The following is a 113739-nucleotide window of genomic DNA, read 5'->3' as shown; positions in this document are numbered from 1 at the left end:
AGACGAGCGGCCGAACCCCCGGCAACGACGCCGAGAAAGTGTGGTGCTCGCCAACCTCGCGCCGCAAAGTCGCGGCTCACCGATGCGATGACCTCCGCTCCGCTTCCTTCCGGAACCAGCGCGATGGCTGAGCCTCCGAATCCGCCGCCGGTCATCCGCGCACCGATCGCGCCGCCGCGTCGTGCTGCGGCAACGGCGACGTCGAGTTCATCGCACGAGACCTCGAAGTCGTCGCGCAACGAGGCGTGCGAGTTGTCGAACAGCTCGCCGACGTCACTGAATCTGCTGCTGCGCAGAAGTTCTGCGGTCTTCCGCGTCCTCTCGATCTCGGTCACGACGTGCCGTGCCCGCGCCCGGAGGATCGGGTCTCGCACTGTCTCGGCCTGGTCTGCTGTAGCCTCTCGCAAGCTGCCGACGCCGAGAGCTGCTGCTGCAGCGACGCATTGAGAGCGCCGCATTCCGTACTGTCCGTCTGCGAGCGAGTGTTTGACCCGGGTGTCGATGACGATCAGTTCGTACCCTGCACCGTGGAGTTCGAAAGGTATGGGTTCGGTGGATCCGTCCAGACAGTCCAGCAGGAGCGCAGTCGAGGGCTGAGCAAAGAGGGCAATGGTTTGATCCATTCCTCCGGTCGGTGCGCCGACGCCGTCGTTCTCCGCCTGGATGCACACCTGTACCAGCTCATCGCGGGGGAAGGGTGAATCATGAAGTTCATTGACGGCCAACGCAACCGAACAGGTGAGGGCGGCGGAACTCGACAGTCCGGCCCCGACCGGTACCGACGAGTCGACGGCAAGATCGATTCCTCCGATCGGGAGGCCTCTGCGCGCAAGAGACCACAGAACGGCTGTGGGGTAGGCGGCCCACCCTGTGGCGATGTCGTCGACGGGCCCGGTGTACGTCTCGGCGGATTGCCGACTGTGCACGCGGACGACCCCGTCGCTGCGCAGTGCGACGGCAACCAGTGTTCGCTGCTCGAGAGCGACCGGTAGGCACAATCCACCGTTGTAGTCCGTGTGTTCACCGATCAGGTTGACTCGACCGGGTGCCGCCCACACTCCGGTTGCCGGATAGCCGTAGGTGGCGTGAAACTGTTGGAGCACAGAATTGTTCGAGACCGTATCCACTATTTCAACTCCCGTAGGCGGGCCGCGACTGCCTCGGGAACGGTGTCGTTCACCCAGGCGCCCATGGCGGACTCGGACCCGGCGAGGTATTTGAGTTTGCCCGGTGCGCGCAAGATCGAGAACAGCTGAAGATGCAGTCGGCCCAGAGGTCGGTTGATGCGGACGGGAGCTTGGTGCCAGGCCGCGATGTACGGTACCCGGTCGACGCCCGGATAGAAGCGATCGATACGGCGTAGGAGATCTTGGTAGACGACCGCAAGCTCTTCGCGCTCTTGGTCGTTCAGCGAGGGGAGGTCCGGGACGTCTCGGTGCGGTGCCAGGTGAATCTCGATGGGCCATCGTGCGGCGGTCGGGACGTAGGCGCTCCAGTGATCGCCGTCGTAGATCAACCGGGCCTTGTCCTCGCGCTCGAACGCCAGAACATCGGCGAGTAGCGAGCGACCGGTGCGCTCGAAGTGTTTGTGCGCCTGCGTCAGCATCGATCGGGTGCGTGGCGTGACATACGGGTATGCGTAGATCTGTCCGTGTGGATGGGTGAGTGTCACCCCGATTTCTTCGCCGCGGTTCTCGAAGCAGAACACTTGTTCCACAAGCGGATCCGCCGACAACTCTTCGGTCCGAGAAATCCAGGCACCCACAATCGTGCGCATGCGTTCGAGTGGAAGCTCGGCGACGGACGCCGTGTGATCGCTCGAGAAGCACATCACTTCGCAGTGACCGGCCGCTGGGCGATCGCCCGCACCGTCTCCGGGACTGTCAATGGCTTCCTCGGGCGCCGCGGCAAAGCTCGGAAACCGATTCTCGAACACCGCGACGTCGTAGTCTCCGTCGGGTATCTCTGTGGGCGTGCGTGTTTCGTCGGTCGGGCACAATGGACATTCGGCGGCGGAGGGGAGATGTGTCCGTGTCATGCGATGCGAAGCCATGGTGATCCACTCCCCGGTGAGAACGTCGAATCTCATCCGAGACGAGTGGTCGAGAGCCGGCAATTCGCGGGAATCTCGCGCAGAGTGGGTGCGGGTACTGCCGGCATCGTCGAAGTAGAAGATCTGACGCCCGTCGGCGAGGGTGCGACGGGTCGGATCCTGCTTGGGTGTCATGCGTCGACTTCCCATTCCAGAACACCCTTGCTGACAACGGGTTTCCACACTCCGATCGTTGATCCTGTTTCCAGCGCTACGGCATGGGCGGCCAGCATTACCGAGATGGACGCCCAGATCGGACCGCCGTTGTCAGTGGCGTCCGACGCATACTCGGTCACACAATGGTGGAGTGCGCCGCTGCGGGTGTCCACGAAGTAGTGGTACTCGTCCAGTCCGGCGAAGGGAACGAACGAGGGGATGAACATGGTTGCGGCAGTGCCTGCGTCGCGTTGATCGTGTCGATCCATCTCGTCCTCGGCGTAGAGGTCTGGATTCTCGTAGATCGTCTCATCCCACGTTTCGAGCAGAGTGAGACGAACTTCTGTTGCGACGTCGATGGGGTAGAAGAATTTGTCCGGGAGCACGCTGCCGAGAAAGAGGCCGGTCCGGTCGTCGTGGGTCAGGCTGCCGTTGTGGACCCGATACAGGTCGCGAAGTTCCTGGGGCCACGTGACGCCGGTCGAGGCTTCGAATTCCTCGATAACGGCGTCACCAAGTCCTGGTTGAAACGCTGCAGCCGTCACCGGTGCGTGTGTACGGCACCACGCTTCGATTCGGCTCCATTCGTTTGCAACGCTCATGGGCTTTACGATACGTCCGAGTCAGGACCCGTGAATCAGGTACTGCAGTGTGTCCACGAGCTTTCGGTCCGAAGCCTCGGACTTTCGGCCGGTGATTCCCGATCGGAGAATTGCGGAACCCTCGAGCAGGCTCACGATGGTCTGCGCTGTCGCGCCAAGTTCCGCCGCATCCAGCTCCGGTTGTGCACACGCGACTGCGCGCTCTACGTGTGCGATGTACTGGGCGTAGAAGTCTCGAAGCACGACCGCGACTTCTTGGTCCGCCGCTGCAATGGCCCATACTTCGACGTACAGACGCACCGTGGCCTGGTCGTCCTGTTCTCCGAGCAGGACTCCGATGAAGTGTTCGGATTCCTCGCGGGAAAGGCTCTGATCCGTATCGGGGACGACGGCAAGGCGATCCAGTGAGCGGGTCAATGCACGTGACATCACTGCGCGTATCAGATCTGCACGGGTGGGGTAGTAGTGCTGCAGATGTCCTACCCGCACTCCGGCCGCGGCTGCGAAATCGCGCATTGCCGAGTTGGCATTGCCCTGAGTAGTGAGGACCTGTTCTGCTGCGTCGAGAAGTGCTGCCGCACGGGCGGCGCCCTTGGAGAGGGTCATGGTCGCAATACTGCCACCCCGAAGCTCTCCAACTCGGAGACGGTGCGGCGCGGGTTCGGAAGCGATTCGGGGAAAGTGACTCCAGGCTGGGCATCGTCGGCCAAGGCTCGTCTGACGGCCAGCGCGCCGCCCACCGCGGTGAGGTGAGCCTGGCCCTGCCGGTCGACGATTGTCGCGCTTGTCGTGCCGCTCGGGCCGGTGACATCGATGCGTACTTGCGCGCTCCCGCCCTTGCCCGGCGAGTACAGGAGTCCGCGTCGTAGCGGTGTGAAGCGGTCGCCGCGACCCCAACGGAACAGACCCACCTTCTTGGCGGCGAGCAGCGCAGTTGTGGATGCATTCGAACTGAAACCTATTCGAGTGCTGGCAGTTTCGGCGCCCAAGGTCATGGGGAACGTGAATTGTTCCGGAGTGTCGATTCTTCCGACCTTGGTGCGCGATCCGGGGAAGTCGACCCAGCGTGTATCCGTCAACGGGCTGACGGTGATCGGGTTTCCTTGCTGCATCACCTCGAAATCCTGCCCGAGCCGATCGATGAAGTCGACGGAGTCCAGCCCGGCAATGTCGTTGACGTCGTAGCGAATCGAGACGTCGATCGTGCTCGCGCCACCCAGTTCCTCGGCCAGCGCTGCGGCGACGATATTGGTGACTCCGCCCATCCATCCGGACGACAGGTACACCGGTGCGCTCGGCGACTTCTGACCCGCCAGAGTGGCGGCGCGAGCGACGCGGGTTGTCCAGCGGGTGATGTCCACGTACGGAATGCCGGCCTCGACGGCGGCGGACAGGACACGATCGTGGGGATCGTTGACCGTCGACACGACCGCGCGTACGGACGCGTCGAAGGGTGTCGGGTCGAGGAGGTCCCAGCGGCGGACGGAAGCGCCGTGACGGCCGGCCAGTTCGTCGCCTCGCTCGGGGGTGCGTCCGGTGAGGAGTAGTGGGAAGTCGGGGGCGAGCAACGCAGTCAGGGCGCTGCCCACGGTTCCGTATCCGCCGGCCACGAGGATCGGGCCGTCGGCTGAATACTGCAATGAATCGGTCATGCACCTAACTCTAGGTCAAATGACCTAAAACGTCGAATGGGGTTCTTTCCGCTGCTCAGTCCCGGTGTCGCACGATGTTGACGACGTTGCCATCGGGTGCCCGGACGAGGAATCGGCGAACACCCCACTCTTCGGTCGTTATGGGGTGCACGATTTCGTAGCCGAGCCTGCGGGCCTCTTCGTAGGCGCCGTCGATGTCGTCCGTGTGGACTGAGATGACCGAGTCCTCGGCCGCAGTGGCGTCGTGCGTGACGAGCTGTACGTTCGCGCCGGTGTCGGGAGAGGTGTAGCGAGCGACCCACCCCATGTTGAACTCTTCGGTGCTCAGGCCGAGAAAGTCGGAGTAGAAGCTCTTGGCGGTTCCGACATCGGCGACTTTGAGATTGGCGGTGATGCGTCGAGCGCGCATGTGGTTCTCCTACCTTCGGCAACAGATGCGCTCGATGATCGTCCGAAAGCGGATCCATGTCGACTGTGCCGTCCGAAGATGCAGGCCGCCTGGTTGATTCGATCTGTCACTGCGGATCGAACGAGCTCACAGTTCCCCACCGTGAGAAGGGAAGGACGATCAATTGAACCTTGCCGATGACATTGTCGATCGGCACCGTTCCACTGTGTTCGTCATCGAGATGGAAACGTGAATCCTTCGAATGGGCGCGGTTGTCGCCCATCACCCACAGGTTCCCGTCGGGAACCGTGACCGGCCCGAAATACCTTCCTTGACAAGAGGTATCGTTGCCCGGAATGCGCTTGTCGATGTACGGCTCGGTCAGCGGCTTGCCGTTCACCCGAAGCCCCTCTTCCTCGGACAGACACTGTACGGTTTGGCCACCGACCGCGACTACCCGCTTCACGAGGTCGTTTTCGTCCGGCGGGACCAAGCCGACGATGGACCCGAGTCCCTGAAACGCGCGAACAATCGAATTGTCGGATCGAATGGATTTGTACTCGTCGTTCCAGGACTCGGGTCCCTTGAACACGACCACATCCCCAGGTTGCGGATCCCCGAATCGATAGCTGATTCTGTCGACGAGGATCTTGTCTCCCGTGCAGCCGGTGCATCCGTGAAGTGTCGGTTCCATGGACTCCGACGGGATCAGAAAGATGCGTCCGACGAAGTTCTGAATGACAACACTCAGGACAAGTGCGACGACAACGAGGATCAGAATCTCACGCCACAGTGGACGTTTCCTCGGGTGATCGGCCACTGCCGATTCAGTGGAGTCGGTCGAGTCCTCGTGGGCGTCGGATTCCGTCACACTCCCGACAATAGATGGCGCAACCAGTCGTCGGCCCGATACGAATCTTCTCGGTTCGTGGGTCTGTCTGTCAGCTGACATGCTTCGGAATTGGATCACATCACGCGCGAAGATCCGGTCGAGATCGGCAATCCGCGCAGTCCTGACCCAAACATCGTGCCGACGAATACCTTTCGCAGAAGCAGGTTGAACAACTCTCCGAGATTCAAGCGTGCAGCACGCCGGCGCCTCTGTTGATCGATTGGCACAATCTTTTGCGAGAGATGGGCATTCTCCCACTGAAGCGTCGGTGCGAGACAGCGCCTCGTAAGGACGACTGTACTTCCGGGCAATTTCTCTCGAACTTGGATTGACCGCACGAAAACCTGATGTTTGGGGGACAATCATCTGGGGCGATCACCTGGGGCGACAAGTCGAGGAGATGCAAATGTCCGAGGCCAAATCCGAAAGCACTGAGTCTTTTTCTGAGACGACACCGCCGGCGGAGCCGTCGAAACAATCAGTGCTCAGGCGGTACTACCCGGCTGCGGTGCCCGTCGTCCTCGGCTTGATCATCTATTTCATGCCTGTTCCGGACGGTGTGGATCCCAAGGGCATGCACATGCTCGGAATCTTCGTCGGCACCATCGTGGCGTTGATCTTGCAGCCGCTGCCGACGGGTTCTGTGGCGCTGGTAGGCCTATCGATCGCCATGATCACCCAGACCGAGACGCCGACGAAAGCGTTGTCCGGCTTCAGTAACACCACGATCTGGCTGATTGTCGCATCGTTCTTCATTGCCGAGGGCTTTCTGGTCACTGGACTCGGCAAACGGGTTGCGCTCATGTTCGTGACCAAACTCGGCAAGTCGAGTCTCGGATTGTCCTACGGAATGGCGTTGACGGACTTGATACTTGCTCCGGCGACGCCGTCGAACACCGCCCGTGCGGGTGGCGTCGTCTATCCGATCATCGTCTCGCTGAGCAAGTTGGAGGACTCCAATCCCGAGCCCGAGGACTCTCGCAAGAAGCTCGGAGCATATCTGCTGCTCACGTCGCTGCAAGTCAACGTCGTGACCTCCGCGATGTTCATCACCGCCATGGCGGGTAACCCTGTGGCCGTCGATGCGGCTGCCAAGATCGGCATCGACATCTCGTGGGGCAAATGGGCGCTGGCAGCATCGGTTCCGGGAATTGCGAGTCTGATCGCGATCCCGTGGGTGATGTCGAAGATCTTCCCGCCCACGATGTTGAAGACTCCGAAAGCACCCGAGCAAGCCAGGGAGGAACTGCGCAAGGCAGGTCCGATCAGCCGCAACGAGAAGATCATGGCCGCCACCTTCGTTCTGCTGCTGGTGCTCTGGTGCCTGGGCTCGCAGCTCAACGTCAATGCCACTACAACAGCATTCGTCGGAATCGGCATCCTGTTGGTGACCAAGGTGCTGACGTGGAACAACCTGGTCCACGACACCGGGGCGTGGCAGACGCTCGTGTTCTTTGCCGTTCTGGTCGGTATGGCAAGCCATCTCGAAGAACTCGGCGTGATCTCGTGGATCGGAACCCAGGTCTCCTCGAGCGTCGACGGTTTGCCGTGGATCTGGGCTTTTGCGATCCTGACCTTGGTGTACTTCTACGCGCACTATCTGTTTGCGTCGAACACCGCGCAGATCGTCGCCATGTACGCGGTGTTTCTCGGCGCGGCGGTGGCAACCGGTGCGCCGCCGCTGTTCTCGGCCCTGGTATTCGGCTTCATCGGCAGCCTGTTCGGCGGTATCTCGCACTACGCGTCCGGTCCGGCCGGAGTGATCTACGGTTCCGGATACATCAAGACCTCGGAGTGGTTCCGAATCGGTTTCGTGATGAGCGTCGTGATCATCCTGATCTGGACGATCATCGGCGGCGCGTGGATGAAGCTGATCGGCGCCTGGTGACGATCAGTTGTCCTTGCGCCGCAATCCGAATCGCATCGATTCCTTGTTGACAGCGGCAATCGCGGTCAGCGGTATCTCCGCGGGACACACCTGCGCACATTCACCGTAGGTCGAGCACGGCCCGAAATCGGCCTCCATCTGGTGCGACATCGCTCGGGCCCGCTTGCCACGTTCGTTGCGGCCCTGCGTGACGAGAGACAGGTGGGTCAGTTTGGACCCGGTGAAGAGGTGCGCGGCACCGTTCGGGCAGGCTGCCACGCAAGCGCCACAGCCGATGCACGCGGCGAAGTCCAGTGCAGCTTCGGCACTTTGATGCGAGAGCGGCTGACTGTCTGCGTCCGGCGCGGTTCCTGCATTGACCGAAACGTATCCACCGGCTTCGAGCACCCGGTCGAGCGCAGAGCGATCGACGACGAGGTCTCGGACCACGGGAAAGGCCGCGGAGCGGAACGGCTCCAGTTTGATTCGGTCACCGTCGGAGAAGCTGCGCAGGTGCTGACGGCACGTGGGAGTGTTCGCAACCGGCCCATGGGGAACGTCGTCGACGGTGATGCCACAGGACCCGCAGATCCCTTCTCGGCAGTCGGAATCGAAGGCGATGGGTTCGTTGCCGCTCTCCACGAGTTGGTCGTTGAGTCGGTCGAGGAGCTCCAGCAGCGACATCTCCACCGTCGCGTCGTCTATTTGGTAGGTGTCGAATGCGCCGGACGACTCAGGTCCGGATTGGCGCCACACGTCCACGGTGATTTTCATACGTAGTTCCTCGTCTGCAGTGGAACAGCGGTGAAGGACAACGGCTCGTCGTGTCGAACGTGTCTGCCGTCCTGGGCGGTTTCCCACGCGGAGACGAAGCACCAGTCCTGATCGTTTCGCTGCGCTTCGCCGTCGGGAGTCTGATGTTCGGCACGAAAGTGCGCTCCACAGGACTCGTCACGATCGAGAGCATCGACGCACATCAGTTCGGCGAGCTCGAGGAAATCGGCTACCCTGCCGGCCCTTTCCAACTCCTGGTTGAACTGGTTTCCGCTGCCGGCAACTCGCAGGTTCGACCAGAAATCGGTTCGCAGTGCGCGGATTTCGGCGATCGCCTTGGTCAAGCCCTCGGCCGTTCGGGTGACACCGCAACCCGCATAGAGGATCTCGCCCAGTTGTCGATGGAACCTGTCGGGGCCGTGTGTTCCGCCGACCGAGAGCAGCAGGTCCACCCGACCCCTCACGTCAGTGAGCGTCGACGTCACAGCGGGATCGGACAGTTCGAGTGGAGTGGATCCGAGTAGCGGTGCAAGATAATTCGGAATCGCGTACGGGAGGGTGAACCAGCCGTCGACGCATGCCGAGAGCAACGAATTGGCGCCGAGGCGGTTGGCCCCGTGGTATCCCCAGCCTGCCTCACCACCGACGAACAAGCCGGGGATGGAGGTCATCTGGTCGTAGTCGTTCCACAGTCCTCCCATGGTGAAGTGGGCTCCGGGGGCGATGCGCATCGGCACCGTATAGGGGTCTTCGCTGGTGGCGTCGCGATACATCGAGAACAGATTTCCGTATCGCTCCTCGATGGTCTTGCGGCCGAGCCGTGCCAACGCATCGCGGAAATCCAGGTACACACTGTTTTTCAGAGGGCCGACGCCGTGACCGGAGTCGATTTGCTCGCGGGCGGCCCGTGAAGAGACGTCGCGGGGAGAGAGGTTCCCGAACGCAGGATATTTGCGCTCGAGGTAGTAGTCGCGTTCGTTTTCGGGAATGTCGCCGGGCTCACGATCGTCTCCGGGCTTGGCCGGTACCCAGATCCGGCCGTCGTTGCGCAGGGATTCGCTCATCAGAATGGTTTTCGACTGCCACTCGGAGTTGACGGGAAGCGCCGTCGGATGGAATTGGATGAACGAGGGTGAAGCCATCAACGCACCGCGTCGGTGCGCTCGCCACGCGGCCGTGGCGTTGGAATTCTTCGCAAGTGTGGACTTGTGGAATACGGTTCCGTAGCCGCCGGATGCCAGTACGACGGCATGGCCTGTGGTGGCGCCGATCTCACCGGTCACGAGATCGCGTGTGACTATCCCTTGTGCTCGCCCGTCCGAAACGATGAGATCGAGCATCTCGGTTCGGGTGTGTAGGTTGACCGTTCCGGCTGCGATCTGACGTTGCAGTGCCTGCGACGACGCTATCTGCAACTGCTGGCCTGTCTGCCCGCGCGTGTAGTACGTGCGCGACACCTGAACGCCGCCGAAGGATCGGGTGGCCAGAGTGCCGCCGTACTCGCGAGCAAACGGTGCCCCGATGGCATTCATGTGATCGATGACGCGTACGGATTCTTCGGCGAGACGGAAACAGTCGGCCTCACGGCCCCGGAAATCACCGCCCTTGACGGTGTCCTTCACGAAGCGGGCGAGACTGTCGTTGTCCACTTTTCGAGCGCGAGCAGCGTTGATGCCTCCTTGCGCGGCGACACTGTGTGCACGGCGGGGTGCATCGTGGAAGGTGAAGGACTCGACGTGGTAGCCCAGTTCACCGAGGGAGGCGGCGCAGGCCGCGCCGGCGAGGCCGGTACCGACGACGATGACCGTGAACTTGCGCCGGTTGAGTGGGCTGACGAGCTTGTAGTCGAGTTTGCGAGTGGGCCAGGCCGTCGCCGGATCGCCGGCCGGGACCTTACCGTCCACCGGTGTCCCGATGCTGCGCAGATCGTCGAGTTCGAAGCTGTTCACTTATGACGCTCCTGTCTTCGAGATGGCGCCGGTCATGACCGCGATGGGGATCGACATGTTTCCGACCATCACGACGAGCGCAAAGATTCCGGAGAGTGCAACGCCAATCTGGCGCAGTCGTTGGCCGGTCACGCCGAGATCGTTGACCGCGCTCCAGAGTCCGTGTGCGAGGTGCATTGCCAGCAGAGCCATCGCGACGATGTAGAACGCTGCCACCAGCGGACGCTCGAAGCTGGCAATCAGATTGTCGTATGCGTAACTCTGTGTGCGCGTGGCCGCTTCGTACTCGCTGCTGCCGATGGGTCGGGTTCCGGTCGTGAGGTCGAGTATGTGGAAAATGACGAATAGCAGCAGCACAGCTCCGGTGACGGGCATCGTGCGCGCTGTAAAGGACTTGATTCCCAGACCTTTACGTCGAAATTTTCCTCGAGCTCGGCGTCCGCGGACGGTGAGCAGCCAGGCACACCAGACGTGTGCGACCAATGACGCGAGCAAGACGATGCGAAGAATCCACAGAAGTCCCTCGTAGGGCAGGAAGGGTTCGAACACCGTTCGTAGCCAGTGTGCGTAGTCGTCGAAGTGATCGGCACCGGTGTAGACCTTCAGGTTTCCGATCATGTGGACGAGAACGAAAGCGGCGAAGATCAGTCCTGTCACGGCCATCAGAATCTTGCACGTGATGTTGGACGGCCGCGGTCGAGCTTGGAGTGAATCGCCGGTAGCTCGCGATACACGGGTCGGAGCACTCACAGACAAACCTCCCACGCCAGACTTGCCGGACAGGTGCCGTCAGCCTAAGCCCGATCGGGGTTTTCGGCCAACGGATGGGTGCCCGACTTGTCTGTTAATGCAGGTGAATGGGAGTGTAGGGGTGCTCATTACCCGAAAGTAAGGAACTCGTGAACGATGTTTGACTCGACGTGGCGACGGTGGTCATGGCGCGCCGGAACGGCATCGGCCCTGGCAGTGGCCTTGTTTGCGGTGGGGTCGCCGGCTGGTGCGCAGGAGACCGTCGACCTGGCCGACGTGTTCAATCCGTTGGTCGTGAAGGCACTCCAAGGCGCTGACATTTCCACCGAATTGACTCCACTCGGGCTCTCGTCCGATGATCCGTGGTTCGACGAACCCGAAATCGAGCCGGGTACCGCCCCCGGCACACTTCTCAAAGCGCGTCCGGTCAGCGTGCAGGTCTACCAGGTCCGCCCCGACGTGGTCTCGGCTCATCAACTGATGTACACCACCACTGATCACTTCGGTCGGCAGGTGATCAGCACCGGAATTCTGATGATTCCCGAGGACGGAACTGCGCCAGGTGATCGCAAGATCATCGGATACGCCGAGGCGAACGACAGCCTCGGCGCGAACTGCGCACCAAGTCACCAGTGGACCGGCGGCAATCAGAGCGACCCGGCGATGTTCTCGGCGCTCGGCCCGGTGGCTCAGATGTTCGGCCACGGCTGGGCAGTGATGATGAGCGACGTCGGCAACGACGGCGACACTGCTCCCCATCCGTTCTCGATCGGACAGTTCTCAGGGAAGGCAACGCTCGACGGCGTTCGGGCAGCACTCGCGCTTCCGGAAGGCGGCCTCGAATCAGACACCCCTGTCGGCATCTACGGTGTCGCCGGAGGCGGTGTCGCAGCGGGCTTTGCCGCGGAACAGGCCCATGAATATGCGCCGGAACTGAACGTCCAGGCCAGTGCCATTCAGGCGATGATGATCGACCCGGCAACGTTCGAGGAAACAGCGGCCGGTGGGATCGGTTCCGGATTCGTCTTCTCGAGCATTCTCGGATTCGACGCGGGCTACCCCGACGTTCGGCTCGACGACCATCTGACTCCGATCGGTCACAACGTCGCCGCAGCCTTCCGCGCGTCCTGCCAGGCGCTCTACCTCGGACTCCCATTCGTTCCGTTCGACGTCCTACTCACCAACCCTTCGCCCCGAACGATCCCTGCGCTGGCCGCGGCGTACGCGGACAACACGTTGGGAAAGCAGGCGCCGGCTTCCAAGCTTCTGATTTCTTCCTGTGAGGACGACTTTCTCGTTCCCTTCAGTGAGGCAGAGCACTTGGCGCAGACATATCGAGCAGACGGCGGCAACGTGGACCTGCTCCCGTCGCATTGCGGGCCGCTCGATTACGTGACCAACCTGTACAAGACGGTGACCGATCAGCTGGGTATGCAGGACATCGCCTGGCTGGCAAAGACGTTCGACGAAGCCGAGGGACGATGAGCTTGCGGAAGTCTCTGACGCGCAGGGATTTTGCGCGCACGGTTCTCGTTGCTTCGGCAGGTATCGGCGGTGCCGTCGTACTGGGAGGCAGGGCGTCCGCGGGTGCTGGTGAGCTCGACAGGTACCTCGACCTGGAAGCAGTGAACGCAAACGCCGAAGCCACGGGCGGCCTGCATCCTTCTCTGCCATCGGATTCCGCGACGCTGCGGTCTTTGGTGGATACCGCCCGAGCCTCGGGAGTGGATCCGCATCGCTATCAGACACTGCTCAAGCAGTACTGGCTCGCGGTCGGGACGGAGTCGGCAGGTATCGATCTCGCTTCGTGGACTCCGTTCGACGGTGTGCACGCGAATCTCGGAAACCTCACCAACACTTTCCAGTTCTACGAGCGACTCCAGCTCGAGCATCGAGAGCTGCAGTGGGCAGGTATGGGAGGAATGGTCGGGCCCGCTTTCGCCGGTGGACTCCTCGACTTGGACTACGGGCGGGTTGTGCTGGAAGTCCAAGCGATCAGCGAGGCGATGGCACTGGTCTGGCGAGAGATCGACCGCATCGGGTCGCCGGTTGCATCGTCGATGGGAGCACCCGAGGACATTGCGGCACTTCTCGAGGTCGGCCACGAGATTCGCCCCGAGGACGTGATGTGGTTCCAGGGGAAAGTGATTGCGATGAGCAAACACATCTTCTCGGACCTGATTCCCATGCACATGGCGTGGGTTCACGACGGTGTCGACGGCATCGCCGAACTCGATCGCGCAGGGCTGCTCGACGAGAACGCCCGTATCGCGTGGAACAACATTGCTTCGGGGACACCGGAATCGGTCTTCGACGGCAATGTGCGTCTGCTGCGAAGGGAGCAGTACCAGTCGGTGGGTGATCAGTGGGACGAGGCGAAGGCCTACCGCGGCAGCGTTGGTCGCTCGTTGACTTACTTGACCACCTTCGCCGCATCACCGTCGATGCCTGGCGTCGTGCCGCCACGCGAGTCGAACCCGCTCTCGTTCGCGGTGGGCAATGCTGTTGTGCAAACGCCGCTTCCGGACTTCAACTGGGCGGACCGGGATGGTCGTTGGACCTACATCAACGATCAGTTGCTCCCGGTCTACAACAACCTGATGAAGAATCAACCGGAACTGTGGCGAGCGACGCTGGCCGCGCCCGTCTCCGTTCGGATAACCGAGCAGCGAATGATCGCTCGCTTGCCGGACATGTTGCGGTCCATGTTGTCGACTCTGGCGATTACGGTCAACTGAACTCGGCGGTGGCGGGGCCTCAGGGTCCCGCCACCGCCCGTGAACTTGTCGGTCAGGCCTGGCTCAGCTCTGCTTGCATGCGCGCGGAGTCCTTGCCGACAGTGCGGGTAGCCAGGTAGATGAATACCGCGGTGAGTGCCAACATGATCGGCACGAGATACATGGCCGAGTTCAACCCGTCGCCGGCGTACTGAGCCAACTTCCCGGTACCGGCATCTGCAAGTGCACGCTTGGCGAACCAGTCCGAGATCGCTCCAACGGCAACCGGTCCGGAGAATCCGCCGAGAAGGTACATGGCAGCGAAGAACAGCGCCGTCGCAGTGCCGCGGAGCCTGGGAACCACGACGTCGTGAATGGCAGGGTAGACGCTGATGTAGAAGCCGTAGGCCAGAAGCCACCCGGCCGAGAACAAGAGCGTGAACATCACGACGTTTCCGCCGTGTTGCAACAGTGCCAGCGCCGTCAAAGGTGCCGCCAATGCCGAGGTTCCGACACCGATCATCAACCGTGCGCGTGGTGAGCGTGCGCTGGCCTTGTCAGCGTAGCGAGCGCCGAGAAGCAATCCGATCAGGCCCGTGATTCCGACGATGATGCCGGTGACCGATGCCGCCGCAGTCAGTTTCAGGTGGTACTGGCGCATGAGCAGCGGGACGACAAACGAATTCACTGCGTAGGCGGCGAAGTTGAACGTCAGCCCGGCAAGGATGAGCCAACGAAGCGTGGGAATTGCGAGCAGACGACGGATCGGGCGGGTGATCGGTGCCTGTGAAACAGCGGCTGCGCGGGCCTCCGGACTTTCGGAACCACCACGAACCGGATCTGCCATGCGGTAGAGCACGACTGCAAGCAGGACACCGGGAATCGCCGCGAGGAAGAACGGTGCACGCCAGCTGTCGAATGCCTCGGCGATCTTGCCGACGGTGAAGTAGGCGAGCATGAGGCCAATTGGCAAACCGAGCATGAAGACACCAAGTGCGCGTGAGCGTCGTTCTGCCGGGTAGATATCACCGATCATCGAGTTGGCTGCAGGTGTGAAGGTCGCTTCGCCCACACCGACGCCGAGACGCGCGAGGATGAACAGCACATAGCTGCCGGCGGCACCGGTTGCTGCCGTCAGTCCGCTCCACACCAGGAGTCCGATCCCGATGATCTTGGGACGGTTCTTCGTGTCGGCCAACCGGCCCAGAGGCAGTCCTGCGACTGCGTAGACGAGGGTGAATGCAGAGGTGATCAATCCCAATTGCAAGTCGCTGAGCGAAAACTCGTTCTTGATCGGCTCGGCAACGACTGAGGGGATCGCCCGGTCGAAGAAGTTGAGCATGTTCGCGAGAAACAGGGCGACGAGTGTGCCGCCGAGAAGTTTGTCACGTGTTCCGACAGGGGCGCCGTCGACGGACGGCAGCGGCGGAGCGTCTCGTTGAATTGACATGATTGTTCCACCCTTTTCGCGAGTGCTGAATGAATTGTGCTGGGGGAGAAGCTCAGGACAGAGCGTCGGCGACCGTTTTCCCGATCGCCTGCATCCCGGCCGCAGTGGGATGCAGTGGAACCGCCGGCTGGGTAGGGACGATTCCCGTGTAGTAAGCAGTGGCAGGGTCCGTGCAGATGTCATGCCCGGCAGTGGTTTCGGTGATGTCGATGTACTCGACGCCGTAACGGGCCGCAGTTGCTGCCATGACCGTGTTGCCGTAGTCGATCACACTCTGGAGATAGTCGGCGTCGCGCGGCCAGAACGGCTGAGTGCCGGGGCAGCCGCCACTACGGATGTATGTTCCGTATCCGACCACGACGATGCGCGCCGACGGTGCTCGATCCTGCGCGACTTCGATCATGGAACTCCAACCTGTGGACGCATTTTCGATCATCTGTCGCTGTTGATCGACGCCACCGGAGGTGAACTTGTCACGGCAGGACGTTCCGGTGGGTTCGGGGAGTGGATTGACGCAGCTCAGAACTGTCGGGAACAACGAGATGTCGTTGGCACCGATGGTGATGGTGACGAGGTCGGTATCAGGCCCCAATGCTGTTGCCTGCGGTGATACTTGACCGGAGAACGTCGATTGTGCGGTGTCCGTGACGTTGGCGGATCGCGCCGACGAGCAGGTCATATCCGTGAGTTGAGCGCCGAGTTCTCGCGCCACCACGGACGGGTAGTTGTCGAGTGATCGTAGACAGCCCGGTGACGACGAGTCCTGCGCGGTGACCAGTGGGCCGGCCGCCGCGGAATCGCCGAGCGCGACGTACTGGATAGTGCTGACCGCTGTCTCGGCACTCGACACACCGGTCCCGAGAGCCGCGATCGAACCGGCAGCCACGACGCCTGCCAGAATGGCTGCGCTGCGCGTTTTCCACGTCACTCGAGGCTCCTCTTGGTCGAAGGTGGGACTTCCAGTTACGCCGCTGATTGTGAATTCGTGAGTGGCGTGGGTTACATAGTGATAGGAAAAAGGCAGGTCGGCCTTGTGGTGGCAATTCAATTCTGTGGAGGGTTTTGTGTCAGGAAACAAAGATCTGCCGTTCGAGCCGATCCTGGTTGGTGGCAGATCTCTGGCCGACCGACTGGCGCAACGCACCCATCCACTGGTCATTGAGACAGTCGATCTGGTCCACCGCGACGTCACCTTCTACCGGTTGCTCCCTGACGAGGCATTGCGTAACGACGTCACCACCATCGTGAGGCGCAATCTGGAACTGTTCATTTCGATGCTGCGGACCGGCGCCGATCTGGCGCCCGAGTTGCTCGCCGACATCAGCGAATCGGCTCGCCAACGGGCTCAGGAATTGGTTCCGCTCGGTGAGGTGCTGCGGGCATATCACTTGGCAGCCGGGCTGTGGTGGGAGACCATCAGCGAATGGGCGGTCCCGGAAGACGGTGTCGCACTTGCCCGCACCGGACGACTCTTGAATGCATACACCGCGGCTTCCGCGTCGGCGGTTCTTGCCGGCTACGGTTCCGACCATGTCACCCAGACGGACGAGGATTCTGCGCGAAGGTCATTGTTCGTAGCACTTTCGACGGGTGTCGATGTTGATCGGGTCTCCGACGATGTGGGCATCAGGTTGGCGCGCCTGTACTGGGTGGTGGCGCTGCACGTCGAACGGAATGACGACGAGTCCTCGACCGAGGTGGACACTGCCGTCGCCGAGCGGAGAAAGGTGCGCCACCTGCAACGAGAGCTTGATCAGGTGGGGCGTGACAAAGCGCTCGGGGTGCTCGGGAGCAGTGGCGGAGCCGTACTGATTCCTATTGTGGAATCGGAACCCGCTGAGGGGAACTGGGCGTCGAGTCCGCAGTATCTTTCATTGTGTCGACGATTGGGTGATCTCGAGAAGGTCATCGGTGCATCGACGGTTGCCGCCGTACATGTCGCGGCACCGCCCGCAATTCCCGCAGCGGTGTCGCAGGCGCGCGAGGTGCTGAACGTTGCCCGAAAGTACGGCCGTACAAGTGGGGTCGTGCGTCTCGAGGATCTTGCAGTCGAGTATCAACTGACCCGCCCGAGCGCTGCGCTGCCGATCCTCGCAGATGTGTTGTCGCCGTTGGAGTCCGATCCTGCCGTGCTCGAGACGCTCGAATCTTTCATCGACTCCGGATTCGATCGAGCTACCACCGCTCGGCAGTTGCACGTACACCCGAACACGGTCGTGTACCGCCTGCGTAAAGCGAGTTCCCTGACGGGACTTGACCTGTCGTCACCGAAAGATCTTGTACAGGTCACCATGGCGCTGGGAGCGCGTCGCGCGCTCGGAATGGAGGCGGACTCTTCCCAAACGTGATGCGGCTGTGGTTCTCTGTGAACGTGTCTGATTTTCGGATTGGCAATCCGGCCGGGAGACATGGCCAGACTGGGTCAGCTGATGGTGCAACGAGGCGCGTGGCGTGATCAGACGTTGATCGACTCCGCCTACCTCGACGAGTTGTCCGCGCCCTCTCCGTCCAATGGGGGGTACGGCTTCTTGACCTGGGTGAACGCGGGCGAGGACTTCTACTCCGTGAATGCGCCGGTGAGCAAAGTATGTTTCGCATCCGGTGTGGCAGAACGCGCCTCGGGATCTCTATCTCCAGGAGTTCTTGCGGCTTGTCGTCGCTTCGATCGTGGACGTTCCACCGCCGCCGTACGTCGGGCCTCCCGTGCATGGGTCGGGTGGTCCGCTCATCGACGATCCGTCAGCTCGTCGGCTTCGCGAACCCCGAATTGATCTTCGACACGATGGTCGGGACGGGGCGAGCAGGAACACCCGGATGCAACATCGTGATCTGCAACAACGAATTGTTGCCGTTCAGTGTCGCCGACCTGCTCGGGGATGCTGCAGCTCAGATCGGTAACGCGGCAGGCGCGTCGATTCGAGATGCTGGTAGATGACGGTTTCGAAGCCAAATCGTTGTGAAACCTTCATGTTTAGTCTGTGTGACGGTAAGTCAACAGTAAAAGTCGCTTAAATCACACAATTCAGACAAAACGTTCGTTACCGTGTGCTGGACAACCGACAACTCTTGGGGGTTCGGCTACATGGCAAATGTTCGTAGGTCTCTGACGAAGGGATTGATTGCTGCTTCGGTAATCGCCGCAGCCGGAGTGGGATTGTCGCCGGCGACAGCGAGTGCCGACATCACTCCGACGACGGTCGTCAACGGCATCCTGTCGACGGTGGGCGGCTGCCAAACACCGGTGCGGTCTCTCATTCTTGCGTGCACGAGTGCTGAGACGCTGACACGCCAGTCGCCCGTGCTGCTCGACCTCAACCCCGTGGGCACGAACATCGTCGTCTTGGGTGCCGGCCTCTTCGACGACGGCACGATGCGTCCGATGTTGGTCGACCGGCTTCAGGCGGCGCTCCAGCTGGCCCGTCAGTACCCGCAGTCTCCGATCATCACAAGCGGTGGGGCTCCGAAGGCCGGAGTAACGGAAGCCAGGGCGATGCGCGAATGGCTCGTTGCCAACGGCGTCAACCCGGGCCGGATCACCGAAGAGGGAACTTCGTGGTCGACAGTCGAGAATGCGATCAACTCTGCGCGGATTCTCGCCGATCGAGGCGCGACCGGCGTGGTTGTGGTCTCGAGCGCCAATCACGTGGAGCGCGCGATGGTGGACTTCCGCGTTGCAGTTCTCGGCCGGATCCCGGTCGCAGGCGTAATCGCTGCAACCTGACGTCAGTGATTGTGGGAGTTGGACTTTCGCCAGTTCAACGGCGAGGCGTCGAATCGTCGACGGAAGGCGCGGCTGAACGCGGCATCGGATTCGTAGCCGACGGTTATCGCAATGGTTCCGACCGGCTCGGTGGTTTGCACGAGTAGTTCGGCGGCACGGTCGAGTCGGCGCTCGGTGATGTAAGCGCCGGGCGTCTGGCCGACCAGTCGCGAGAAGCGCTCCGCAAAAGACGATCTCGACAGGGTGGACAGCGTCGCCAGTTCGTCGATGGTCCAGTTGCGTGACGGGTCGTTGTGGACGGCCTCGAGGGCCTGCCCGATTCGTGGATCCATTGCTGCGGTCAACCATCCGCCGTTCGATCCGTCCGCTCGAGCCCACGCTCTGAGGATCTGGACGAAGAGAAGGTCGAGAATCCGGGAAACCATCACGGAGGAACCAGGTTTCGGATCGTCCACCTCGGCGCCCAACAGTCGGCTGCTCACCTCGAGCCACTCGACCGGGGTTCCTTGTGTCGCGCGCAGTTCGACGAAGTCCGGCAGAACGGACAGCAGTCGCTGCGCTGCGACGTCGTCGAGTGTGAAAGTACCGAAAAGCCAACATGTTTCGTTTTTCGGGTGCATCGGCATCGCATTCTCGATCGTATGAGCATGCCCATGGGGTAACAGTACGAGTTCCCCGGGGCCGAGTTCGATCGGGGCTTTGCCCTGCGTTCTGATCACGATGTCACCGTGCTCGGCAATGTGAAGTGCTCGCACCCCAGTGGGTACCTCCACGGTGAAGTTCTCGCCGTGGACGCAGCGATGAATCTGATCACCGCGAAGGTGGACGACTTCGAGAACGTGCGAGAGGGTGTCCCGGGTTCGAGTCTCGTCGGTGGTGGGTACGTACCGCTGTGATGATGTTGTCCTCATGGATCGATCACTCCGATGGTCTCGAGCATTCGGCGTTTCTGCACAAAAACTTGGCAATCTGGTCATGGTTATTGATCCAGGATCCCCTTAACGTGGGTAACAGGCAAGGTCTGGGTTTCGAAGGCTTGCCGATCGTCGGATTATTCGTCGCACTGCGTATCTGGAGGAGTTGGTCATGGCAGAGAAGGTAAACATCGTTCTGGTGCATGGAGCCTGGGGAGACGGTTCTCATTGGCGTCACGTCATACCCACCCTGCACAACGCCGGGCATCGAGTGGTTGCGGTCCAGAATCCACTTACTTCGCTCGCCGACGACGTGGACCGGACCAGGAAGTTGGCCGAATCGATGGACGGCCCGACCTTGCTGGTCGGACACTCGTACGGCGGCGCGGTGATCACAGGCGCGGGTCATGCGGAAAACGTTGTGGGACTGGTATATATCGCTGCCTTTGCGCCGGACGAGGGTGACAGCCTGGGAAGTATCTTCGCCCGCACGGATCAGCCGGCGGGCGCGGCGAACATCGCGCCGGACGCCGAGGGCTTCTTGTGGATCGCCCCGGACAAGTTTCAGGAGAGTTTCAGTCAGGATCTCGACGACACGGAAGCATTGGTCATGGCGCTGACGCAGAAACCCATTGCGGGTCAGTGTTTCTCGGACCCGTCAGGGCCGCCGGCATGGCGTGGGAAGCCCAGTTGGTATCAGGTTTCAGGGCAGGACCGAATGATTCCGCCGGAAACCGAGCGATGGATGGCAGAGCGTATCGGTGCCCGCGAGATCGAGGAACTCGACGCAGGCCATGCATCCTTGGCGTCCCACCCGCACGAGGTCACCCAGTTGATCCTGCGTGCTGCTGCAGAATTGTCGTGACGGCGTAAATCGTCCGGCTGTTCGAGTGGGCTGCCCATCACGACTAATTTGTCGTCAGTCCTCGGAACTGCCCAGTCGGTGAAGCAGCGCTGTCAGCGTGGTGATGTCGTCCGTATCCCATTTCGCGAGTCGGGCGCGCCAGCGATCTATCTGGTGATTGCGGATGGTCGTGAGCTTCGTTCGCGCCTCAGGGGTCAGAGCTACCAACTTGGCGCGAGCGTCGTCGGGATCGGGGATTCGTTCCACCAGGCCGAGTCGAGCTGCGGCGTCGATTTGCCTGGTCAAGGTGGACTTCTCGATATCGAGGGTGCAGATCAGGTCGGACATCCGCACCGCATCCGAACGGTTCAGGATGACCAGAACCGGGTAGAGCGCCGGATCGAGTTTGGGATGAATTGCGCGCGCATAGGTGCGCGCCTGGGCGCGTCCTCGTTGCCACATGTCGGCAAGTTCCATCTCCAGGCCCGTGATCGGATCTGAAACCACTGTCGTTTCCCCTTTGGTGCGATTCGTTCGGTGTTCATCAAACCAGAAGGGGGGCCGAAGTGATTTGGGTGAAGTCACGCTGAGCGAAAGGTACGTTCGGCGTACTGAAGGCGCCGGGCGTACCTTTCGCTCGCAAGGTGGGTGGGTCAAGCCACCGCATACGCCCGCACGCACGTGTTCAGGTCGCGGGTGAGATCGGCCGCGGTACTGGTCGGAGAACCGAATTTCACGACGGACCCGTCGCTCCCGTGGAACAACAGCGTCGGAAACGAAGTGGCGCCGAGCCTGCGTGCTCGGACGAAATCAGCGCGGGCGGCATCCTTCGAGGCGGCGGTGAACAGGGAAGACACCGCGGCAGATGGGTCGAGTTGGAGGGATTCCGCGATGGATCGGTACGTCTCGGGATCGGAAAGGCTGCGACCGTCTCGGTAGAACGCGATCTGCATGGCCTCCGCGATGTCGAGGGCGCGTGTCGGATCTTGCGCGCGCAGTGCGGCGAGTCCGATCGCTGCATCCGTCGAATCCATGACGAACCGCCCATCAGTCACCAGTTGTGAATATCCGTCACCGAAGACAGCGCCGGTCTGGGCGGCGATGGTGGCGTTGGCTGATTTCAGGTACGGAGCCGAAGACATGGGCGCGACGCGCTCACCGGTGAACAGTCCGCCGCTGACCACGGACAAGTCGATGGAATCGGCATTTTGACGGACGAACTCCGTCAACGCAGGGCCGAAGCCGAAACACCACCCGCAATAGGCGTCGAAGACGTAGGTGAGTTGCGTCTTGCCTGCTGTTTCCGAGCGTGATGTCTGCACTGGAAGATTCCTATCCGAGCGTGAACTGATTGATACCCTGACGGTATGTCGCATTCGGGTATTCGGTCACGGTGAAGATGAGTCCCGAACTAGTGAAAAACAGACAAGTACCCGTCCGGGACGTCGGGTACGCATCGTCGGTGGCTGACGCGACCGAGATCGAAGTACTCAGCCTGGACACCATTCGCATCAACGGGGGAAGCGCAGAGTTCGTCGGCCCCCAACGTCCGCAATTTCACTTGCTCGCGCTGGTGACCGAGGGCTCGGCGCTACACACCATCGACTTCGTGAACTACGCGGTGAGCCCGGGGACCGTGTTCTGGGTCAGACCGGGGCAGGTGCAACAGTGGGGGCGAATCCAGGACTTCGAGGCGACGGTTGTTCTGTTCACACCCTCGTCGCTCGATGCCGTCAGCCAGCAGTTGTTGGACGGGAACGCTCGCAGTCGGCAGGCAGCGTGGCAGTTGTCCGGCGAGAACCTCGAGACCATCAGCACGGGTATGAAACACCTGAACCTGAACTACGGCTGCCCGGATACTTCCGCGCCGGTCGTTCGCGCGGCCATTCTGCGGCACACGCTGACAGCAATTCTGTTGAAACTGACCCATCTCGGTGGACAGGAACAGAGTTCCGTGCTGGCGCACAATGACGTGTTCGAAAGGTTTCATGCCGTTGTCGAACGTGACTTCGCCACGGTCCGTTCGGTTTCGGAGTACGCCAACAAGATCGGGTACTCCGAGAAGACTGTGCTGCGGGCCACCCGAGCCGCTGCCGGGATGACGGCAAAGCAGTACATCGATCAGCGTGTGGTTCTCGAAGCGAAACGTCTGCTGTCTTTCGGCACGGACACGGTCACCCAGGTGGCGTCGAAGTTGGGGTTCGACGATTCTGCGAACTTCACGAAGTTCTTCGCCACCCGGGTGGGTGTTTCTCCGCTGACCTTCCGTCAGGACGTCAGAGCGCGCTGAATGCCGCCCATCGCGCGTCGGCGCTGTCGAGGGTTCCGATACTGTTCTGCCCCTTGCCATGTGCGATGCCGTCCAGATCCTGGATGATCCAGTAGATGGCAAAAGGATGGCTGCCGAACCAGAGATCACCGCTGACGTCCAGAGCGTGCGCCGGATCGGGTGTCAGGTTGTCGAACAGTGGAGTGTTTCGCACGATGGATGCGTCGTACTGCTGCCCGGAAAGTACGGCGACGGTCTGCGCCGCATGCTCGGGTAGGAGTTCCGGCGAGACGGGGGAAATCGTGCCGGTGTCTTGATTGTTGGTCGCGTTGACTTCCGATGCCGGCCTGGTGAATCCGGCCTCGGTGACCAGTGTGGAGATGGGAGTGGTCGGTGGCACGGTGAACAGGTTTCCGCTGTAGCCGAGAAGGATCGCAAGGCTCTGGCCGGCAGCCGCGGACTTGACGCCTTCGAGGCCGGATTCCAGCTTTCCGATCATGGCGGTAGCTTCGCTGCCTCGATCGAGCTGTGCCCCAGCTTGTTCGAGCACATCACGCCACGGCGCCGAGTACGGGAGGACCAAGGTTGGCGCCACGGAATTGATCTGCGCGAACAGGCTCGGTAGTGGACCGGCATTGCTCATCAAGATCTCGTCGGGTTCGACGGACGCGATCTCCTCGACGGCGGGGTTGGCGAAGAAAGTCGGCTTGTCGAGAACTTCGACGCCCTGCTCGCGCAGAATCGACTTGGCGACGTCCGATCGCAGGGTGCTGTAGACGACGGTGGGCTTCACGCCGAGTGCGAGTGCACTCAACCCCGCGTACTCGTCGAGCGCGAGAATGCGCTGCGGTGAGGCCGGAACTTCGACGGTGCCGAGTTCGTGGGTGACGGAGCGAGTTGCAGAGGCGGTGTCGGACTCGGCGGAGCTGCTGCACGCGCTTGCGCCGGCGACGGTCAGGAGAAGCGCCGAGACGATGCCGAATGCGGTTCGGGTGGTGAACATCTGAGGTCAACGATCCATTCGTGGGAAGAAGAAGGACAGGAGGGTACCGGCCAGCAGTAGGCCGGAGCAGACGAAGAGGGCTTGGGAGTATCCGGAAACCAGTGCTTCGGTCGGCGCGCTGTCCGAACGTGCCGTCGAGGAAGCGGCGACGCTCACGAGAACGGCTAGTCCGAGTGAACCGCCGATCTGACGCGATGTACTCAGTAGCCCGGATGCCATGCCGACTTCTTCGGGGGGAGCGTCGGCGGTGGCGACGTTACTGAGCGGCATGAACGACAGACCGATGCCGATGCTCGCCAGAAGCGAAGGCACCAGGATGACGGCCCAGAAGGGACTGTCGAGGTTCATGGTCGAAAACATGAAAGTTCCGATTGCGGCGACTGCTGTCCCGACTACGAGCAGCGGTCGAACTCCGTAGCGCGGAAGGAGTTTGGTGGACGCGAGGATGCCGATCACCAGGCCGAAGCAGAAGGGCAGGAAAGCCAGACCGGTGGTGGTCGGTGAATAGCCCAGCCCGCGTTGCAGGAAGAGTGAGACGAAGAAGAACGCGCTGAACTGTGCCGCGCACACCAGGCACATGATGGCGTTGGCCAGTCCGATTCGGGGTCGAAGCAGGGTGGACAGTCGTACCAGTGGTGTGGCACAGCGGCTTTCGACCACAACGAACGCAGTGAGCAGCGCGATCGTGAGCGCGAATCCACCCAGCACGTAGCCCGAAGTCCAGGAATGTGATTCCGTGGCGATCACTGTGCCGACAAGGGCGGTGATTCCGGCCGTCGCCAAGATGGCTCCGGGGAGATCGAGGGAGCCGCCTCTGGCGGCTTGGCCGGCCGGCAGGCCACGGGCACCGGCAACTGCGGCGATCAGGGCCACTGGTGCGCCGGCGAACATCACCCATCGCCAACTGAGCCCTTCGGTCAAAATGCCGCTCAGGACGACACCGAGTGCGCCGCCCAGTGCTGACGACATTGCGCCGATGCCGAATGCCTTGGCCCTGGCGCGTCCGGTGGGAAAGGCCTGACTGAGTGCGGCGAGCCCGGCCGGCGCGATCAGTGCAGCGCCGACGCCTTGAAGTGCCCGAGCTCCGACAAGCATTTCGGCGGACACGGAGAAGGTGCCGACGATGCTGACGAGGGCGAACAGCAGAAGCCCGGAAACCAGAACTCGACGAGTGCCCATCACGTCGCACAGACGACCGCCGAGAAGCAGCAGTCCGCCGAAGGCGAGGGCGTACGCGTTGACGACCCAGGACAACCCGGCGTCGGAAAAGTTCAGCGATTCCTGGATGTCGGGCAGTGCGACGTTGATGACCGACATGTCGAAGGCCACCAGGAACTGCGCTGCCGCGGCGGCTGTGAGGACCAGAGCCGGTGCGGCTACCGCTCGAGTTGTTGTTGTCATTGCAGGTACCTAATTTGTATACGCGTTCTCATAAGTAGTTAGGTTTACCTTGCTGGCGACTGAGATGCAAGGGGTTCCCCGGGCGAGAGCGTCGTAGCAGGGGCGCGCACAATCGACGGATGGCCGAAAAGATGGAACCGAGATCACCGCGGCTCGGACGTCCCCCGACGATCACGTCGGAGCAGATAGTCGACGAGGCGAAACGGCAGCTTCAGACCGGCGGCGCCGACGCGTTGAGCATGCGCGCGTTGGCGAAGTCGCTCGGCACCACGCCGATGGCGCTGTACCGGCACGTGGGCGACAAGGAACAGCTGATCAGCGCGGTGCTCGATGTGTACTCACAAGATCTCGGCGCGCTGGTCCTGCCGCAGGATCAGGTCGAACGGCTTCGCACGATCTTCACCGCGATCTTCGAAAAGCTGGCGTCGGAGCGCTGGATCATCGAGTTGCTTCAGCGCGGTGGCCGTGGTGGGAGCGGCGCTGTGGTCTTGGTCGATCGGGCGATGGCCGCGTGTGTCGAACTCGGTATGTCACCTCGTCGCGCACTGTTGATCTATCGAGCGCTGTGGAACTACACACTCGGCGCATTGCTCAACATCTACGACACCACTACGCGACCGGAAGGCAGCGTGTCACCTCTCGCGGTCAAGATCCGAGAAATCGGGCCCGAGGAACTGCCGGTGCTCAGTGAGGTGCTCGAGGACTGGCCGGGAGGGACGACGACTGAGAGCTACTTGGAAGGACTGGAAGTCTTGATCAGCGGATATATGAACTCCGACTGAGTGTGTTCACAGCAGTCCGTGCCGCGGTGGGATTGTCCCGGACAGTGTCCACCGGCCGATGTGCTGGACCTTCCACCTCGTCGGATCGTGCAGGGTGTGCGTGCGCGCGTCACGCCAGAACCGCGAGAGGTTCGCCGATTCGCCTGCGCTTCTGGTGCCACCGATCTCGAACAGCGTGCTCGTGGCCGCCAATGACGCCCTGGCACCGACCACTTTGGCAGTTGCAGCGTCGATGGATGCTCGGGCCGTGGAGTCCTCGGTGGGATCACGACGCGCCACGTCGATCGATCGCGCTGCTTCCGCCAAGAGGGATCTGGCAGCGCGAACCTCGATTGCCGCTTCGCCGGCGAGTTGAACGAGCAGTGGATCCTCCACCGCTGTATCGACTTTCGCCTCGAAGAAGGGACGCGCCTTTGCCGCGAGTTTCACGGATTCACGCAGTGCAGCCGACGCGATGCCGGTGTCGATCGCGGCGTGCAGGATCTGGGCCTGTGCTCCGTAGGTGGTCGGGTGAGTGAAGAGCGACGTGAAGGGTACGACATTGAACTGCGGTACCGAAACGGATTCCAGGGTCACGGTTCCGCTTGCAGTTGTCTTCTGTCCCATGCCGTCCCAGTCGTCGACGATCGACAGTCCGGGAGTATTCAGGGGTAGGTAGACCGCGGATTTCACCTGTGCGCCGGTCTCGGTGAATTGATCCGCATTGGCGGCACGCACCACGATCCAATCTGCGAAAAGCGCTCCGGTGCAATAGAATTTTCGACCTTCGAGCACAAAGTCTTCCCCGTCGGGGGTGAGAGTGGTGCCGTCGATGTCGATGGTCTTGTTGCCGCGCTCGCTCTGGGCGTTGGCGAACTGCTTGCCCGACAATGCTTCGGCGTAGAAGAACTGCTTCTGCTCGTTAGACCCCTGGTACCGGAGCGCTTCCAGGAAAGTGAAGTGGCTGTGCGGAATCTGCGCGATGCTGGGATCGCCCTCGGCGAGTAGGCGGAAGACCTCGGCCAACGTCTCGGTGCTTGCGTCGATGCCACCGAACTCCTTCGGCACCGAGAGTCCGAGCAAGCCGGACCGCGCCAGGGTGCGAACCTCGTCGTGGGGAAGGAGGCGCTGCGCATCGCGGACTCCGGCACCTGCCGCGAACTCGTCGGACAGCTGTGACGCCACCGAGAGCGCCTCGTCCTCGCTGGTGATGCGGTGCGCGATCTCCTGAATGTCCACAGCAGTCATGCTGCCACCGTTTCACAGTCGCAGCACCCACCCAACACTTACAACCTGTGTGATCGCTACCCTGGAAACCACTGGGAACTGCATGTTTGCTGGGTTTCATGTCTACTGAACGTATCGCCGACGAGATCAAGTTCGCCTACTGGGTGCCCAATGTCAGTGGTGGTCTGGTCACCTCCGACATCGAGCAGCGGACCAGCTGGGACTACGAGTACAACAAGAAGCTGGCACAGACCGCCGAGAACAACGGCTTCGAGTACGCCCTGAGCCAGGTACGTTACGAGGCGAGCTACGGGGCCGAATTCCAGCACGAATCCACGAGCTTCAGCCTTGCGCTTCTCCTGGCCACCGAGAAGCTCAAGGTGATCGCCGCGGTGCATCCGGGACTCTGGCAGCCGGCCGTGTTGGCGAAACTGGGCGCTACCGCCGATCACTTGTCGAACGGTCGATTTGCCGTCAACGTCGTCAGTGGTTGGTTCAAGGACGAGTTCACACATCTAGGCGAGCCGTGGCTCGAGCACGACGAGCGTTATCGGCGTAGCGCCGAGTTCCTTCAGGTTCTTCGGAAGATCTGGACGGAGGACGACGTCGATTTCCGCGGCGACTTCTACCGCATCCACGACTTCACGTTGAAGCCGAAGCCTCTCAACACTCCGGAGCGCCCCAATCCCGAACTGTTCCAAGGTGGTAACTCGGCGGCAGCCCGTGAGAACGCGGGCCGGTATTCGGATTGGTACTTCAGTAACGGCAAGGACTACGACGGCGTCACCGAACAGTTGGTCGACGTTCGCCGTGTTGCTCGTGAGAACGATCGGGAGGTCAAGTTCGGGCTCAACGGATTCATCATCGCCCGCGACACCGAGGCGGAAGCAAAGGACACACTGCGCGAGATCATCGCCAAGGCCAACCGCCCTGCGGTCGAGGGATTCAAGAATGCAGTCCAACAGGCCGGCGCATCGACCGCGTCCAAGGACGGGATGTGGGCGGATTCGACGTTCGAGGACTTGGTTCAGTACAACGACGGTTTCCGCTCGCAACTGATCGGCACGCCGGAACAAATCGCGCATCGGATCGTCGAATATCGCCGTCGCGGTGTCGATCTGATTCTCGGCGGATTCCTGCATTTCCAGGAGGAGATCGAATACTTCGGGGCCAAGGTGCTTCCGCTGGTTCGTGAACTCGAAGCAGCCGACAGCGACGAGCAGGTGCTCGTCACCGCCGGCTGATCGCCTGATCTCTCAGGACTTCGCGTGGCGTTTCGCCAGCATCCAACGTGAGATCTTCATGTCCCTGGCTTTTCGCTCGATGGTCAGCAGGTCCAGCGGAGCGTTGAACTTCTGAACGGCCAGTGATTTCACACTGCTGAACTCACGCAGCCCATCGGCTCCGTGGATACGGCCGAATCCGGAATCGCCGACCCCGCCGAACGGCAGGGCGGCGATTCCGGCGAATCCGAGAACCGAATTGACCGTGACGACACCGCATTCGAGCTTTTCGGCAATCGCTCGGCCCTTCGACGAACTCTTGGTGAACACCGAGGCGCCCAAGCCGTACTTCGATGCATTGGCGCGCTCGATCCCCTCGTTCATGTCGGCGACCTTGTTCACCACGACGCTCGGGCCGAACGTCTCCTCGGTGATCGCCGTGGAATCCTCCGGAACATCCGTCAGGATGATCGGATCGATGAACGGACCGTTGAACGAATCAAGTCCGCCGAGTACAGCTTTCGCGCCGCGACTGAGAGCGTCTTCGATCTGGCCCCGGACTATCCCAGTCTGCTTTCCCAGCGTCATCGGCCCGTAGGTCGAGCTGTCGGTGGCGCCGGCGTGGGCGTCTCGTAGCGCGGCGGTGAGCTTGGACAGGAAGGCGTCGTACACGGGCGCTGCGACGTAGATTCGTTCGACGCCGGCACAGGTTTGTCCGCCGTTGCCCACTGCCCCGAATGCCGCGAAGCTCACGGCCGCATCGAGGTTGGCGTCGGAGTCCACCAGCATGGCGTCCTTGCCGCCGCATTCGGCGACCAGGGGGGTGAGGGTGTCCGCGCAGGCGGCCATTACGCGCTTTGCGGTAGCGGTCGAACCGGTGAATGCGATCTTGTCGACACCGGACGAACACAGAAGTGCACCGGTTTTTCCGTCACCGGTAATGGTCTGCAGGACAGGGTGTCCGGGTGCGGCGATGTTCCACAGCCGGGCCAATTCGACGCCGACGCCTGGTGAGAGTTCGCTCGGTTTGAAGACTACGGCGTTGCCGGCGGCCAGTGCGTAGCCGATCGACCCCATCGGTGTGTACAGCGGATAGTTCCAGGGGCCGATCACGCCGACGACGCCCATCGGTCGGTAGCCGACGGATGCAGACTGGTTGGCGCTGATCAGTCCTGCACCGACGCGTCTGCGGCGCAACACTTTCTGTGCGTTGCGTGCCGCCCAGTCGAGATGTTCGACGGCCAGCATGACTTCGAGTAGTGCGTCGTCGCTGGGTTTTCCGGTCTCGGCGGAAATGATCGCCGCCATCGATTCGGCGTGAGTGGCGATCGCGGCGCGGAAATTGCCGAGCACCTTCCGGCGGCCTTGGAATCCGAGTTGATCCCACCACTTCGACGCCGTGCGTGCTGCGGCGACCGCTTTCTCGATCTCCTGCTGGTCTGCAATGGGGTGCTGCGCGACCACGGAATCATTGCGAGGGTCGAGGCTCGCGAAAGTGTGATCGTCCGATCTCGGATCTGTCGACGTGGACGTGCTCTGGCGGCCGAGCTGTTCTGTCATGTTCTTCAGATCCTCCACATGTCGGTGCATCACATATATGTGATGTGATTTACTGTGCTGGTAGTCACAGTATGCGTCGGACCGAGCTCCGACAAGCCTCCAGCCTCATCTCACTCGGGAGTTTTCGATGTACATGGATTTCACGCAGGAGCAGTCTGATTTCGCCAAGTCGGTAGCGTCGTTCTGCAAGAAGGAAAGTGGTACCCGTGAGCAGCGAGACCTGCTGACCGATCATGGCGCCCATAACCACAACCAGGCGTTCTACGAGAAGATGGCGGAATTGGGATGGCTCGGGCTGACTGTCCCGGAGGAATACGGCGGATCCGCCGGAAGCACGGTCGACCTGTGCATCTTTCTGGAGGAAGCCGCCAAGGGCATGGCGCCGATCGGTGGACTCGGCCCGACCGTCATCACCGGGGCTGCATACGAGAAGTTCGGCAGTCCGGCCCAGAAGGAGGCAGTGCTCGGCGGGATCGTCCGTGGCGCGTCTCAGTCGATCTCGATGTCCGAACCCGAAGCGGGCTCCGACGTGGGAAATCTGAGTTGCCGCGCCGAGAAGGTCGACGGTGGGTGGCTGATCAACGGCCAGAAGACGTGGTGTTCCAACGCGCACTTCGCCGAGAACATCCTTCTGGTGGCTCGCACATCCCGAGGTGAAGGCAAGCATGAGGGCCTGACGATGTTCCATGTCCCGGCCGACATCTCCGGATTGAAGATCAGTGGAATCGACACCATGGGCGGCAAGGAGGTCAACGATCTCTACTTCACCGACACATTCCTGCCCGAGGACGCGGTGGTTGGGGAAGTAGGCAACGGCTGGCGTCAACTCATGGCCGGACTCAACATAGAACGCCTCATCCTCGCGGCGATGATGCTCGGGACCGCGCAGCGCGCTTTCGACGACACCCTCGAATTCGTAACCACGCGTAAGCAGTTCGGCCGTCCGGTCGGATCGTTTCAGGCGCTTCGCCATCGGATCGCGGATCTCGCCACGGAGATCGAATGCGGCCGTCTGCTGGTCTACAGCGTGGCCAGGATGGTCGACGCCAACCCGACCAAGATGTTCCCGCGGGAAGCGTCGATGGCCAAGCTCAAGCTGACCGAGACCGCCAAGAAGGTCGCGCTCGAGGGGATGCAGATGATGGGTGGGTACGGTTACGCGACTGAGTTCGACATGGAGCACCATGTGCGAAAGACTCTTGTGTCCTCCATTTATGGTGGTACCAACGAGATTCAGCGAGACATCATCGGCAAAACGTACGGACTGTGAGGATCGGTTGTGGCAACGTCTGCACGCACTCGGAGAGCGACATCTGAGCTGAGGAGACGGCCACAGTTGTCGGAGGACGTGGCCAACCACGTTCGCAACCTGATCATGTCCGGCTCGGTCCGTCCGGGCGAGTTCGTCAGGCTGGACGAAACCGCGGCCGACCTCGGGGTCAGCGTCACGCCGGTGCGAGAAGCCCTCGTCGCATTACGCGGCGAGGGGATGGTCGAGTTGGTTCCGCATCGCGGCTATCTCGTCTCGCCCCTCAGTCGCCAGGACATCGAAGACATCTTCTGGTTGCAGGGGCAGATCGCGGTCAAGCTGGCGTTGCGGGCGATGGACAGCATCACCGCTGATCAACTCGCGGAACTCGCGGAACTCAATGCCGATTTGCGAGCGGCGGTCGACGCTTCGGATGCAGCTGCGATCGAGCAGTGCGAATTCGAGTTCCATCGCCTGATCAATCGCGCTGCGGGTGGTGCGAAGTTGGCATGGTTCCTGTTCGGCGCGATTCGGTACACCCCTGCTCGTCTCTACGCGACGGATCCAGGTTGGGGTGAGCTTGCGGTATCGAGCCACGATGCTTTGATCGCGGCGTTCGAGAAGCACGATCGAGAACAGGTGGACGCGCAGATGAGTCTGCAGTTCTCCGACGGCGCTGCTCGACTTCTCGCTCACCTCGACAACATCGGGATCTGGGACTGAATGCAGGAGCTCAAGACGGCGGCAGGGCGGGTGCGAGCAGGATCGCCGCACATTCGGCGACCAGTTCTTCTTCCGTCACGTCGATGTACCCGTCGAGCCATGCACTGAGGGTCTGCGCCAGGCCGCCGACCAGGAACGTGGCCGTCAGGGTCAGATGACCGCTGTCGTTCAATCGGTAGAAGGTCTTCGCGTTGGCGGCCAGGAGACCGATGAATATCGTCGTCGACGCTTGGCGTTTCTCGGCCAGGACAGGGCTCGTCAGGGCGCTGGAGAACAGTAGACGTCCGCGACGGGGATCGTTCGCGATAGTGCGGACGATATTCGCGATTCCAGCGAGCGCCTTGCCGCGTTCGGTCTCGGCGGCGTCCACTGCAGCCTGGGTTGAAACGGCGATGTCCGTGATGACGGTGTCGTAGACGGCCGACATCAGAGCATCACGATCGGTGAAGCTCTCGTAGAAGTACCGCGCCGCGACACCGGCCTTCTTGCACACTCCGCGGACCGTCAGTTCGGGCTCGGCGGAGCCCATGAGTTCCAGACCGGCCTCGATCAGCGCACCCCGTCGTTGGGCTACGCGGAGCGCGCCGTCGACGCCACCGTACGAACGCGGTTGGTCATTCATGAAGACCATCTTTGCATCCCGAGATTGCTTGACATCTCGGCATTTCAGCGTTTCACTCATCTGAGAACATGCGTTCGCAGATATGACTTCGAAGGGGTTCTGCCATGACGGTGAGTAGGGATTCGACGGGCGGGCGCGAGGAAGCGGTGGCAGGCGGCATCGGAGCGGTCGGCGTCCAGGCGGTCGACATCGACGCCGAGGTTGAAAAGGCGATGTCCGGGCTCGGACTGTTGGCCGCAGGCGCCAACGTCATCATGCAGTTGGCGCGCCCGGCGGTGGGGTACGGCGTGTATGAGAGCAAGGTCGAGACGGGTCGGTTGGATCGGCATCCGGTGAAGCGAACCCGGACGACGCTGACGTATCTCGCCGTCGCAAGCCTGGCGACGGACGAAGAAAAGAAGCTGTACCGACGCGCAGTCAACGGCTCTCACAAGCACGTTCGCTCCGATGAGAACAGCGCGGTCGAATACAACGCGTTCGATCCCGAACTGCAGTTGTGGGTAGCCGCCTGCCTGTACCGAGGCTTCGAGGACGTCTACAAAATCTTGTACGGGGATCTCGATCCGGTAACCCGGGATGCGTTCTATCAGCGCAGCGCCACGTTCGGTACAACCCTTCAGATGCGACGCGACATGTGGCCGGCGGACCGGGACGCGTTCGAGGTCTACTGGAACGAGAACCTCGACAAGGTGGCGATCGACGAGACGATTCGTGAGCATCTCTACGGGATCGCGTCGGCGACCTTCACGCCGAAGTTGTTGCATCCCGTGGTCGGTCCGCTCAACCGATTTGTCACCACAGGGTTCCTGCCCCAAGCCTTTCGTGACGAAATGCGGCTCCCGTGGTCAGTGCGTCAGCAGCGTAACTTCGACCGATCCATGCGCGTCGCCGCGCTGGTCAATCGGTTCAGTCCGAAGATTCTGCGGATGTTTCCCTACAACTTCTATCTCTGGGATCTGCGTCGGCGCATCGCCAAGGGAATCCCGTTGGTCTGAGCCGACTCTGGCACTTGAAGTGATTGACACCACAGGTGAATCGGACACATACTCGACATAGTTGAAGTTGACGTCAAGTTTCATCATTCCTGTGGAGGCTGTCAGTGGCGAACATCGAAGGCGTATGTGACCAGCGATTCTCTGGCTTGAAGGAGGCGCTGGCACGCAATCTCGATTCCGGCGAGGACGTCGGGGCAGCGATCGCACTGACGATCGACGGCGAATCCGTCGTCGACATGTGGGGCGGTTGGGTCGACGTCGAGCACACTGCTCCTTGGTCTCGCGACACCGTTACCAATGTCTGGTCCTGCAGCAAGACCGTGACCGCACTGGCCGCGCTCATGCTCGTCGACCGCGGGTTGCTTGATCTCGACGCCCCGGTCGCGCAGTACTGGCCGGAATTCGCAGCAGCGGGCAAGGACCGAATTCGGGTCCGGCAACTGTTGTCGCACACCTCGGGTGTGTCGGGGTGGGATCAACCGTTCACCCTCGAGAACATTTGCGACGACGAATATGCCACCGCCCGGTTGGCGACGCAGGCTCCGTGGTGGGAACCGGGTACGGCATCCGGATACCACGCCCTCAACTACGGCCACCTGATCGGCGAGGTCGTCAGGCGCATCGACGGACGAACCCTCGGCCGCTTCATCGACGAGGAAATCGCCGGCCCACTCGATGCTGATTTCCGCCTGGGCTTGCCGAAGTCGGAATACGGGCGAGTCTCGAATGTGATTGCGCCACCGCCGTTGCCGATCGACATCGCGGCACTCGGGATGGACAACATCATGGTGAAGACATTCACCGCGCCGCCCGCTGACGCTACAGGTTCGTGGACCGACGGGTGGCGCGCCGCCGAGATCGGTGCGGCCAACGGTCATTCGAATGCGAGGGCACTCGCAAGGATCCAATCGGTGATCGCGTGCGGTGGCAAGGTCGGTGACGTTCGCTTGCTGTCGGAGGAAACGATCGACAAGATCTTCGAGGAGCAGTCGTACGGGGTCGACCTCGTCCTCGGCGTGCCGGTCCGCTTCGGCGTCGGATTCGGATTGCCGACGCCCGAGTCCGTCCCGTTCATTCCGGAGGGGCGAATCTGCTTCTGGGGAGGTTGGGGTGGCTCGCAGATCATCATCGACACCGAGAAGCGCATGACGTTCTCGTACGTGATGAACAAGATGGGGCCGGGTCTGCTCGGTTCCGAGAGATCGGCGCAGTACGTATCGGCGGCCTACGACGCTTTGAGTTGATCGACCGATTCAAATCCGGCAGAACGGTTTTTGTCTGTCGCCGCTGACTATGCTGCCGGATATGCCAGTGTGCTCCGGGGGGAAATCAGCGAGTCCGTTTCGTCGAAGTACGCCCAAAAGTTGCGGAGCTGCATCGGCTGATCGGCGATGAACGGTTTGGTCGACGTCGTCATGCGCTGGTGGCAGTTGCCGGACCAGTTCCACAGTTTCAGCAGGTACCTCCAGGACCGCGGGTTCTTGACTTCCTGCCGGGCGCTGGTCGGCGGAACAGCATTCTGGATGGGGCTGGTGTTGCTGTCGGCGCGATTCAGTGACGTCGGTCCGCAAGGTACGTTCTGGCGAGCGGTCAATCTGGCGGTCATCGCGCTGTGCCTCGGCGCGGCCCTGATCTGGTGGCTGTTTCCGCCTACGCCGCTGTGGTCGTACACCTTTGTCGTGGGTTCCGACGTCGCGATTGCGGCGGCGGCCGCAACCGACTCGGAACCGCTGGGACGACTCATCGCGTGCGTCGTTTTCGCGTCGATCGGCGGCTACATCGCGTTCTTCCACAATCCGAAACTCCAAGTCGGTCACTTGGTCTTCGCCTCGACCGTCACGGTGCTTTCGGGGTGGACTTTGTTGTTCGGGCCAGCAGCGGACGTCGGCTTGGGACTGGCGAAGATCTCGGTTGTGCTGGCTACGATCATCGTGATTCCTGTTGTGTCACAGATTGTTCTGGCGGTCCTGGGTTCGGATGCCACTACCTCCGACATCGACCCGTTGACCGGACTGCTCAACCGTCGCGGATTGGCGCGTCGGGTGAACGACTTGATGGGCGCTCCGGTCACCGAAGCGGATGCACTGCTCGTAGTGGTGATCGACCTCGATCGCTTCAAGACGATCAACGACGTTCACGGCCATGACGTAGGAGACAGCACGATCATGCGAACTGCACTGCGCATCCGTTTGTGGACAACCCAGTCCGCCTTGACTGCTCGTATGGGCGGTGACGAGTTCGTCGTGGTCGAACGGGTACCGGTCAGCGTGATCTCCAGGCTGGAAGGACAGATCCGCTCCGCGATGGACGGAGCGAACGATGACCCTCCGACGAGCGCGAGCATCGGAATGGCGGTCCGCACCGCGCCCCGGAATCCGGGTGAGTCAGTCGACGCTGCTTTTGCCGAACTCTTCCGCGTCGCGGACTCGGTGATGTACGAAGCGAAGCGCGAAGGTGGCAACCAGGTGCGGGCGAGCCTGGTCTGATGTGAGAGCTCAGTCGGCGAAGCTCAGACCACGTTCGGCGAGTGCTTCGCGCAGAATCCTCAAGGCCTTCGGTCCCATCCCGTGCAAAGCGCCGAGTTCCTTCTCGGACACGGACGTCAGCTGCGCGAGATGGGTGTAACCCGCTGCGATCAGCGCGCGCTGTGCGGGAGCTCCCGTCTTCGGGAAGTCGGTTTCCACTGTGCCCGGATCCGGTTCTGTCACTGGCCAACTCCTCCGTGTGGGTTTCTCACAGTTTAGCGAGCGTCGTGAACGATTTCGGGGCTGCCGATTTTGTCGGGCGTTCGCGGAAGTGCGCGAGCTGCCACGGCAATGCCGACGATCGAGACAGCGGCGAAGGTGAAGAGAAGCAATTGCGCAGAACGAAGCGTCGACGGTTCGCCGATGTTGACCAGCACTCCGGCCAGGGCTGCACCGAAGGCATTGGCGATCAGCTGAACGGTGTTGATGGCAGCCGAGGCACGCGCACCTTCTCCGGGATCGGTGACCGAGGTCATCGCCCCGACTGCAAGATGAGGCCAGGCGATGCCGATTCCGACGCCGGCGAACAGCAGTCCGATCACCCACGCGACCACCGCACCGGCGCCGGCGTGTTCGGTGAGAAATGCTGCCATGATGCCCAACCCGATCGCGACGAGGATCGGACCGCTGACAACGATTCGTCGCACGATACGAGGGGCTGTTGCCGAGGCGCTCGGGATTTCGCCGAGAGTCCAGCCGAGAGCGAGTGCGGCCCCGAGGAATCCGGCCGCGAGAGGCGCCAGGCCGGCAAGTCGTTGCCCGAAGAGTGGAATGAACGTCTCGACGGTCGACGCGACAGCGAGGACGACGATGGTCAGGTACACCCATTTGAGGGACGACGCGTTGAACGTCGACGGCGGTAGTACGCCGTGGCGCGAGCGACGGTCTGCGGCGACAAAAGCGATCAGTAGCAGCACAGCGGCGAGAACCATTGCGGCGGTCACGGCGAGGTTGGACAGAATTCCGGCAACGCTGACCAGCAAAGCTGCCGCAGTCAGCAATGCCAGCGAGAGGACCGGCACCGGGCTACTGGTGGTGCTGCCCGGTTCATGTGCCGGTAGCGCGCTGGGGACGAGAGCGGCGACTGCGATCGTCGCGATGACCAGGACGCCGAAAGCCCATCGCCAGGCTCCGAACTGAGCAAAGACACCGCCGATTGCAGGGCCGGCGAAGGTGCCGACTCCCCACATCGCCGAAACCAGCGCGGCCCCGCGAGTCCACAGATGTCTGGGGAGCGCGGCATTGATGACGGCGTAACCGAGACCGGCCAGCAGGCCACCGCCCGAACCCTGGATCGTGCGGCCGACCAACAGCAATTCCATCGTCGGGCTGACCGCACAGACAACGGTGCCGAGCGCGAAGATCGCGAGGCCGATCAGGTAGGCCCCGCGCGGTCCCCTGGCGGCGAGGACGTTGGTGACCAACATCGAAGAGATGACGGAAGCAATGAGGAAGACCGTCGCGGTCCAGGCGTAGTACTGCTGACCGCCGATGTCGTCGATGGCAGTCGGAAGCAGGCTGGTCGTCAGGTAGACGTTGGTCGCGTAGAGCGCAACGCCGCCTGCGAGGACGGTAGCGGTGCCGAGGTATCGACCGCTCAGGAGTTGCCGCCAGGTTCCGGCGGGAGCATCGGTGGGGGAGTGCATGTTGTCGAAGGTAGAATCTCGAGTGCGCTTCAGGTCAATGTCGCGCAGCCATTGGGAGGCAGAATGATCCGTAAGAGTGACGAACTTCTCTCGATCGGCGAGGTATCGGAGCGCACTGGCGTCGCCGTGTCGGCTGTGCGCTACTACGAAACACTCGGTCTGGTTCCTGCGGAGCGGACGGCAGGAAATATGAGGAAGTTCCCGCGGCATTCGATCCGGCGGGTGTCGCTGATCCAGTTGGCAGTCAGATTCGGGATACCCCTGGCCGAAGTTGCCGAAGTATTCGGATCGTTGCCGCAGGGGCGAACTCCGACGAAGAAGGACTGGCGTAAGATTTCCACGGAGTGGAATCAGCGCCTCGAGGATCGCAAGCAGGCCATCAACCGGATGCAGGACGAACTGACGGGCTGTATCGGCTGCGGGTGTCTGTCACTGAAAACATGCAACCTGCTCAACCCTGGAGACGAACTGGGCCGGGAGGGACCCGGCGCCAGACGTCTCTGAAACTACTGTCGGTCACACTCTTTCGCGTGGCCGCGACTGAGCATTCCACCGACCACCACGACGCTCGATCTCGATGGGATGCGAGAAGCACTCGCTGATGTTCTGGGTGGTGATCACATCCTCGGCGAGGCCGCTGGCGGTCACGACGCCGTCCTTGATCAGAAGAGCATGTGTGGTGGTGCTGGGGATCTCCTCGATGTGGTGCGTCACGAGGATGCTGGCAAGTGACGGGTTCTGATTGCGGAGGTCGTCCAGTGCCGTCAAGAGTTGTTCGCGTGCAGCAAGATCGAGCCCGGTCGCCGGTTCGTCGAGCAGAAGCAGGCGCGGTTCGACCATGAGTGCGCGGGCGATCAGGGCTCGTCCCCGTTCGCCTTGGGACAAGTTGGGCCACAGTGCGTCCGAACGCGGACTCATTCCGAGTAGATCGATCAGTGCGTCGGCGTGAGCCTCTTGCTCCGGCGTCGGTGACCAGCGCGGCATCACCTCGGTGGTGTTGGTGAGGCCGGTGATCACGACGTTGCGGACGGTGATCGGAATTCCGATCGTGTGACGAGGGTTCACGTGCCCGATGTCCATCCGCAGTTCCCTCATGTCGACGCGGCCCAACTTGTGGCCGAGGACGTAAACGGAACCGCGAGTCGGGTGGGCGGTTGCTCCGAGCAGGCTCAGAAGCGTGCTCTTGCCCGCGCCGTTCGCGCCGAGGAGGACCCAGTGTTGTCCGGGTTCGATCGAAATGTTGATGTCTTTCAACAAGTATCGGCCGTCGCGGACGAGATCCACGTGTTCGGTCGACAGAACTGTGCCGGTGGGGTGTTGCACGAGAACTAACCTCTCTTAGGCGTCGAGCACACGCAGTCGTCGTAGGACGGTGTCGATGTTTGCTCGAGTTGCCGCTACCGCGGCTTCTGGGTCGGCGTCTTGAAGGGCCTCGACCAACTGATCATGGGCATGTGAGGTGTCGGGGACGCCGGCCTCGTGGGCCATCATCTCGACGAGGGATTCACGAAGGAGTGGACGCACCGACGTGAAAAGCGAGAGCAGAACTGCGTTTCCTGACAGTCGAACGACTTCGGTGTGGAAGTCGAGGTCGACGTCGACGAACTTCTCGACATCACCCTCGAAATGACTGTGTCGCATGGTCAGTCGCCGCCGCAGGCCGTCGAGGTCCTCGGGTTGTACCCGCTCCGCGGCCAGTCTGGCGGCCTCGATCTCGAGTGCGCGACGGACTTCGAAGACCTCGAGGATCCTCGAGCGTCGAAGAAGTTTGGTGAATTCGTCGACGTGCTCGAGTTCGGACGCGGCAGCCACGAAGGTTCCGACGCCGTGTCGGACTTCGAGTAGTCCGTCGCGAGCGAGGAGGCGGATTGCCTCGCGAATCGAGGAACGCCCGACGCCGAGTTCGACGGCGAGGGCCGCCTCGCTCGGTATGCGCTCGGACGGCGCCCACGTTCCATGCATGATTCGCCCGCGCAGCAACTGTTCGAGTTGCGGTACCAGCGGACCACTGCGAAGTGTGAATCCTGTGTGGTCGTCGGACACGGCTCGCCTCTCGGGTGGGTACCGAAAGAGTAACAACTCATCAGACGTCTGAGGACTCGGGTGGCCGGTGTGTCGCCGTAGTGTTCACGCGGTCGAAGCGTGTCAGTTGCGGGTGACGCCGAGGAGCAGTGCGATCAGGTCGAGGGCCGTCTCGATCTCGGCCTTTTCTCGGCCGAGCAGGGGGGCGTAGAGGTGTACGTCGCAGATGCGAACGAGGGCTTCGCCCAGCACTTGCGGCGAGAGCGTGATCGTCAGTTGGCCGGCGTCGACCTGGGACTGCAAGATTTCGGCGGTGATGGAGGCGGAGATCGATTCGATGGAGCCGGGCATCATCGCGAGTTTGATGAACACCATCGGTTCGCGTTTGGTCAGCGCGCGCAGTTCTGTTGACGATTCCACCGATCGCATAACGCGGCCGAAGACGTCGAGAATGTACTCCGGACCTTGCCCCGACGCCTGTGACATCGCCTTTCGGTATGTCCGTTCGGTGGCCTCGGCCAGCACTGTTCCGAGCAGCTCGTCGCGGTTGCCGACCCAGCGGTACAGCGTCGCGCGGCCTACGCCGAGACGTTCGGCGAGCAGTGACATGTCGAGTGGTTCCTCCGCGAGGTACATGCTCGCGGCGGTGTCGATCGCGCGTCGGCGTTCGAGGTCGGTAGGCATCGGGACATTCTCTCCGGTTGTCCGGTACTGCACAATTTCGGCCGTTGAAAAATGGTGAGCCTCGGGGGATCGAGCCTATTGACGAAGCTGGCCACGTGAGACACACTAGCTCATTGTCTCATGTTAGTGATGGCGATCACAGTCAGGGGTTCGATCGATGAGTTCAGTACAAACCGTTCGTGGGCCGGTGGATACAGCCGATCTGGGAAAGGTGTTGATGCACGAGCATGTCTTCGTTCTGGGTGAGGAGTTGCGCCAGAACTACCCCGACTACCCCGAACCCTGGGACGAGGAAGTGCGGGTAGCGGACGCAGTAGCAAAGCTGACCGAGGTGAAGTCCCGCGGAATCAGCACGATCGTCGATCCCACAGTGATCGGCCTCGGCCGGTACATTCCGCGAATCGTCCGGATCAACGAGCAGGTCGATCTCAACATCATCGTTGCTACCGGCATCTACACCTACAACGACATTCCCTTCCAATTCCATTACACCGGACCGGGATTGCTGTTCGACGGCCCCGAGCCGATGGTCGAACTGTTCGTCAAGGACATCAGGGAAGGAATCGCCGGAACCGGTGTCCGAGCCTCCTTCCTGAAGTGCGCCATCGAGGAGCCGGGCCTTACCCCCGGCGTCGAGCGGGTCATGCGCGCGGTCGGACAGTCGCAGGTGGAAACGGGAGTGCCGATCACCGTGCACACCAACCCGCACACTGAATCCGGGCTGGTCGCGCAGAAGGTTCTGGCCGAAGAGGGTGCGGATCTGACCAAGGTGGTCATCGGTCACTCCGGCGACACCACCGATCTCGATTACCTGTGTGCGCTGGCCGATGCCGGTTCGCTACTGGGGATGGACCGTTTTGGTCTCGAACCGTTCCTGTCGTTCGAGGATCGTGTCAACACCGTGGTGGAGATGGCCCGTCGCGGTTACGCGGAGAAGATGGTTCTGGCACATGACGCGTCGTGTTTCATCGACTACTTCCCCAGCGCGGCAAGAGAAGTGGCACTTCCGAACTGGAACTACACCCATATCAGTGATGATGTCATTCCGGCGCTGCTCGAACGTGGTGTCACCGAAGACCAGGTCAAGGCGATGCTGGTGGACAACCCACGTCGGTACTTCGAGAGCTGAGATATGACCAACGTGTACGAGAGCAAGCCCTGGCTCGCCAATTACGACGCCGACACTCCGCCGAACGTGGACATCGAGCATGCCAACGCCCTCGCGATGTTCCGTGCTTCGCTGGAGCGCGATCGCACCGCCCCGATCATCAGGTACTTCGACAGGACCGTCAGCTTTGCTGAACTCGACGAGATGTCGGACGCGCTTGCGGTAGCCCTCGCCGTGGACGGAATCGGGTTCGGCGACAGAGTTTCCTTTGTCCTGCAGAATGTTCCGCAGTTCGTGATCGCGACAGTCGCGGTCTGGAAGCTCGGTGCCGTCGTCGTTCCGGTCAATCCAATGTACCGCGACCGTGAGCTGTCCACCGTACTGGCCGACAGCGGAGCGGTAGCAGTCATCTGTCTCGAGTCCTCGGCCGAGACCGTGGCGACTGCGTCCGAGGGCACCGAAGTGCGACGGGTCATCACTACGTCGGAACGGGATTTTCAGTCGCGCGACGATGAACGGATCTTCGGTTCGGCGTCCAGGATTCGTCATGATGGATTTCCGGACCTACTGGAACTGATCGAGGCTCATCGAGGACAGAAGCCCGAGAAGGTCGATCTGTCTCCGGAAGACCTTGCCTACCTTCCTTATACGTCGGGGACGACCGGCCCGCCGAAGGGGTCGATGAACACGCACTCAAATGTCGTGTTCGCAGCGCAGATCTATCGGGACTGGCTGGGGTTGCGCCCCGGCGGCGCGATGTTCGCGGTGGCGCCACTGTTCCATATCACCGGGTTGATCGGGCACGTCGCGGCTCCACTCCTGGCCGGCGCGCCCACGATTCTGACCTGCCGATTCCATCCCATCGTTGCAGCGGAGTCAATTTCGGAGCATCGGGCTACCGCGATCATCGGAGCGATCACGGTATTCATCGCGTGGACGGACAGCGCCGCAGTCTCGAAGGAATCTTTGAGCTCTCTCGAGTCGGTGTATTCAGGTGGCGCGCCGATCCCGCACGCGGCGTTGGAAGCGTTCCGGTCGAAGTTCGGTCACTACATTCACAACGGCTACGGGCTGACCGAGACGAACAGCCCGGCAATCGTGGTGCCGAATTCGCGTGAAGCGCCGGTAGATCCGGCGTCGGGGGCCGTTGCTGTCGGCGTACCGGTATCGAATACGTACGCCGAGGTGGTGGACGAGAACGACAAGCCGGTACAGGTCGGGGAGTACGGCGAGATCGTGGTCTCCGGGCCTCAGGTTGCACTCGGTTACTGGAACAAGCCAGCCGAAACCGCGCATGCCATGCCGGACGGGCGTTTTCACACCGGCGACATCGGATTCATGGACGGCGACGGTTGGTTCTACATCGTCGACCGGATGAAGGATCAGATCAATGCGTCGGGCTTCAAAGTGTGGCCACGCGAAGTGGAAGATGTTCTCTACGAACACCCCGCCGTACGAGAAGCTGCCGTCGTCGGTGTCATGGATCCGTATCGGGGCGAAACCGTGAAGGCCTTCGTGTCTTTCAAGGATGGTTTCGAGGCGACCACCGAGGATCTGGTCGAGTTCTGCAAGGAAAGGCTTGCAGCATACAAGTATCCACGCATCGTCGAGGTAATGAACGACCTGCCGAAAACAGTGAGCGGCAAGATTCTTCGTCGTGAACTGCGGGTACCGAACTAGATCTACCTGACAAACGAATTGCCGGCCGCCGACAAGGTGAGCCGGCCATTCGTCGTGGTGGCTGACGAGCATCGGTAGGGGATTTAGTCCCCTATGCGGCAATGCATTTCAGTGATTGACATCACTCTTTTTGTATCGCAGACTGATCGCAACGCCACAGAGTTGAAGTTGGTGTCAGTTTCTACTTCTGGCCCGGTTCCGCTTCTCAACTCCCGGCGCGACGAGCGTCCGACCCATCGAGGAGTAACCCATGACGAGATCGGCAGTGGATTCGAACACGCAGGCAGGGGGTCTGTCCGATCAGGAACGGAAGAAGAAGAAAGCGCACCGCAAACTTCTCGGCGCGGGACTGCTCGGCAGTTCCATCGAGTGGTACGACTTCTTCTTGTACGGAACGGCTGCGGCACTGGTCTTTCCGCATGTGTTCTTCCCCGATTCATCCGCACTGATGGGCACATTGCTCTCGTTCAGTACGTTCTGGGCCGGCTTCGTTGCCCGCCCCATCGGCGGTTTGGTCGCCGGACACTTCGGCGACAAGTATGGGCGTAAGCCCGCTGTCGTCACCTGCCTGTTGCTGATGGCCGTCGCGACGTTCCTGATCGGCGCGATCCCGAGTGCGTCGGCAATCGGCGTCGTCGCTCCGATTCTTCTGGTGACACTGCGATTCATCCAAGGTCTCGCCTGCGGTGGCCAGTGGGGCGGAATCGTCCTTCTCCTCACCGAATCCGCGAGTCCCAAGAAGCGCGGATTCTCAGGCACTTTCGGTCAGATGGGTGTCTCGTTCGGTGTAGTGCTGGGCAACCTGGTCTTCCTCGTCGCGACCGCGACCATTTCCAATGATGCATTCCTGAGCTGGGGTTGGCGAGTTCCGTTCTTCGCCAGCGCGCTGCTCTTCCCCGTGGTTCTGTACATCCAGACGAAGGTCGAGGACACGCCGGAATTCCTCGAGTTGCAGGAAGACGCCAAGAAGAACCAAAAGGACGTCGTCGTTCAGGCTCCACTGGCGCAGGCGCTCAAGGATCACTGGCGCAAGATTCTGCTCGGTTGCGGACTTCTGGCCGCCACCAATGCACTGTTCTACATCAGCATCGCCGGCGTGCTCAGCTACGGCACAACCGAACTGGGGTTGAAGCGGAACTCACTGCTCATCATCTCGCTCCTGAGTGCGTTGCTGACAGTCGGCGTGGTGCTGTGGTCCGGGAAGATGTCCGACAAGATCGGTCGTCGTCCGATGATCCTGATCGGCGCCGCGGCGATCGTGGTCTGGGCATTCCCGTACTTCTGGTTGATCAACACCAAGTCCCTGCCGCTGTTCTTCATCGCGGTGACAGTCGGCAGCGTGTTCCAGTCGATGACCTACGGGCCGATCGCTGCGTACATGGGTGAGCTGTTCGCGCCCAACGTGCGTTACTCGGCAGCATCGTTGGCGTACCAGCTGGCGGCGATCACGGTCAGCGGTGGTACTCCGTTCATCATGACGGCACTCATCGCGAAGACCGGGACCACTACATGGGTTGCCGTGTTCGTAGCCCTCATGGGTCTGGTGACCTTCTTCAGTGCCTGGGTGCTGAAAGAGACCAACCCGAAGGAAGTTCGGGATGATCCGAACGCAATTCCGGGCGCGCACCTGTACGCCAAGTAACTCTTTCGGTTTCGAGCAGACGCCCGCTATCGGTCACCGGTAGCGGGCGTCTGACGTATAACTGGAGCATGGCTGCAGCACGCACAGGCTCCGAAGATGCTTCGTCGACAGCGTCACGGGAACTCCCCTCCACTCAGCGTGGTTTGCGTACGCGTCGAGCGTTGATCGATGCGGCCCGCACCGTTTTCGAACGGTCCGGCTATCTGGACTCGCGGCTGATCGACATCACTGTGGAGGCGCAGTGCTCGGCCGGTACCTTCTACACCTACTTCGCGAGCAAAGAAGAGATCTTCGCGGCAGTGATGGAGTTGGCACGCGAAGACATGATGCATCCGGGTATGCCGCACTCTCCGAAAGGCGCGGATCCTGCTGAGGTCATCGCGGCGAGTAACCGCGCGTACCTCGAGGCGTACCGACGGAACGCGAAGCTGATGGGACTGCTCGAGCAGGTAGCAAGCATCGATCCGGAGTTCCGGGTTCTCCGCCTCGAGCGTGCTGACGCGTTTGTTCGACGCAACGCGCGCAGTATCGAGAAGCTGCAGAAAGCCGGACTGGCGGACGCGAATCTGGATCCGCTACTGACGTCTCGGGCACTCTCCGGGATGATCAGTCGACTTGCGTTCGGGTACTTCGTATCCCGCGGCGGCGAGGACGGCGCCGCCGGAGTGACCTTCGACGGTCTGCTCGATACGGTCAACCGGTTGTGGATCAACACTTTACAATTCTCGCTGCGCCAAAACTGATGTTGACGCCGGGTTCATGTTTGGTGTCTGATGGAGCAATGACACCTACGCGTACGGCAGTGCTCGTCGATTTCGGTGGAGTTCTCACCTCCAGTGTTCTTCAGGCCTTCGAAGACTTCGGGGCCTCGCTTGGGGGCGACCCACGACTTCCGTTGACCCTGCTCTCCCGCGACGACGTCTCGAAGAGACTGCTCTCCGATCACGAATCCGGAAAGATCGACCAGGAGGCCTTCGAAGCAGGATTCGGGGAACGGCTACGAGCGCACGGCGCAGTCGTCGACAGCGTTGGATTGGTCGACCGTATGCAAGCCGGGCTGATTCGAGACGAGGAGATGGTGCGTCTGCTCGCGGACGTGCGGGCGGCGGGTCACCCTGTTGCGCTCGTGTCCAATGCTTTCGGGCGTGATTGCTACGCGGGTTTTGTGCTCGAGGACCTCGCCGACGAAGTGGTGATCTCCTCGGAAGTCGGGATTCGTAAGCCCTCTCGTCAGATCTACACCATCGCGTGCGAGCGGCTGGGTGTTGCGCCCGAAGGCGCCGTGATGATCGACGACCTGCAACAGAACCTCGACGGCGCGGCACGATTGGGGATCGCCGGCATTCTCCACACCGATGCGGAAAGCACTCGCAGTCAGTTGGAATCGACGTTCGGACTACTGCCCATGCAGTGAAACTGTAGGTTCTCGGTAACACTCGAATACTGCTGGAACACTTTTGGAGGAATGAATGATTGCTGTCATCGCGGATATCACCGTCAAAGACGGAAGCGGCGAACAGTTCGAAGCCGTAGTCGCCGAACTTGCCGAGAAGGTGCGCACGGAAGAGCCCGGAACGGTTCTGTATCAACTGATCCGCTCGAAGACGGATACGAATTCCTACAAGTTCATGGAGCTGTATCAAGACGGTGCTGCGATCAAGGCCCATGGATCGTCCGAGCATTTCCAGGCCGCGGGAAAGGCGATGGCGCCCTTCCTCGCAGGCGCCCCGCAGATCGAGTACTTCGACGCACTCTGAGCGTATGGACAGGGCACTCTGAGCGCATGGACAGGTGAACCCCGGCGAAATCTCGCCGGGGTTCACCTGTGTTTTCAGTTCTGCTTCTGGGCGAGGAGTTCGGTGCGGTCGATCGATCGCTTGAGGATCTTTCCCGTCGAACCCTTCGGGAGCGCGTCGATGAACTGGACCACCCGCGGAATCTTGTAGGCGGACAGACGTTCCCGAGCCCACGAGGTGACGTCATCTGCTTCGAGGTCGGAGCCTGGGCGAACGGCCACCACCGCCGCAACCTCCTCGCCGTAGTAGTCGTCGGGTATACCGATCACCGCGGCCTCGATGATGTCGGGGTGCTGGTAGAGCACCTCTTCGACCTCGCCTGGATAGACGTTGTATCCACCGCGGATGATGAGGTCCTTGACGCGGTCGACGATGCGAAGGTCACCGTCGGCGTCGGTCTCGCCGAGGTCTCCGGTGCGGAACCATCCGTCGTCGGACAGGACGGCGGCCGTGTCGGCCGGGCGCTTCCAGTAGCCCTTCATGACCGTCGGTCCTTTGATGAATACCTCGCCCACTGTGCCTGCCTGGCAGACATTTCCGTCGTGATCACGGACCTCGACCTCGGTGCGCGGTACGGCGCGGCCGGTGTATCCGATCTTTGCGACGCGGTCGATGCTGTTGAAAGTTCCGAATGCGCTCGTCTCGGTCAGGCCGTAGCCCTCGAGGATTGTGCAGTTGAACCGTGCTTCGAAGGCGCGAGCGACTTCACCGGGAAGTGATGCGCCACCGGAGATTGCGATCCGCAGTTGTTCGAAGTCGGAGCTGTCCACGTCGGCTGCGGCGTGCAGCATGGCATTCCACATGGTGGGGACGCCGGCCATGATGGTGAGCTTGTCCCGACGCACCAGATCGAGCATGGCGGCCGGGTCGAACCGGGCGAGCAGGGATAGTGATCCGCCGCCGGTGAAGGTTGCCATCATGACCGAACCCTGGCCGAAGATGTGAAAGAGCGGCAGTCCGGTACCGGTGCGGTCCGAGGGATTTCCGCGGCTGCTCTCGGCGCCGATCTCACCGGCAGACAACAGATTCCCGACCGTCAGCTGAGCGCCCTTCGGACGTCCGGTGGTACCGGAGGTGTAGAGAATCGCCGTGGTGTCCGCTGTGTCGCGGTCGACCACCGTTGCCGGTGGATGGTCGGCCTTCGCCGATTCTTCGGTGAGCGTCCACACCGGGACGCCGCGCGCACTCCCTGCATCCTGAACTGCGGGACCGAGCTGGTGCCAGGCGATCGCCAGCGAAATCTCGGCGTCGTCCAGTACGTACTCGACTTCGGGTTGCGCCGACATCGTGTTGATGGGCACCACGACACAACCTGCAGCCTGAATCCCCATGTACGCCACGATGAATTCAGGCACCGACGGCGCCGCGAGCAGAACCCGGTCGCCGATGCTCAACCCTTCGTCGCGAATGCGGCCGGCAAACGCCAGAGACGCGTCGTGGAGCTGTCGGTATGTCCAATGATTATCCGTGCCGCGAATTGCAATATTTTCCGGAGTGGCTTCCGCGTGACGGGTCACCGGGTCGAGAACGCTAACCATGGTTCTGCCTTTCGGGAGGAATCGACCGATTGTGTGTCCTGGGTCTCACCAGAGCGTACACTTGAATCCGGCGTCAACATCGAGTCTGCTGGGATTGTCCCGAAAATGATGTTGATCGGAAGGATGAGGAGCGCACCGTGCTCGACGACGAATCGCGAATTGCCGCCTTACCGGTGGCTCCGCCCGCGCTGCTCCGGGATCGACCGACCACCGAGCGGGGGACACGCACGCGTGCGGCATTGGTTGCTGCTGCCCGTAAGGTTTTCGAGCGCAGTGGCTATCTCGATGCACGTTTGATCGACATCGCAAAAGAAGCCGGTTGCGCGACGGGATCGTTCTACACGTACTTCGCGAACAAGGAAGAGGTGTTCGCCGCCGTCCTCGAGGTCGCGCGAGACGACATGATGCACCCGGGCATGGGACGCGTTGCGAGCGCGGACGATCCGTACGCCGTGCTCGAGGCAAGTAATCGAGCGTATCTGGCCGCGTATCAACGCAATGCGAAGTTGATGGGGCTCATGGAGCAGGTAGCTCACATCGACCCGGAGTTCCGGAAGTTCCGCAGCGAGCGTGCCAATGCGTTCATACGCCGTAATGCCCGCGGGATTGCAGATCTGCAGTCCCGCGGCATCGCGGACACGACGCTGGATCCGATGACGGCGTCGATTGCTCTGTCCGGCATGGTGAGTCGACTCGCCTACAGTCTGTTCACCCTTCGTGAGGGTGAGGTGGACGGGCGTTCACCGGAGTTCGATCAGATTGTCGCCACTGTGACCGATCTGTGGGCGAACGCTCTGAAGTTCCCCGACCGTCTCTGACGAGGTGGGCCGCCCCGGCTGCATCGATGTTCGAGCGGCCGGGCGTCCCAGTCTCGGTTCAGCTCTTTTCGGTTCAGCTCTTTTCGACGACGCGAGCGACGGATTCGGCGACCACGACGGGCTTGTCGGAACCCTCGCGCTCGACCACCTGGCTCATCTTCACTTGGATTCCGCCGGGCAACTGCTCCGCGGACACGACGGTTGCGCGCATGCGGACCCGGGATCCCACGGGAACGGGAGCGGGGAAGCGAACCTTGTCGTAGCCGTAATTGAGGCTGTGGGCGAAGCCGTCGAAGTGGATGAGTTGGTAGGAGAACTGGGGTCCCAGTGAGAGGCTGAAGAGTCCGTGCGCGATCGTGCTGCCGAGCGGGCTCGATGCGGCTCGTTCCGGGTCGACATGAATCCACTGATGATCGTTTGTGGCTTCGGCGAACGCGTTGATGCGCTCCTGGGTGATGTCGTACCACTCCGTCGGGCCAAGTTCCTGGCCGATGAGCTTCTCGAGCTCGGCGAAGGTGGACGGGCGGACGGGCAATTGGTTTTCAGTCATCGTTATCCCTTTACTCGCAGTTCAGGAGGACGGAACGGGCCGTTCGGGTGACCGTCGCGATTCGACGGTTGAAACTGACGCCGGATTCAACTATACATGAGGGGAGACGTGGATCACTGTCAGCGCGTAGGTATGACGCAAGCGAGAGGAATCGCTCATGAAGGTTGCCCAGAAGGTAGCAATTGTCACCGGTGGCGGCGGGGGAATCGGCGGTGCACTGGCCGAGCGACTGGCTGCCGAGGGTGCTCGCGTCGTAGTGGCTGACCTGGACGGGGCAGCAGCTTCGGCAGTAGCGGAGGCGATCAACGCGGAGCGTCCCGGAGCGGCCGTGTCTGCCGGTGGCGACGTCTCCGACGAGACGGTCATTGCGGGCCTGATCGCGCAGGCGGAAAAGGAATTCGGCCCGGTCGACCTCTACTTCGCCAATGCCGGCGTTACCGGTGGCATGGGCCTCGACATCAGTGAAGACGTCTGGGACACGACGATCGACGTCAACGTTCGCGCCCACATTCGCGCTGCCAGGCTCCTCGTCCCCGGCTGGACGGAGCGCGGGGAGGGCTACTTCATCAGCACGGCCTCTGCGGCCGGCTTGCTCAGTCAGGTCGGGTCCGCCGCGTACTCGGTGACCAAACATGCCGCGGTCGCGTTTGCCGAGTGGCTCTCGATCACCTACGGAGATCAGGGTGTTCGCGTCAGTTGCCTGTGCCCGATGGGCGTCAACACCAAGCTTCTCTACGAAGGTGAGAATTCCGGCGATCCGGTCGGCAAGGCCGCAACCGGAGCCGTGCTTGCGGCAGGCAATGTTCTCGAGCCTGCCGAATGCGCCGAAATCGTTCTTGCGGCAGTGGATGCCGAAGAGTTTCTCATCCTTCCGCACAAGAACGTGCTGGACATGTACCGGCAGAAGGGCGCCGACTACGACCGTTGGCTGCGCGGGATGCGCCGGTACCAGGCGTCGCTCCTCGCGGGAACACGATGACCGAGGAACTCGTCCTCTCCGAGCAGAGAGGAGCGGTGCTGGTTCTGACATTCAATCGGCCCCGCGTTCTCAACGCGTGGACCAACGAGCTCGAAGATCAGTACTACGACTTTCTGGCCGTGGCAGACGAAGATCCCAGTGTCCGAGCAATTGTTGTCACCGGCTCCGGCCGAGGATTCTGCTCGGGGGCTGACCTCGGCAATTTGAAGAACGTCGGCGAAGTCTCCGAAAGTGATCTTGTCCGGCCGCGAGACCGTCATTTCCCGACCACCATCCGCAAGCCGCTGATCGCCGCCGTCAACGGCGTCGCTGCCGGGCTCGGAATGGTCGAGGCTCTGTACTGCGACGTTCGTTTCGGTTCGAGCGCAACACGATTCACTACCGCGTTCGCGCGTCGAGGCCTGATTGCGGAGTACGGCATCTCCTGGATGTTGCCCCGCTTGGTCGGGCACAGTCGAGCAGTCGATCTTCTGCTTTCCAGCCGGATGGTGGACGCCGACGAGGCGTACCGCATCGGTCTGATCGACCACCTGGTCACCGGCGGTGACGTTCTGGATGCGGCGATTGCTTACGCCGAGGACATCGCGGCGAACTGCTCGCCGACGTCCCTCTCCGTCATCAAATCTCAGATGAGTGCCGACGCGCACTCGACCTTCACTGATTCCGCCAGGCATGCGGAATCGCTGATGCTGAACGCATTTCACGGCCCGGATGTCGTCGAGGGTGTCAACAGCCATCTCGAACATCGAGCCCCCAATTTTCCTTCCCTCTCTGTCAGGAGTTCACATGTCAGTGTTTGAGTTCTCGGATCGCACCAAGAAGTACCAGGCCGAACTGCTCGATTTCATGGACAAGCACGTTTACCCGGCCGAAGCGGTCTACGAAGAGCAGATGCGTGAGTCCGGTAACCCGCACTTTCAGCCGCCGATCATCGACGACTTGAAGAAGGAAGCCAAGGCCCGCGGGCTGTGGAACCTCTTCCATCCCCATCCCGAATGGGGCCCCGGCCTGACCAACCTGGAATACGCACCGCTCGCGGAGATCATGGGCCGCAGCCACCTGGCCTCCGAGGCCACCAACTGCGCCGCTCCGGACACGGGAAACATGGAGGTGCTCACGCTCTTCGGCACCGACGAGCACAAGGAGAAGTACCTCAAGCCGCTTCTCGAAGGCGAAATTCGTTCCGCTTTCGCGATGACCGAGCCCGAGGTTGCCAGCTCCGACGCCACCAACATCCAGCTCCGTATGGACCGTGACGGCGACGAGTACGTGCTGAACGGCCGTAAGTGGTTCGCTTCCAACGCCTTGCACCAGAACTGCAAGGTTCTGATCGTCATGGGTAAGACCGACTTCAATGCCGCCACCCACCGTCAGCAGTCGATGATGGTCGTGCCGATCGATGCTCCCGGCGTCACGATCCTGCGCAACCTGCCGGTTTTCGGCTACCAGGACCGCGAAGGACACGGCGAGATCACTTTCGAGGACGTGCGCGTCCCGGCCAAGGACATTCTCGCCGGTGAGGGTGAAGGATTCGCGATCAGCCAGGCCCGCCTCGGCCCCGGCCGCATCCACCACTGCATGCGTGCAATCGGAATGGCCGAGCGCGCACTGGAACTGATGTGCAAGCGCGCATCCACCCGCATCACCTTCGGGAAGCCCGTCAGTGACAACGCGAATATCCAGGACTGGATCGCCGAGGCTCGTATCGACATCGAGATGGTTCGACTCCTCACGCTCAAGGCCGCACACATGATGGACACGGTGGGCAACAAGGAAGCGCGCACCGAGATCGCAGCCATCAAGGTTGCGGCACCGAACATCGCGCTCAAGATCATCGACCGCGCCATCCAGGTTCACGGCGGTGGCGGCGTCACCGACGACTTCCCGCTCGCGATGGCTTACGCCCACATGCGCACCCTTCGCCTGGCCGACGGCCCGGACGAGGTGCACAAGCGCGCCATCGCCAAGCAGGAACTGCGCAAGTACCGCGAAGTCAAGGCGAACTGACATGGCAGGACTGGATCTCACAGGTAAGACGGCAATCGTCACAGGCGCATCGCGGGGCATCGGCCTCGCGACCGCGCAGGCGATTGCGGCGGCGGGCGGAAACGTCGTACTGACTTCGCGCTCACAGGAATCCGCAGATGCGGCTGCCGCGCAGGTGAACGGCAACGCGATCGGCGTCGGCGCTCACGCGACGGACGAGGATGCTGCACGCAAGTGCGTCGAGCAGACGATCGAGCGTTTCGGCAGTCTCGACATCTTGGTGAACAACGCGGGCACCAACCCGTCGTTCGGGCCGATCATCAACCAGGATCACTCGCGCTTCGCCAAGACTTTCGACGTCAACGTGTGGGCTCCAGTCCTGTGGACCGGCCTCGCAGCGCGGGCCTGGATGGGCGAGCACGGTGGTTCCGTGGTCAACACCGCTTCGATCGGCGGCATGGCGTTCGAGGCGGGAATCGGTACGTACAACGCGTCGAAGGCTGCTCTGATCCACATCACCAAGCAGTTGGCGCTCGAGTTGTCACCGAAGATTCGTGTCAACGCCGTTGCGCCGGGAGTGGTGAGAACCAAACTCGCCGAAGCTCTGTGGAAAGAACACGAAGAAGCGGTGTCCGCGTCGACTGCTCTCGGACGCATCGGTGAACCCGAGGACGTGGCCGCTGCCATTGCCTTCCTGGTTTCGGATGCAGCCCAGTGGATCACCGGCGAGATCATGACCATCGACGGTGGCCAGTTGTTGGGTGACGCACTCCCGTTCCGGCAGGGAGCGTCCGTCGGTGGCTAGCGTCGGAGTAGTGGGACTCGATACCGAAGCGGTCACCGGGTGGATCGCAGGCCTGGGGATCGACTTTTCCGGGCCGTTGTCCTTCGATCGAATCGGCTTGGGGCAGTCGAATCTCACGTACCTGGTTCGCGATCAGGACGGCAATCGCTGGGTGCTACGACGCCCACCGCTGGGGCATCTGCTGGCCTCGGCTCACGACGTGGCGCGTGAGGCTCGAATCCTGAGCGCTCTCGAATCCACCGACGTGCCTTCGCCGCGAGTATTCGGGTTGACCGAGGATCCTGCCGTCACCGAAGTTCCGCTGCTCCTCATGGAATTCGTGGACGGCGAAGTGGTGGACCGAATGCCTCTTGCGGAGGCGTTGTCGGAAGATCGTCGTCGGGCAATCGGCATCTCGCTGGCTCAGACGTTGGCGAAGATACACGCCGTGGATCTGAAGAAGGCCGGCCTCGACGACCTGGCGAGCCACAAGCCCTACGCTGCACGGCAGTTGAAGCGTTGGGGAGGTCAATGGGAACAGTCGAAGACGCGGGAATGCCCTGATCTCGACGATCTCACCCGACGCCTGATTGCAGCCCAGCCGGATCACACTGAAACCACGTTGGTGCACGGCGACTTTCACCTACGCAATGTGATCACCTCGGCGAGCAACGGCGAAGTTGTCGCGGCCCTCGACTGGGAACTGTGCACACTCGGTGATCCGTTGGCGGACGTCGGAAGCTTGTTGGCGTACTGGCCGGCGGCTGGTGAGAATACCGGCGGCGATTTCCCGGCGTCGGCACTCCCGGGATTCCCCTCGCGAGAGGAGATCTCCCGGATCTATCTCGAGGCCACCGGACGGGACCCTGCTGCGCTGAAGTTCTGGCACACGTTGGGACTGTGGAAGATTGCCGTGATCGCCGAGGGCGTGATGCGTCGCGCCCGCGACGAACCGCAGAATGCCGCCGAGAGCGGAACTCCCACCGTGGAACGTATTGACGCCTTGGTCGCCAAAGCCAGGGAAATTGCAGATCAGGCCGGGATCTGACGAGATCGTCCGGTGTCCGTCGAATCACGAAAGTATGGAGGGCCAGTGAGCCAGGAACGTAGAACCGCAATTGTCACGGGTGCAGCACGCGGAATCGGTGCGGCAGTAGCGAAGCGACTGTCGGAAGACGGTTTTGCCGTCGCCGTGCTCGACCTCGACGAAGCGGCGTGTGCCGGAACCGTCGACGCGATCAAGGCCGCAGGCGGACAGGCACTGGCCGTCGGCGCTGACGTCTCCGACGAGGCTTCGGTCGCTGCAGCAGTGGATCGTGTTGCCGCAGAACTGGGTGCACCTACCGTGCTGATCAACAATGCCGGCATCACTCGCGACAACCTTCTGTTCAAGATGAGCGTTGCCGAGTGGGATTCGGTGATGAACGTCCACCTGCGCGGAGCGTTCCTCATGTCGCGTGCGGTGCAGAAGTACATGGTGGAAGCGAAGTTCGGCCGCATCGTGAACCTCTCGAGCACGTCGGCTCTCGGCAACCGCGGACAGGTCAACTACTCCGCGGCGAAGGCCGGAATGCAGGGCTTCACCAAGACATTGGCCTTCGAGCTGGGCAAGTTCGGCGTGACCGCGAACGCTATTGCCCCCGGATTCATCGAAACCGAGATGACCGCCGCAACGGCCGAGCGCATGGGCGTCGGCTTCGAGGACTTCAAGACCGCTGCCGCTTCGCAGATTCCGGTCAATCGCGTCGGACAGCCCGAGGACATCGCGCACACCGCGTCGTTCTTTGTCAGCGAAGGCGCAGGCTTTGTTTCCGGTCAGGTCGTCTACGTCGCCGGTGGACCGAAGGACTGACCGTCCGCTCACCGCTCGAACCGAAGGAATGGGCATGGCTTTCGACGAAGAGGCAGTATCGCGTGATCTCACCGAAAAGGTGAACACGCTTCTCGCGGAGAATGATCCGAACAGCGTGTCGGTATCGGACTTCCTCGGCGCACGATTCGACGCCGGACTGGCGTGGGTTCATTTCCCCGAAGGTCATGGGGGACTCGGTGTACCGCAGAGCTTTCAGCGTCAGGTGAACGCTCAGCTGGAGGCCGCCGGTGCACCGGGCCCGGCCACCGGCAAGAACGGGATCGGACTGGGCATGGCGGCACCGACCATCGCTGCCTTCGGCACCGAGGAGCAGAAGCAGAAGTTCCTGCGCCCGTTGTGGACTGCGGAGACGGTCTACTGCCAGCTGTTCAGTGAACCGGGCGCAGGTTCGGACCTCGCGGCCGTCGCTACCCGCGCCGTCCGCGACGGCGACGACTGGATAGTCAACGGGCAGAAGGTATGGACGTCGGGCGCGCAGAATGCGCAGCTGGCGATTCTCGTGGCCAGGACCGATCCGTCACGTTCCAAGCATGCGGGTCTGAGCTACTTCATCTGCGACATGACCGATCCGGGCGTCGATGTCCGGCCGCTGCGTCAGATCACCGGCGAGGCCGAATTCAACGAGGTATTCCTCACGGACGTCAGGATTCCGGACGCCAATCGCCTCGGAGCCGAAGGCCAGGGGTGGAAGGTTGCGACCACCACCCTGAACAACGAGCGTGTTGCCATCGGTTCGGGCGCACCGCGTGAGGGAGGCATGATCGGAAAGGTCGCTCAGGCCTGGCGTGACGAGCCCGAGCTGCGTAACCCGGCGATGCACGACGAGTTGATGCGACTCTGGACCGAATCCGAAGTTGCGCGTCTGACCGGTGAGCGACTGCGCCAGCAGCTCGCCGCCGGCCAGCCCGGCCCCGAAGGCTCGGGAATGAAGCTCGCGTTTGCCGGTTTGGCTCAGCAGATTTCGGGTTTCGACCTCGAGCTGCACGGCGAAGCCGGTCTGCGCTACGACGACTGGACGCTGCGTCGACCGGATTCCGTCGACTTCACCGGGCGTGAACCCGGATACCGGTACCTGCGAGCCAAGGGCAATTCGATCGAGGGCGGAACGTCGGAGATCCTGCGCAACGTCATCGCAGAACGTGTACTCGGGTTGCCGCCCGAGCATCGCGTCGACAAGGACATCGCCTGGAAGGACTTACCCCGATGAGCGCCGATCTGTTGTACTCCGAGACCGAACAAGATCTGCGAGCCAGCGTCAGACGACTGCTGAGCGAGCGTGCCGGTGCCGACACCGTGGTCACGGCGTACGACGACGTGTCCGCCGACTTCACCGGGCTGTGGAAGTCGCTGGCGTCGGAACTCGGTTTGGCGGGACTGCTGGTACCCGAGGAGTTGGGCGGGGCAGGTGCGTCGACGCGTGAGGCGGCGGTCGTGATGGAGGAGATCGGACGTGCGGTCGCTCCCGTTCCGTTCTTCACCAGCGCGGTGCTGGCGACGACGGCGTTGCTGAAGGCCGGCGAGACCGAGGTGCTCGGTCAATTGGCAGCGGGGGATTCGACGGCTGCTCTGGTCGTCCCGTTGTCCACTGCACCAGGAACTTTCACACCTACTGTCAAGGCAACGGCGAGTGGACTCGTCGGCAGCGTCACGACGGTTGCCGGCGTCGCCGAGTCCGATGTTCTTGTTGTTCCGGTTGCCGGTGAGAGCGGCCTGGAGCTGCACACCGTTCGGATCGCCGACGCTACCGTCACGCCGGTTCTGTCCCTGGACATGACGCGCCGATTGGCGGACGTCGAGTTCTCGGGTTCGTCGTCGGTCCGTGTCGACAGCGGCAATGCGGCGCAAGCGGTTGAGGAAGCGTTGCTCTGCGGAAGCGCACTTCTGGCGTCCGAACAGTTCGCTGTAGCTCAGTGGTGCCTCGAAACGACTCTCGCGTATGTGAAGGAGCGCAAGCAGTTCGGCCGGGCGATCGGTTCGTACCAGGCGATCAAGCACCGCCTCGCCGATCTCTGGCTCGAAGTCAGCTCTTCGGGCGCGGCAGCACGCTATGCGGCGGACACCTATTCACGCGGCGACGCCGATGCGGCGATCGCAGCGACGGTGGCCCAGGCATTCTGCAGCGGCGTCGCGGTTCATGCTGCGGAGGAGTGCGTCCAACTTCATGGTGGTATCGGAATGACGTGGGAGTATCCGGCGCACCTGTACCTCAAACGGGCGAAGAGCGATCAGCTGTCGCTGGGAACCGCGTATCAGCATCGGGCACGCCTCGCCGAGTTGGTCGACCTCCCGATCTCGTCCTGAAACTCACCCACTATCTGTCTGGAGAATTGCTGTGAAGGCTTGGCGCGTCAACGAACTCGGTCAACCCCGCGATGTGCTCGCGTTGGAGGAGACCGCGGATCCCACCCCGAATGCGACGGAGATGTTGGTCAAGGTGCTGGCGGCTCCGGCCAACTTCCCCGACGTCCTCATGTGCCGGGGTGAGTACCAGATCAAGCCGCCGCTGCCCTTCACACCCGGTGTCGAACTGTGTGGTGAAGTGGTCTCGGTCGGTGAATCGGTGACCAAATTCGCAGTGGGGGACCGGGTGATCGGTAATCCGAGTCTGCCGTCCGGCGGATTCGCCGAGTACTCGGTACTGGATCAGAACAACACGTTCCCGGCGCCGTCGGCTCTCGACGACGCGGAAGCATCCGCTCTGAGCATCGGCTATCAGACAGCGTGGTTCGCTCTGCATCGCCGCACCCAACTGCTCGAGGGTGAGACGTTGTTGGTCCACGCTGCTGCGGGTGGTGTCGGTAGTGCGGCAGTGCAACTCGGCAAGGCGGCGGGCGCCAAGGTGATCGGTGTCGTCGGCGGTCCGGACAAGGCCGAGTACGCGCGCAAGCTCGGCGCAGACCTCGTCGTAGACCGTCACAGTGAGGACTTCGTGGCAGCGGTCAAGGAGTTCACCGGCGGCAAGGGCGCCGACGTGGTCTTCGATCCGGTCGGCGGCGACGCATACGCGAAGTCCACCAAGTGCATCGCCTTCGAGGGACGGATCGTCATCATCGGCTTCGCCGGTGGCACGATCCCGCAGCCGGCACTCAATCACGCTCTCATCAAGAACTATTCGATCATCGGACTGCACTGGGGGCTGTACAAGGCCTACAACCAGCAGGCCATCGACGACTGCCACGTCGAGCTCACCAGGCTCGCCGATGCCGGCTTGGTCAAACCACTGATCAGTGAGCGGCTGTCGTTGACGGACGTTGCCGACGGTATCGGTCGCCTCGGCGACGGCACCACGGTCGGTCGCGTCGTGTTCCAGCCCTGATTCTTGCTGTGCGCCTTTATTAACCTCCGGCGGTTAATAAAGGCGCACAGCACTTCGTGTTCGACGAAAGGTTTCCCCGATGAGGCAAGCTGTCATCGTTTCCACCGCCCGTACCCCGATCGGTAAGGCGTACCGCGGCGCGTTCAACAACACTCAGGCTCAAGAGCTTGCTGCACATGCCATTTCGAATGCAGTTCAGCGCGCGGGCCTCGAGGGCGGCGAGGTCGAGGACGTCATCCTCGGCGCTGCGCTGCAGCAGGGATCTTCCGGCGGCAACGTCGCACGGCAAGCGGTGCTGCGGGCCGGGCTTCCGGACTCGGTTTCCGGAATGACGATCGATCGTCAGTGCTCGTCCGGGCTCATGGCCATCGCGACCGCAGCAAAGCAGATCGTGGACGACGGAATGCAGATCGCGGTCGGCGGCGGAGTCGAATCGATCTCGTTGGTCCAGAACGATCACATGAACAACTTCCGCGCGGCTGATCCGTGGCTTAAGGAAAACAAGCCGTCGATCTACATGCCGATGCTGCACACGGCCGAGATCGTCGCCGAGCGCTACGGAGTCACCCGCGAGCAGCAGGACGAGTTCGCGCTCGTCTCCCAGCAGCGGACCGCAGCGGCCCAGGACGCAGGTCGGTTCGATCTCGAGATCGTCCCGCTGCCCTCGATCAAGCAGGTGCAGGACAAGGAGACGGGTGAGATCCGCAGCGAGTCCGTGACGCTGACCCGCGACGAAGGCAACCGCGCTTCCACCACGTTGGAAGGGCTGTCGAGTCTGCGACCGGTTCTGGCCGACGGGACTGTCAGTGCTCATTCGTCCATCACTGCGGGCAACTCGTCTCAGCTCTCCGACGGCGCTTCGGCGTCGGTGCTGATGGAGGCAGGCGAGGCGGAACGCCGCGGGTTGGCGCCTCTCGGTATCTACCGTGGCATGGCTGTCGCGGGTTGCGCTCCCGACGAGATGGGCATCGGACCGGTGTTCGCGATTCCGCGTCTGCTGGATCTTCACGGCCTGAAGGTCGACGACATCGATCTCTGGGAACTCAACGAGGCCTTCGCCTCTCAGGCCCTGTACTGCCGCGACAAGCTCGGGATCGATCCCGAGAAGTACAACGTCGACGGTGGCGGTATCTCCGTCGGCCATCCGTACGGAATGACGGGGGCTCGTCTGGTCGGCCATGCTCTTCTTGAAGGAAAACGGCGCGGAGCCAAGCTCGTGGTGGTGACCATGTGCATCGGCGGCGGTATGGGTGCTGCCGGGCTTTTCGAGGTCGCATGAGCTTGATCGAGGGACTGTTCGACGTCAGTAGCAAGACCGTTGTGGTCACCGGTGGATCACGCGGCATCGGATACATGATCGCTCGCGGGTTTGTCGAAGGCGGAGCGACGGTCGTCATTTCGGCCCGAAAGGCCGAAGCCTGTGACGAAGCCGCGCGAGAGCTTTCGGAGTTCGGCACCTGCATTTCGCATCCGGCCGATCTGTCCACGGACGAGGGGGTCGAGAGCCTCGCTGCGAAGGTCGCTGAGATTTCGCCGACGCTCGACGTACTGGTCAACAACGCCGGTGCCACGTGGGGAGCTCCCGTCGACTATTTTCCGGCCGCAGGCTTCGACAAGATTTTCGACATCAATGTCAAGGCAATCTTCCTCCTGACGCAGAAGCTGTTGCCGCAGTTGCGGTCTGCAGCCACGGCGGAAGATCCCGTGCGCGTGATCAATATCGGATCGATCGACGGACTCGTGGTGTCGGGTTCGGAGAACTTCTCGTACGGAGCCAGTAAGGCTGCGGTGCACATGTTGACGCGCAAGCTCGCGGCAACGCTTGCGGGGGAACAGATCACGGTCAATGCCATTGCGCCGGGCCCGTTCCCGTCGAAGATGATGGCATTCCTCCTCGAGGACGAACAGAGTGCAAAGGCTGTGGCGGACTCGGTCCCGTTGGGCCGGGTCGGAACTCCCCAGGATGCCGCAGGTCTTGCCATCTTCCTGGCTTCACGTGCCGGGGCTTATCTGACCGGCGCGGTGATTCCACTCGACGGCGGTGCGAGCGGAGCGCGCTGACCTACTGACTGATCTTCTCTGTCCGAAAAGGCCTGAAAGTCTGAACTACTATGACTTTCAGGCCTTTTCGCGTCTTTGTCTGATTGGGTTATCTGTGACTGCAGTTGCTAGATTGTCCGAGGTTCGGGGGGAACGACGACGACAACACCAAAAATCCCGGCCATGGGGGAGTCATGTTTCGCGCGGGGAGATCGTTGGGGGTGTTCGGGGTAGTTGCTGCTCTGGCAGCTGCTGCCGTCACGGCGGTGGCTTCGCCGGCGATGGCTGCGCCGGGCTGCGTCGGAGTCAGTGGCGTTGGTAGTAGCGGTGGTCCGGCCAATGCGGCGCCGTGGCTCAACGGCAACACCGGAGGGTTGCCAGGTCTATCCGGTCGTACTACCGCGATCGAAAAGGTCACCGGCACATACAGTCCCAACAAGACCGTTGATCGCTTCAATGTCCTGGGTACCGACCTGGGCATCATGTGGGACAACGGTGCGGGGCAGATTCTGACCGCTTTCGGCGATACCACCGGGCTCAGTCGTAACCCCGGCTGCGACGGTTTGGTGGGCGAGTGGCGAAGCAATGTACTCTTCCGCAGCTCGGATCGGGTACTGGCCGACGGTATGCGCATCGACAGCGCGCCGATGGACGGCACAGCTCAGGCGCGTGAGATCATTTCCGGTCTGAAGATTCCGGGTGTCGAGGCCTCCAGCATCCCCACGAGCGGCATCGCAGTGAACGGTGTGCAGTATCTGAGCTACATGTCGGTGCGTAACTGGGGCGAGGCCGGGCAGTGGAGCACGAACTACTCGCAGATTGCCACCTCCTCGGACAACGGCGAAACGTGGACCACTCGTCCGGAAACTCTGCGCCCCAACATCGGTGGGGTTCTTCCCGCGGGTGTCGCCCCCGTCGCCGGTAGCGAGAACTTCCAGATGAGCTCGATGGTGAAGGACGGCGGGTTCGTCTACAACTACGGAACCCCCGCGGGACGATCCGGCGAGGTTCGACTTTCTCGCGTGCCCGAGGGGGCGATCCCCGATCTTTCCGCCTACGAGTACTGGAACGGAAACGGCTGGATCCTTGCCGATCCCGCTGCGGCCGTACCCGTCATGGACGGCCGCAGCGGTGAGGTCTCCGTTCAGTACAACGAGTTCCTCGGCAAGTTCGTGGCGATGTACGCCGACGCGTTCAGTTCGATCGTGATGCGAACCGCTCCCAGTCCGGTCGGTCCGTGGACGGCACCGGAGACACTGGTCAATCTGGTCGAGGTTCCCGGTATCTACGCCGCATACATCCACCCGTGGTCCAGTGGTTCGGATCTGTACTTCCTTGCCACCACGTGGGCCGACTACAACGTCATGTTGATGCGTACGACGCTCGTTCGCTGATCCGGCTCACGCTTGCGTTTGCTGGAGGTACACGATCTCCTCGGTGATCGGCGCGTCGTCATCGGCGTCGGTCGGCGGTTCTTGTCGGCGGCGCCACCAGATGGTGAACAGGACGGCTCCGATCACCAAGGCAGCCAGAGCGATTACCGCCACCCAGAATTTCGGGCCGTAGTATCCGACAAGGACCATGCGCATGGCGTTGCGCGCCCACGTGAGTGGCATCAGAGCGTGCAGCCACTGCAGAACCGTCGGCATCTGTTCGATGGGGTATACCGCGCCGAAGGCGAAGATCTGAATCATCAAGGCGCCCAAAGCGATGAAGGTTCCGTTGACGGCACCGAACACAACGGTGAAGAGCCTGCCCGAGCTGACCGCGGCGGCACCCACCAGGATCATCACTGCGATCATCGCCAGAACACTAGGTGGTTCGACGTTTGCCACGGTCAGTGACACCACCGACAACACGAGCGCCGCGACCAAGGTGACCAGGGCGGGAATGCGGTAGCGGCGCAGCCCCTCACGTACCACGCTGGTGTGCGAGTTCAGTGAACGTCCGCGTCGTGGGCGGACGACGAACCACGTGAGAATTCCGCACAGGAACAGTGCCACCGAGATCACGGCAGGTACGGCTCCCGGCCCGAAACCGGCTGCGGGATAGTTGTTCCGCGCGTCGACGGCAACCGGGGAAGAGAGGAGATTGGCCGTGGTGGCGCGCTCGTCGTCCGTGAACTGCGGTACCTGGGCGGCACCGTCGGACAAACCGGTGGCGAGTTCCGCGCTGCCCGCGTCGAGCTCGCCGACGCCGGCCGATAGCTGCCCGAGACCGTCACGGAGCGCAATACTTCCAGTGTCCAACTGCCCCAGCCCGGTGGAGAGTTCCTGTGCACCGGTAGCGAGTTGGCCTGCGCCGTCGGACAGTTGGCCCAGGCCGGTGTTGAGTTCACCTGCACCGGCCGCGGCGGCAAGGAGCCCACCACGGTAGTCGCTGCTCGGATCAGTGAGCTGCCGCGAGATTTCCCGCGCGCCGTCGCGAAGCTGACCGAGCTGACCGATCACGTCGTCGTCCGAGGGTTGTGCAGTCAGGGAAGCCCGCAGTCCACCCAGGGCTTCGACGAGTCCGGCGGAGACCGGATCGGCCGAGTTTCGAAGCATCGACGTGAGGGCGTCGATCTGACCGACGACGGCGTCCGAGGACCCCGCGAGGTCGAGTACCGGGGTGGTGACCATGTCGACCACTTCGCTGATCTGACGGGCGCCTGCGCCGAGTTCGTCGGTTCCCCCGACCAACTGGTTGAGTCCGCTGCTCAGCTCGCCCGAGCCTGCAGCAGCTTCGCCAGCTCCGGCAGCCAGCTCGCCGGCTCCGGCGGCCAGCTCCTTGCCGCCCTGATTTGCTTCGCCCATGCCGGTGGCGAGTTCCTTGCTTCCAGCGTAGAGCTCGTTGGTTCCGGCAAGCGCTTCGGAGGATCCGTCGGACAGCTGTTGCGCTCCTGCTGCTGCTTCACCGAATCCTGTTCCGAGTTCACCCAACCCGACCAGCACCTGGTCGATGGACTGCTCGCCGATCGACTCGGAGACCGCCGAGCGCACTTGAGCGATGATGCTTTCACCGACCGGGCCGGCGACCAGACTGTTGTAGTCGTTGTACAAGACGTCGAGTTCGGCCTTGCTGCCCGAACCCGATGCGGCACTGGCCACATCCGCGCTGAAAGTTTTCGGAATGACGACCGAGAAGTAATAGGTGCCGTCGTTGACGCCGTCGGCGGCTTCCTGTTCCGAGACGACCTTCCATGCAACGTCTCCGCTCTCGACGAGCGCGGCAACAACTTCATCGCCGGCTTGCAGACGTGTTCCGTCGAGTTCTGTGCCCGCATCGGCGTTGACGATGGCGACGGGCAAGCGGTTGACCGTGTCGCCCGGATCCCACAGTGCCCACATGTAGAACGCCGCAATCGACAGCGGTGCGATGACGAGGACAGCGAGAACTGTCCGGATGATGTGCGTTCGTCGCGTCGTGGCCGCGTTGTCGACTACGGGTTGTGGCGCCATGTGGAGCTCTCTTCTCGTGGACCGAAGCAGGTGTGGCACGAAAGGAAGCCACCAAAACTGCTGGACATACGTCCAGCTCGGTCACGATACAAAGCTAACGGCCATCCTGTGACCGTTTTCGAAGAATTGGGCGTTATCGGCCGCCGTGCTCTGCCTCGATCTTTGCCCACTCCCACCCTCGGAAGTTGGCCAGACGAAGCTCCTCTGCTTCGTCGAAGGTGTACCACTCGGTGCTCGGCGCATCAGGGAGAGTGCCGCGCAAGTATTCGCCCAGGTAGTGAAGTGGGCCTTCCCAGCCGGTTCCGACGCCGTAGCAGCCGGTGTCCGGGTCGTTCCGGAAGACATCGGCGACGGAGGCGTGCTCCAACTCGAGCCAGGTGGCGTCGGGGCCGTCTGCAGTCAGCCGGATCTCGACCTGATCGCTGTATCCGCGATCGCCGGGCGGTGTCCACTGCAGTCGCAGCAGGTGTGGGGCGTCGCAGGCCAGGATCTCGCCACTTGCCTGGCCTTCGAAGGCGTACGAGCCGCCCACCTGGAAGTCTCCGCTCACCGGAAGGAAGAAACGGTTGATGCGGTCAGGGGTCGTGATGGCGTCCCAGACGTCGTCGACCGACGCGTTGTAGCGGCGCTTGAGTACGGCTGTTCGAGCCGAACCTTCGGCGATCTCGCGGTTGCCCATGCTCCGCTCTACCGCGGTGAGGCTGGTGTCCTGGTTCGCGATCTCGGTCATTGTGAGTCTCCTTCGTCGGAAGAATTCGGTTGTGAAGATCTGCTCCGCTTCGAGCCGCGTCGTTTCCCGCGTGCGAGTTCTGTGGCCAATGCGTCGAGAGGACCGCTCCAGAACTGCCGGAATCCGTCGAGCCATTGGTCCACTTCTTGCAATGGCGCGGGCTCGACGGCATAGAGACGCCTGGTGCCTTCGCTGCGGACGGTGGCGAATCCGTTTTCTCGGAGCACTCGCAGGTGCCCGGACGCGGTCGGTTGCGAGATTCCGAACTCCGCTGCCACGACTTCGGCGATCTGACCCGCCGAGCGCTCGCCGCTGGACAGGAGTTCCATGATTCTTCGCCGAACTGGGTCTCCGAGAACGTCGAACGCATGCACCAGTCATTTATATCGGCAATGGCCAATATAGGCAAGCGCCGAAACTTGTATTCGGGCGTCGGTCAGTCCGAGAGCGCGAACTCGTCGGCGTCGAAGAGTTCACCGATCAGCCCGCCGAGATGGCGTCGATGTTCGGCCGACAGTGTCGCTGCCGCCTCGGCATCGTGGTCTGCGCACAGCTCGATCAGCTTGTTGTGATGGTCGACGGAGTCCTGGCTGCCGAGAAGGCTCGAGAACTTGCGGTAGTAGATGCGGTGAATTTGTGGGTGAACCTGGTGAATCAGCTTCTTCAACAGCGGATTTGCCGCAGCGTCGATGATGACGCTGTGTAGGCGATCGTCTGCGGTCAGGGCTCGGCCTATGTCGTTTCGTTTGACGGCGGCAGCGAAGTCCTTGTTGGCCGAACGCATCGCCCCGATCATCTCGTCGGTGAGATTCGGTACAGCGGTGACGACGGCCAGTTGGTCGAGAGCTTCGATGACTGCGAGTGTTGTCTCGACGTCGCCGCGGTCGAGGGTGGTGATGCGCGTGTACGCACCAGGTTTCGCTTCCACGAGTCCGGTGTCGACCAGCCTTGCGAGCGCTTCGCGGACCGGAGTTCTGCTCAAGCCCAGATACTCGGCGAGTTCGCTGTCCTTGATCTTCGAGCCCGGCGCCAGTTCACCGGTGACGATCGCTTCGCGAATGCGTTCGAGAGCGATGTCGCTCATTCGTGCTCGCTCAACCGGTTTACCGCCACGCAACATACTGGATATCGTACTCTGCAGCCTCCCTGCTGCAGGTCAGCCCGAAACGACCATCGAAGGGTGTCTCCGGGCATCCGCAACCCGCCGGAGCAGAGCGCGGGCGAGAATTGTTGCCGGATCGATGATCTGACAGGTTGTGGCGTCGGCGGGCAGTCCGAGCGGAATCTCGGTGCACCCGGCCACGACGACCTGCGCGCCCGATTCGACGAGAAGATCAGCGGCCCTGACGAGCTTGTCGGTGGTCTCGTCTCCGACGTTGCCGCTCTTGATTGCTCGGATCGCCGGCATCACCAGTTCGTCCTGGATCGCAGGTCCGGGCACCAGGACGTCGATCGAGTATTCCGACAGCCATTGTTGATACAACCCGGTGCGGACCGTCCCCGTGGTGGCCAATAGTCCGACGGATGTGACGGCGGGTGAGAGCGTCCGGATGTGCCGAGCGACTTCGTCGATCATGTGGACGACGGGAAGTCCCAGTTGGGACGAGATGGCGGGCAGGAAGGCGTGGGCGGTATTGCATGGGATGGCGAGCGTCGTCGCGCCCGACTCTCGGAGAACGCGCGCACCGCGGATCAGCCACGGAGTGGGGTCAGGGCCGTTCTCGGTGAGTGCCAATGTCCGGTCGGGAACGGTGGGATCGGCCCAGATGACAACTTTGGGGTGCTCCTGATCCGTCGAACCTGGTGTCAGCGCAACGAGTTTGGAGTAAAAGTCGGCAGTAGCGGCGGGCCCCATGCCTCCGAGTATTCCGATGACGGGGTCGCTCATGGACGCCGGAGAGCTGGCGCTCTGCCGTATTCGTGGCACCTTCATGCTGCAATCCAACCTTTCGCATCCAATATATTGGATACTCGTAATGTTGACTACAGTGAAGGAGGTCGGAGGTAGTTGTCAAGTAAGGCGCAGTGTTCCCGGAATTGCGAAGTTCGAGAACTCAGCCGATCAGCAGGGGTTCGGTTCGCCGATCTTCACGGCCGAGAGCACGGCTTCGATTTCCCCGAAAGGACTTCCGGCAGAGGGTGTCTGATCGACGACAATCCAGTTGGAATCGACCAGTTGGCGTCGACCCGCGCCGGTTGCGTCAGCACTTCTGGAGAAGAAGACTCCGGCCGACTGAATGGTGTCCTGTGCGTCTTGAAGATTCATGCACACGACGTTGGGCATGACCGCGGGAGCTGCAGCGGGCGTCACTTCCGCGGCGACTGGGGTCGTGGCCAGTGGAGAATTCGTCGTACCGATCACCGAGGTGGTCAATGGAGCCTGAGTCGTCGTGGGTTGAGTTGTCGAGGTTGCAGTGGTGGTCGCGGTGGATGTTGATTCGGCCTCGCTGTCGGTGCTTGTTCCTGAGCACGCGGCAAGTGACGCCAAGGCGAATGCGCTGAGTCCGATGCGAACGGCAGTTGAGGGCGGGCGAATCGATGTCGAAAAGTGGTGTGGTGCGCGCACAGACGTTCCTTGTCGGTAAAGGGGCGATGAAAGCGGAGATTCGAGCGCAGAGCACATCCGACGCCGTCGATGTGCCTTATGTCGAATAGAACCATAGGCTTTCGGCACCGGATTCGAGAGGAATTGCCTACATGCATTTTCTGGAACTACGACACGCGCAGTGTGAACCCCCAGCGGCGTATTCGCCTGTCCTGGAGAGCTACGGAGACGTGCAGACTGTTCTTCTGGGCACCGACCCGCTTCCGGCACATCGACGGTTCGACGCCGTGATCGTGATGGGCGGGCCGATGGGCGTCGGCGATCAGGGCGAGGTCGAGTGGTTGGCATCCGAGATCGAATACATTCGCGATCTGGTCGAGAGCGACGTCCCGGTGTGGGGAGTGTGTCTGGGTTCGCAGTTGCTCGCCGCGGCGCTGGGTGCTCGCGTCTACACGGGCGCTGTGCCTGAAGTCGGAGTTGAGGAGATCACCTTGACTGTCGAGGGCCGGCAAGATCCCGTGTGGGGAGATCTGCCCTCCACATTTCCTGCAATGCAATGGCATTCGGATACCTTCGACATTCCGAACGGCGCGGTGCGGCTCGCTGGTTCAGCCAAGTATCCGAATCAACTCTTCCGATACAAGCAGAGTTACGCCGTTCAGTTTCACCTCGAAGCGTCCTCCGCGGTGGCGCGCGAGTGGATGGAACTGGCCGAGTACCGCGATTCGCTGCATGCTTCGCTGGGAGCGGACGGTCCGCGCATCTTCATGCAGCAGTTGAGTGCAGCCGAGTCGCAGGGGCTCGAGATTGCCGCAGCCGTGATGGAGAAATGGTTGAAATCCATCTCCACCGAATAAGCCCGTTTTGTCCTGATTGACCGATTTACCTGTTACCTTGTGTTCTCGTGGGTGGATGAACCGATCCGGTCGAGCAACACACCTCGTAGAGTCCGGATCTCCCCCGCGAAAGGGGAGCGATGCGCCGGATGCGGAAGATATCGACAGCAGCAGTGACGTGTGTACTCGCGTCGACCGCGGTCTTGGGGGCGACCCAGGCCAATGCATCCCCGTGGGATTGCAATGTCACCGGGAGCTTGGATCAATCAGGTGGGCCGACCAATCCGATTCCCTGGCTCAACGGCACGGATGGCAAACTGCCGGAATTGCAAGGCCGCACCTCGGCGGTCGAGTACATCACGGGCGCGCTGAGCCCCAACCAAACCGTCGAGCGGTTCAACGTTCTCGGCACGGATCTGGGCATCATGTGGGACAACGGCGCAGGTCAGGTCCTGACAGCTTTCGGTGACACCGTCGGTATCGGATCTGACCCTCTGTGCTCCGGGGTGGTCGGCGACTGGCGCAGCAACGTCCTGTTCCGTAGCTCGGACGGAAATCTGTCCGACGGCATGAACATCGACTCCTCACCGACCGACCGACCGAATCACTCGCGCGAGATCATCGGAAGTCTGAAAGTCACCGGCGTCGAAACCAGCAGTATTCCGACGACGGGTATCTCCGTGGGCGGCGTTCAGTACGTCAACTACATGTCGATACGTTCGTGGGGAGGGTCGGGCGAGTGGGTCACCAACTTCTCGCAGATCGCGTCCTCGCACGACAACGGTGAGACCTGGCAGATCGAACCGGCCTCGTCCCGGCCCAATCTGCCGTTGACAGGTAACGACAACTTCCAGATGGGGTCCTTCGTCAAAGACGGTGGTTACGTCTACAACTTCGGCACCCCCGCCGGACGCTTTGGCGAGGGGCGTCTCTCGCGAGTCAAGGAAGCCTCCATCGCGGACGTCGCGGCGTACGAATACTGGGACGGAAAGGCATGGGTCCCCAACAATCCTGCTGCCGCTGCAGTAGTTCTCGACGGGGATGTCAGCGAACTGTCGGTGCAGTACAACAACTATCTCGGAAAGTTCGTCGCGATGTACTCCAACGAGTGGGGAGCGCTGGTGCTGCGGACGGCCTCGGACCTGACCGGCCCGTGGAGCGCACCGGACGTCGTGATCGGCACCGACGAGGTTCCGGGACTCTACGGCGCGTACATGCACCCCTGGTCGCAGGGGCAGGACCTCTACTTTCTCGCCACCACGTGGTCCGACTACAACGTGATGCTCATGAAGACCACGCTGCACCAGTGAACCGGATGGTTATCGTTGAACAGTGAGCACCACCGACAATGCGCTACTGATCACCGCCCTTCGAGACGTGTTGGTGGGACCACTTCCCGAAATCGGCCGACGATTTTCGACGCTGATCGCGGACATGGCGCCGCACACCTCTCTGGTGATCTTCACCCGTGAGTGCACCGGTAGGCCGCGCAAGGTTGCCGGGGATCCAGCCGTCGTCGATCGTGTGACCATCGCCGAACTCGACCGTATCCGTACGGATCTCACTGTCGGACAGATATTTCGGGGAAAGTGCGCTATCGCCGGCCGAGACCGTGAAGTGCTCGCGATGCTCGATCGAACAGACACCCTACTCATGCTGACGCCGCACCCCGTACCGGTGAAGACAGCATCCCTCGAATTGATCCAGGCACTGTTCGCAGTGACTTCAACCGGAATTCAGCTCCAGGTCCGGAACGCGAGCCCGGCATATCTCGCCGAGTCGCGGGCAGCGTCGTCCGAGCGTGCACGCACCGTGGCAGAGATGACGGAGGTGCATGCGGCCACCCTCGAGACGATGCTGGCGACGCTGCGCTCGGCGGATCTCGACGACACACGTGCGCGAACCTCGGCCAGGGAGACTGCGGCCTCGGCTCTGATCGGCCTGCGTTCAGCCGTCGACGTGCACCGCGAGTTGGCCGAAGAGTCGACCACCACCGCTTTTGCGCGGATGCGTGGGGAATTGCGTTCGCTGCTCAAGCATCGGGAAATCGCGTTGGAGTTGGTGGAGCCACCCGTCGACGGGCGTGGGTTACCCGGTGAAGTGGCGCACGGCGCCCGCGCGGTCGTCCGCGGCGCGGTCTTGGCCTTGTCGGATCAGCAGACGCTCTCGCGAATCCGGGTGGCCTGGACCCTTGACGCGGCTTCGCTCTCGATCGACATCCGCGACGACGGTGGTGGTGAAGCCGACGTGATCGACGTGGAACGCCAATTACGTTCGAGGGTAGAGACTTTGGGTGGAACCGTCGAATCCGAGTCGACGCCCGGGTGGGGGAACCGGATCAGCGCAACCATCCCGCTCGACGCGCCCGTCGCCCTACCGAACCGCGACGTCCTGACGGAACTGGCTCCGCGGGAGTTCGAGGTACTCGAGCATCTGGTGGCCGGACGGCGCAACAAGGCAATCTCGGAGCGACTCGGCGTCAGTGAGAGCACAGTCAAGTTTCATGTTGCCGGGGTCCTGCGAAAATTGGGCGTCGAGAGTCGGGGTGCGGCGGCCGCCGCGGGCGCCGAGGCCGGCGTGAAGCCTGCACCCTAGTCCTTTCGGCCAGGTCGGTCAGTCAGTTCGACCAGGGTTGCGGGCACCTACTTCGGGCTAACCTTTCAACGAGTGCACATATCGCAATGTGAAAACACGGCGCCATGTGACGACACGTCCTCAATCGCACGAAGCCAGGAGCAAAGCCATGCCACAGCAGGTACGCGGCGTCATCGCCCGATCCAAGGGTGCCCCCGTCGAAATCGTCCCCATCACGATCCCCGATCCCGGCGCCAACGAGGTAGTGGTCGCCATTGCAGCGTGCGGTGTGTGCCACACCGACCTGACCTACCGCGACGGCGGAATCAACGACGAGTACCCGTTCCTGCTCGGGCACGAGGCGTCGGGCATCGTCGAGAGCGTCGGCCCCGGTGTCACTCACGTCGAGGTGGGCGACTTCGTCGTCCTCAACTGGCGTGCAGTATGCGGGCAGTGTCGTGCGTGTAAGCGTGGCCGCCCGCAGTACTGCTTCGACACGTTCAACGCCGAGCAGAAGATGACGCTCGAAGACGGCACCGAACTGACGCCGGCACTCGGCATCGGCGCATTCGCAGACAAGACGCTCGTTCACGAAGGCCAGTGCACCAAGGTCGACGCCTCGGCCGATCCGGCTGTCGTCGGACTGCTCGGTTGCGGCGTCATGGCCGGCATGGGTGCCGCGATGAACACCGGCAACGTCGGACGCGGTGATTCGGTGGCTGTGATCGGGTGTGGCGGCGTCGGCGACGCAGCGATCATGGGTTCACGCCTGGCCGGTGCCAATACCATCATCGCCATCGACCGGGATCCACGAAAGCTGGAGTGGGCCACGGAACTTGGTGCCACGCACACGATCAATGCGACCGAGGTCGACGACGTCGTCGAAGCAGTTCAGGAGCTGACCGGAGGTTTCGGCGCCGACGTGGTTGTCGACGCAGTCGGCCGTCCCGAGACCTGGAAGCAGGCGTTCTACGCCCGCGACCTCGCGGGAACCGTAGTGCTGGTGGGAGTTCCGACGCCGGACATGAAGCTGGAAATGCCGCTGGTGGACTTCTTCTCGCGCGGCGGAGCCCTCAAGTCGTCGTGGTACGGCGATTGCCTGCCCGAGCGTGACTTCCCCGTTCTGGTCGACCTGTACCAGCAGGGGCGTCTGCCGCTCGAGAAGTTCGTCAGCGAGCGCATCAAGCTCGACGAGGTCGAGAAGGCATTCGAGACGATGCACCGCGGCGAGGTTCTCCGTTCGGTGGTGGTCCTGTGACATTGCGAGTCGATCGCGTCGTCACCTCGGGCACGTTCAGCCTCGACGGCGGAACATGGGACGTCGACAACAACATCTGGCTGATCGGTGACGACAACGAAGTGGTGATCGTCGACGCAGCTCACACCGCGCAGCCGATCATCGACGCTGTCGGTGGACGCAAGGTGATCGGAATCGTCTGCACCCACGGCCACAACGACCACGTCACCGTTGCGCCGGAGCTGGCCGAGAAACTCGACGCTCCGATCTACCTGAACCCGGCCGACGATGTCCTCTGGGAGATGACTCACCCCGGGGTGAAGCATCTGAGCTTGGAAGATGATCAGCGTATTGCTGTGGCGGGTACGGACATTCTGGCCATCCACACACCGGGCCATTCCCCGGGGTCGACCTGCCTCTACCTGCCCGAGGCGGGGGAACTGTTCAGCGGCGACACCTTGTTCTCCGGTGGACCCGGCGCAACGGGGCGGTCGTACTCAGACTTCCCGACCATCATCGGGTCCATTCGCGACAAGCTGTTCGCGCTCCCCTCCGAGACCAAGGTTCACACCGGTCACGGCGACGGCACGACGATCGGTACCGAGGCGCCGCATCTCGAAGAATGGATCCGCGCCGGATCCTGATGTGATCGGAAGCGAAGTGGGGACGCCGGTACCGGCGTCCCCACTTTTGTCACAACGCTGATGCCCAACCGGCGGTGTCGTTCTCACCCGGGATTGCCATCAGGCCGTGCCACAGTTCGAGGATCTCGAACCATTCTGTCTCGGATCGGCTGAGGGGACGGACGGATTCGTAGCCGGCGCGCAGGCTCTGCCGTACCGCGATCGGTGTCGGTCGCCAATCGGTGAACAGGGTGCCCAGATAGACGCTTGCCTTGGCCAGGTCGCTCACCCGGTGGTCGATCACCACGTCGTCGAAGTCGAGTACTCCGGTGGTCCGAGAGTTTCGAGTCAAGATGTTGGCTGCACGGAAGTCGTTGTGTACCAGTTGAGTTTGGTCATCGAGCTCGGACGCACGCGCCAGGAGGCCCACGAGCCTACGCGTTGCCTCAGGCGCGAACCCGCGGTCGAAATTCTCGAGCCAACCACCGATGCGCTCCTTCAACCCGGTGCTGCGCGACGAGAAAACCGATCCGTCGACATGGGTGGCGCCGAGCGTTCGGTGTATTTCTGCCAGACATGCTCCTGCCGAACGGACCGCCACGCGGTCCTGCACGTCCAACCAATCTCCCGCCAACTCCGGCAGTACGGTGAATGACACTGCGCACGAAGGCCCTTCCAGTGTTTCCCGGTCCAGCAGTGTTTCCCGGTCCAATCCGTTCAGGGACGTGATTGGTGACGGAACGGGCACGCCCTGCGCGGCGAGTGCGCTCAGCAGGCGCGTCGACGCCTCCAGGTTCGCGAAGCGCTCTGTGTCGCGCGACCACTTCACCACCAGCCCACCTCGGTCGCTCGCAACCCACACAATCGCGTTCTGGTCACTGATCGCCATTCGCGAGCACTCGAGGGCCGTCAATCCCCAAGTCTGCTCGAGTACCGCCGAGACCCAATGGGTGGCTGCGCCGAAGCTGTTGAATCCGAATCGCTGCTTCAGAGCGGCTTCCGACTCCACCGACTCCCAGAGCATGGACAACCCGAGTGGCAACATGCCGTTCGACTCTAGTGGGGGAAGTTCGAATCGAGGTGTCGATCTCGGAAGCACCCGAAGACGCCTTAGCGACAGCTGCAGTTCAGCCGCCTTGACTCAGTTCGCTGAAGATCAGGTTGGTCTGGGTATTGGCGATGGCCGGATCGTTGAGGTGCGCGCTGACGAAATCGCGAAGCCGAGTGGGGGATTCACACGACACGTGTACCAGGAGATCACGGTCCCCACTCATCAGGAACACTCGCTGAACGGAATCCAATCCGCTCAGGTGCTCGGCAATTTCCGTCATCCGGCTCCTGGCGTGGGAGTGAATCAGAATCGACACCATCGCCGAGATCTCGAGGCCGAGTAGCTCGAGGTCTATGTCTGCGTGAAACCCCTTGATGACGCCCGATTCGCGTAGCGCACGCATCCGCGCCAGAGCGGTCGACGGCGCTATCCCGACCTTCTCGGCGAGTGCGTTGTTGGGGATGCGTGCATCCCGGACGAGTTCGCGGAGAATCGCTGTATCGACGTCGTCGAGCCGAACATGATTCGGCCGAGCTGCGGCAGCTGCCCGTTCGATCGCATTTATCATCCGATTTCTCCCTGCCGTCGCGAAAATATTCAGCATCTATTGACCGCGCCCGTCGATGATCCTAGCTTTTGCCAAACACATCGAATTATCAAACGGTCGAGATCGACACAGTCGACTGTTGCGACGAAGGGGTCTGGATGTTTCCGAGGATCGGCCGCCACACGGGCGACTGGAGGGCGCGGTTGATCGACATCAGCCCGCCGATCTCCGAATCGACGCCCGTGTGGCCAGGCGATACCGCCTTCACCCGCGCTGTCACGTCCGACCTCGGCGGCAGTGACGCCGTCACCATCAACCGAATCACCACCACTCCGCATATCGGTGCTCACGCCGATGCGCCGGCGCACACTCGCATCGACGGCGCGACCATTGGTTCCGTTCCCCTCGAGCCCTATCTCGGCGAAGCACTGGTGGTCGACATGACGGGGGTCGACGGTGCCGCCTGCATCAGGCCCGTCGAAGAGACGGTGGAGCGACTCGGCGGACATCTGCCGCAACGGCTGATTCTGAGGACGTACCCGAAGTACCCACGCAAGTGGGACAACGACTTCGCCGGTGTATCTCCGGAGCTGACCCACTGGTTCGCCGACCGCGGTGGAGTTCTGATCGGAATCGACGGCGCCTCGTTCGATCCGATGGACAGCAAGACCATGGACGGGCACCACGCGGCAAGCGATCGTAGCGTCGCGATCCTCGAAGGACTTTGCCTCGACGACGTCGACGAAGGCTACTACGAGTTGATCGCACTGCCGCTGAAGTTCCTCGACCTCGATGCCAGCCCGGTACGCGCCGTGCTCCGGACTCTGCCTTCATCACCCTCAACGCCGACACATGCAGGAGAAGAATCGTCATGACATCGACAACCACACTTTCGTTGGAAGACTGCGTCAAGGCCGACGCAGTGGATCCCCTGAGGGAGTTCCGCCGCGAGTTCGCGATTCCGGAGGGCGTTCTCTACTTCGACGGAAACTCGCTCGGCGCGCGTCCCATTGCCGCGCAGGAATGCGCCGCGAGAGTGATCGGCGACGAGTGGGGCAACGGCTTGGTTCGCAGTTGGAACGAGGCTGGATGGTTCGACCTCCCGGTCCGCCTCGGTGACAAACTTGCCCCGTTGCTGGGAGCAGGTGAAGGCGAAGTGGTAGTAACGGATTCGACGTCGATCAACCTGTTCAAGGCATTGGCCTCCGCGCTGTCCATCGCGGCTGCACAGGATCCCAGCCGGAAGGTGATCGTCTCCGAGCGCGACAATTTCCCCACTGACCTCTACATTGCGGAGGGCATCATCTCGCTGCTCGATCAGGGATACGAACTACGCCTGATCGACCAACCGGGCGACCTCACCGAAGCAGTAGGACCGGACACCGCCGTAGTGATGTTGTCGCACGTCAACTACCGCACCGGAAACCTGTATGCGATGACGGAAGTCACTGCAGCAGTGCAGGAACGTGGCGCCCTCATGATCTGGGATCTCGCACACTCGGCCGGCGCCGTCACTGTCGATCTGAGCGGTGCCGACGCCGACTTCGCGGTGGGGTGTACGTACAAGTACCTCAACGGTGGTCCGGGTTCACCTGCATTCATCTGGGTCAACCGTCGCCATCAGAACACCGGAATCCAGCCGCTGTCCGGGTGGTGGGGGCACGCGCGACCATTTGCGATGGAGTCGGCCTACGAACCCGGCGCAGGAATACGACGGTTTCTGAGTGGTACTCAACCCATCACGTCGTTGTCACTCGTCGAGTGTGGTCTCGACGTCATGCTCAAAGCTGACATGGCCGACATCCGCAGCAAGTCGCTCGCGCTGGCCGATCTCTTCATCAGCCTCGTCGAGGAGCGTTGCGCTGCTTACGGTTTGGAGTTGATCACGCCGCGCGAACACGAGAGTCGTGGATCGCACGTGAGTTTTGTTCATCCCGAGGGCTATTCCATCATGAAGGCTCTCATCGCGCGGGGCGTCATCGGCGACTACCGCGAACCAGGAGTGCTGAGGTTCGGTATCACTCCGCTCTATCTCGGATACGCCGACGTGTGGAACGCCGTCGACGTGTTGCGAGACATCCTCGAGAACAAGTCCTGGGATCGCCCCGAATTCCGCGAGCGCGACGCAGTCACCTGATTCTTCCAAGTTTCCGCGGACCGGGAGGTACCGCCTTTCGCAAGGAGCTTTCATGAGTGATTTCAAAAACATTCAGCAGCGAGAATCAGGTCTCAAACGCGAACTCGGCCCCAAGCAGATGAGCATGATCGCGCTCGGCGGTGCAATCGGCACCGGACTCTTCCTCGGCAGTAAGTTCGCCATCGGCTTTGCCGGCCCGAGCGTCATCATCAGTTACGCGATCGGCGGGTTGATCGCCCTCCTGCTGATGGGTGCCCTCGCCGAAATGACTGTTGCACATGCGACATCAGGTTCGTTCGGTGCGTACGCAGAGTTCTACGTCGGACCGTTGATCGGCTTCCTCGTTCGCTATCTCTACTGGTCGTGCATCGTCCTCGCGGTCGGTACCGAGGTCACCGCAATCGGTGAGTATATGCAGTTCTGGTTCGCCGACGTACCGTCATGGCTGTGGATCGTGTTGTTCTCCGGAGTGCTGATCGGCGTGAACATGTTCAACGTCAAGGCCTTCGGAACGATGGAGTACTGGTTCTCGACGATCAAGGTCTTCGCGATCGTGGCGTTCATCGTGATGGCAGCGTACGTAGTGTTCGGTAGCGGGAACCCGGACTACGGATTTCACAACTACACGGCCGGTGGCGGATTCTTCCCGAATGGTTTGTCCGGCATGTGGTTTGCCGTGATCGTATCGATCTTCAGCTACTTGAGCATCGAGATGATCGCCATTGCAGCCGGTGAGGCGGAAAACCCCGCGGTGGCGGTGAAGAAGGCGTTCCGTGTGACGATCGTCCGACTGTTCGTCTTCTACATCGCAACGCTTGCCCTGATTCTGGCAATCGCTCCGATGGACAAGATCTTGAGCGGCGGAAGTCCCTTCGTCACGGTGATGCAGGTCGTGAAGATCCCGGGCGCAGACAGTGTGCTGAACTTCGTGGTGATCATTGCCGCACTGTCCGCGATGAACAGTCAGCTGTACGTGTCTTCGCGAATGATGTTCTCGCTCTCACGTGCTGGTGACGCGCCGGCCATTCTCGGCAAGGTCAGGGCCAACGGCTCACCGGTCAATGCCTTGCTGCTGTCGACGTCGGGTATCGCCGTCGCGACCATCGTCTACGTGCTCTTTCCCGAGCAGGCATTCACCTTGATGATCTCGCTGTCGATGTTCGGGGCGATGGCGACGTGGCTGCTGATCTTCGTGACGCACTGGTTCTTTCGCAAACGGATGGCGAGCGAAGGACGGACACTTTCCTTCACGATTCCGTTCTTCCCGGTGGGGACGATACTGGGAGGTGTCCTCATGGTCGCGATCCTCGTCACGACGTTGTGGGTCGAGGATTTCAAGATGACCTTGGTGTTCGGAGTACCGTTTGTCCTCGCCGTGATCGGCATCTACTACTTCACCCGCTCACGTCGGGCACAGAGTCGAGCGGTGACGGCTGAGCAGGTTCAGGACGAGATCACCGGCACGGTGGTCAAGCGGGTGCCCTGACTCGCGCTGGCAATCACAGGGTTTCGTTGAAGAACTCCATAGTGCGGGTCCACGCGAGGGCAGCAGAGTTCGGGGCGTAGTGGCTGGCCGAAGTGTCGTTGTTGAACGCGTGGCCGGCGTCGGAATAACGGTACACCCGAGCGAGATCGCAGGCGGTTGCGCGCAATTGCTCGACGCTCTCGGGTGGGATACTCGGATCCAAGTCGCCGTAGTGACCGAGCCACGGGACCTGCAGTTGCGCTGCAAGTTCGGTGCCTGCGGCAATCCCATCCCATCGGGCTTCTGCAACGCCGCCACCGTAGTACGTGACAGCGGAATCGACGAGGGGTACGGCGGCACACCACAGGGATGCGGTGCCGCCCATGCAGAATCCGAGGGAGCCGACTTTGTCTGCTCCCTCGGATCGGCTGTAGTCGACGGCGGCACGTACGTCGTGGCCGATGCTTGTGCTGTCGAGTGCCATGAGCGCATCCTTCGCGGACGGGAAGTCGGTGAAGGAGGTCTGTGCGCCGCGGTGGTAGAGATGCGGGGCGACGGCAAGGTAGCCGGCATCGGCGAGGCGTTCGAGGATGCTCTCGATGTGTTGGTTCACGCCCCACGCTTCTTGGAGAACTACTACCGCATGTCTCGGTTCACTCGGCGAATCCGGTCGGCTGACGGTCAGCGGTACATCACGTGTGGTCGTCGTGAAAGTTCCCATGTCCCGACTGTATGCGAGCCCAGCCTGTAGGTGCACGGTCGAACTAGACTCGTCAAATGTTGAGTTCCGCCGTTCCGCCGATCAGCTTGGGCAGTTGGCCGACGCCCGTCGAACCTCTGGCGCGTTGCGCGCAGGCACTCGGATTGGGGCCGGAAGATCTGTGGATCAAACGTGACGACGTCACCGGCCTGGGCGGCGGCGGCAACAAGATCCGAAAGCTGCAGTACACCTGCGCTCAGGCTTTGGCCGTCGGCGCGACGACTCTGATCACTACCGGTGCACCGCAAAGCAATCACGCTCGCTTGACTGCGTCGGCAGCAGCCCGTTTGGGATTGCGTTGTGTGCTGGTGCTCGGTGGTGCCGAGCCGGAATCCGCGCAGGGAAATCTCGTTCTGGATGCACTCGCGGGCGCTGAGATCGTCTGGGCCGGTGGGGACACGGCATCCGCGCTCGACGCCGCGGTGCAGGCCGTCGCGGACTCGGGCGGTGTACCTTTTGTCATTCCCTTCGGTGGTACCAGCGCGGTGGCTGCGCAGGGATACGTGGACTGCGCACGCGAGATCGAACAGCAACTCGCCGGCGTCGATCGCGTCGTGGTTGCACTCGGATCGGGTGGAACGATGGCAGGCCTTGTCGCGCATCTGGGCGTCGACAGAGTTGTGGGCGTCGACGTCGGGGCTGTTGCCGACCCGGTGTCGACTGTCGCTGGGTTGTTGGACGAGATGCCTGGTCCGACCGCGCGAGCCGCAGATCTTCAGATCCTGCGAAACCAAGTTGGACAAGGATATTCGACGCTCACGGAAGCATCAGCCGGCGCGATCCTATGTTTGGCTCGTACTGAGGGCATCTTCCTCGACCCGACGTACACCGGCCGAGCCTTTGCGGGATTGATCCAACTCGTGAAGGACGAAGCCATCACGGCGGGATCAAAAACGGTCTTCCTGCACACCGGTGGGTTGCCTGGCCTGTTCGGACATCCCGAACTGTCGACGCTGCGGTGAGCGAGCAGATCGACTACCCGCTCAGCAGTCCGCTCGACGAACTGTCCGAGTGGCAACGCGTCGTTCGACCGCTGCGCGTCAGTGCCGACGGGTACTTGCGGTTGGCGACCAATCGGCTGGCCGTCGATTCCGACTACACCTGGGAGATGCACCGCCACAGCGATCACGAATTGCTGTGGGCGATCGACGGTGTTCTCGAGGTCCGTACTCCGGAGACTGTGTACACGGTGCCGAGCGGAGTCAGTCTGTGGATCCCGTCCTTTGTTCCCCACGAGGTGACAGCGCGCAGCGGCACAGAATTGTCGTGCACGTGGTTGGTGGCATCCGATGTGACCGGGTTGGATCGTGTGGTGGCCTTGTCCACCCCTCCGCTGCTCGAACAAGTACTCGATCACCTCACCCGAGACGACTTGACCGACGCGGCTCGTCGACGAGCCGAGGCGTTTGCCATCGACCTCGTCGAACCCGTTCCGCGACTGATTTTCGATGTGCCGCTGCCGACGACGCCGTGGCTTCGGCAGATCGCAGATCAGTTGGTTGCCAGCCCGGCCGACACCCGATCGGTCGAGGAGTGGGCCACCGACGCGAAGGTCAGTACGAGGACTCTCACACGACGGTTTCCGGCCGAAACCGGATTGACCTTCTCGGAATGGCGTATGCGACTGCGGGCTCATCATGCGATGCAACTTCTGGCACTCGGTCGAAGCATCTCGTTTGTGGCGCGGAAGACGGGTTTTCGTTCCGAAAGCGCGTTCGGTGCGGCTTTTCGTCGAACGATGGGCGTGACGCCGGGGGAGTTTGCAAGCCTGATCGATCATCCGCGCGCGCCAATGACCGATTGGCTACAGGACTAGTCCGAACAGCGACTCTAAGTGCCTCGATCGGACTTGTGCCGTGCCGCAGAATGAACTTAGGGTTGGCTAAACAATCACCCTGTAGGAGTTCTGCGTGCGCGCAATTCGATCATTTTCTTTCGGTTCCAGAGTCATCGCAGCGGCGGCGGTTGCCGTCGTAGGTGCGATGGTGGTGACCGGCTGTTCCTCGTCGTCGGCCGACTCCGAGCAGACGGACGTCCGGACCGTCGCGTCGGCGTACGGGGACATCGAGGTGCCGGTTTCACCTGAGCGCGTCGTCGCCGCGTCGTACGACACTCCTTGGCAGCTCATGTCTCTCGGAGTGAAACCGGCTGCTGTGCAGGACTACGGCAAGTGGATCAGTGAATTCACGCCGGAGCAGCAGGCCTTCGTCGACGGGCTCCCGACCATCGGGCCTTTCGGGGAAATGAACTTCGAAGCGATCGCTGCGGCGGATCCCGACATCATTGTCGGCGACGCCGACGAGGTGGACCAAGCGGCGTTCGACCGTCTGTCCGGCATTGCACCCACCGTCATCGTCAAGGGAGAGAGCCGAGGCGACTGGAAGAAGATCACCACCGAGCTTGCTGAGGCAATTGGCAAAACCGACGTGCTCGAGTCGACGCGGACTGCTTACGAAGAGAATCTCGAACGTGTCCGTGGCGAGTACGCCGACGTGATCGCGACCAACAAGTGGATTCACATTTCACTCGGAGACGCGCCCGGCGCTTTCTCGGTTCAGCAGCCCACCGGTGCGATCGGCAATTTGGTGGTCAACGAACTCGGATTGGCGTACGGGCCCGGTGTTCCGACCAATTACACCGATGCCGGATACGCGTCCTATCCGATGGAGCAGTTGGCCGACATCCTGAACGGCGTGACGGTCGTGCTGTATCCGCTGAACGCGGACGGGTCGACCAGTGCGGCGGTTCAGGCGGTCCTCGACGACAACCTCTTCACGAGGCTGCCGGCGGCGCAGGCCGGGCACGTCTTCGGATTGCAGTCGAGCGTCACAGACTTCGTGACTGCGAACGGTTGGCTGAACGAAGTGAAAACGAAGGTGTTTGCAACACTCTGACGCTTGCTCACCTTTTCACTGCGTGCCCGCAACTGACCAGTTGAGGGCGCGCAGTCTTTTTGGTCGCCACTACGAGCGGAAATCCTGTCCTCTGCTTATGATTTCTGTCACTGCCGGTTACCGTTACTTCGACGAGGGCGACGCGGTTCGACCTTGCCCTGGCAGGGATCATCGATCCTCGGCGACGTGCGGAGGTGGTCGCCATCCCCGCAGATCCGTGGGGTATTTTGTCCGTATCTACTGTCGGGGTGAGCAGTGATGTGCGGGGGAGTTTTTGGTGAGTACAAGCGCTCGTGCCGTCTTTCGAGCAGGGCGCTCTGGATTTCGGGACCATACCCGTCCGGACATTAGTTCTGGTTTGCTGAGCGTGAACGGTGCGTGGGGCGAATCGTTCGAGGGGACGAAAGGCGAGATCGGCGAATGACAGCGACTTCCGACGCACGGCGTACCGAATCGAACGCTGTCCAGAACACCGACTCGCCGTCCGGCGAAAATCCGCGCTGGCGCGACCGCAAGAGGTACCTGTGGCCGCTCGGATTGCTGATTCCACTCAGCCCGTTCCTCTCCTGGATTCTCGTCGACAACCTTCGTCTCGGATTGTTCTGGGCGACCGGCGCGTGGCTACTGGTCATCGTCATCCCGATCATCGACATGCTGGCCGGTGAAGACGGCGAAAGTCCGCCGGACGATGCGATCCCACGACTGCAGAAGGACCGCTACTACCGCTGGTGCACTTACGCGTTCCTCCCCTTGCAATACGCCGGTCTGGTCTTCGCCTGCTGGTGCTGGATCAACGCTCCGATGGGAATCGCGGAGAAGATCGCGATGTCGTTCACGGTGGGCGTCGTCGCCGGCGTCGGTATCAACGCGGCCCACGAGCTCGGCCACAAGAGCGAGAAGATCGAACAGTGGCTCGCGAAAGTGGCGCTTGCGCAATCTCTCTACGGGCACTTCTACGTGGAACATAATTTCGGCCACCATGTGCGTGTAGCGACTCCGCAGGACCCGGCCAGCTCGCGGTTCGGTGAGAGCTTCTGGAGGTTCTTGCCACGAAGTGTGTTCGGCGGCCTGCGTTCTGCCTGGCGGATCGAGAGCGCTCGACTCCAGCGGAAAGGCAAACGAACCTGGAGCTTCGAGAACAATATTCTCAACGCTTGGGCGATGAGCGTTGTCCTTTTCGCGACGCTGATCGGTATCTTCGGTTGGGAGGTCGCGCCCTGGCTCCTGCTGCAGGCAGTTGCCGGATTCACCTTCCTCGAAGCCGCGAACTACCTCGAGCATTACGGCCTGCTGCGTGGCAAGCGTGCCGACGGCTCGTACGTTCGCTGCAGCCCCGCTGACAGTTGGAACAGCGATCACGTCGTGAGCAATCTGTTTCTCTACCAACTGCAGCGGCACAGCGATCACCACGCCAACCCGAAGCTGCGGTACCAAAGTCTGCGTAGCGCGGCCGAAGCGCCGCAACTTCCGGCCGGCTACGCAGTGATGATCGTGATCGCGTGGATTCCACCGCTGTGGCGCCGGGTGATGGATCAGAGATTGTTGGACTACTACGACGGCGACACAGAACGAATCAACGTCGGCTGATCCGCATCCCTCTCTGAACTGTTCGGAGTTGTCGTCTCAGCGACCGTCGTCCCACACGGTGTTGCCGCTTGCAGTCGTCGACGGGTAGTCCTGGACGGCGTCCCAATGCTCGACGATTTTGCCGTTCTCGTCGAATCGGAAGATGTCCATCGAGCCGCTGCCGGCCGTTCCCTCACCGGACGAAGCGAAGGTCTGAACAAAGACGAAGTCGCCCTCGGCTACCGTCCGTGGAAACTTGGTGGCCTTGTCTTCGGTAACGGGTTCGATCCCGGCCAGTGCGGTGACAAATGCGTCCTTGCCGTCAGCGAACGAGGGGTTGTGCTGCGTGTAGGTCGGACCGACCAGCTGGTCGGCAGCCTCGGCGGCTTTGCCTTCGTTGAAGGCGAGCTGCAGGAACGTCAACGCGTTGGCCGTGTTGCGCTCCAAGACTTCTGACGACTTGGACGGCGACGAGGTGGGTCCGTCGAACATCGTGTTCGGATTCGCGGACGTTTCCGGCACGTCTTGAATGGCATCCCAGTGTTCGACGATCTTGCCGTTGTCGACGCGGAAGATGTCGAATACCGCCTGGCCGCGGTCGCCGGGTGCAGACGTGGTGTGGGACTGGAGGGCAACCAGATCGCCCTCGGCGAAAACGCGAGTGATCTCGGCATGCAATCCGGGTGTGGCCTCGACGTAACCGCCTATGCCGCTGACAAATCCGGCTGCCCCATCGGCGGCGGTGGGGTTGTGCTGGATGTAGACGTCGCCAAGGTACCGGTCGGCGGCTTGCTGAACCTGACGGCCGTTGAACGCCAGTTCGTAGAAGTCCGTGACGACGGTCTTGTTGGATTCGAGTTGATCGCCCTGTTCGGCAACAACGCTCGTGGACGTCGTAGAACTGCTGGGCGTTGCGGATTCCGCGTCGTTGGAGCACGCGGTGAGCAGGAGTGCGGCGGCAGCGGGAACAGTCATCCAGGCTGCGCGCCTACGAAGGTTGCTCATATTCAGTGTGCGACGGTGAAACGCTGGCGACGGTGGGCCGGAGTCTCGATCTCGTCGACAAAAGCGTGTGCGTAGTCTTCTCCCGCGATGGCGGAGTTGCCCTCGGCGTCCGTCAGGAGGATGTCGCCACCCACCTGGAAGGATCCCTTCGGAGCGATGCCGGCATGGGCGCCGAATGCCGCGGCCGGGCTCACGTAGAACCAGTCGACATTGCTGTCGGTCGCGCGGAGCGCATCGAGGACGTCGGCGTGAGCGAGTGCCTCACCCTTGTATGCGTCCGGGAAGTCGGGGGTGTCGACGACGCGTGGCCCACCCTCGGAGACCAACAGGCTGCCGGCGCCACCGACTACGGCAATGCGAGCACCGTTGCGTGCGGCGGCATCTGCGAGGGGAGTGACGGCGTCGAGCAGGCGCTTGCCGTCGATCTCGCGAGCGGGGATGGCAACGACAACGACGTCGTTGTCTGCCGTGATCTGCTCCACGATCGTGTTGTCGTGAACAGAACCCTGCACGACATTCGTGTCGGTTCCGGACTGCGCGCTGCGAGCGACGACGGTTACCTCGTGGCCGCGTGAAGCGGCTTCTTTCGCGATTGCGCTTCCTGCAAAACCGTTTCCACCGAATACTGCGATCTTCGACATGGGGTGTGCCTTTCCTTGATGTCGTCGTTGTGCTTGTAGTAGTAAATTTATTCACAGCGAGGTGCATTGTCTCGGTCAGATGCGGGCATTCCTTGGTGAAAAACAGACATCATGATGACGATGGGCCGACTGCTTCGGGTCGACGTTGCGAACCGTAGGGTTGGTACATGACTCTCACCGCCGACAACAATGCAGGTCCAGTGGCAATCGAGCGCTCGGACGTCGAAGCTGCGCGGACTCGTATCGCAGGACTGGCGCGGCGTACTCCGATCTTTCGCTCTGCGCTACCGACGCCACAGGGTGAGGTACCGGTTCTGTTCAAGCTCGAGTACCTCCAGCACGGCGGTTCCTTCAAAGTGCGCGGCAGTCTCAATGCAGTGGAACGAGCGGTCGCCGACGGCACCATGCCCGATGCCGGCGTGGTGATCGCGTCTGGCGGCAACGCTGCAATCGGGGCCGCGTGGGCAGCGCGGCGACGAGGACTCACCTGCACAGTGGTGGTGCCGGAGACAGCGCCTGATGCCAAGGTGAAGGCTCTCGGAGAGTTGGGTGCAACCGTTCACAAGGTAGGCGACCGGTATGCACTCGCTGCTGCCGCTGCGGCGGACATCGCACGCACCAGCGGTGCGCTCGAACTGCACGCCTACGACCTGCCGGACATCGTCAGTGGGGCCGGCACCATCGCTCTCGAGATCGAAGACGACGCATCCGGACCGATCACGTATTGCGTTGCAGTCGGCGGCGGCGGATTGGTCTCTGGAATCGTCGCGGCGGCTCGTCCCGAAGATCACGTGGTAGCCGTCGAGCCGACCGGGGCTGCCACCTTGCGCACCTCGCTCGATGCGGGGCGTCCGGTGGATATCGAAGTGAACAGCATCGCCGGAGACTCGTTGGGGGCTACACGAATTGGCGTCATTGCCTGGGAGACACTGCATGAGAGTTCGGTAGACAGTGTTGTGGTCGAAGATGATTCGATCCGGCAAGCGCGGGCATTCCTGTGGCGGGAGTTCCGGATTCTGGTGGAGTTGGGAACCGCAGCAGCATTGGCTCCGGTTCTGAACGGAACGGTGTCGCCGCCGTCCGACGGTGAACTGTGCGTGGTTCTATGCGGAGCCAACACACATCCGACCGACCTGTAATTTCAGCGTATTTGTTTGCCTGCGTGTGAGAAAGTCGCAGGTGGGTACCTCTCGCAGTATGAGTACCAGCAGCATTATCTGGATAATTGTTGCCGTGGTCGTGGTGATAGCGATCGTGGCCGCACTCCTGTGGGTGGCGCGAAACAGGCGTGACGAGCGTCGTCACATCGAGGCAGAACAGATCCGCGAAGACGTCGCAGACAAGTCACTGCAAGTAGGCGAGCGCGAGGCGCGGGCAGAAGAGACAGCAGCCAAAGCGCGCATGGTGCAGGCAGAGGCCGACGCCAAAGCGGCGGAAGCGTCTGCGCTGCAACATCATGCAGCGCAGCATCGGAAAGAGGCGACGAGTTCTCGCGAGGAACTGAACCAGCAACGAGATCATGCAGACACGATCGACCCCAAGGTTCCCAACCCCGAAGAACCGCGGTCGACGCCGGATCAGAACCCTCGAAACCCTTGATCTCGAAACACTTGATGCAGGCGTTCGAGGGAAGCGTCTGCCCGTATATGGTTCGACGATCATGATGAATAAAGAATCGTCACCGCACGACCAGAAGAGCGTCGCGTCCACGGCGGCTGACGTCGCACAGAACAATGTCTTCGAGCGCTTTGCCCGTGCCGGATTCGTCGTCAGCGGTGTGGTTCATCTGCTGATCGGATATATCGCGATCCGCCTTGCTCTCGGTGGATCCGGGTCTGCGGACCAATCGGGTGCGATGGCCGAGTTGGCAGGAAAGCCAGGGGGTGTCTTCGCTCTGTGGGTCGGCGTCGTGGCCTTCCTTGCCATGGCGTTGTGGAGATTGGCCGAAGCTGCGTTGGGAAGCTCGTCGTCGCCGTCCTCTGACGACAAGAAGAAAGAGTTCTTCAACCGCGCAAAGGCTCTGGGCATTTCGCTCGTCTATTTCGGTTTTGCGTTCACTGCATTCGGATTCGCCCGCGGTAGCGGGAAGTCCAGCAGCGGTCAGAGTGCGGGGATCACGGCGCGTTTGATGGAGAACACGCTTGGAACTATCGCATTGGTGATCGGCGGGATCGCGATCATCGCCGTTGGTGTGTACCACGTGTACAAGGGCGCGAGCCAGAACTTCCTCGATGATCTGAAAGGCACACCCAGCAACTTCGTGCGCCGACTCGGAACCGTCGGGTACGTCGCCAAGGGCTTGGCCATCGCTGCAGTCGGCATTCTGGTTCTTCTTGCGGTCAACAGTTCCGAACCCGGCAAGTCCTCCGGACTCGACGGAGCGTTCAAGACGCTGGGCGCGCAGCCGTACGGAGTGGCGCTGCTGATCCTTGCCGGATTGGGCATCATCACCTACGGGCTCTACTGCTTCGTGATGGCACGCTCGACGAAGATGTAGCGCCCGTAGGTAAGTGGGTCTATCCGAATGACCCGGTCTGGAAGCCGACGTCGCTGCCCGACGAACTTCCCGTCGAGCTACCGAATATCGGTCGTCTCGGAACCAGATCATGCATCAGGTTCACGGCTGCAGGGTCGATCATCGCCGCATTTCCACCGTTCGCCAGAATCGTGATCGACCAGCCGCTGTCGGGAACCAGCAGGGTGATGCAGTTGGATCCCGAGCTGTCTCCGTTTTTCTTGGCGAACCGTTGTGGGAAGTTCGGCGTCGGGGGTTGGAGCTGCCACGCCATTCCCATTCCGAATGCAGGATTCTCCGGAGCTTGCGTGTCGATCTGCTCGAGCATCGAGGTCAGGACTGGTTTGAGCGGGTTGTTTCCGTAGCCGAGAGTTGTTGCAGCCCAGATCGACATGTCCTCGGCGGTGCTGACCAGCCCACCCCCGCCTGCGATCGCACCCGTGTTGTTCCACAGAGGCGCTCGTGTGCCGTCGAGGTAGTACGGAACGGCAAGGTCGGTTGCTTTGGTCTCGATCACGGTACCCATCATCCCGAGCGGGTCGGTGATTTCGCGGGCGACTGCCGCCGCGAATGGTGGCTTCTCTTGTCCCGGAATGATTTTGTCGGCCATGAGTGTGCCGAGCAGTCCGAACCCGAAGTCCGAGTACAGCCAGTGGCTACCGGGGGCGAACTCCAAGGCGCCGGCGTCTTGGAGTCCTTTCCAGAGCATATTTCTGGTGTACTTCGCCTTCTCGTCCGTGCACGATCGTGTGGGATCGGCACACCCCGCCGAAAGATTGGGCGGGTCGTCGCTCAGGCCGGAACGGTGGGTGACCAGTTGGCGAAGCGTGATCTCCTCGCCGCCGATGCCTTTCGGCAGCGGGTTGCCATCCGAATACTTGCTCGCCAGGTCGTCCAATCCGACTTCTCCCCGAGAGATCAGTTTCGCCAGTAGTGCAGCGGTGAAGGTCTTGGTCTCCGAGGCGATCTCGAATTGCGTTCGTGGAGTGACTCTCACGCCGTTTTCGACGTCGGCCTGGCCGTAGTGGTACGTAGTGGTGACACTCGCCTTGCGGTTCTTCTCATCCGGTTTGACGATAGCGAAGGCAAGGCCGGGAACGCCGCTGTTCAGCAGTGTCTCTGCGACGCGTTGCACCGCTTGGGCTTCAGCAGGATCGCCGACCCGCGAACCTGGATTGGGTGCCGTGGGGCCGGCGGCGCCGGCGGTCGAGGAGGTCGCGAGGGTTATGACCGCGGTTGCCGCCAGCCCTGCAACGCTGATGAACTGTCGTCGTGACGTCCGGGCGGACCCTCGATCCTGGTTATCCATTGTTTGCACATTACAACCAAAGTCGACTGGTTTGACTGTTTTGTCGGAATTGCCAAGGTGTGGTCCTTAGGCGATGGTTTCGCTAGATCACGCCGCCGTTGACGTAGATGACCTGGCCATTGACCCAACGAGCTGGGCCGGCGAGAAATGCGACAGCCTCCGCGATGTCCATCGGTGTGCCGAGGCGTTCCAGGGGAGCCAGCTTGGACAGGTTCTCCACTGTAGCTTCGTCTTTCCCGTCAAGGAACAGATCGGTGGCCGTGGGGCCTGGGGCTACGGCGTTGACCGTGATATCGCGTCCCCGTAGCTCTTTCGCGAGAACCAGAGTGATCGCGTCGACAGCACCTTTGGTGGCGGCGTACGCGGCATAAGTCGGAAAAGCCAGCTTCTTCACGGAGGTGGAGAAATTGATGATCGCACCACCGCGCCGGACACGTCTGGCTGCCTGCTGGTCGACCACGAAGGTCCCTCGGACGTTGGTCCGATGCATCCGATCGAAATCGTCGAAGTTCAGTTCTGCGACGGTGGAGAGAATCATGATTCCGGCTGCATGGACGACGACGTCGATGCCCCCGAACTCCTCCTCGACCGTATCGAACAGTGTGGCGACTTCACCTTCGTCGGCGACGTCCGCATGCACCGCTATGGCGCGACCGCCCGCAGCGACGATGGCGTCAGCTGTTTCCTGGGCGCGTTGAATGTTTCCTGAATAGTGCACGGCGACAGCCATTCCGTCGGCGGCGAGCTTCTCTGCAGTCGCTCGCCCGATGCCGCCGGAAGCTCCGGTGACGATGGCGACGCGGGTGGTGGTGTCAGTCATGATGTAACTCCTGAACTGGTTTCAGTTGCATCGGACAGCTTGCGAAGCCACTCTCGTAGTAGGCCGACTTCGTTGGCGGAGAGAGAAGTTGAATCTGCGGCGGCCAGTTGGGCGTCGAGAGTAGATGCAACTCTGTTGAGTGAGGTTTCCGGGTGGGCGTCGGATTCGTCGATGATGGACGCGAAGATTCCGTCGCGAACTCGCTGTGACAGCGTCGGATCGGGGTACTGTTCCGGCCTGACGACGAGCATCAGAGCGACGCCCGCATTGGCGGACATCACCATCTGCGTAGCCACGTCGACCGATACGGTCAGAACACCTGCCGCAGCGCATCGTTCGAGAACGGATCGAAGTAGCGCCTGGGCCTGCAGAGCGGTGTCGGCGCTCTGGGCGGAAGGTGAGTGCATCAAGCGGTAGTGAGCGGGATGCGCGAGCGCGAAGGCGGTGTGCGCATCCCAGCCGGCCCGTAGATCGGCAACGGGGTCATCGGAAGGTGTCGCAGCCCGTTTGCCTTCGAGGTATTCGAAGAAGCCCGCCTCGACGACGGCTGCGAGCAGTCCGTCCTTGTCGCCGAACTGACGGTAGAGCGCGGGGGCGCCGACGCCGGCCATCTCGCACACGGCGCGGGTGGATATGTCGCCGTTGGGGGAGGTGTTGAGCAGCTCGGTTGCCGCGGCCAGAATCTTTGCTCTCGAGCTCATAAAAACAACGCTAACAGAATTATGTGATCATCGCTACCGGGGGTGAAGAGGCGCTTTGGTGTGTCGGTGTCCGTTGGATGGACTACAGATACCTAGTCCCAAGTCGTGTTAAAACTCTCTGAGTTCGCCCTGTCGATGGCATGTCCCTGCTCAGGAGCGAAAATTCAGGAGGTTCTACCGGTGAAATACCCTTCGGCTCGGTCAGTCATAGTCTTCGTGTTGGCGATGCTGTGCTTCCCGCTGCTCTCGTGTGGTTCGTCCGACACTCCCGTGACAACAGCTGCGCCCGTGACTGCAACTGTCGAGGCCTCGGCAAGTGATGGGCCCGTCGAGGCTGAAGTTGGCGAGGACGGTGTATCGGTCAGTGGGAAGATCGGTCAGCTCGGTGTCACTGCAACAGCGCCCGCGGGAGTCGCGGATATCGGGACCACGCTCACGCTATCGAGTGGCGTCGGGACGAACCGTAAAGTCTTTCCGGCAGAGTTGGTCTCGACAATCCCGGCGCAGCTCACTCTCGAAGACGGACTGCAGCCCAGGAAGCCGATCACGTTGACCTTCGACTTGTCCGGACAACCCGAGATCGTCCGACAGATCAGCGATTCCGTTCGACCGATCGTCGCGGTCAACTCCGATGATCCTGTCAGTAGTGACCTGCTTCCTGCCGAATGGAACGCGGTGTCGAAATCCGTGACGACTACAACCACTCACCTCAGCAGCTTCCAAGTCCTCCTTACCGACGTCGGGCAAGTGCTCACCGACTCTTTCACTCAGGTATGGGTGGCGAGTGCAGGAGGATCCGATGAATTATGCTCTGAGAAAAGCGAACTCGACCTTGCAGGCATGAAATACACGCTCACTGCCTCTAAATCGGGGGTAGTTGCTGCTTGCCTCCGCGCTGCCGAGGAAGGGATCGCCGTCGACTTTGCCACGAAATCCGCACAATATTACGAAGTCAATTCCCAACCGCCCGGCCAATTCGTGAATCAAGGGCCGTTGCAAGGGACTGATCAACTTGCAGTATTGCTTCGATCCAGTTTAAGTGGCGGGAATTCGGGACTATTGACCCCGAAAGGCGCTGGCACACTAGTGTTACCTGCCGGCACGGCCACGGGAGTCGTCCGCCTCGATGTCGATGCCGCCGCACTACAATTGGAGACGATTCTTACCGGTCTCGACATGTACGGGATCCAAGGAGACGAACTGGTCGATGCATTTCAGGCGACCAAATCTGCCTACGACTGTTTGGTGACGGTATACGAGAGTTTGACTGACCCGAGTAAGGCCAGCGTCGGCGAATTCACCAAGGTGCTCGGCGATCTCGCTCAATGTGGACTTGCCGGGGCGACAGGCGCAGTAGGCGACAGTCAAGGTCGGATTCTGCACAAGATGAGTGTCGTCACGTCCCTGTTCACCGCGCTCCCGAGTCAGTTGATGGCCAATATCACGGGAATCGCCGGCGAAATGAATGGTGACAATCACCTCGAATACACCCTGGAAAGTAGGGGACCTGTCCGCGCGACCTCGACTGCGCCGTCGCCGAACAATACTGGCGCCACTCTCGAACTGATCACGAAGATCACCCCAAACGGATTCGGGTTCACTCGTGGGCCAGATCATTACGAGATTTCGGACGTTCACAAGAACAACGGTCGTTTCTACGTGGACGTCAATTACCACTGGAAGCTGAACCGACCAGAAGGCAGCGACCTCGGATACTGCAGAGCTCACGCGCGAATTACCAACAGTGAGGGAACAGAAATCGCGCGCTACGACGACACCGGATTCAACATCTGCCAAGGGGGCGGAGCCTTCGGTACCAACACCCCTATCTACGATCCTGGCACCTACACTGTCACTGTCGACGTCGAAACTGAGCGCGGTGCAGCTCTGAGCATCGCTCGGGACTTCACCGTCGATCAATGACCGGACGTGTAGATCAGAGCGCGGTGGGCTGGAGTGGTTCTATGTCGGAGGTGCGAGGTCCGAACAGGCCCATAGCCCGGGTGCGAATGGACGGTAGTGCTTCGTGGATGCTCCCGCCGAGACGGTGGAGAGAGTTGAACGAGCGTGATTCCCAAACCGGAAACTCTCCGTCGGTGTCGCGTGATGCTGTGTCCCACAGGAGGGCGTCACCGTTTTCGCTCCATCCGAAAACCTGCAGCGAGTCGGGGAGTGACCAATCGCCGTCGGGTTCGATCATCCAATCGAACTCGTCATCCTGTCCTTCTCTGTAGACCGAATGAAGATGGGCGGTGAGGTTGCGGGCGCGCCCTTGCCAGCCGTCCGCAAATCCGGGAAGGACGGGCGGATAGATGAGCCAGAGTCCGAAGGTCCGCGCCCAACCTGCGTGCCTGATGAATGCGCGATATGAATCGGGGAAGCCCTGCCGGTCGGGAAATCGATAGGAATCCATAAGGGCAAAATCGATATGCGCGAGCGTCGGTCGGCCGTCTACCGTCAGCGCGTTGGTTCCCTGTGCAAACACACGCTCAACGCTAGCAATAGGGGACACCGTGCCGCCCTTTCCGGCTATCGAAGCACGCCGGAATGGGTCACCGAGGCGTTTGCTCGGTGACCTCCGGGTTCAGAGTCGTGTGGTGGAGCGGCGGGGTTTCCGGTCGGGGTCGATGCCCGGTGGTGGGATGAACCAGGGCAGGTGATCGGTGCCCATTCGGATTTCCCATTTGCCGGTGAATCCGGGTTTTCGGTGCATCAGGGTGTGGTGGGTTCGGCAGAGTAGGACCAGGTTGTCCATGACGGTTGGTCCTCCTTTGGCCCAGTGTTTGATGTGGTGGGCGTCGGTCCAGGCGGGGACGCAGTCGCAGCCGGGGAAGGCGCATCCTTTGTCTCGGGCGATCAGTGCGGTTCGTTGTGCTGCGGTGACAAGCCTTTTGAGTGGGGTGACGTCGAGTGGGGCACCGTTTCCGTCGAGGAGGACGCTGGAGAGCATGCAGTCGCAGGCGATCATGCGGGTGCGGCCGACGCTCAGTGGTCCCATCCAGGGCATGTGGCCGACATCGAGATCTTGTTTGTCGAGATCGTGAAAGTCGAGATCGAGCATGCCGGGATCGTCGTCCTCGGACGGGGCAGGTGTTGAGCCATCACTCGTTGTGGCGCATTCACGGTGGTAGGCCAGGTCTTTGGCGTTGATGTGCACGTTCAGGTGTGGGCGTTGGCCGCCGTCGATGCCGGTGGCAGCGTTGTCGAGGTAGCGTCGGATGAGTTCTGCCATGGCGTCTGCGTTGCGTGTGGCGGCGGGTCGTTTGTCGGGTGTGCCGTCTTCGGCGGGGGTGGGCATGGAGAGGTTGGAGAGGGCGGAGAGAAGCATTTCGCCGGTCATTCCGTCGAAATCGCCTCGGACGGCGACTCTTCCGTTGAGGGTGGGGGAGATGCGCAGTTCGTTGCGGTCGGTGTCTTCGCTTGGTGGTGGGTCGTCGGATTCGAACATGTGCTCGAGGACGCTGATGGCGTAGCGCAGTTTGACGGTGGTTGCTTCGGTTCCGGATGCTGCGGCGAGGAGTGTGTCGCGGCAGTACGGTAGTGCGGCGTCGGGCATTGCCTTGGGTGGGGATTCGCAGAACGCCACGATCAGTGCTGCGTGCTCGAAAGTGAGGTCACCGGCATCGAATTGGTCTTCGATCTCGGGAAACGACCGTAGCGCTTTGCCCAGGGCTGCGATTCTTCTGCCGGTGGAGATCTGCAGCATGGTGTGGTTTGCGAGCCATTGTCCGGTGCCGCGGTAGCAGAGTACTTGTTCGTCCGGGTTCAACGTCAGGGTGTCGACAGCGGCCACTCGAATGGCTTCCAGGCGAAGGATTTCCGCTGACGCGGTGATGGCGATCTCGCGGACGTCGCTGGGGTGAAGCCGCCACAATCGTCCGCGCACACCCACGGCGGAGTTGTTGACCACGTCGGTGACAGTATCTTCGTCGGTGATGTTGATCGTCATGAGAACCCCCCGTTCCACCTTCCATCATACTCGAACATACTTTCGAGTCAAGGGCTTATTCGAGAAGGTGAGGTGGGCCCGGCCGTCGTGATTCTGTTGTTCGAGGACAGGTTCCGTCGTTACTCGACTCGTTGGAGGAAGGGGCGAGGCCAGGCGCCGAGTGCGAGAACGGCGAGGATCGTCTGGACTAGTCCGGTGGTGAAGAAGATGCCCTGCAGCGGCGACCAGGCGAGAACGATGGCGATCTCGACGAAGATCCAGATCATCATGGTCAGGCCGGCGGCCGCGTGCAGGCCCCACGTCAGACGGAACCTGTTGTGCTGAGCGAAGAGCGCGGCGGCCTGGATGCCTCCGACGACAACGCCGAGGAGGATTCCGGGCCAGAAATATGAAGGGAAGACGGTTCCCTCGATCCACTCAGGAGGCAGGCCCATCCCGCCGCCGATCGTCAGGCCCGCCATTCCTACGAGCGCAGAGAGCAGGTTTAGCCACGCGATGGCGGACAGACCGATCCGGAGACCCCGTGGAGGGAGCGATGTGGACGTCATGCCTGACAACGATAGAGAGGGTCAGTCGAGCCCGTCCATGTTCCTGCGCGTTGCCGCGCTGGCAGCGTCGGCATCACCCGCGACGATGGCTTCCACTAGATCTCGGTGGGCAGCGGCTTCGTCGTCAATCGATTCGGGGTCTCGCGCCGCGACGTCGGTGATCACGTCCAGGGCCGAGTTGCGGAGCGTTTCGATGAATGAATCGAACACCATCGACAGCACGCTGTTGTGCGCAGCATTCACCACGGCGCGATGTAGTTCCATGTCAGCGTCGACAAATTCTGTTGGTGTCGAGGCATTTTCACGGGCTTCGAGTGCTGCCTGTAACAGATCGACGTCGGCCGAAGTTCGGCGCATGGCAGCCAGGCGGCCCGCTTCCACTTCCAGGAGTCTGCGTACTTCGTAGACTTCGCGGCGGTCCGAGCGTTTGAGTTCTCGCTCGAGTTCTGTGACCGGTGTCGAGGACATGACGTAGGTGCCGGACCCTTGATGCGAGTAGAGCTGGCCCGACGCGATCAGTGCGCGAACTGCCTCTCTGCCGGTCGAACGCCCGACTCCGAGGAGTGTGCTCAGATCCTGCTCGTTCGGGATTTTGGTCCCGACCGGCCACTCGCCGTCGCCGATGAGGCGCGCAAGTTCGTCCGCGGCTTTCTGTACCAGCGACTGCTGCTTGATCTGGCGCACTGCCATGTGACTGCTCCTGACTGACTCGGTGAACCGCAATGGAGCGGCTCACCGAGTAATACTTCATGTCCTCCGATGAATCTTCAGACTACGGGGCCGTCTTTCGGTTTATCGAAGGGCGATGACGCCCAGTTCGCGCTCCGTCTCGTCTTCCGGGTCGAGTCGTCGATCGCGCAAGGTGAATGCGATGACGGCGCCGACGAACAGCACTGCAGTTGTCGCCCCGATCGCCATGCGCGGTCCGAAGTGATCTGCCAGGTAGCCGAACAGCGGAGATGCGATGCCTCCCACGGACATCGCGAGTCCGAGCGTCACCCCACTTGCTGTGCCGGGGCGATTCGGTAGGTAGTCCTGCGCCAATGTCACCTGTGGCGCGAAGGGCAGGAACATAGCAAATCCGAGACAGACGATTCCCAATTCGGCAACTGCGACGTGCGGGGCGGCAGCGAGCAGTGCCAGTGAAGGTACCGCAAGCAGGTAGCCGAGTCGGATGGATGCGCGTCGACCACGACGGTCCGCGAGGACTCCTCCCAGTAGCGTTCCGGCCGCTCCTGCCAATGTGAAGGAGGACAACACGATTGCAGCGCTCGAGGACGATCCGTTCAGTGCGTTGAGCACGAACGGTGAGACCAACGACAGTGTGGTCACGTACGGAATTGACCAACAGACCGTTACCAGCACGAGTCGTGTGAACGAGCGCCAATCGTCTGACACGGGACCGTTCGCTGCCAGTTGCGCACTCAACGACTGGGCTGACTCGGCCGCACCCGTGTTGGCCGATCGCGACTGGGCGACCATCCACCAAATAGCCGCCACCACTGCAGGAACTGCGAGTAGATAGCCGCCGGACAAACCGAGTGAGCCAACCACGAGCGTGACAAGCGGTGGCGCCAGCGAGGCGCCCAACGTACCGCCCACGGAGAACACGCTCATGGCTTTCTGTGAATGACCTCCAGCCGCGCGTGCCAAATTTGTGGCGGGAGGATGGTATGCGGCGATGCCGATGCCGGCCACGGCAATTGCCAGCCAAGTGACGATGTAGGTGGTGCTCATCGCTGCCACGACAATGCCTGCTGCGGCCGTCACAAAACCTGTGGGTACCAGCCAGTTTCGGCTCTTTCGATCGACCAGCATGCCGAATGCAGGTTGCACGACACTGGATAGTCCGGTCGCGGCGAGCGTGATTCCGGCGACCGCGGAATAGGAATATCCGCGTTCGAGCATCATGAACGGCAACAGCGCAGGCACAGCCCCCTGGTACAGATCGTTCACGACGTGTGTGCCGGTGAGAAATGCAACTTGCCCCTTCTTCATCTCCTTGGGCATCCCTTCGTTCAGGTCTTCAAGTCCTCAGGTCCTCTGAGGACTTGAAAGCTATCACGAACCCGCGGGCGCACGGTTGCGTTGGAGACCTGGATCTCATTCGAGACGACTGACTAACTCTCAGCAGTCGCGGCGTTGCGGGCGGCGAGTTGCGCGAAAGCGTGGGTAAGTTCTGCCGGGCCGACGACATCGATGTCGGTGTCGAATCGGTTGAAGGAGGCTGCCAGCGCCGTCCAAGACCATGATCCGGCTTCGAGACTGCACTGCTCGGGGCCAAGATCTTCGACGATGCCGTCCCCGACAAAGGGAAGAACATAACTGGCTGGTCGATGGAGAACGACCTTGCCGTGGCACGGCCAATTGTTGATATGTTCCGATCCTTTGAAGCGCGCGGAAACGTATTCGCTGACGTCGCCGCCGGGGATTTCCTTCGGCGTGAACCGGGGACCGTTCGGGGTGCGTGGGGTGATGCGATCGGCGCGGAAGATTCGCCAGTCGTCTCGCGCGAGATCCCACGCGACGAGATACCAGCGACGCTTGGAGGTCACCAGATGATGCGGCTCCACTCGGCGCGGGGGTGTTATTTCGCTGTTGTCGGTTGAGTGGTCGTTCGAGTAATCGAAGCGGAACACCTCGCGAGCGCGGACTGCAGCGGAAATCGCTACGAGCACCTCTGGGGACACGGAGTCTGCGTCGCCGGAACCGGCCGAAATCGTGGTGAAACTGAGCGCGTCGAGGCGATGGCGCAGACGCGACGGCATCACTTGCCGCACAGTGGTCAACGCTCGAACCGCATCCTCTTCGATACCGACGCCGGTCAGCGTCGCCGCCTGCAGCGCAACTGCCAGTGCGATGACCTGATCGTCGTCGAACAGCAGGGGTGGCAGCTCGCTGCCGGCGTCGAGTCGGTATCCGCCGTCCGGGCCCATGGTCGCCGCAATGCTGTACCCCATCTCCCGGAGCCGGTCGATGTCGCGGCGGACCGTGCGATGGCTGATGTCGAGCCGCTCGGCGAGTAGAGCGCCCGGCCAGTCGCGTCTCGTCTGCAAGAGGGACAGCAGATTCAAGAGTCGAGTGGTGGTCGCCATGCGGTGAGACTACGACGAGTCTAGGACGAAAACAGTCCTATACGGCTGTGAGAGTCGACGTTGTCAGGGAAAACCCGAGCGACGTTCGTACCAGGAGCAGACATGAGCATCAAGACAACGACCCACCTCAACTTCCGCGGAGACGCCCGCGCGGCTCTGGAGTTCTACCAGTCCGTCTTCGGTGGCCAGGTCACGATCGCAACCTACGGCGACTTCGGGATGCCCAAGGAGGTGCCCGGCGCTGAGAACGTCGTGTTCGGCCAGGTGGAGACAGAGGACGGCTTCTGTGTGATGGCATACGACATCCCTGGACAGTCGGGCGGCTCGGCCGGCAACGCAGGCTCGACACACCGCGAGAACGGCACCACGATCACCGACCAACCGTTCTTCGTCTCGGTTCGCGGTGAAACCCTCGAAGAGGTGCAGAACTACTGGGCCAAACTCTCTGCTGGTGCATCGATCATCGAGGGTCTTGCCGCCGCGGCGTGGAGCCACGGTTTCGGCATGCTCACCGATGCGTTCGGGGTGACGTGGATCCTCGACGTCGCTGCCGGCGAAAACCCGGCCTGATCATTCAGACGACGAAGCCGCTGGCACCGAAAGGTGTCCAGCGGCTCCAGCGCGTCGGTGCCCGTCTTGCGCCTCTCGGCAAGTGGCCACTCGAAGTGGCAATTCTGGGGTGGTACCCGGGGCAAAGAACCGAACACCGACACCATCTCCAACGAACCTCCACACGGAGTTATTCCATGCTGACTTGTGCCGCGGTCAATCGTGGTCCTGCTCATCGCTCAGCTCCAGCAGAGCTGGCGACAACGGCTTCGATTCTCTGAGATGCGCGTCGTAGCACCTCGAGGATTGCCTGGGTATGAGATTCCCTGGTCAGTAGGCGAAGCACGAGAACGGCTCAGGCCCTCATCTCGGTGTGAGATAGGGGCCTGAGGTGAGGATCTGAATCAGCCGGTGACACCGGTCAATTCGTTGGGGGCGTGATCGAGAGTGGTCTCGGTCAGGATGCTGCCGTCCTCGAGGTCGACTGCGATCAGCTTCTTCGACGCTGGGTCGGTGACGTAAGCGGTGTGATCTTCTACGAAGAGCGCGGGCCTGGGCTCTTGCCATTTGGTGGGCTCGGTCCATGCGTCTATGACGGCGATCTTCTTGGTGACGACGCCGGTGTTCGGGTCGATGACGTGGATGGCGCCGTCGGTGCCGAGCACCAGTGCCTCTCCGTGTGGTCCGCGGCCGAGTGAGCGGAAGGTGTAGCTGGTGCCGAGGTCGACGAGCTTGAGTTCGGACGTCGTCGTGTTGGTCAGCGAGACCCGTTGCGGACGTTCGAGTTCGGCGTCCTTGTCGGTCTTGTAATCACCCAGCACGATGTCCGACTCCTCCGAGCCTGCCTGATTTCCGATGCGGCCGTATGCATCCGGACTCTGGACCTTGGTGATCGCTCCGTTCTTGTACACGAGCAACCCGTCCTGGCAGCCCAGCACGATGGCTTCGCCGGCAGCGACTGCTTCGCCGTGGACACCGGGGCACTGTTCGTTGCGCAGGATTTCCTTGCGGTCGGCATCGAGGATGGCAATGCCGTTGCGGGACTCCGAATTTCCGATGGTCGTCAACAGGCTGCCGTCGGCAAGTGCGACCGCAACGCCGTGATGGGGTTCTGGCGTGGTGTACGTCTCGACGCGGGGTTGGCGTTTTGCCAACTGCGCCGGATCGAAGATCTCGACGAGTCCCGAGCCGTCGTTGAAGAGAACGGTTTTTCCGGCATGGCGTACGACGTGTCCGGGCTCGTTGGCTGCGAACTCGACCTCGGACATCGCGGGATCGGCTGTGTAGTAATGAGAATGATCACCGTGAGCCGAAGACCACGTGCCGGTGTCGAGCACCTTGAATGCTTCGCCGGCAGAGATCATGACGTGGCGACCGTCGCCGGCCGGGTTGAGTCGGGTGAAGCCGTCGATCTCGGTCTCGCCGACCACGTCGAGGGAAGTTGCATCCAGCACCAGGACGCCGCCGTCGTACGACACGGCGAGACGTGGTGTTGCCGAGGCCTGTTCGGTTGGTGCGGCCGACGTCGTGGTCGTGGTTTCGGACTGGGCGGAGTCCTTGTTGTCGGACGAGCAACCCGTAACGAGGGCGAGTGAGAGGCCTACTGATGTGGCAAGGGTGAGGCGCCGCGACATGCGGGTGTTGAGGTGCATGGGTATAGATCTACTGCTTAATGTAAATGATTGTCAAAGTCGAGTATGCGAATATTCGCATGTCAGGTGTAGTCGGCTCGTTCGAGCATGCGCGAGGCGATGACCCCGAAGACGAGTCCCCAGAAAGCGGCTCCGATATTGAGTAGTTCGATGTCGGAGATCGTCACGAGGAACGCGATCAAAGCGCCGAAGGTGAATTTCCCGCCGAATGCGGTCACGAAGGCTCCCTGTAAGGCCTTGAGCATGGCCAGACCACCCAGAGTGACGATGAATGCCGTCGGAGTTCCCAACATCATCGCGACGAAAGTCGGGGCGAACAGTCCGAAGACGACGGCGAGTAAGCCGCAGAAGATTCCGGCGGTGTATTGGCGTGTCCGCTCTCCCGACGCCGTGAGCAATGCGTTCGTCGGCCCGGTAAGGCACGTCGAGACACAACCCACCGCCGCGTTCACGAGAGAGAACACACCGCAGGCAACCGTTGCTGCCCCGATCGGCGGTTGATGACCCGCTGCGCGGAGGACTGCGATTCCTTGGCCGTTCTGCACGACGACGACTGTGATCGCCAGCGGTACAACCAGTTCGATCATCGCCTGCCAAGACCAGGTTGGCGTGGTCAGCATCGGATGCGCCAGCCACTCGTGCGCGTCGCCGGCGGAGTTGAATCTTCCGGCCGCGAGTATCACGACCACGCCGACGATCAACGCGCCGAGAACGGGCGGAACGAATCTTCCCAGCTTGGCGAACACGCTCAGAGCGACAAAGGTGGCGATCATCGGCAGGGCGATCACCGCGTCGTGGGCGGGCGCTTCGACCAAATCCGTTCCGAAATGAAGGAAAACGCCTGCCACCATTGCCATTACGATGGGCAAGGGTAATGCGGCCATGATCGGTGTGACCCACCCTGTCAATCCCAACAGCAAGATCAGGGCGCCGGTCGCGAAGAACGCTCCGAGCACTTGCTCCCACGGCAGATGCTCCAACGACGCTCCGACGACAACGGTTCCGGGAATCGTCCAGAAGAAGGCCAGCGGCTGCCGGTACAGCCAGGAAGCCGTGATGGTGAGAATGCCGTTGACGAAGAAGGCACCGAAAAGCCAAGAGGCCAATTGGGCTTGACTCAGTCCACCCGCCAACCCCGCAGCGAGAATGACCGCCACCGGCCCGGTGGCCGAGAAGACGATGCCGATGATTCCGTTGGCAATGGACGTTCCGCCGAAGTCGCGCAAGACCCGCTTCGGGCCGTAGAGCGGTTGCGGGAGTGGCTCGGTGACGACGCGAACGGGCGCGGTCGTCGAAGTGTCCGGCATGTTCTCAGTTCTCCTGATGCGGATCCGAAAGCCCTCGGTCGCGGAACAAAGCCGCGAGTTCGCTCCGTGATCGCAGTCCGAGTTTCGCGTACGCGCGCGTGAGGTGATATTGAATGGTCTTGACGGAGAGGAACAATTCGCCGGCAGCTTCCTTGTTGGACTTGCCCGCTGCAACAAGGTCGGCGACGGCTCGTTCTTGCGGGGTCAGGTCGGTGATTCCCTTCTCCGTCCGCGAGAGGTTCAACCCGCCCGCGCGGAGTTCGCGCTCGCAGCGCTCGACGTAAGTAGCGGCGCCCAACGAGTGATACAGCTCGCGGGCGGCGCGGAGGACGACGTCGGCCTCCGCGCGTTTCCCGGCCCGGCGGAGAGTTTGGCCGTAGGCAAAATTGATTCGGGCTCGGTCGTAGGGGAGCGGCAGCGTCTCGATGCCGAGTAGTGCAGCATCGAAACTTTCTCTTGCCGAGTCGAGTTCGCCCCGTGCGCCGTGGATCCGGCCGCGAACGTAGCCGAGACGTGCCGCAGCTGAGCGGTGCTCCCGACGTCGTGCGGTCTGCTCGTGTGGTTGCAGAAAGGCGTCGGCATCATCAGCTCGCCCGACCATGACCAATGCATTGGCGTAGAGATCGACCCACGGCCAGAAGCCCGGCTCGTCGAGCCATTGTTGCGCCTTGCTCGAGGTGAGCGGAGCCAGCGCCACCAGAACTTCGGCGTAGTCGGCGGCGGCCTCGGCAACCTGGGCCCTGGCGAGAAGTGCAGGAACATACATGATTTCGTAGGCGTGAATGCCGGCGTACGCACGTCGCACATGGTCACGGGCCAGTTCCCAGTTGCCGCGCAGAGCGTGAATCTGTGCTCCCGACCAGTGGACCAACGGCCGGATGATCTCGATCTCGAACCGATCCACCTCGGCACCGGCGCCCTCGACGGTCGAGAGCGCTTCGTCCCAGGCGCCGAGAGCGAATTGAGTGCGGGCGAGCCAGGCCTGTGCCCACAGTGAGATTCTTGCCGAACCACTGGAAAACTCTGTGGACACCGCACTTTCGAGGTCGCGTCTGGCGGACTCCGGGTGGTCCAACGCAAGCTCGAGCCATCCGCGTCCCATCTGGAAGCGCTGTGCTTGGGCTCCGGGGCGGACACGATCGGAGAGTTCGGCGTATGCCGCGAGCGCATTCTCGGTTCTTCCGGTAGCACCGAGCCCGAGACCCTTGATCGCTTCGGACTCCACTGCTGCGGGATCAGAAGGGCCCACCAATTCGACTGCACGGTCAACCCACTCGACGAGCGCCGTGCCATCGAGCCGAGCCAGAGAATGCAGGACCATTCGTTGGGCGATCATCGCAGCGATGCCTGGCTCACGATCCACGCTGCAGCTGTCCCACGCTCTGGTCAGAAGATCGGCGGCCTCGGTCGGTCGCCCTCTATGGATGGCGAGGTAGCCGAGGACGGCGTCGCGGAGAGGCCCGCGCGAAATACTCTCGATCTCCGGCACGAAGACCATGGCGCGGGGGATGTCACCCGATCCGGTCAGCGCGTCGACTCCGCGGAGCAGTCGGTCCTCGTGTTCGGTTCGGGCCGTCGTGAGACGGCTTGCCGTGACCATGGCGTCGGCGACTTCCGACCACGCGCCGTCGGATGCTCGTAGTGATGCGTACGCAACGAGTTCGGCGGCGAGGTCCTCGTCATGGGTGGTGCTGGCAGCGGCAAGGTGGAAAAGCCGTTCACCTTCTCCCCAAGCGATCTCGGCTGCGCGTGTGTGCAGCAGATGCAAGTGCGCGGGTCCCAACGCCCCGCGCACTGCGGCCGTGACCATCGTGCTGCTCAGTGACACCTCGGTGCTGCCGCGCTGCTCGTGGACAGAAAGGAGGCCGCTGGCGAAGGCGCTGTCCAAGGCGCCGACCACGTCGTCGATTTCGGCTAGCTGAGCAAGATGCGACAACGTCGTGCTGCGCCCGACAACTGCTGCGGCTTCGATCAACGTTCGTGCTCCCGCCGAACACGTAGCGAGGGCGGCGGCGATCGATACTGCACGATGGCGAGGGACGGGCAAAGTTCGGTGCCACTGGGTCCAATAGGTAGGTGGCAGCTCGTCGAGAAGCGAGACGATGTCGAGTGTGTTGCCCGCGGTGAAGTCCTGAAGGGCAAGCGCGACGCCGGAGCTGAGGTCGATTCCGCTTCGCATGCGCGCGATGTCGATGATGACGGGTGCGTCGATCGGGCTGATGTGCAATCGCGTCGACCAGTGCAGGTCGAGAATCTGCCTGACATCCTCGCGCAGGAACGGCGTTTCCTCGGCGACGAGGACGAACAGCAGTGGTGCCGTTCGGCCTCGATGGAGGGCGGAGGTGATTGCCTGAAGCGAGCTGACATCGCTGTGATGGGCATCGTCGACGACGATCAGGGTCAGTTGCTCCGCTGCGTCGACGATCTCGTGTGCAACGGCGACCGGGTCCGAGTTGGAAACCGGACGTTCGAGTAGTTGTTCGATCACTCCGAAGGCAGTGTTCGATTCCCACTCCAGCCCACGAGCGCGGCGGAGCGTATGAGCGGAAGAGATTTCGGCGAACCGGTCGACGAGAGTGGACTTACCGCTACCGGCATCGCCCTCGACCAGCACGAGAGTCGGCACTCCTGTCTCTGCCGCGGCCAAGGCTCGGCCGAGAACGGCGAGCTCGCGTTCTCGGCCGAGCAACAGGTCACGAAGTGTCACCCGACTACCGTAACGCCGGGCTCACCACGGGTTTCCTTTTCGGCACGGTCTCCATCGGATCGAAGTGCAGTGGCACCCAGGTCGGGTGCTTGCTTCGGCACGAAGAAGGTGACGATGGCGCCAAGCACCGCGATGCCGGCGAAGACGTAGAACGCCGATTCGGAACTGATTCCGGCGCTGATCAAACTTCCGCCGATCAGTGGCCCGAATATCCCGCCCAGACGTCCGAATCCGGCGCACCACGCGACACCTGCGGCCCGAGCGGCCGTCGAATAGTAGTTGGACACGAATCCGTAGATCAGAACCTGAGTACCGATGGTTCCGACACCCGCGATGGCAACGGAGGCGAGGAGTACGGGAAGCGGGAACCCGAATGTGAACAGGAGCAGGGCGAGTGCGGCCAGGCCGAAGGTGGTTGCGACAACCCGCTGTGGACCGGTTACGTCTGCGATCTTGGAGGCGAGAAGTCCACCGATGATGGCACCGCCGTTGAGTACCAACAGGAACGAGAGCGAACCCTTCGCGTTGTATCCCGCGTTTTCCATGATCTTGGGCAGCCAGGTGTTCAGTCCGTAGGTCAGGAGGAGGCCGGCGAAGCTCATGAGGCCGAGAAGCGCGGTGCCCCAGACATATTGTCTGCTCGCCAACGCTCGGAAGCCGACCTTCTCGGCTACGGCGTCGTTGGGTCGATCTGTACCGACAGGCAATGGAATTCCGGTTTTCGAGGAAATGGCGCGAGCTTCCTCGACACGTCCGCGAGCAATCAGCCACGCGGGAGACTCGGGCAGTTTGAACCAGGCGAGTGGGAACAGGAACACCAATGGCAGGGCGCCGATGAGGAACAGTCCGCGCCATCCGATGGAATCACGGAGAACGATCGCCAGGACGGAAGCCATGACGCCACCGGCCGGGACACCGCTGTAGACGATGGCGTTGAACAGATTGCGGCGTCCCGGCGGCGCGAACTCGGCAATCATGGCTCCGGCGGTGGCGACAAGCCCACCGACACCGATGCCGGTGAAGAACCGCAGCAGACCGAAAGTGGTGATGCTGGTGGCGAACGCTGCCAGTGCCATTCCGACCGAGAACCAGATGATGTTGACCAGCATCATCTTTCGGCGACCGAAGTGATCGCCGATCGCTCCACACGTCAGTGCGCCGACCATCACTCCGACGAGTGCATACGAACCCAACGCGCCGGCCTGAGATGCGGTCAAGGTGCCGATATGGCTGGGGTCGTCCATGAGTACGGGCAGGATCGTGCCGTACACGACCAGGTCGTATCCGTCGAACAGAATGGCAATGGCGGCGATGGTGACCACCCACAACACTGACGAGCGATGGCGGGCACTGGCCCAGGAACCACGTTCGATCGAGGACATGGCGAATCTCCGTTCGAGAGATCAGGAATCGGGGGAGGCTGGATTCAGCCGAGGTCGCCACCGGCGACGGGCAGAACCGTTCCGGTGACATACGAAGCCTCTTCGGAGGCAAGGAAAGTGATAGCAGCAGCCTGTTCGTCCAGGGTGCCGTAACGCTTGAGTAGCGACGAGTCGACGGTCTGGTCGACGATCTGCTGGTACCAGGCTTTCTCCTCGTCGGTCTCGGCACCCGGCCCGCGTGCCACGACGCGTGGTGGCGCCTCGGTTCCGCCGGGAGCGGTTGCCACGACGCGTATTCCGTACTGCGCGACTTCCATCGCCAGTGCAGCGGTGATCGCGCTGACCCCGCCCTTGGCCGCCGCGTAAGGAACACGGTTGACACCGCGGGTGGCGACCGAGGAGACGTTGACGATGGTGCCGCTCGCCTGCTCGATCAGATGGGGCAGTACGGCGCGACACGTCCAGAGCGTGGGGAACAGTGATCGTGTGACCTCGGCTTGTATCTGCTGCGGCGTGTAGTGCTCGTAGGGTTTGGCCCAGATGGTCCCACCGACGTTGTTGATCAGGACGTCGATGCGTCCGAAGCGCTCCAATGCGGAATCTATTGCATTCTGGGCACCTTCGAACGTCTCGAGGTCCGCGGTCACCGAATGGGAACGCTCCAGCGGTGTCGCGATGTCGTGAACCAGTTCAGCTCGATCCACAAGCGCGACGGAACCACCTTCTGCGGAAACTCTTTCGGCAACGCTGCGCCCGATCCCCTGAGCCGCTCCGGTGACGACCACGACCCGGTCGTCGAACCGGCCGGCGAAGAATCTCGTGCTCACGACGCCACACTTTCCCGAGCGTCAGTGATGGCGCGGTGCATCGTCGACTTGGCGTGTTCGCTGTGCTGGACGATCAGATCACGGGCCGCGGCGCGATCATTCTGCTCGAATGCACTCACGATACGTGAGTGATCCTCCGCGACATGTTCGTCCACCCAATCGGCGGTGCGGAGCACTCGGTTCATCAGTTGTGTGACCTCGAGACGGTGGTATGCCTGCAGCAGCACTTCGTTTCCGGTGCAGCGGAAGAGGAAGTCGTGGAACAGGGCATTGGTTTCGGTGAATGCCGCTGCGTCCGTGAAGTGATCGCGGTCGATGGAAGCAGCCGAGTTCTCCGCCAGAATGCGGTACTCCGTCAACTGTGCTGGAGTGAGGCGGCCGATCGTGAGTTCCATTGCTCCGAGTTCGAGTGCCATCCGAGCGTCGAACTGTGCGTCCGACTCCGCGACCGGCAGATGTTCTTCACCGATCTCGTACGGGCCGGCAGCTGATTCTTCGGCCGAGGCTGCCGGTGAATCAGCCGGTGCTGCCGCATTGTTGAACTTTTCGAAGTAGAAGTTCGTGGGTGTGATCGATACGTCCTTGAAGTGCAGACGTACGGCTTCGACCATCGGCGGCGGGCCGCACAGGTAGACGTCTACGTTGCCGTCGTCGAGGTGATCGGGCTCGATCAAGCCCGTGACATAGCCCTTGTTCGGTGCTGTGCTGTCGGGATCGGATACGCAGTAGTCGAAGGTGAACTGGGGTAGAGACTCCGCGTAGTCGTGCAGTTTGTCGAGTTCGACGAGATCGGTGTCGGAGCTGACGCCGTAGACCAGATGGACGGGCCGAGTGGAGCTTTCGGTACGCATCTTCTCCAGTATGGAGAGCAGCGGGGCCAAGCCGGTTCCGCCGGCAAGCAGTAGGGCTCTCCGTTGACCTGACCGGAGGAAGAAGCTACCCATCGGTCCGGTCAATTCGAGAGTGTCGCCTACCTGCGCGCGCTGACTGAGATACTCGGACATCAGACCACCCGGGGTGATCTTGACCAGGAACGACGCCGACTCGACCTCAGGGCCGGAGCTGAACGAGTACGACCGCGTCGCTTCGGTTCCGGGAACGAGGATGTTCACGTACTGACCGGGGAGGAAGACCAGATCTGCGCGGTTGTCGACTGCGACGGTGAAACCCACCGTGGAATCCGAATGGCGAATGATCTCGGTGATGGTGGACGTGTACGAACCGGCAGTGGTCTTGGCGACCGCCGACGTGGTGGGAATCTGCAGCACGAGATCAGATTCCGGCACCATCTGGCACGGAAGGCAGTATCCCTGCTCGGCCTCGTCGTCCGTCAGGGCCTCCTCGATGTAGTCGCCGGCGTCGAAAGTACCTGACTCACAGAGTGATTTGCAGGTGCCACATGCTCCGTCGCGGCAGTCGAGCGGAATGTTGATTCGTGCGCGGTACGACGCGTCCGCGACGGTCTCGTCGGTGTTGCATTCGACGAAGCGGGTGATGCCGTCTTCGAAACTCAGGGCTACTTGAAAGGTCGGCGCAGCTTGAATGCTCATGGGAAACAGCTCGATTCGAAGGGAAGTCGTGTCAGAAGTGGTAGATGTCGACCACGTGATGGATGTAGTCGTTCTTGAGGACTACCTTCTTCTTCATGATCAACGGCTGCTCGCCCGCGAAGTCGATCGTGTAGTGCGAGGTGCCGAAGTAGGTATCGACTGTGTTGTAGCGGAAGTACAGCGTGAACCAATTGAAGCGGACGTCGACGACGAAGCCGCGTTCTTCGATCACTTCCACGTTGGTGATGTTGTGACCGGTGCGGGGCTCGGGAAGGCTTGTCGCGCTGGAACGGTCAGTCCTGATTCGGAACACGCGGTCCTCGATACCGCCGCGATTCGGGTAGTAGATCAGGGAGATCTCTGCGGCCGGGTCCGTGGTCAGCTCGCCGTCGTCCGCCCATGCGGGCATCCAGTACTCGGAATCGGGGTGGTAGCACTCGATCCACTTCTCGAACTCGCGATCGTCCAGATAGCGAGCCTCACGGTAGAGAAACTGCTGCACTGTTTCGAGGGCGACGGCATTGGTGGTGGTGACAGTCATGATGATGGTCCTCAGATGGTCCGGTTGGAAGCGGCTTGCTCGGCATCTACGGCCGCAAGCATGGCGTCGCGCCAGTACCCGTGCTGAATGGGATACAAGCCTTCGTCCTCGGTCTTGGCTCCGCTCGAGAGCACACGATTCATGCCGAGATCCTTCGCGACGTCGTTCGGACCGGGAATCTGGTGTGTGACGCCACGGCTGAGGTCGTTCCACGGGGCGCCGGCTGCCTGGTAGGTCTTCTGGCAGGAACGGAACTCTTCGAGATCGTCCGGGGTGGCCATACCGCTGGCATTGAAGAAGTCCTCGTACTGACGGATGCGGTTGCTGCGCGCTTCGGCGCTCTCTCCCTTGGGCGCGATGCAGTAGATGGTGACTTCGGTCTGGTCCACGGAGATCGGACGGAAGTGCCGGATCTGGCTGCTGAACTGATCCATGAGGTAGACGTTCGGATACAGGCAGAGGTTTCTCGACGCACCGACCATGAATTCGGCCTTCTTGGAACCGAACTGAGCCTCCAGTTCTGCTTTGCGTTCGAACAGGGGTCGGTCCTCGGGATTGCCCCACCACATCCAGAGCAGGAGGTGGCCGTAGTCGTAGGAGAAGTATCCACCGCCCTGCTTCCCCCAGGTGCCGGCGTCCATGGCTTTGGTCTCGTTGGACGATTCACCGGCGGTGCGGCGAGCGGTGGTAGCGGCGTAGTTCCAGTGCGTCGAAGACACGTGGTAGCCGTCGGCACCGTTCTCGGTCTGCAACTTCCAGTTGCCGTCGTAGGTGTAGGTGGATGCACCGCGCAGAACTTCGAGTCCGTCAGGTGACTGATCGACGATCATGTCGATGACCTTCGTGGTGTCACCGAGGTGCTCTTCGAGTGGCAGCACGTCGGGGTTGAGGCTGCCGAAGAGGAAGCCGCGATAGTTCTCGAACCGCGCCACCCTGGTCAGGTCGTGTGAGCCGTCTTTGTTGAACTGCTCCGGATAGCCACCGGTGCGAGCGTCCTTGGCCTTGAGGAGTTTTCCGCTGTTGTTGAAGGTCCAGCCGTGGAACGGGCAGGTGAAGGTGGTTCGGTTGTCGGTCTTACGGCGACAGAGCATCGCACCGCGGTGGCTGCATGCGTTGATCAGCGCACCCAATTCGCCGTCCTTGTTGCGGGTGATCACGATGGGCTGACGGCCCATGTAGGTGGTGAAGTAGTCGCCGACGTTCGGGATCTGGCTCTCGTGCGCGAGGTAGATCCAATTGCCTTCGAAGATGTGCGTCATCTCGAGTTCGAACAGTTGCTCGTCCGTGAAGACGCTGCGCCGCACCTGGTAGCGGCCGGTCTCCGGGTCCTCGACGAGCGCGTCGTCGAGGGCGGCGCGAATGTTCGCGAACTGGTCGGTGCCGCGGGCAGCATCCAACATATCCGTCATGGGTGTCCTCCAGATAAGAGTGGGCGCCTACCGAGAAAGCCGAGGGCTGTCGGACCAAATCGGTGGGACCCGCTTTCCGGACGGGGCTGCGTCCGGTACTGAATTCACCTTGACATCGTGTGTCTCGGGTCACACTAGGCAATTGCCTAGTCCTGACCAAGGGTGCAGTGTTCGTCGAATTCTGCTGATGGGCCATGCCTGCTGAAGACGACGAGCAGGGCGGACTCGACATCGCGAGTCCGCCCTACCTGCCGAGGGGATTACCGGTTCTTGAAGAACGAGACGTCGTCGTTGCCGATGAGGTCAGGGACCGTCCAGCCGTCGAGGTCGTATTCACTCAAGCACTGCTCGGCCAGTCCCTTCATGGAACTTGCGTGTCCACGATTCTGGGCTGCGAACAGCAGTTCGGCTTTGACGTTCTCGTGATTGCCGGAGTAGTTGCGCTCGTAGAGTTCGTGTCGGCCGCCGAACTCGGTCCCGATCGAATCCCACAGCGCCTTCATGACTTTCACGCGGTCGACGGCGGTGATGCCGTCGGAACCGCGAACGTACTTGTCGAGGTACGGACGCACGTCCGGGCTCTTGAAGTCGAGTGAACTCGAAGGCAGGTAGATCAAGCCCGACGCGACGTCCTGTTCGATGATCTCCTTGATCCGCGGGTACCCCTGAATCATGAACATTCGATAGGTGAGGCCGTACTCGAGCTTCGGGATCACCGAATCGCCGACCCACTGTTCGGGATCGCGTGCCATCGATTCGGTCAACGACCAGAAGAGGTTTCGCCACCCGATCACCTCACCGACACGGGTCTGGACTCCGCGGAAGCCGCCGGCGCCGGTGGCTTCGAGTGCCTTCATCAACAGTCCGGCGATGAAGTCGAGCTTGACGGCCAGGCGAGTGCAGCCCTGAAAGGTGAAGCGCGGCAGGAAGCCCGATTGAGGGAAGAATGCGTTGATCCGGTCGACGTCGCCGTACATGAAGACGTTTTCCCACGGAACCAACACCTTGTCGAAGACGAAGATGGTGTCGTTCTCGTCCATGCGACTCGACAGCGGATAATCGAACGGACTGCCCATCACCGCAGCATGTTCGGTGTACGAGGTGCGGCAGATCAGCTTCACACCCGGCGCGTCCATCGGTACCGTGCAGATCAGGGCGAACTGCTTCTTCTTGATCGGCAGACCGTAGTGAGCGATGAAGTTGTAGTTCGTGATCGCCGATCCGGTGGCGACCACTTTGGCGCCGCTGACGATCAAACCTGCGTCGGTTTCCTTCTCCACCTTCATGAAGACGTCACCGACCTCGTCCGGTGGAAGTTGGCGATCCACCGGGGGATTGATGATCGCGTGGTTCCAGTACAGAACCTTCTCCTGCGATTCGCGGTACCAGCGTTCGGCGTTGTCCTGGAACGGTGCGTACAACTCCTTGTTGGCGTGGAGGGTGCCCAGGAAACTCGCCTTGTAGTCGGGGGAACGGCCCATCCAGCCGTAGGTCATACGAGCCCACGTCGCTATGGCATCGCGTTCCTTGAGCAGATCGGCCGAGGACGTCGGAGTGCGGAAGAACGGCATGGTGACACCGCCGTTGCCCGTGTCCGTCGGAACGGTCAAGGCGTCCACGTGCTCGCCCGTATGCAGAGCGTCGTACAGCCTCGCGGTCATGCGGATCGGATTCCGGAACGCGGGGTGTGTCGTGACGTCCTTGACGCGATCACCGTGAAGCCAGATCTCGCGACCGTCCTGCAGGCTCGAGATGTACTCGTCACCGGTCATCGGTCGGGTGGCGAAGTTCTTCGTGCGGTTGGCTTCGCAATCGGCGGCCGGATTGACCTGTGGCGCTCCGGAATCTGCGGGATCGACGCCGGTGGGAGGAATTTCGGTGGTCGTCATGGCAAAGCCTTTCAGATCGTTTGGGGTGCGGGCTGAAGATGAATCGGGGTGAACGAAGTGGTGGCGTCGAACCAGCCGCTGTGGGGGTCGTCCTGACTTCCGTTCCAGACTGTGGTCGACGAGGTAGCGCCTAGATCGTGAAAAGTGCTTCGGTAGAACAGAAGCGGATCCTTGCCACTCGACTGAGCGTCGACGATCTCGCCGATGAAGATGATGTGGTCACCGCCGTCGTACTCCCTCCACGGGACGCACGAGATGGTTGCTGCGGCGCCGTCGAGCAGGGGAGCGGTCGGTCCGTCGATCCACCTCGGTTCGGTGCGCTGCGGTCGGCCGGCAAAATGCATGGCCGTGTCCACTTGGTCGGAGGCAAGGATGTTGACCGCAAACGGCGCGTTGCCGAGGTAGCCGCACGCCTTGGACTTGCGAGTCATCGTGATCTGGCACAGCCGTGGTTCCAGGGAAATGGCCGTGAATGCGGTGACCGTGGCTCCGTGTGGTTGACCGTCGGCATTGGTACAGGTGATGACGGTGACGCCGCTCGCGAATTGACCGAAGATTCCTCGAAGCTGATTTTGTTCCATGACCGGACCTCCTTGTCGGATGGCGGTTGAGTGAGAGTGCCGCGAAGTGCGGGAGGGAAGTAGTGGGCGACTCGCGCCGGGAGTGAAGACGAACGTACGGCGGGCGCAGGCTTCGGTCGATCCGTACAGCGCGGTGGCTATCCGGATTGCGCACCCGATCGCGGCCCGTACCCGTTTTCTCTTGGAAGTGACCGGGGACACAGTGTTCAATGATGTTCAGCGCCCTTGCTCGGCAATGTGGCTGGTCACGGGTTTGGAAGGTGAAGAAGGACGATGGTCGACTCCATGATCGGTACTGCTCCCAGCGACTGGGACGAGGCGTGTCATGCGGTTTCGGACGCCTATTTTCCGCACACGCTGACGCCGTTGTCTCGGCATGCGGCCAGTGGAGTCGGGGTGTGCACCACCGAGTTGGGACCGCTGAGGATCGCTCATATTCGGTGGGGAGCTGACGTCGCCGTCGAATCCGATCATCCCGGTGCCTATGGGGTGAACATCCCGCTCTCGGGCGAGCTCGAGTCGGTGTTCGCGGGCTCGCACGTGCTCTCGACGCAGGGTGTTGCGACGGTATGTCCACCCGACATCACGACGAGAATCACGCGGTGGAGTGCGGACTGCGAGATCGTCGGAGTCCGGATGGACCGTCAGTACCTCGACCGTGAGATGGAAAAGGTTCTCGGTCGACCCGGAATGCACTTGCCTGATCAGGTGGATCTTCGGGGCGACGACGGAGCCAGATGGCTGAAATTTGTTCGCTCACTGTCGGATCAGATACTCGGCCCGGTCGGCGTGCTGCACAACGAACTGGTGGCAGGTCAGCTCTCCGGCGCCGTGGTCACGGCATTCGTCCTTGCCGCAATGCCCGAAAGCGAGGACGCGGTGCGACACGCCAGGCCACGTATCGTCAAGCGGGTGCTCGACGAGATGCACGACGACCCGGCCCGCGTGTGGACCGCAGCCGAGATGGCGGAGGTGGCGGGCGTCAGCGTACGGAGATTGCAGGAGGGATTTCGGCAGTACGTGGGCCGGAGTCCGTCGGAATGCCTGCTCGACATCCGTCTCGAGCGGGTCCATGCAGATCTGGTGGATGCCGACGACTCGACGACGGTCACCGATGTCGCTGTGAGATGGGGTTTCACGCATACCGGACGGTTCGCGTCGTCCTTTCGGCGTAAGTACGGATTGCTGCCTTCCGAGGTGTTGAGGCGCTAGCTCCGGTACCCCATGTCCGCGCTGAGCTGATTCGCCTTCTCGACAAGGAACGGCGCGACGTCGGCGCGGAAAGCTTCCGGGGATGTTCGTCCGGCCGAGGTCGAACACGCTGTCACTCCGACGACGCTTCCACCGGCGTCGCGGACGGGAGCAGCGAGGGAAATCAGGCCGTCTTCCAGTTCCTCCGATGTGAGCGCGTATCCCTGCTCGCGCACCACCCGGAGGGCGGTATGGAATGCGCCTTCGTCGGTGATCGTGGTGGGTGTGAGGGCGTCGAACGTGGAGTTCGCGATGACGTTGTCGACGATTTCGGTTGGCGCCCAAGCTAGCAGGGCTCGACCCATGGAGGTGGCATAT

112 protein-coding genes (2 of these 112 cut by a window edge) are annotated in these 113739 nt (G+C 61.8%); 54 read left to right on the top strand and 58 right to left on the bottom strand.

Features of this window, described 5'->3' with window-relative positions:
• From galK to lepB, 7 genes are all read right to left on the bottom strand, one after another.
• Positions 1-1127: the 5' portion of a galactokinase gene (gene galK / locus AOT96_RS07905; protein ID WP_042446406.1), read on the bottom strand. The gene continues 4 nt to the left of window position 1, outside the view; 1127 of the gene's 1131 nt are visible here — the first part of the coding sequence; it begins with the start codon at positions 1125-1127; the stop codon falls past the left edge of the window.
• A complete protein-coding gene (gene galT / locus AOT96_RS07900; RefSeq protein ID WP_054827207.1) occupies positions 1127-2227 on the bottom strand; it encodes a galactose-1-phosphate uridylyltransferase in 1101 nt (366 codons plus the stop codon). The genes galK and galT overlap by 1 nt, the downstream gene beginning before the upstream one ends.
• Positions 2224-2850: an SMI1/KNR4 family protein gene (locus AOT96_RS07895; RefSeq protein WP_042446400.1), complete on the bottom strand. Its 627-nt coding sequence runs from the start codon at positions 2848-2850 to the stop codon at positions 2224-2226. Before AOT96_RS07895 ends, galT begins: the two co-directional genes overlap by 4 nt.
• A 21-nt stretch (positions 2851-2871) precedes the next feature.
• Positions 2872-3456 (bottom strand): TetR/AcrR family transcriptional regulator, encoded by a 585-nt coding sequence (locus tag AOT96_RS07890; protein WP_003943180.1) that lies wholly within the window; start codon positions 3454-3456, stop codon positions 2872-2874.
• On the bottom strand, positions 3453-4502 hold the full coding sequence (locus AOT96_RS07885; protein WP_054827208.1) for a saccharopine dehydrogenase family protein: 1050 nt from the start codon (positions 4500-4502) through the stop codon (positions 3453-3455). The genes AOT96_RS07890 and AOT96_RS07885 overlap by 4 nt, the downstream gene beginning before the upstream one ends.
• A 55-nt stretch (positions 4503-4557) precedes the next feature.
• Positions 4558-4911, bottom strand: a complete 354-nt coding sequence (locus AOT96_RS07880) for a glyoxalase superfamily protein (protein ID WP_042446391.1) — start codon at positions 4909-4911, stop codon at positions 4558-4560.
• A gap of 106 nt (positions 4912-5017) precedes the next feature.
• Positions 5018-5761 carry a signal peptidase I gene (lepB, locus tag AOT96_RS07875; RefSeq protein ID WP_042446389.1) on the bottom strand — a complete coding sequence of 248 codons (744 nt, stop codon included), beginning with the start codon at positions 5759-5761 and terminating at the stop codon, positions 5018-5020.
• Positions 5762-6188: 427 nt separating this feature from the next.
• Between lepB and AOT96_RS07870 the strand changes: the two genes are divergently transcribed.
• On the top strand, positions 6189-7670 hold the full coding sequence (locus tag AOT96_RS07870; RefSeq protein WP_065351535.1) for an anion permease: 1482 nt from the start codon (positions 6189-6191) through the stop codon (positions 7668-7670).
• Between the two features lie 3 nt (positions 7671-7673).
• Here the strand turns inward: AOT96_RS07870 and AOT96_RS07865 are convergent, their stop codons facing one another.
• Genes AOT96_RS07865 through AOT96_RS07855 form a run of 3 tightly spaced genes read right to left on the bottom strand, consistent with a single transcriptional unit; the run spans position 7674 to position 11122 of the window.
• Complete coding sequence (locus AOT96_RS07865; RefSeq protein WP_042921559.1) at positions 7674-8423, bottom strand: succinate dehydrogenase/fumarate reductase iron-sulfur subunit; 750 nt, start codon at positions 8421-8423, stop codon at positions 7674-7676.
• The gene (locus AOT96_RS07860; RefSeq protein ID WP_007730764.1) at positions 8420-10372 is read right to left on the bottom strand and encodes a fumarate reductase/succinate dehydrogenase flavoprotein subunit; all 1953 of its coding nucleotides are present in this window, start codon (positions 10370-10372) and stop codon (positions 8420-8422) included. The genes AOT96_RS07865 and AOT96_RS07860 overlap by 4 nt, the downstream gene beginning before the upstream one ends.
• Positions 10373-11122, bottom strand: coding sequence for a succinate dehydrogenase cytochrome b subunit (locus tag AOT96_RS07855; protein ID WP_047269404.1), 750 nt, complete (start codon positions 11120-11122; stop codon positions 10373-10375).
• 156 nt (positions 11123-11278) lie between these two features.
• Here AOT96_RS07855 and AOT96_RS07850 point away from each other — a divergent pair, with 156 nt between their 5' ends.
• Together AOT96_RS07850 and AOT96_RS07845 are read left to right on the top strand one after the other, a co-directional pair.
• Positions 11279-12607 carry a lipase family protein gene (locus AOT96_RS07850; protein ID WP_065351534.1) on the top strand — a complete coding sequence of 443 codons (1329 nt, stop codon included), beginning with the start codon at positions 11279-11281 and terminating at the stop codon, positions 12605-12607.
• Positions 12604-13860, top strand: coding sequence for a hypothetical protein (locus tag AOT96_RS07845; protein ID WP_007730769.1), 1257 nt, complete (start codon positions 12604-12606; stop codon positions 13858-13860). Before AOT96_RS07850 ends, AOT96_RS07845 begins: the two co-directional genes overlap by 4 nt.
• A gap of 52 nt (positions 13861-13912) precedes the next feature.
• Here the strand turns inward: AOT96_RS07845 and AOT96_RS07840 are convergent, their stop codons facing one another.
• Together AOT96_RS07840 and AOT96_RS07835 are read right to left on the bottom strand one after the other, a co-directional pair.
• On the bottom strand, positions 13913-15289 hold the full coding sequence (locus AOT96_RS07840; protein ID WP_003942962.1) for a spinster family MFS transporter: 1377 nt from the start codon (positions 15287-15289) through the stop codon (positions 13913-13915).
• Between the two features lie 52 nt (positions 15290-15341).
• Positions 15342-16217, bottom strand: a complete 876-nt coding sequence (locus AOT96_RS07835; RefSeq protein ID WP_007730772.1) for an SGNH/GDSL hydrolase family protein — start codon at positions 16215-16217, stop codon at positions 15342-15344.
• 136 nt (positions 16218-16353) lie between these two features.
• On the opposite strand from AOT96_RS07835, the gene AOT96_RS07830 reads away from it, so the two are divergent.
• The 3 genes from AOT96_RS07830 (at position 16354) to AOT96_RS07820 (ending at position 19010) form a co-directional block, all read left to right on the top strand.
• The gene (locus AOT96_RS07830) at positions 16354-17637 is read left to right on the top strand and encodes a PucR family transcriptional regulator (protein WP_065352784.1); all 1284 of its coding nucleotides are present in this window, start codon (positions 16354-16356) and stop codon (positions 17635-17637) included.
• A gap of 302 nt (positions 17638-17939) precedes the next feature.
• Positions 17940-18224 (top strand): hypothetical protein, encoded by a 285-nt coding sequence (locus AOT96_RS07825; RefSeq protein WP_156778934.1) that lies wholly within the window; start codon positions 17940-17942, stop codon positions 18222-18224.
• A 147-nt stretch (positions 18225-18371) separates the two neighbouring features.
• Positions 18372-19010, top strand: coding sequence for a YdcF family protein (locus AOT96_RS07820; RefSeq protein WP_037130560.1), 639 nt, complete (start codon positions 18372-18374; stop codon positions 19008-19010).
• 2 nt (positions 19011-19012) lie between these two features.
• Here the strand turns inward: AOT96_RS07820 and AOT96_RS07815 are convergent, their stop codons facing one another.
• The gene (locus AOT96_RS07815) at positions 19013-19816 is read right to left on the bottom strand and encodes an AraC family transcriptional regulator (RefSeq protein ID WP_231917452.1); all 804 of its coding nucleotides are present in this window, start codon (positions 19814-19816) and stop codon (positions 19013-19015) included.
• Here AOT96_RS07815 and AOT96_RS36000 point away from each other — a divergent pair.
• Entirely contained in the window at positions 19739-19906 is a 168-nt protein-coding gene (locus AOT96_RS36000; RefSeq protein ID WP_225320434.1) for a hypothetical protein, read from the top strand. The genes AOT96_RS07815 and AOT96_RS36000 overlap by 78 nt on opposite strands.
• 190 nt (positions 19907-20096) lie before the next feature.
• Positions 20097-20789 (top strand): alpha/beta hydrolase, encoded by a 693-nt coding sequence (locus AOT96_RS07810; protein ID WP_047269408.1) that lies wholly within the window; start codon positions 20097-20099, stop codon positions 20787-20789.
• A gap of 54 nt (positions 20790-20843) precedes the next feature.
• Here AOT96_RS07810 and AOT96_RS07805 read toward each other — a convergent pair whose 3' ends face one another.
• Positions 20844-21275, bottom strand: coding sequence for a MarR family winged helix-turn-helix transcriptional regulator (locus tag AOT96_RS07805; protein WP_003942924.1), 432 nt, complete (start codon positions 21273-21275; stop codon positions 20844-20846).
• A gap of 146 nt (positions 21276-21421) precedes the next feature.
• The gene (locus tag AOT96_RS07800) at positions 21422-22090 is read right to left on the bottom strand and encodes a DsbA family protein (RefSeq protein WP_007730785.1); all 669 of its coding nucleotides are present in this window, start codon (positions 22088-22090) and stop codon (positions 21422-21424) included.
• A 140-nt stretch (positions 22091-22230) separates the two neighbouring features.
• Between AOT96_RS07800 and AOT96_RS07795 the strand changes: the two genes are divergently transcribed.
• Positions 22231-23058: a helix-turn-helix domain-containing protein gene (locus tag AOT96_RS07795; protein ID WP_030536057.1), complete on the top strand. Its 828-nt coding sequence runs from the start codon at positions 22231-22233 to the stop codon at positions 23056-23058.
• On the opposite strand, the gene AOT96_RS07790 is transcribed toward AOT96_RS07795, so the two are convergent.
• Complete coding sequence (locus AOT96_RS07790) at positions 23045-24040, bottom strand: ABC transporter substrate-binding protein (RefSeq protein WP_003943156.1); 996 nt, start codon at positions 24038-24040, stop codon at positions 23045-23047. The two genes, AOT96_RS07795 and AOT96_RS07790, sit on opposite strands and share 14 nt — an antisense overlap.
• A 6-nt stretch (positions 24041-24046) precedes the next feature.
• Entirely contained in the window at positions 24047-25441 is a 1395-nt protein-coding gene (locus AOT96_RS07785; protein WP_003942889.1) for an MFS transporter, read from the bottom strand.
• A 119-nt stretch (positions 25442-25560) separates the two neighbouring features.
• Between AOT96_RS07785 and AOT96_RS07780 the strand changes: the two genes are divergently transcribed.
• Complete coding sequence (locus tag AOT96_RS07780; RefSeq protein WP_083197593.1) at positions 25561-26223, top strand: TetR/AcrR family transcriptional regulator; 663 nt, start codon at positions 25561-25563, stop codon at positions 26221-26223.
• A gap of 6 nt (positions 26224-26229) precedes the next feature.
• On the opposite strand, the gene AOT96_RS07775 is transcribed toward AOT96_RS07780, so the two are convergent.
• Positions 26230-27450 (bottom strand): SfnB family sulfur acquisition oxidoreductase, encoded by a 1221-nt coding sequence (locus AOT96_RS07775; protein ID WP_058226890.1) that lies wholly within the window; start codon positions 27448-27450, stop codon positions 26230-26232.
• 98 nt (positions 27451-27548) lie between these two features.
• Between AOT96_RS07775 and sfnG the strand changes: the two genes are divergently transcribed.
• Positions 27549-28673, top strand: a complete 1125-nt coding sequence (gene sfnG, locus AOT96_RS07770) for a dimethylsulfone monooxygenase SfnG (RefSeq protein WP_007730790.1) — start codon at positions 27549-27551, stop codon at positions 28671-28673.
• Positions 28674-28685: 12 nt separating this feature from the next.
• On the opposite strand, the gene AOT96_RS07765 is transcribed toward sfnG, so the two are convergent.
• Positions 28686-30212: an aldehyde dehydrogenase family protein gene (locus AOT96_RS07765; RefSeq protein ID WP_050656790.1), complete on the bottom strand. Its 1527-nt coding sequence runs from the start codon at positions 30210-30212 to the stop codon at positions 28686-28688.
• A 127-nt stretch (positions 30213-30339) separates the two neighbouring features.
• On the opposite strand from AOT96_RS07765, the gene AOT96_RS07760 reads away from it, so the two are divergent.
• A complete protein-coding gene (locus tag AOT96_RS07760; RefSeq protein WP_007730792.1) occupies positions 30340-31482 on the top strand; it encodes an acyl-CoA dehydrogenase family protein in 1143 nt (380 codons plus the stop codon).
• A 9-nt stretch (positions 31483-31491) separates the two neighbouring features.
• Positions 31492-32184 carry a GntR family transcriptional regulator gene (locus AOT96_RS07755; RefSeq protein ID WP_054781111.1) on the top strand — a complete coding sequence of 231 codons (693 nt, stop codon included), beginning with the start codon at positions 31492-31494 and terminating at the stop codon, positions 32182-32184.
• A gap of 10 nt (positions 32185-32194) precedes the next feature.
• Here the strand turns inward: AOT96_RS07755 and AOT96_RS07750 are convergent, their stop codons facing one another.
• Positions 32195-32815 (bottom strand): TetR/AcrR family transcriptional regulator, encoded by a 621-nt coding sequence (locus AOT96_RS07750; RefSeq protein WP_030536050.1) that lies wholly within the window; start codon positions 32813-32815, stop codon positions 32195-32197.
• A 95-nt stretch (positions 32816-32910) separates the two neighbouring features.
• Between AOT96_RS07750 and AOT96_RS07745 the strand changes: the two genes are divergently transcribed.
• The 3 genes from AOT96_RS07745 to AOT96_RS07735 all read left to right on the top strand — a co-directional run bounded on the left by AOT96_RS07745 (position 32911) and on the right by AOT96_RS07735 (position 36287).
• Positions 32911-33801 carry an oxygenase MpaB family protein gene (locus AOT96_RS07745; protein ID WP_223304557.1) on the top strand — a complete coding sequence of 297 codons (891 nt, stop codon included), beginning with the start codon at positions 32911-32913 and terminating at the stop codon, positions 33799-33801.
• Positions 33802-33905: 104 nt separating this feature from the next.
• Positions 33906-35045 (top strand): EstA family serine hydrolase, encoded by a 1140-nt coding sequence (locus AOT96_RS07740; protein WP_042446349.1) that lies wholly within the window; start codon positions 33906-33908, stop codon positions 35043-35045.
• Between the two features lie 147 nt (positions 35046-35192).
• The gene (locus AOT96_RS07735) at positions 35193-36287 is read left to right on the top strand and encodes a GGDEF domain-containing protein (RefSeq protein WP_042446343.1); all 1095 of its coding nucleotides are present in this window, start codon (positions 35193-35195) and stop codon (positions 36285-36287) included.
• Between the two features lie 9 nt (positions 36288-36296).
• Here AOT96_RS07735 and AOT96_RS07730 read toward each other — a convergent pair whose 3' ends face one another.
• Together AOT96_RS07730 and AOT96_RS07725 are read right to left on the bottom strand one after the other, a co-directional pair.
• Positions 36297-36509, bottom strand: coding sequence for a hypothetical protein (locus AOT96_RS07730; RefSeq protein ID WP_007730800.1), 213 nt, complete (start codon positions 36507-36509; stop codon positions 36297-36299).
• Positions 36510-36541: 32 nt separating this feature from the next.
• Entirely contained in the window at positions 36542-37972 is a 1431-nt protein-coding gene (locus AOT96_RS07725; protein ID WP_065351531.1) for an MFS transporter, read from the bottom strand.
• Positions 37973-38035: 63 nt separating this feature from the next.
• Between AOT96_RS07725 and soxR the strand changes: the two genes are divergently transcribed.
• Positions 38036-38476 (top strand): redox-sensitive transcriptional activator SoxR, encoded by a 441-nt coding sequence (gene soxR / locus AOT96_RS07720; RefSeq protein ID WP_003943238.1) that lies wholly within the window; start codon positions 38036-38038, stop codon positions 38474-38476.
• Between the two features lie 12 nt (positions 38477-38488).
• On the opposite strand, the gene AOT96_RS07715 is transcribed toward soxR, so the two are convergent.
• The 3 genes from AOT96_RS07715 to AOT96_RS07705 all read right to left on the bottom strand — a co-directional run bounded on the left by AOT96_RS07715 (position 38489) and on the right by AOT96_RS07705 (position 40678).
• Positions 38489-39295 (bottom strand): ABC transporter ATP-binding protein, encoded by an 807-nt coding sequence (locus AOT96_RS07715; protein WP_003943111.1) that lies wholly within the window; start codon positions 39293-39295, stop codon positions 38489-38491.
• A gap of 15 nt (positions 39296-39310) precedes the next feature.
• Positions 39311-40015, bottom strand: a complete 705-nt coding sequence (locus AOT96_RS07710; protein ID WP_003943086.1) for a FadR/GntR family transcriptional regulator — start codon at positions 40013-40015, stop codon at positions 39311-39313.
• 102 nt (positions 40016-40117) lie between these two features.
• On the bottom strand, positions 40118-40678 hold the full coding sequence (locus tag AOT96_RS07705; RefSeq protein ID WP_003943195.1) for a QsdR family transcriptional regulator: 561 nt from the start codon (positions 40676-40678) through the stop codon (positions 40118-40120).
• Between the two features lie 157 nt (positions 40679-40835).
• Here AOT96_RS07705 and AOT96_RS07700 point away from each other — a divergent pair, with 157 nt between their 5' ends.
• The 6 genes from AOT96_RS07700 (at position 40836) to AOT96_RS07675 (ending at position 46865) form a co-directional block, all read left to right on the top strand.
• Positions 40836-41807, top strand: coding sequence for a phosphotriesterase family protein (locus AOT96_RS07700; protein WP_003943005.1), 972 nt, complete (start codon positions 40836-40838; stop codon positions 41805-41807).
• Positions 41808-41810: 3 nt separating this feature from the next.
• Positions 41811-43466, top strand: coding sequence for an AMP-binding protein (locus AOT96_RS07695; protein ID WP_065351530.1), 1656 nt, complete (start codon positions 41811-41813; stop codon positions 43464-43466).
• A 250-nt stretch (positions 43467-43716) separates the two neighbouring features.
• Entirely contained in the window at positions 43717-45108 is a 1392-nt protein-coding gene (locus tag AOT96_RS07690; RefSeq protein ID WP_058038323.1) for an MFS transporter, read from the top strand.
• A 68-nt stretch (positions 45109-45176) separates the two neighbouring features.
• The gene (locus AOT96_RS07685) at positions 45177-45851 is read left to right on the top strand and encodes a TetR/AcrR family transcriptional regulator (RefSeq protein WP_065351529.1); all 675 of its coding nucleotides are present in this window, start codon (positions 45177-45179) and stop codon (positions 45849-45851) included.
• A 38-nt stretch (positions 45852-45889) separates the two neighbouring features.
• Entirely contained in the window at positions 45890-46522 is a 633-nt protein-coding gene (locus tag AOT96_RS07680) for an HAD family hydrolase (RefSeq protein WP_065351528.1), read from the top strand.
• Positions 46523-46577: 55 nt separating this feature from the next.
• Complete coding sequence (locus tag AOT96_RS07675; RefSeq protein ID WP_042446304.1) at positions 46578-46865, top strand: putative quinol monooxygenase; 288 nt, start codon at positions 46578-46580, stop codon at positions 46863-46865.
• 74 nt (positions 46866-46939) lie between these two features.
• On the opposite strand, the gene AOT96_RS07670 is transcribed toward AOT96_RS07675, so the two are convergent.
• Positions 46940-48442 carry a class I adenylate-forming enzyme family protein gene (locus AOT96_RS07670; RefSeq protein WP_007730820.1) on the bottom strand — a complete coding sequence of 501 codons (1503 nt, stop codon included), beginning with the start codon at positions 48440-48442 and terminating at the stop codon, positions 46940-46942.
• Between the two features lie 137 nt (positions 48443-48579).
• Here AOT96_RS07670 and AOT96_RS07665 point away from each other — a divergent pair, with 137 nt between their 5' ends.
• On the top strand, positions 48580-49260 hold the full coding sequence (locus AOT96_RS07665; protein ID WP_007730821.1) for a TetR/AcrR family transcriptional regulator: 681 nt from the start codon (positions 48580-48582) through the stop codon (positions 49258-49260).
• A 73-nt stretch (positions 49261-49333) separates the two neighbouring features.
• On the opposite strand, the gene AOT96_RS07660 is transcribed toward AOT96_RS07665, so the two are convergent.
• Positions 49334-49810 (bottom strand): MaoC family dehydratase, encoded by a 477-nt coding sequence (locus tag AOT96_RS07660; RefSeq protein WP_003942878.1) that lies wholly within the window; start codon positions 49808-49810, stop codon positions 49334-49336.
• Between the two features lie 157 nt (positions 49811-49967).
• On the opposite strand from AOT96_RS07660, the gene AOT96_RS07655 reads away from it, so the two are divergent.
• The 12 genes from AOT96_RS07655 (at position 49968) to AOT96_RS07600 (ending at position 62182) form a co-directional block, all read left to right on the top strand.
• Positions 49968-50789 carry an SDR family oxidoreductase gene (locus tag AOT96_RS07655; protein ID WP_003942864.1) on the top strand — a complete coding sequence of 274 codons (822 nt, stop codon included), beginning with the start codon at positions 49968-49970 and terminating at the stop codon, positions 50787-50789.
• The gene (locus AOT96_RS07650) at positions 50786-51589 is read left to right on the top strand and encodes an enoyl-CoA hydratase-related protein (protein WP_050656976.1); all 804 of its coding nucleotides are present in this window, start codon (positions 50786-50788) and stop codon (positions 51587-51589) included. The genes AOT96_RS07655 and AOT96_RS07650 overlap by 4 nt, the downstream gene beginning before the upstream one ends.
• Positions 51576-52796: an acyl-CoA dehydrogenase family protein gene (locus tag AOT96_RS07645; protein WP_019745701.1), complete on the top strand. Its 1221-nt coding sequence runs from the start codon at positions 51576-51578 to the stop codon at positions 52794-52796. Before AOT96_RS07650 ends, AOT96_RS07645 begins: the two co-directional genes overlap by 14 nt.
• A 1-nt stretch (position 52797) precedes the next feature.
• Positions 52798-53580, top strand: coding sequence for an SDR family oxidoreductase (locus AOT96_RS07640; protein ID WP_007730827.1), 783 nt, complete (start codon positions 52798-52800; stop codon positions 53578-53580).
• The gene (locus tag AOT96_RS07635) at positions 53573-54607 is read left to right on the top strand and encodes a phosphotransferase family protein (RefSeq protein WP_047269452.1); all 1035 of its coding nucleotides are present in this window, start codon (positions 53573-53575) and stop codon (positions 54605-54607) included. Before AOT96_RS07640 ends, AOT96_RS07635 begins: the two co-directional genes overlap by 8 nt.
• Positions 54608-54652: 45 nt before the next feature.
• The gene (gene fabG, locus AOT96_RS07630; protein WP_020909429.1) at positions 54653-55411 is read left to right on the top strand and encodes a 3-oxoacyl-ACP reductase FabG; all 759 of its coding nucleotides are present in this window, start codon (positions 54653-54655) and stop codon (positions 55409-55411) included.
• 34 nt (positions 55412-55445) lie between these two features.
• Positions 55446-56639 carry an acyl-CoA dehydrogenase family protein gene (locus AOT96_RS07625; RefSeq protein WP_003943047.1) on the top strand — a complete coding sequence of 398 codons (1194 nt, stop codon included), beginning with the start codon at positions 55446-55448 and terminating at the stop codon, positions 56637-56639.
• Positions 56636-57733, top strand: a complete 1098-nt coding sequence (locus AOT96_RS07620; RefSeq protein ID WP_042921584.1) for an acyl-CoA dehydrogenase family protein — start codon at positions 56636-56638, stop codon at positions 57731-57733. Before AOT96_RS07625 ends, AOT96_RS07620 begins: the two co-directional genes overlap by 4 nt.
• A gap of 31 nt (positions 57734-57764) precedes the next feature.
• Positions 57765-58748 carry an NADPH:quinone oxidoreductase family protein gene (locus tag AOT96_RS07615; protein WP_003943088.1) on the top strand — a complete coding sequence of 328 codons (984 nt, stop codon included), beginning with the start codon at positions 57765-57767 and terminating at the stop codon, positions 58746-58748.
• A 79-nt stretch (positions 58749-58827) separates the two neighbouring features.
• Complete coding sequence (locus AOT96_RS07610) at positions 58828-60027, top strand: acetyl-CoA C-acyltransferase (RefSeq protein WP_007730836.1); 1200 nt, start codon at positions 58828-58830, stop codon at positions 60025-60027.
• Positions 60024-60809: a RhlG family 3-oxoacyl-ACP reductase gene (locus tag AOT96_RS07605; protein WP_065351527.1), complete on the top strand. Its 786-nt coding sequence runs from the start codon at positions 60024-60026 to the stop codon at positions 60807-60809. Before AOT96_RS07610 ends, AOT96_RS07605 begins: the two co-directional genes overlap by 4 nt.
• 173 nt (positions 60810-60982) lie before the next feature.
• Complete coding sequence (locus tag AOT96_RS07600; protein ID WP_065351526.1) at positions 60983-62182, top strand: DUF4185 domain-containing protein; 1200 nt, start codon at positions 60983-60985, stop codon at positions 62180-62182.
• Between the two features lie 6 nt (positions 62183-62188).
• Here the strand turns inward: AOT96_RS07600 and AOT96_RS07595 are convergent, their stop codons facing one another.
• From AOT96_RS07595 to AOT96_RS07570, 6 genes are all read right to left on the bottom strand, one after another.
• A complete protein-coding gene (locus AOT96_RS07595; protein ID WP_065351525.1) occupies positions 62189-64228 on the bottom strand; it encodes a YhgE/Pip domain-containing protein in 2040 nt (679 codons plus the stop codon).
• Between the two features lie 133 nt (positions 64229-64361).
• Complete coding sequence (locus AOT96_RS07590; protein ID WP_065351524.1) at positions 64362-64958, bottom strand: SRPBCC family protein; 597 nt, start codon at positions 64956-64958, stop codon at positions 64362-64364.
• Positions 64955-65332 carry an ArsR/SmtB family transcription factor gene (locus AOT96_RS07585; RefSeq protein WP_050655974.1) on the bottom strand — a complete coding sequence of 126 codons (378 nt, stop codon included), beginning with the start codon at positions 65330-65332 and terminating at the stop codon, positions 64955-64957. Before AOT96_RS07585 ends, AOT96_RS07590 begins: the two co-directional genes overlap by 4 nt.
• Before the next feature lie 62 nt (positions 65333-65394).
• Positions 65395-66078: a GntR family transcriptional regulator gene (locus tag AOT96_RS07580; RefSeq protein WP_065351523.1), complete on the bottom strand. Its 684-nt coding sequence runs from the start codon at positions 66076-66078 to the stop codon at positions 65395-65397.
• Positions 66079-66114: 36 nt separating this feature from the next.
• Positions 66115-66891 (bottom strand): aspartate/glutamate racemase family protein, encoded by a 777-nt coding sequence (locus tag AOT96_RS07575; RefSeq protein ID WP_225320168.1) that lies wholly within the window; start codon positions 66889-66891, stop codon positions 66115-66117.
• Between the two features lie 129 nt (positions 66892-67020).
• The gene (locus AOT96_RS07570; protein ID WP_065351522.1) at positions 67021-67524 is read right to left on the bottom strand and encodes a PASTA domain-containing protein; all 504 of its coding nucleotides are present in this window, start codon (positions 67522-67524) and stop codon (positions 67021-67023) included.
• 209 nt (positions 67525-67733) lie between these two features.
• On the opposite strand from AOT96_RS07570, the gene AOT96_RS07565 reads away from it, so the two are divergent.
• From AOT96_RS07565 to AOT96_RS07545, 5 genes are all read left to right on the top strand, one after another.
• Positions 67734-68360 carry a type 1 glutamine amidotransferase gene (locus AOT96_RS07565; RefSeq protein WP_007730853.1) on the top strand — a complete coding sequence of 209 codons (627 nt, stop codon included), beginning with the start codon at positions 67734-67736 and terminating at the stop codon, positions 68358-68360.
• 119 nt (positions 68361-68479) lie between these two features.
• Entirely contained in the window at positions 68480-69649 is a 1170-nt protein-coding gene (locus AOT96_RS07560) for a DUF4185 domain-containing protein (protein WP_064074987.1), read from the top strand.
• A gap of 22 nt (positions 69650-69671) precedes the next feature.
• On the top strand, positions 69672-70934 hold the full coding sequence (locus tag AOT96_RS07555; RefSeq protein WP_065351521.1) for a helix-turn-helix transcriptional regulator: 1263 nt from the start codon (positions 69672-69674) through the stop codon (positions 70932-70934).
• Positions 70935-71082: 148 nt separating this feature from the next.
• The gene (locus AOT96_RS07550; RefSeq protein ID WP_007730860.1) at positions 71083-72171 is read left to right on the top strand and encodes an S-(hydroxymethyl)mycothiol dehydrogenase; all 1089 of its coding nucleotides are present in this window, start codon (positions 71083-71085) and stop codon (positions 72169-72171) included.
• A complete protein-coding gene (locus AOT96_RS07545; protein ID WP_065351520.1) occupies positions 72168-72794 on the top strand; it encodes an MBL fold metallo-hydrolase in 627 nt (208 codons plus the stop codon). The genes AOT96_RS07550 and AOT96_RS07545 overlap by 4 nt, the downstream gene beginning before the upstream one ends.
• A gap of 49 nt (positions 72795-72843) precedes the next feature.
• Here the strand turns inward: AOT96_RS07545 and AOT96_RS07540 are convergent, their stop codons facing one another.
• Together AOT96_RS07540 and AOT96_RS07535 are read right to left on the bottom strand one after the other, a co-directional pair.
• Positions 72844-73818: a phosphotransferase enzyme family protein gene (locus tag AOT96_RS07540; protein WP_065351519.1), complete on the bottom strand. Its 975-nt coding sequence runs from the start codon at positions 73816-73818 to the stop codon at positions 72844-72846.
• A gap of 82 nt (positions 73819-73900) precedes the next feature.
• Positions 73901-74392 (bottom strand): Lrp/AsnC family transcriptional regulator, encoded by a 492-nt coding sequence (locus AOT96_RS07535; protein WP_007730865.1) that lies wholly within the window; start codon positions 74390-74392, stop codon positions 73901-73903.
• 137 nt (positions 74393-74529) lie between these two features.
• Between AOT96_RS07535 and kynB the strand changes: the two genes are divergently transcribed.
• Genes kynB through AOT96_RS07520 form a run of 3 tightly spaced genes read left to right on the top strand, consistent with a single transcriptional unit; the run spans position 74530 to position 77994 of the window.
• The gene (kynB, locus tag AOT96_RS07530) at positions 74530-75246 is read left to right on the top strand and encodes an arylformamidase (protein ID WP_054187492.1); all 717 of its coding nucleotides are present in this window, start codon (positions 74530-74532) and stop codon (positions 75244-75246) included.
• Positions 75243-76508 carry a kynureninase gene (gene kynU / locus AOT96_RS07525; RefSeq protein ID WP_054187491.1) on the top strand — a complete coding sequence of 422 codons (1266 nt, stop codon included), beginning with the start codon at positions 75243-75245 and terminating at the stop codon, positions 76506-76508. Before kynB ends, kynU begins: the two co-directional genes overlap by 4 nt.
• Positions 76509-76560: 52 nt before the next feature.
• On the top strand, positions 76561-77994 hold the full coding sequence (locus AOT96_RS07520; protein ID WP_003943087.1) for an amino acid permease: 1434 nt from the start codon (positions 76561-76563) through the stop codon (positions 77992-77994).
• A 13-nt stretch (positions 77995-78007) separates the two neighbouring features.
• Here AOT96_RS07520 and AOT96_RS07515 read toward each other — a convergent pair whose 3' ends face one another.
• Positions 78008-78694, bottom strand: coding sequence for a dienelactone hydrolase family protein (locus AOT96_RS07515; protein WP_065351518.1), 687 nt, complete (start codon positions 78692-78694; stop codon positions 78008-78010).
• A 56-nt stretch (positions 78695-78750) separates the two neighbouring features.
• Here AOT96_RS07515 and AOT96_RS07510 point away from each other — a divergent pair, with 56 nt between their 5' ends.
• The 4 genes from AOT96_RS07510 to AOT96_RS07495 all read left to right on the top strand — a co-directional run bounded on the left by AOT96_RS07510 (position 78751) and on the right by AOT96_RS07495 (position 83214).
• Positions 78751-79695 (top strand): D-cysteine desulfhydrase family protein, encoded by a 945-nt coding sequence (locus AOT96_RS07510; protein WP_065351517.1) that lies wholly within the window; start codon positions 78751-78753, stop codon positions 79693-79695.
• Positions 79692-80549: a helix-turn-helix transcriptional regulator gene (locus AOT96_RS07505; protein WP_050655982.1), complete on the top strand. Its 858-nt coding sequence runs from the start codon at positions 79692-79694 to the stop codon at positions 80547-80549. The genes AOT96_RS07510 and AOT96_RS07505 overlap by 4 nt, the downstream gene beginning before the upstream one ends.
• A gap of 94 nt (positions 80550-80643) precedes the next feature.
• Positions 80644-81627, top strand: coding sequence for an ABC transporter substrate-binding protein (locus tag AOT96_RS07500; protein ID WP_030536016.1), 984 nt, complete (start codon positions 80644-80646; stop codon positions 81625-81627).
• Positions 81628-82047: 420 nt separating this feature from the next.
• Positions 82048-83214, top strand: a complete 1167-nt coding sequence (locus AOT96_RS07495; RefSeq protein ID WP_007730881.1) for an alkane 1-monooxygenase — start codon at positions 82048-82050, stop codon at positions 83212-83214.
• Positions 83215-83250: 36 nt separating this feature from the next.
• Here AOT96_RS07495 and AOT96_RS07490 read toward each other — a convergent pair whose 3' ends face one another.
• Together AOT96_RS07490 and AOT96_RS07485 are read right to left on the bottom strand one after the other, a co-directional pair.
• Positions 83251-84198: a nuclear transport factor 2 family protein gene (locus AOT96_RS07490; RefSeq protein WP_030536014.1), complete on the bottom strand. Its 948-nt coding sequence runs from the start codon at positions 84196-84198 to the stop codon at positions 83251-83253.
• 2 nt (positions 84199-84200) lie between these two features.
• On the bottom strand, positions 84201-84839 hold the full coding sequence (locus tag AOT96_RS07485) for an NAD(P)-dependent oxidoreductase (protein WP_065351516.1): 639 nt from the start codon (positions 84837-84839) through the stop codon (positions 84201-84203).
• A 167-nt stretch (positions 84840-85006) separates the two neighbouring features.
• On the opposite strand from AOT96_RS07485, the gene AOT96_RS07480 reads away from it, so the two are divergent.
• From AOT96_RS07480 to AOT96_RS07470, 3 genes are all read left to right on the top strand, one after another.
• A complete protein-coding gene (locus AOT96_RS07480) occupies positions 85007-85978 on the top strand; it encodes a serine/threonine dehydratase (protein ID WP_065351515.1) in 972 nt (323 codons plus the stop codon).
• Positions 85979-86036: 58 nt separating this feature from the next.
• Positions 86037-86438: a hypothetical protein gene (locus AOT96_RS07475; RefSeq protein WP_020971062.1), complete on the top strand. Its 402-nt coding sequence runs from the start codon at positions 86037-86039 to the stop codon at positions 86436-86438.
• A 61-nt stretch (positions 86439-86499) separates the two neighbouring features.
• Positions 86500-87336: a DUF1206 domain-containing protein gene (locus tag AOT96_RS07470; protein ID WP_003943056.1), complete on the top strand. Its 837-nt coding sequence runs from the start codon at positions 86500-86502 to the stop codon at positions 87334-87336.
• Positions 87337-87355: 19 nt separating this feature from the next.
• On the opposite strand, the gene AOT96_RS07465 is transcribed toward AOT96_RS07470, so the two are convergent.
• From AOT96_RS07465 to AOT96_RS07455, 3 genes are all read right to left on the bottom strand, one after another.
• Positions 87356-88663: a serine hydrolase domain-containing protein gene (locus tag AOT96_RS07465; RefSeq protein ID WP_047269434.1), complete on the bottom strand. Its 1308-nt coding sequence runs from the start codon at positions 88661-88663 to the stop codon at positions 87356-87358.
• A gap of 82 nt (positions 88664-88745) precedes the next feature.
• Positions 88746-89483 carry an SDR family oxidoreductase gene (locus AOT96_RS07460; RefSeq protein ID WP_050655985.1) on the bottom strand — a complete coding sequence of 246 codons (738 nt, stop codon included), beginning with the start codon at positions 89481-89483 and terminating at the stop codon, positions 88746-88748.
• Positions 89480-90184 carry a TetR/AcrR family transcriptional regulator gene (locus AOT96_RS07455; protein ID WP_065351514.1) on the bottom strand — a complete coding sequence of 235 codons (705 nt, stop codon included), beginning with the start codon at positions 90182-90184 and terminating at the stop codon, positions 89480-89482. Before AOT96_RS07455 ends, AOT96_RS07460 begins: the two co-directional genes overlap by 4 nt.
• A gap of 687 nt (positions 90185-90871) precedes the next feature.
• On the opposite strand from AOT96_RS07455, the gene AOT96_RS07450 reads away from it, so the two are divergent.
• Entirely contained in the window at positions 90872-92107 is a 1236-nt protein-coding gene (locus AOT96_RS07450) for a hypothetical protein (RefSeq protein WP_156778933.1), read from the top strand.
• A gap of 13 nt (positions 92108-92120) precedes the next feature.
• Here AOT96_RS07450 and AOT96_RS07445 read toward each other — a convergent pair whose 3' ends face one another.
• From AOT96_RS07445 to AOT96_RS07420, 6 genes are all read right to left on the bottom strand, one after another.
• Positions 92121-92669 carry an SMI1/KNR4 family protein gene (locus tag AOT96_RS07445; RefSeq protein ID WP_230793204.1) on the bottom strand — a complete coding sequence of 183 codons (549 nt, stop codon included), beginning with the start codon at positions 92667-92669 and terminating at the stop codon, positions 92121-92123.
• Between the two features lie 99 nt (positions 92670-92768).
• Positions 92769-94133: an HNH endonuclease signature motif containing protein gene (locus AOT96_RS07440; RefSeq protein WP_065351512.1), complete on the bottom strand. Its 1365-nt coding sequence runs from the start codon at positions 94131-94133 to the stop codon at positions 92769-92771.
• 119 nt (positions 94134-94252) lie between these two features.
• Complete coding sequence (locus AOT96_RS07435; protein WP_225320164.1) at positions 94253-94681, bottom strand: hypothetical protein; 429 nt, start codon at positions 94679-94681, stop codon at positions 94253-94255.
• A gap of 21 nt (positions 94682-94702) precedes the next feature.
• Positions 94703-95371, bottom strand: coding sequence for a FadR/GntR family transcriptional regulator (locus tag AOT96_RS07430; RefSeq protein ID WP_003939850.1), 669 nt, complete (start codon positions 95369-95371; stop codon positions 94703-94705).
• Positions 95372-95473: 102 nt separating this feature from the next.
• On the bottom strand, positions 95474-96679 hold the full coding sequence (locus AOT96_RS07425; protein ID WP_065352782.1) for an MFS transporter: 1206 nt from the start codon (positions 96677-96679) through the stop codon (positions 95474-95476).
• Positions 96680-96801: 122 nt separating this feature from the next.
• On the bottom strand, positions 96802-97776 hold the full coding sequence (locus AOT96_RS07420) for a helix-turn-helix transcriptional regulator (protein ID WP_065351511.1): 975 nt from the start codon (positions 97774-97776) through the stop codon (positions 96802-96804).
• Positions 97777-97878: 102 nt separating this feature from the next.
• Between AOT96_RS07420 and AOT96_RS07415 the strand changes: the two genes are divergently transcribed.
• Positions 97879-98346 carry a VOC family protein gene (locus AOT96_RS07415; protein WP_065351510.1) on the top strand — a complete coding sequence of 156 codons (468 nt, stop codon included), beginning with the start codon at positions 97879-97881 and terminating at the stop codon, positions 98344-98346.
• A gap of 383 nt (positions 98347-98729) precedes the next feature.
• Here AOT96_RS07415 and aztD read toward each other — a convergent pair whose 3' ends face one another.
• The 10 genes from aztD to AOT96_RS07365 all read right to left on the bottom strand — a co-directional run bounded on the left by aztD (position 98730) and on the right by AOT96_RS07365 (position 112170).
• Positions 98730-99977 (bottom strand): zinc metallochaperone AztD, encoded by a 1248-nt coding sequence (gene aztD, locus AOT96_RS07410; protein WP_007729787.1) that lies wholly within the window; start codon positions 99975-99977, stop codon positions 98730-98732.
• Positions 99978-100039: 62 nt separating this feature from the next.
• Entirely contained in the window at positions 100040-101284 is a 1245-nt protein-coding gene (locus tag AOT96_RS07405) for a benzoate/H(+) symporter BenE family transporter (protein WP_065351509.1), read from the bottom strand.
• 4 nt (positions 101285-101288) lie between these two features.
• Positions 101289-103991, bottom strand: a complete 2703-nt coding sequence (locus AOT96_RS07400) for a helix-turn-helix transcriptional regulator (RefSeq protein WP_065351508.1) — start codon at positions 103989-103991, stop codon at positions 101289-101291.
• A complete protein-coding gene (locus AOT96_RS07395; RefSeq protein ID WP_007729781.1) occupies positions 103988-105373 on the bottom strand; it encodes an MFS transporter in 1386 nt (461 codons plus the stop codon). The genes AOT96_RS07400 and AOT96_RS07395 overlap by 4 nt, the downstream gene beginning before the upstream one ends.
• 44 nt (positions 105374-105417) lie before the next feature.
• A complete protein-coding gene (locus tag AOT96_RS07390) occupies positions 105418-106200 on the bottom strand; it encodes a 1,6-dihydroxycyclohexa-2,4-diene-1-carboxylate dehydrogenase (RefSeq protein ID WP_007729779.1) in 783 nt (260 codons plus the stop codon).
• Positions 106197-107750 (bottom strand): benzoate 1,2-dioxygenase electron transfer component BenC, encoded by a 1554-nt coding sequence (benC, locus tag AOT96_RS07385; RefSeq protein WP_054827004.1) that lies wholly within the window; start codon positions 107748-107750, stop codon positions 106197-106199. The genes AOT96_RS07390 and benC overlap by 4 nt, the downstream gene beginning before the upstream one ends.
• 31 nt (positions 107751-107781) lie before the next feature.
• Entirely contained in the window at positions 107782-108291 is a 510-nt protein-coding gene (gene benB, locus AOT96_RS07380) for a benzoate 1,2-dioxygenase small subunit (protein ID WP_065351507.1), read from the bottom strand.
• A gap of 11 nt (positions 108292-108302) precedes the next feature.
• Entirely contained in the window at positions 108303-109700 is a 1398-nt protein-coding gene (gene benA / locus AOT96_RS07375; RefSeq protein WP_042447174.1) for a benzoate 1,2-dioxygenase large subunit, read from the bottom strand.
• Positions 109701-109960: 260 nt separating this feature from the next.
• On the bottom strand, positions 109961-111589 hold the full coding sequence (locus AOT96_RS07370) for a 4-hydroxyphenylacetate 3-hydroxylase family protein (protein WP_003939685.1): 1629 nt from the start codon (positions 111587-111589) through the stop codon (positions 109961-109963).
• Between the two features lie 11 nt (positions 111590-111600).
• Positions 111601-112170 (bottom strand): flavin reductase family protein, encoded by a 570-nt coding sequence (locus tag AOT96_RS07365; RefSeq protein WP_007729773.1) that lies wholly within the window; start codon positions 112168-112170, stop codon positions 111601-111603.
• Positions 112171-112443: 273 nt separating this feature from the next.
• Between AOT96_RS07365 and AOT96_RS07360 the strand changes: the two genes are divergently transcribed.
• Positions 112444-113382, top strand: a complete 939-nt coding sequence (locus AOT96_RS07360) for an AraC family transcriptional regulator (protein WP_065351506.1) — start codon at positions 112444-112446, stop codon at positions 113380-113382.
• Here AOT96_RS07360 and AOT96_RS07355 read toward each other — a convergent pair.
• Positions 113379-113739 carry the end of an IclR family transcriptional regulator gene (locus AOT96_RS07355; RefSeq protein WP_003939932.1) on the bottom strand. Its footprint extends 410 nt past the window's final position, so 361 of the gene's 771 nt are visible here — the last part of the coding sequence; its start codon lies off the right edge, out of view; it ends in the stop codon at positions 113379-113381. The genes AOT96_RS07360 and AOT96_RS07355 overlap by 4 nt on opposite strands.

The sequence above is a fragment of the Rhodococcus sp. 008 genome (genome assembly GCF_001682295.1).
Classification (GTDB): Bacteria; Actinomycetota; Actinomycetes; order Mycobacteriales; family Mycobacteriaceae; genus Rhodococcus_F; species Rhodococcus_F qingshengii.
Note: the sequence above shows the minus strand (reverse complement) of the source record. Positions and strands in the feature narration are given on the sequence as shown.

Bases quoted from the DNA above. Each gene is read 5' to 3' on its own strand.
- galT (WP_054827207.1), bottom strand. From the start codon at position 2,227: ATGACACCCAAGCAGGATCCGACCCGTCGCACCCTCGCCGACGGGCGT.
- AOT96_RS07895 (WP_042446400.1), bottom strand. From the start codon at position 2,850: ATGAGCGTTGCAAACGAATGGAGCCGAATCGAAGCGTGGTGCCGTACA.
- AOT96_RS07890 (WP_003943180.1), bottom strand. From the start codon at position 3,456: ATGACCCTCTCCAAGGGCGCCGCCCGTGCGGCAGCACTTCTCGACGCA.
- AOT96_RS07885 (WP_054827208.1), bottom strand. From the start codon at position 4,502: ATGACCGATTCATTGCAGTATTCAGCCGACGGCCCGATCCTCGTGGCC.
- AOT96_RS07880 (WP_042446391.1), bottom strand. From the start codon at position 4,911: ATGCGCGCTCGACGCATCACCGCCAATCTCAAAGTCGCCGATGTCGGA.
- AOT96_RS07870 (WP_065351535.1), top strand. From the start codon at position 6,189: ATGTCCGAGGCCAAATCCGAAAGCACTGAGTCTTTTTCTGAGACGACA.
- AOT96_RS07865 (WP_042921559.1), bottom strand. From the start codon at position 8,423: ATGAAAATCACCGTGGACGTGTGGCGCCAATCCGGACCTGAGTCGTCC.
- AOT96_RS07850 (WP_065351534.1), top strand. From the start codon at position 11,279: ATGTTTGACTCGACGTGGCGACGGTGGTCATGGCGCGCCGGAACGGCA.
- AOT96_RS07845 (WP_007730769.1), top strand. From the start codon at position 12,604: ATGAGCTTGCGGAAGTCTCTGACGCGCAGGGATTTTGCGCGCACGGTT.
- AOT96_RS07840 (WP_003942962.1), bottom strand. From the start codon at position 15,289: ATGTCAATTCAACGAGACGCTCCGCCGCTGCCGTCCGTCGACGGCGCC.
- AOT96_RS07820 (WP_037130560.1), top strand. From the start codon at position 18,372: ATGGCAAATGTTCGTAGGTCTCTGACGAAGGGATTGATTGCTGCTTCG.
- AOT96_RS07810 (WP_047269408.1), top strand. From the start codon at position 20,097: ATGGCAGAGAAGGTAAACATCGTTCTGGTGCATGGAGCCTGGGGAGAC.
- AOT96_RS07790 (WP_003943156.1), bottom strand. From the start codon at position 24,040: ATGTTCACCACCCGAACCGCATTCGGCATCGTCTCGGCGCTTCTCCTG.
- AOT96_RS07785 (WP_003942889.1), bottom strand. From the start codon at position 25,441: ATGACAACAACAACTCGAGCGGTAGCCGCACCGGCTCTGGTCCTCACA.
- AOT96_RS07780 (WP_083197593.1), top strand. From the start codon at position 25,561: ATGGCCGAAAAGATGGAACCGAGATCACCGCGGCTCGGACGTCCCCCG.
- AOT96_RS07775 (WP_058226890.1), bottom strand. From the start codon at position 27,450: ATGACTGCTGTGGACATTCAGGAGATCGCGCACCGCATCACCAGCGAG.
- sfnG (WP_007730790.1), top strand. From the start codon at position 27,549: ATGTCTACTGAACGTATCGCCGACGAGATCAAGTTCGCCTACTGGGTG.
- AOT96_RS07765 (WP_050656790.1), bottom strand. From the start codon at position 30,212: ATGACAGAACAGCTCGGCCGCCAGAGCACGTCCACGTCGACAGATCCG.
- AOT96_RS07760 (WP_007730792.1), top strand. From the start codon at position 30,340: ATGTACATGGATTTCACGCAGGAGCAGTCTGATTTCGCCAAGTCGGTA.
- AOT96_RS07750 (WP_030536050.1), bottom strand. From the start codon at position 32,815: ATGGTCTTCATGAATGACCAACCGCGTTCGTACGGTGGCGTCGACGGC.
- AOT96_RS07745 (WP_223304557.1), top strand. From the start codon at position 32,911: ATGACGGTGAGTAGGGATTCGACGGGCGGGCGCGAGGAAGCGGTGGCA.
- AOT96_RS07735 (WP_042446343.1), top strand. From the start codon at position 35,193: ATGAACGGTTTGGTCGACGTCGTCATGCGCTGGTGGCAGTTGCCGGAC.
- AOT96_RS07725 (WP_065351531.1), bottom strand. From the start codon at position 37,972: ATGCACTCCCCCACCGATGCTCCCGCCGGAACCTGGCGGCAACTCCTG.
- soxR (WP_003943238.1), top strand. From the start codon at position 38,036: ATGATCCGTAAGAGTGACGAACTTCTCTCGATCGGCGAGGTATCGGAG.
- AOT96_RS07705 (WP_003943195.1), bottom strand. From the start codon at position 40,678: ATGCCTACCGACCTCGAACGCCGACGCGCGATCGACACCGCCGCGAGC.
- AOT96_RS07700 (WP_003943005.1), top strand. From the start codon at position 40,836: ATGAGTTCAGTACAAACCGTTCGTGGGCCGGTGGATACAGCCGATCTG.
- AOT96_RS07695 (WP_065351530.1), top strand. From the start codon at position 41,811: ATGACCAACGTGTACGAGAGCAAGCCCTGGCTCGCCAATTACGACGCC.
- AOT96_RS07690 (WP_058038323.1), top strand. From the start codon at position 43,717: ATGACGAGATCGGCAGTGGATTCGAACACGCAGGCAGGGGGTCTGTCC.
- AOT96_RS07685 (WP_065351529.1), top strand. From the start codon at position 45,177: ATGGCTGCAGCACGCACAGGCTCCGAAGATGCTTCGTCGACAGCGTCA.
- AOT96_RS07680 (WP_065351528.1), top strand. From the start codon at position 45,890: ATGACACCTACGCGTACGGCAGTGCTCGTCGATTTCGGTGGAGTTCTC.
- AOT96_RS07675 (WP_042446304.1), top strand. From the start codon at position 46,578: ATGATTGCTGTCATCGCGGATATCACCGTCAAAGACGGAAGCGGCGAA.
- AOT96_RS07670 (WP_007730820.1), bottom strand. From the start codon at position 48,442: ATGGTTAGCGTTCTCGACCCGGTGACCCGTCACGCGGAAGCCACTCCG.
- AOT96_RS07660 (WP_003942878.1), bottom strand. From the start codon at position 49,810: ATGACTGAAAACCAATTGCCCGTCCGCCCGTCCACCTTCGCCGAGCTC.
- AOT96_RS07655 (WP_003942864.1), top strand. From the start codon at position 49,968: ATGAAGGTTGCCCAGAAGGTAGCAATTGTCACCGGTGGCGGCGGGGGA.
- AOT96_RS07650 (WP_050656976.1), top strand. From the start codon at position 50,786: ATGACCGAGGAACTCGTCCTCTCCGAGCAGAGAGGAGCGGTGCTGGTT.
- AOT96_RS07645 (WP_019745701.1), top strand. From the start codon at position 51,576: ATGTCAGTGTTTGAGTTCTCGGATCGCACCAAGAAGTACCAGGCCGAA.
- AOT96_RS07640 (WP_007730827.1), top strand. From the start codon at position 52,798: ATGGCAGGACTGGATCTCACAGGTAAGACGGCAATCGTCACAGGCGCA.
- AOT96_RS07625 (WP_003943047.1), top strand. From the start codon at position 55,446: ATGGCTTTCGACGAAGAGGCAGTATCGCGTGATCTCACCGAAAAGGTG.
- AOT96_RS07620 (WP_042921584.1), top strand. From the start codon at position 56,636: ATGAGCGCCGATCTGTTGTACTCCGAGACCGAACAAGATCTGCGAGCC.
- AOT96_RS07610 (WP_007730836.1), top strand. From the start codon at position 58,828: ATGAGGCAAGCTGTCATCGTTTCCACCGCCCGTACCCCGATCGGTAAG.
- AOT96_RS07605 (WP_065351527.1), top strand. From the start codon at position 60,024: ATGAGCTTGATCGAGGGACTGTTCGACGTCAGTAGCAAGACCGTTGTG.
- AOT96_RS07600 (WP_065351526.1), top strand. From the start codon at position 60,983: ATGTTTCGCGCGGGGAGATCGTTGGGGGTGTTCGGGGTAGTTGCTGCT.
- AOT96_RS07595 (WP_065351525.1), bottom strand. From the start codon at position 64,228: ATGGCGCCACAACCCGTAGTCGACAACGCGGCCACGACGCGACGAACG.
- AOT96_RS07590 (WP_065351524.1), bottom strand. From the start codon at position 64,958: ATGACCGAGATCGCGAACCAGGACACCAGCCTCACCGCGGTAGAGCGG.
- AOT96_RS07580 (WP_065351523.1), bottom strand. From the start codon at position 66,078: ATGTTGCGTGGCGGTAAACCGGTTGAGCGAGCACGAATGAGCGACATC.
- AOT96_RS07575 (WP_225320168.1), bottom strand. From the start codon at position 66,891: ATGAAGGTGCCACGAATACGGCAGAGCGCCAGCTCTCCGGCGTCCATG.
- AOT96_RS07560 (WP_064074987.1), top strand. From the start codon at position 68,480: ATGCGCCGGATGCGGAAGATATCGACAGCAGCAGTGACGTGTGTACTC.
- AOT96_RS07550 (WP_007730860.1), top strand. From the start codon at position 71,083: ATGCCACAGCAGGTACGCGGCGTCATCGCCCGATCCAAGGGTGCCCCC.
- AOT96_RS07540 (WP_065351519.1), bottom strand. From the start codon at position 73,818: ATGTTGCCACTCGGGTTGTCCATGCTCTGGGAGTCGGTGGAGTCGGAA.
- AOT96_RS07535 (WP_007730865.1), bottom strand. From the start codon at position 74,392: ATGATAAATGCGATCGAACGGGCAGCTGCCGCAGCTCGGCCGAATCAT.
- kynB (WP_054187492.1), top strand. From the start codon at position 74,530: ATGTTTCCGAGGATCGGCCGCCACACGGGCGACTGGAGGGCGCGGTTG.
- kynU (WP_054187491.1), top strand. From the start codon at position 75,243: ATGACATCGACAACCACACTTTCGTTGGAAGACTGCGTCAAGGCCGAC.
- AOT96_RS07520 (WP_003943087.1), top strand. From the start codon at position 76,561: ATGAGTGATTTCAAAAACATTCAGCAGCGAGAATCAGGTCTCAAACGC.
- AOT96_RS07515 (WP_065351518.1), bottom strand. From the start codon at position 78,694: ATGGGAACTTTCACGACGACCACACGTGATGTACCGCTGACCGTCAGC.
- AOT96_RS07510 (WP_065351517.1), top strand. From the start codon at position 78,751: ATGTTGAGTTCCGCCGTTCCGCCGATCAGCTTGGGCAGTTGGCCGACG.
- AOT96_RS07495 (WP_007730881.1), top strand. From the start codon at position 82,048: ATGACAGCGACTTCCGACGCACGGCGTACCGAATCGAACGCTGTCCAG.
- AOT96_RS07490 (WP_030536014.1), bottom strand. From the start codon at position 84,198: ATGAGCAACCTTCGTAGGCGCGCAGCCTGGATGACTGTTCCCGCTGCC.
- AOT96_RS07485 (WP_065351516.1), bottom strand. From the start codon at position 84,839: ATGTCGAAGATCGCAGTATTCGGTGGAAACGGTTTTGCAGGAAGCGCA.
- AOT96_RS07480 (WP_065351515.1), top strand. From the start codon at position 85,007: ATGACTCTCACCGCCGACAACAATGCAGGTCCAGTGGCAATCGAGCGC.
- AOT96_RS07475 (WP_020971062.1), top strand. From the start codon at position 86,037: ATGAGTACCAGCAGCATTATCTGGATAATTGTTGCCGTGGTCGTGGTG.
- AOT96_RS07470 (WP_003943056.1), top strand. From the start codon at position 86,500: ATGATGAATAAAGAATCGTCACCGCACGACCAGAAGAGCGTCGCGTCC.
- AOT96_RS07465 (WP_047269434.1), bottom strand. From the start codon at position 88,663: ATGGATAACCAGGATCGAGGGTCCGCCCGGACGTCACGACGACAGTTC.
- AOT96_RS07460 (WP_050655985.1), bottom strand. From the start codon at position 89,483: ATGACTGACACCACCACCCGCGTCGCCATCGTCACCGGAGCTTCCGGC.
- AOT96_RS07455 (WP_065351514.1), bottom strand. From the start codon at position 90,184: ATGAGCTCGAGAGCAAAGATTCTGGCCGCGGCAACCGAGCTGCTCAAC.
- AOT96_RS07440 (WP_065351512.1), bottom strand. From the start codon at position 94,133: ATGACGATCAACATCACCGACGAAGATACTGTCACCGACGTGGTCAAC.
- AOT96_RS07435 (WP_225320164.1), bottom strand. From the start codon at position 94,681: ATGACGTCCACATCGCTCCCTCCACGGGGTCTCCGGATCGGTCTGTCC.
- AOT96_RS07430 (WP_003939850.1), bottom strand. From the start codon at position 95,371: ATGGCAGTGCGCCAGATCAAGCAGCAGTCGCTGGTACAGAAAGCCGCG.
- AOT96_RS07425 (WP_065352782.1), bottom strand. From the start codon at position 96,679: ATGAAGAAGGGGCAAGTTGCATTTCTCACCGGCACACACGTCGTGAAC.
- AOT96_RS07420 (WP_065351511.1), bottom strand. From the start codon at position 97,776: ATGGCGACCACCACTCGACTCTTGAATCTGCTGTCCCTCTTGCAGACG.
- AOT96_RS07415 (WP_065351510.1), top strand. From the start codon at position 97,879: ATGAGCATCAAGACAACGACCCACCTCAACTTCCGCGGAGACGCCCGC.
- aztD (WP_007729787.1), bottom strand. From the start codon at position 99,977: ATGCACCTCAACACCCGCATGTCGCGGCGCCTCACCCTTGCCACATCA.
- AOT96_RS07405 (WP_065351509.1), bottom strand. From the start codon at position 101,284: ATGCCGGACACTTCGACGACCGCGCCCGTTCGCGTCGTCACCGAGCCA.
- AOT96_RS07395 (WP_007729781.1), bottom strand. From the start codon at position 105,373: ATGTCCTCGATCGAACGTGGTTCCTGGGCCAGTGCCCGCCATCGCTCG.
- benC (WP_054827004.1), bottom strand. From the start codon at position 107,750: ATGAGCATTCAAGCTGCGCCGACCTTTCAAGTAGCCCTGAGTTTCGAA.
- benB (WP_065351507.1), bottom strand. From the start codon at position 108,291: ATGACTGTCACCACCACCAATGCCGTCGCCCTCGAAACAGTGCAGCAG.
- benA (WP_042447174.1), bottom strand. From the start codon at position 109,700: ATGACGGATATGTTGGATGCTGCCCGCGGCACCGACCAGTTCGCGAAC.
- AOT96_RS07370 (WP_003939685.1), bottom strand. From the start codon at position 111,589: ATGACGACCACCGAAATTCCTCCCACCGGCGTCGATCCCGCAGATTCC.
- AOT96_RS07365 (WP_007729773.1), bottom strand. From the start codon at position 112,170: ATGGAACAAAATCAGCTTCGAGGAATCTTCGGTCAATTCGCGAGCGGC.
- AOT96_RS07360 (WP_065351506.1), top strand. From the start codon at position 112,444: ATGGTCGACTCCATGATCGGTACTGCTCCCAGCGACTGGGACGAGGCG.